This window comes from Streptomyces rubrogriseus (assembly GCF_027947575.1).
Lineage (GTDB): Bacteria > Actinomycetota > Actinomycetes > Streptomycetales > Streptomycetaceae > Streptomyces > Streptomyces rubrogriseus.
Window position 1 is genome coordinate 339,635 of record NZ_CP116256.1, and the last position, 112,843, is coordinate 452,477.

A 112,843-nucleotide genomic window follows, 5' to 3' on the forward strand; every position below is an offset into this window, starting at 1 on the left:
CGCCCGACGGCACCCGGCGGATCCGTCGGCTCCCCGTTCACCTCGGGTTCGCCTGCCCGCCGCCCGTGCGTGACAGCCTCCCGGAGGCTGGACACGCGCGGGCTGGAGAAAAGGGGCACGGGGACCATGGAGAGCGGGCCGGCGATCTTCGCGGGAGTGGTGTTCGCCCTGTTCGGGGCCGGTCTGCTGGTGTGGACCACGACGCGGGTGCGGCACGGCCGGCCCGTCGCGCTCGGTGTGAGCCCCGTCGCATCCGCGACCGTCGCGAGCGTCGCCGGGGTGATCGCGCTGGGCGTCGGGGCGTGGTGCCTGGCGCAGGCGTGAGGAGCCGGTTGGCGGCCTCGGCCGAAGCGCCGCCCGAGTAACCGGGGGATCGCACTCCGGATACCCGCGTCGGGGCGGGTGAGCACTCCGGGCGGCAGGAACGGGGTTCGTCGGGTTACCGTTCGAGTGGCCGTTGCGGGCTTTTCCCGTTTGACACGGGGGCGGGAGGTACCGTCACACTCCGCAGCGTCACGATCGAAACACAGAACGACCCGACCCGGGACCACGCCCTGGGAAGGCCCAGCGTCGACCGGAGAGAAGAGCGAAGTTGTCCCCGACCAGCGAGACCGCGAACGGCGGCCGCCGACTCGTCATCGTCGAGTCGCCTGCCAAGGCGAAGACGATCAAGGGCTATCTCGGCCCTGGCTACGTCGTCGAGGCGAGCGTCGGGCACATTCGCGACCTCCCCAGCGGCGCGGCGGAGGTGCCGGAGAAGTACACCGGCGAGGTCCGCCGCCTCGGTGTGGACGTCGAACACGACTTCCAGCCGATCTACGTGGTCAACGCGGACAAGAAGTCCCAGGTCAAGAAGCTCAAGGACCTGCTGAAGGAGTCCGACGAACTCTTCCTCGCCACCGATGAGGACCGCGAGGGCGAGGCCATCGCCTGGCACCTCCAGGAAGTCCTCAAGCCGAAGATCCCGGTCAAGCGCATGGTGTTCCACGAGATCACCAAGGAGGCGATCCGCGCCGCCGTCGCCAACCCGCGCGAGCTGAACCAGAAGCTCGTCGACGCCCAGGAGACCCGCCGCATCCTCGACCGCCTCTACGGCTACGAGGTCTCGCCGGTCCTGTGGAAGAAGGTCATGCCGCGCCTGTCGGCCGGCCGCGTCCAGTCCGTCGCCACCCGGCTCGTCGTCGAGCGGGAACGCGAGCGCATCGCCTTCCGCTCCGCCGAGTACTGGGACCTCACCGGCACCTTCGCCACCGGCCGCGCGGGAGACGCCTCCGACCCGTCGTCGCTGGTCGCCCGCCTCCAGACGGTCGACGGACGGCGGGTCGCCCAGGGCCGCGACTTCGACTCCCTGGGGCAGCTCAAGAGCGCGAACACCCTCCACCTCGACGAGACGAACGCCCGCGCGCTCGCCGCCGCGCTGGAGAACACGCGCTTCGCCGTCCGCTCGGTCGAGTCCAAGCCGTACCGCCGCTCGCCCTACGCCCCGTTCCGTACGACGACGCTGCAGCAGGAGGCCTCGCGCAAGCTCGGCTTCGGCGCGAAGTCGACCATGCAGGTCGCTCAGAAGCTGTACGAGAACGGCTACATCACCTACATGCGTACGGACTCCACGACCCTGAGCGACACGGCGGTCTCCGCCGCCCGCGCCCAGGTGACGCAGCTGTACGGCGCCGACTACCTGCCGCCCCAGCCGCGCACGTACGCCGGCAAGGTCAAGAACGCGCAGGAGGCGCACGAGGCGATCCGCCCCTCCGGCGACCGCTTCCGCACGCCCGCCGAGACCGGCCTGACCGGCGACCAGTTCAAGCTGTACGAACTGATCTGGAAGCGGACCGTCGCCTCCCAGATGAAGGACGCGACCGGCAACAGCGTCACCGTGAAGATCGGCGGCGCCGCCTCCGACGGCCGGGACGTCGAGTTCAGCGCCTCCGGCAAGACCATCACCTTCCACGGCTTCCTCAAGGCCTACGTCGAGGGCGCCGACGACCCGAACGCCGAGCTGGACGACCGCGAGCGGCGCCTGCCGCAGGTCGCCGAGGGCGACGCGCTGACGGCCGAGGAGATCACGGTCGACGGCCACGCCACCAAGCCCCCGGCCCGCTACACCGAGGCGTCGCTGGTCAAGGAGCTGGAAGAGCGCGAGATCGGCCGCCCGTCGACGTACGCGTCGATCATCGGCACCATCCTGGACCGCGGCTACGTCTTCAAGAAGGGCACGGCCCTCGTCCCGTCCTTCCTCTCCTTCGCCGTGGTCAACCTCCTGGAGAAGCACTTCGGGCGGCTCGTCGACTACGACTTCACCGCCAGGATGGAGGACGACCTCGACCGCATCGCCCGCGGCGAGGCCCAGTCGGTGCCGTGGCTGCGCCGCTTCTACTTCGGCGAGGGCGACGGCACGGGCGGCGGCGGCGCGGCCGACGCGGGCAACGGCGACGGGGACCACCTCGGCGGCCTGAAGGAGCTGGTGACCGACCTCGGCGCGATCGACGCGCGCGAGGTGTCCTCCTTCCCCGTCGGCAACGACATCAAGCTGCGCGTCGGCCGCTACGGCCCCTACGTCGAGCGCGGCGAGAAGGACGCCGAGAACCACCAGCGCGCCGACGTCCCCGAGGACCTGGCCCCGGACGAGCTGTCCGTGGAGCTGGCGGAGGAACTGCTCGCCAAGCCGAGCGGCGACTTCGAGCTGGGCACCGACCCGGCCACCGGCCACGCCATCGTCGCCAAGGACGGCCGCTACGGCCCCTACGTCACCGAGGTGCTCCCCGAGGGCACCCCGAAGACCGGCAAGAACGCCGTGAAGCCGCGCACCGCCTCGCTGTTCAAGTCGATGTCGCTGGACACGGTGACCCTCGACGACGCCCTGAAGCTCATGTCGCTGCCGCGGGTCGTCGGCGCCGACGCGGAGGGCGTGGAGATCACCGCGCAGAACGGCCGCTACGGCCCGTACCTGAAGAAGGGCACGGACTCGCGGTCCCTCCAGACCGAGGAGCAGCTCTTCGAGATCACGCTGGAGGAGGCGCTGGCGATCTACGCCCAGCCCAAGCAGCGTGGCCGGGCCGCGGCGAAGCCGCCGCTGAAGGAGCTGGGCACCGACCCGGTCAGCGAGAAGCCGGTCGTGGTCAAGGACGGCCGCTTCGGCCCGTACGTCACCGACGGCGAGACCAACGCGACCCTGCGCTCCGGCGACAGCGTCGAGGAGATCACGCCCGAGCGCGGCTACGAACTGCTGGCCGAGAAGCGTGCCAAGGGGCCCGCCAAGAAGACGGCGAAGAAGGCCGTGAAGAAGACGGCCGCCAAGAAGGCCCCGGCCAAGAAGGCGACGGCCACCAAGAAGACGGCCGCCGCCAAGACCACGGCGGCCAAGAAGACCGCCGCCAAGAGCACCGCGAAGAAGACGACCGCCAAGACGGCGACGAAGAAGGCGACCGCGTCGAAGGCGTCGGAGGACTGAGCCCGGATCAGGCCCGCCCGCTCCTCCTCACGCCTTCTCGCGTCTCCACGCACGCTCTTCGCAAAACGAACGCCCCGGCATCATTTCGGTGTCGGGGCGCGCGTACGTTCGGCCGCGCACACCGGACTGTCGGCGGCGACCGATAGGCTGAACGCATGACGCGAGCCGAGCAGCCAACGGCCCCTCACCCCGCCCCGGACGACGCCCTGGTCGCGGACTCCCGCGAGCGCGCCGTCCGCGCCCTGCTGCGCCGTCCGCAGCTGAGGCGTTTGTGGAGCGCACAGCTCGTGGGGGGTGTGGGCGACATCCTCGCCCTGCTGGTGCTGGTCCTCCTCACGGTCCAGGCCGCGATCGGCGCGGGCTCCTTCGGCGGGGGCTACCGCGGCGTGGCGTTCGCAGTGGCGACCGTTTTCGGCGTCCGGATCCTGGCGACGCTGCTCTTCGGCGCGGTCCTGCTCGGGCCCCTGACCTCCCTCACCTCGCAGGACGGCCCGCTCGACCGGCGCTGGACCATGGTGGGCGCCGACGGGCTGCGGGCCGCCCTGCTGATCGTCGCGCCCCTGTGGATCGACTGGACGCCCGACGACGCGCTCGCCTACCTCCTGGTGACCGCCTTCGTCACCGGCGTCGCCGAGCGCTTCTGGACGGTGTGCCGGGAGAGCGCGGCGCCCGCGCTGCTGCCCGCCCCGCCCCTGGAGGGCGCGACGGTACGGCCGCTGCCGGACCACATGGACGCGCTGCGCCGCCTGTCGCTGCGCACGAGCTTCGTCGCCATCCCCCTCGCGGCCGCCGTGCTGGTCGTCGCGGGACTCCTGAACAACCTGCTGGGCGCCGGCGTCGACTGGTTCGCCGAGCACCAGGCGGCGCTCGGCTCGTACGTGGCGGCCGGCCTGTTCGCCGCGTCCCTGTCCGTGGTGAGCTTCCTGGAGCTGCCCGCGCTGCGCACCCCGCGCGCGCGGTCGCCGCTGGAGGGCATGCGCCGCCCCCGGAGCGGCGGCGTCGTCGACAAGGGCCGCACCGGAGTGCTCCCGCTGCTGGTGTTCGCCTGCGCCGCGGTCGCCGCGGTGGTGGCCGCCACGGTCGCCGTCGCGGTGCTGCACGCCAAGGACCTGGGCGGCGGCCCGGTGCTCTACGGCCTGGCCGTGGGCGCGCTGACCGGCGGCGTCGTCGTCGGCATCCGCACCGCGCCCGCGCTGCTGCCCTCCCTGTCCCGCCGGCGGCTGCTCGCCCTGGCGATCGCCTTCGCCGGCGTCACCCTGCTGGCCGCCGGTCTCGTCCCGGACGACACCACCGTGCTGCTGCTCCTCGCGCTGTCGGGCGTCGGCGCGGGCGTCACCGCGAACACCGGGCACGCGCTGCTCGACCAGGAGACCGAGGACCACCGCCGGGCCCGGACCACCGAGCACCTGCACGCCGTCGTCCGGGTCTACGTGGCGCTCGGCGCGGTCGTCGGGCCCGTGCTGGCCGCGGCGATCGGACCGCACCGGCTGGAGAACGGCAGGTTCGTCTTCGCCCACGGCGGCGCCGCGTTCGTCCTGATGCTGCTCGGCGCGCTGCTGCTGCCGCTGGCCGCGCTGGTACTGGCCAAGGTCGACGACCGCTCCGGCGTGCCGCTGCGCCACGACCTGCGGGACGCGCTGCTCGGCGGCGACGACCCGGTGCCGACGTCGGCCGCGACCGGCTTCTTCATCGCCCTGGAGGGCGGCGACGGCGCCGGCAAGTCCACCCAGGCCGAGGCCCTCGCCGAGTGGATCCGCGGCAAGGGGCACGAGGTCGTGCTCACCCGCGAGCCCGGCGCGACCCCGGTCGGCAAGCGCCTGCGCTCCATCTTGCTGGACGTCTCCAGCGCCGGACTGTCGCACCGCGCGGAGGCCCTGCTGTACGCCGCCGACCGCGCGGAGCACGTCGACACTGTGGTGCGGCCCGCCCTGGAGCGCGGTGCCGTGGTCATCTCCGACCGGTACATCGACTCCTCGGTCGCCTACCAGGGCGCCGGGCGCGACCTGTCGCCGACCGAGATCGCCCGCATCAACCGCTGGGCCACCAACGGGCTCGTACCGCACCTGACCGTCCTGCTGGACGTGGCGCCGGAGGCCGCCCGCGAGCGGTTCACCGAGGCGCCGGACCGGCTGGAGTCGGAGCCCGCCGAGTTCCACGCGCGCGTGCGCTCCGGATTCCTCACCCTGGCCGCCGCCGACCCCGGCCGCTACCTCGTCGTGGACGCCGGTCAGGAGCCGGAGGCCGTCACCACCGTCGTACGCCACCGGCTCGACCAGGTGCTGCCGCTGTCCGAGGCCGAGATCAAGGCCCGGGAGGAGGCGCGTCGCAAGGCCGAGGAGGAGGCCCGACGCAAGGCCGAGGAAGAGGCCGCCCGCAAGGCCGAGGAGGAGCGGCTGGAGCGCGAGCGCCTCGAGGAGGAGGCGCGGGTGCGCGCCGAGGAGGAGGAGCGCAAGCGCCGCGAGCTGGAGGAGGCGCAGCGGCGCGAGGCCGAGCGGCAGGCCGAGGAGGCCAGGCAGCGGGCCGAGGAGGCGCGCCGCAAGGCCGAGGAGGAGCGGGCCCGGCTCCTGGCCGAGGAGAAGGCGCGCGCCGAGGAGGAGGCGCGGCTGCGGGCCGAGGAGGAGCGGCGCCGCAAGCAGGCCGAGGAGGAGGAGCGGCTGCGCGCCGAGGCCGAGGCCCGGCGCCTGGAGAAGCAGCGCAAGGCCGAGGAGGCCCTGCTGCGCGCCGAGGAGGCGCGCCGGGCGGCGGAGCAGGCCGCGGCCGCGGCCGCGGCCGGTCCCAAGTCGGCGGCCCCCGCGGCGGCGGACGCCCCCCGTCCGAAGCCGGCCGCCTCGGCCCCCACCGACGCGGCGACCGTGCCGACCCCGATCGTGACCCCGACCAACGCCTCCGGCGGGCCGGTGGAGGACACGGCCGTACTGCGTCCGGTCCGGGACACGCCCGACGACGACCAGGCCGACGATGTGAAGGACGGCGGCCGGGCGTCCGGCGAGTCCGAGTCCGAGGTGACGACCGAACTGCCCAAGCCGCCGGTGCCGTCCGGCGCGGCGGACGAGACGGCGGTGCTTCCGGCGGTGGAGCCGCGGGACGCCGACGAGACGGCGGTCCTGCCGTCCGTGACGCCGCCGGGAGACGCCGACGAGACGGCCGTCCTGCCGCCCGTGCGCGGGGACGACCCCGCCGACCGGGTCCCGCCGGGCTACTTCCGGGAGGAGAGCCCGGCCGAGGAGGCCCAGGACCGCACGCGTGAGCTGCCCCAGATCGACCCCGACCAGGCACCGCCGTCCCGCAGGCGCCGCTCCGACTGGGCCGAGGAGACCCCGCTGGACGACCTGCCGACGCTGGCGGACGAGTTGCTCGGGCCGCACGACGAGGACGAGGGCGGCCGGGACGACGAGGGCCGCGGCGGCCGGGGCAGGGGCCGGGGACGACGCTGAGCACCGGGACCGCCGCGTTGTCGGTGCCGCCCCGCACAATGGAGGGCGCGCCGCGGATCAGCGCGGCGGCTCGGTGTCACGGCTGGGTGTCACGGCTCGATGTGACGGCTCGGTGCGACGGCTCTGTGTGCGGGCTCGGTGTGAGGAAAGGACGGCGTGACCCATGACCGTGTGGGACGACCTCGTCGGGCAGGAGAAGGTGTGCGAGCCGCTCGCCGCCGCCGCCCGGGACGCCGACGCCTTCGTCACCGCCGCCGCGGCCGAGGGCCCGCTGCCGCAGTCGACGAGCATGACGCACGCCTGGCTGTTCACCGGCCCGCCCGGCTCCGGCGTGGCACAGACGGCCCGGGCGTTCGCCGCCGCGCTGCAGTGCGTGAGCCCCGACCGCGCTCTCGGCGGCGTCCCCGGCTGCGGCTTCTGCGACGGCTGCCACACCGCACTGGTCGGCACCCACGCGGACGTCAGCACCGTGGTCGCCATGGGCGCCGAGATCCGCGCCCAGGACATGCGGGACACCGTCCGCAAGTCGTTCACCTCACCCGCGAACGGCCGCTGGCAGATCATCCTCGTCGAGGAGGCCGAGCGGCTGAACGAGAAGTCGGCCAACGCCGTCCTGAAGGCCGTGGAGGAACCGGCGCCGCGGACCGTGTGGCTGCTGTGCGCCCCCTCCGTCGAGGACGTCCTGCCCACGATCCGCTCCCGCTGCCGCCACCTGAACCTGCGCACGCCGTCCGTCGAGGCCGTCGCCGACATGCTCGTACGGCGCGAGGGCATCGAACCGGACGTCGCCGCCGCGGCGGCCCGCGCCACCCAGGGCCACATCGACCGCGCCCGCCGCCTGGCCACCGACAAGGCCGCCCGGGACCGCCGGGCCGCCGTGCTGAAGCTGCCGCTGCGGGTGGAGGACGTCGGCGGTGCCCTCAAGGCGGCCCAGGAGCTGGTCGACGCCGCGGCGGAGGACGCCAAGCAGCTCGCCGAGGAGATGGACGCCAAGGAGACCGAGGAGCTGAAGGCGGCACTCGGTGCCGCCCAGGGCGGCCGGCTCCCGCGCGGCACGGCCGGCGTGATCAAGGACCTGGAGGCCGACCAGAAACGCCGCAAGGCGCGCACCCAGCGCAACAGCCTCGACCTCGCCCTCAGCGAGCTGACCGGCTTCTACCGCGACGTCCTCGCCCTCCAGCTCGGCTCCCGCGTGGCCATCGCCAACGCCGACGCGGAGGACGCCCTGGAGCGGCTCGCCCGCGGCAGCACCCCCGAGTCCACGCTGCGCCGGATCGAGGCGGTCGCCGCGTGCGGAGAGGCCCTGGACCGCAATGTGCCCCCGCTGCTGGCGGTGGAGGCGATGACGATGGCCCTCAGATCGGGCTGAGCCCGCGAGCCCCCGGCCCGCGCCGGAGCCACGACCGGTTGACGCCGTAACACGTACGGGGCACGCGCACCACGCACCGCAACGGCTCCGTCGCGGAGAGTTACGCTCGCTGAATGGACACAAGGCGCACTCACCGCAGGACCCGCACCGGCGGCACCCGTCTCCGGGCCACGCTGCTCACCGCCGCGCTGCTCGCCACCGCCTGCTCGGCCGGGGGCGCCTCGACGTCCGCCGGCTCGCCCGCGGCGGAGGCGGTCGGCGCGACGGAGGCGGCCACGGCGACCCTGACCCCGCTGCCGAAAGCCACGCCCGCCGAGCTTTCGCCGTACTACGAGCAGAAGCTCGGCTGGCGCGACTGCGGCGTCCCGGGCTTCCAGTGCGCCACCATGAAGGCCCCGCTCGACTACGCCAAACCCGCCGACGGCGACGTCCGGCTCGCGGTGGCCCGCAAGAAGGCCACGGGGCCGGGCAAGCGCCTCGGCTCGCTGCTGGTCAACCCGGGCGGGCCGGGCGGCTCGGCGATCGGCTACCTCCAGCAGTACGCGGGCATCGGCTACCCGGCGAAGGTCCGCGCCCAGTACGACATGGTCGCGGTCGACCCCCGGGGCGTGGCCCGCAGCGAGCCCGTCGAGTGCCTGGACGGCCGCGAGATGGACGCGTACACGCGCACCGACGTCACCCCGGACGACGCGGGCGAGACGGACGAGCTGGTCGACGCCTACAAGGAGTTCGCCGAGGGCTGCGGGGCGGACGCGCCGAAGCTGCTGCGCCACGTCTCCACGGTCGAGGCGGCCCGCGACATGGACGTACTGCGCGCGGTGCTGGGCGACGAGAAGCTGACCTACGTGGGAGCGTCGTACGGCACCTTCCTGGGCGCGACCTACGCCGGTCTCTTCCCCGACCGGACGGGCCGCCTGGTCCTGGACGGTGCGATGGACCCCTCCCTGCCCGCCCGCCGCCTGAACCTGGAGCAGACGGAGGGCTTCGAGACGGCGTTCCAGTCCTTCGCGAAGGACTGCGTACGGCAGCCGGACTGCCCCCTCGGCGACAAGGGCACCAGCCCCGACCAGGTCGGCAAGAACCTCAAGTCCTTCTTCGACGACCTGGACGCGAAGCCGCTGCCCGCCGGGGACGCCGACGGCCGCAAGCTCACCGAGTCCCTCGCCACCACCGGCGTGATCGCCGCGATGTACGACGAGGGCGCCTGGCAGCAACTGCGCGAGTCCCTGACGTCGGCGATCAAGGAGAAGGACGGCGCCGGCCTGCTGGTCCTCTCCGACAGCTACTACGAGCGCGAGGCCGACGGCGGCTACAGCAACCTGATGTTCGCCAACGCCGCCGTGAACTGCCTCGACCTCCCCGCCGCCTTCTCCTCCCCGGACGAGGTGCGCGACGCCCTGCCCGAGTTCGAGAAGGCGTCCCCGGTCTTCGGCGAGGGCCTCGCCTGGTCCTCCCTGAACTGCGCGTACTGGCCGGTGAAGCCCACGGGTGAGCCGCACCGCATCGAGGCGGCCGGTGCCACCCCGATCGTCGTGGTCGGCACCACCCGCGACCCGGCCACCCCCTACCGCTGGGCCGAGGCCCTCTCCGACCAGCTCGCCTCCGGCCACCTCCTCACCTACGAGGGCGACGGCCACACCGCTTACGGCCGCGGCAGCTCCTGCATCGACTCCGCGATCAACACGTACCTGCTGACCGGCACCGCCCCGAAGGACGGCAAGCGCTGCTCGTGACCCCCGCCTGCCCGCCCCGGGGCCCACGCCTCCGGGGCGGGTTCGGAGCACCCCGGGAAACTGTGTAGACTTGCCGACGTTGCTGATCGCACCATGGGTGCACGGCGCGCCGCCTTAGCTCAGATGGCCAGAGCAACGCACTCGTAATGCGTAGGTCTCGGGTTCGAATCCCGAAGGCGGCTCGGGTGAAGGTCAGGTCGGATGTTGTCCGGCCTGGCCTTCTTTTGTGTCCGTGGAGGTCGGGGTCAGCCCGGCAGCAGGGACCGCAGTCGCCGCTTGTCCGGTTTGCCGACCGCGGTCAGGGGGATGGCGGGGACCAGGTGCACGGTCTCGGGGGCGTAGAGGCGTCCCTTGCGGGCGGTGACGAAGGCGCGGATCTCCTCGAGTGACGGCGTGTGTCCGCGCGCGGGCACCACGGCGGCGTGGACGTGCTCCACCGATTCCTCGTCCCGGCTGCCGAAGACCGTGCACTGGGCGACGGAGGGGTGGTCCAGGAGCAGGGCCTCCAGCTCCGCCGGATAGACGTGGCCGCCGACGACCACGATCATCTCCTTGATCCGGTCCACGATGTAGAGGTAGCCGTTCTCGTCGAGGTAGCCGACGTCCCCGGTGTGCACCCAGCCGTCGCGCAGTACCTCACGGGTGAGTTCGGGCTGCTTCCAGTAGCCGTGCATCGCGTAGGGCGAGCGCACCAGTACCTCGCCCGGCGTCCCGGGCGGCATGGGCGTGCCGTCGGTGTCCTGTACGAGGATCTCGACGCCGGGCACGGCCCGGCCGACCGTCGGGTGGCCCTCGCGGCCGGTCAGCTCCTGCTCGTCGGGGCCCGTCTCCGTGATGAGCTGAGCCTCGGCCTGACCGTACAGGCCGTACAGCACGGGGCCCAGGAGTCCGGCCGCCTGCCGCAGCCTGGTCGGTGCGGCGGCGGTGCCGCCGTAGGTGACGCGGCTCAGGCTGGAGAGGTCGGTGGTGGACAGGTCCGGGTGGTCCAGCAGCCGGTACAGCAGGGGCGGCAGCAACCAGGTGTGCGTGATGCGCTCCCGCTCGACCGTGGCCAGCACGTCCCCGGGCTCGAAGCCGTGCCGCAGGACGACCGATCCGCCCTCCAGGAGGGCCGTGTCGGCGAAGATCCCGGCGAGATGGGCGAGTGAGGTGCAGGCCAGGAAGCGGGGCGGGTCGCCGGCGCCGGTGAGCCTGCGTTCGAGGCTGCTTCGGTAGGAGCCGTGGCTCATCCGGATGCCCTTGGGAATCCCCGTGGTCCCGCCGGTGTAGCCGATGCGCCAGTCGTCGTCCGGTCCCACCGGAGCGTGCGTCGGACGCGTCGCGCGCGCCGGTTGCCGGGCGGCCGCGGCCAGTACGTCCTCGGCGAAGCCGCTCGGGCCCAGGGACAGCACCGGAGGAACACCGGGCAGCGGCAGCAGCTCCCGGGCCACGTCGTGCCGCAGGTCGTCCACCAGCAGGAGGGCGCCGTCCACGCTCGCCAGGATGCGGGCCATGACCGAGGCGCTCATGCCCTCGTAGAGCACGACCACCCGGGCGCCGGTGAGGTTGGCGGCGTAGCGGGCGGCCAGGCCGTCGGCGCTGTTGCCGGTGAGCAGGCCGACCGTGTCGCCCCTGCCCACGCCGCGCCGCTCCAGTTCCCCGCCGAGCCGGCAGACCTGGTCCCGTAACGCCCCCGCGCTGATCACCGATCCCTCGGCGGTCGTCAGGACCGGCCGGGACGGTGTGGCGGACAGGACGTCGAGGACCGCCTCCGTGTAGGTGCTGAAACGCGTCTTCGTGGTGCCGTGTCGTCGGCTCATCGTCCGCCTTCCCTGGTCGCGTCCGTGACTGCCTTCGACGCTATGGGCGGGTTTCTCATGCCGTCCACGACCGGCTTCGCCATGTACTCATGACGCGTCGGGCATGAGCCGTTCCCCGGCCAGCCGGCGGAAGTCCAGGGCCGCGGGGGAGAGATAGGCGTCCCGGCGCCACACCAGGGTCAGCGTCCGGTGGCAGTCCGGGGCGTCCAGCCGCAGCCAGCCGACCGGGCCGTCCTCGCCGAGGACGCGGCGGGCGACGGCCGGCATCAGGCCGATGCCCACACCGGCACCGACGAGTTCGGGAGTGGCCGCCGCCTCGTCGCCTTCGCAGACCACGCGTGGTGCCAGCCCCTCACGGGCGAAGAGCCGCTCCAGCAGGACCCGTTGCCAGTGACCGGGGCGGGTGCTGACGAAGTCCTCGTCGGCCAGCTCGGCCACCGTGACCCGTTCCCGGCCGGCCAGGGGATGCCCGAGCGGTACGGCCAGCAGTACCTCCTCGCGGGCCAGTTCGGCAGAGCACACCTCGGGGCCGGTCAGCGGCTGGGAGGCGAGGGCGAAGTCCACCTCGCCCGCACGCAGATGCCGCCGCATCGAATCCACCGGGGCCTGGAAGAGACGTACCCGCACTCCTGGCCGGAGCTCGCGGAACGCGGACAGCACCCCGGCCAGCTGGAGCAGGGTCTCGGCGGCGACCGCGACCCGGCCGGGGCCGCCGCGACCGGCGTCGGCCACCTCCCGCCGGGCGTCCTCGAGCTCCGCCAGCGCCCGCTCGACCCGGACCAGGAAGGCGGCACCGTGCTCGTTGAGACGTATGCGGCGGCCCCTGCGGTCGAAGAGCGGAGTGCCCAGTTCTGACTCCAGCCGGATGATGCTCCGGCTCACCGACGGCTGGGCCACCCGCAGTTCCTCCGCGGCCCGGCTGATGTGCTGGTGACGTGCGACGGACTGGAAGTAGCGAAGAGACAGCAGATCCATGTCGGTAGTCTCGTCCGGAGCCGTTCCGGGCGGGGCGGGGCACCGCCGCCGCGTCCGGGGATCTCGCCCCCGACGGCGCCCCACCCGCGCTCACTTCGCGTCCGCGTAGCACTCCACCACCGCCGTCGTGAACGGGAACCGCACCGGCGTCGTCCCGAACGTCAGCCGTCCCGCCAGCTCCGCCGCGTCCCGGATCGCCGCGACGACGGTGGCGGCCTCCTCCTCGGGACAGTGCACGATCACCTCGTCGTGCTGGAAGAAGACCAGCTCGGCCGCCATGTCCGCGCAGGTCTGCCGCAGGGCCGCGAGCAGGAGCAGGGCCCAGTCGGCGGCGCTGCCCTGGACGACGAAGTTGCGGGCGAAGCGGCCCCGGGCGCGGGCGTTGGTGGAGGCGTACCCCGGCACCCACTCCTGGGCGCGGTCCCCGGCGTCGGCGGGATCGTCCTGCGGCAGGCCCGCCTCCTCGGCGCCGTCGGCCGCGCCGGCCGCGGGCGGGCAGGTGCGCCCCAGCCAGGTGCGCACGAGCCGGCCCTCCTCGCCCGCGCGCGCCGCGTCGTCGACGTACGCCACGGCCCTGGGGAAGCGGCGTCTGAGCGCGGCGAGGTTCTTCAGGCCGTCGCCGGACGTCTGGCCGTAGACCGCGCCGAGCACGGCGAGCTTGGCCTGGGCGCGGTCGCCGGAGAAGGCGCGGTCGGAGACGGACTGGTAGAGGTCGGTCTCCCGGCCGGCCACCTCCATGAGGCCGGGATCGCGGGAGATCGCCGCGAGCACGCGCGGCTCCATCTGGTCGGCGTCGGCGACGACCAGCCGCCAGCCCGGGTCGGCGACGACGGCCCGCCGGATCACCTTGGGGATCTGCAGCCCGCCCCCGCCGTTGGTCACCCAGCGTCCGGTCACGGTGCCGCCGGCCAGGAACTCGGGGCGGAACCGGCCGTCGCGCACCCAGTCCTGGAGCCAGGACCAGCCGTGGGCGACCCAGATCCGGTACAGCTTCTTGTACTCGATCAGCGGTTTCACGGCCGGGTGGTCCAGCGACTCCAGCTCCCACCGGCGGGTGGAGCCGACCTTCACGCCCGCCTGCCCGAACGCCTTGACCACGTCCGCGGGCAGGTCGGGCCGCACCCGCCGCCCGAACGCCGCCGACACCTCCTCCGCCAGCTCGGCCAGACGGCGCGGCTCACCCCCGCCCGCATACCGCTCGCCCAGCAGGCCGTGCAGGACCTCGCGGTGCACGTCGGCCCGCCAGGGCAGCCCCGCGCGGTTCATCTCGGCGGCCACCAGCATCCCCGCCGACTCGGCCGCCGTCAGCAGCCGCAACCGGTCGGGGCGGGCCGAGCGGTCGTGCCGGCGCTGCTGCTCGGCGTAGACGGCGAGCAGGTCGGACAGGGGGAGGTGGACGGCCTGGGGCTCGAACAGCGAGGACTGCGCGCCCGGCTCGGCGGAGCGCTGCGGCGGGTCGGGCGGTACGGGGCCGCCGCGCAGCCGGGCCAGGGCGGCCGCGGCCGACCGCGGCTCCCCGTACCGCCCCTCGTGGCCGAGCAGGAGGGTCTCGGCGGCCTCCACGTCGTAGCACCGCTCCACCCGCACCCCCGCGGCGAGCAGGCGGGGCGCGGTCTCGGCGGTGGACCGCCACACCCAGCGCGCGACGTCCGGCCTGGCCCGGACGGCCTCGGCGAGGCCGGGCTCCCGCCGCACGGGCCCGGCGGGCAGCCCGTCGGGGCCGAGGGGGGCGACCTCCACGCCACCGCCCTCGGCCACCGCGAGCGCCCACCTCTCGGCCATGTCGCGAGTGTCGCAGGCGGGACTGACAACGGCCGTCGGCCATGCCGTCGTCCGGGGCTGTTGCTCACGGCTGCCCGCTCACGGCTGCCCGCTCACGGCTACCCGCTCACGGCTGCCCGCGCACGGCCGCCGCTCACGGCCCCCGCGCACGGCCGCCGCTCACGGCCCCCGCGCACGGCCGCGTCCGGTGGCTCAGGCCCCTCCGGCCGCCCCGCCTTCCCCGCTCGCCCCCGCGTTCTCGGCCTTCTCGGCCTTCTCGGTGAGGTGGATGAACTCCGCCACCGCGTCGACGACGTACCGCTCGGTCGCCTCCTTGTCGAGCCCGAGCCCGCTCAGCACGCCCTCGCCGTGCTCGTGCTCCAGCAGGGCGAGCAGGATGTGCTCCGTGCCGATGTAGTTGTGGCCGAGGCGCAGGGCCTCCCGGAAGGTGAGTTCGAGGACCTTCTTGGCCGCGGGGCCGTAGGGCACCAGCTCCGGGACCTCCGCGGCGGCCGGCGGGAGCGCCGCGGTCGCCGCCTCGCGGATCGCGTCCAGGGTCACGCCCTGCGCGGCGATCGCCTTGGCGGAGAGGCTCTCGCGCTCCGTGACCAGGCCGAGGACGAGGTGCTCGGGCAGGCCCTCGGCGTTGCCGGCGGTCTTGGCCGCGTTGTGGGCGGTCATCACGACGTTGCGCGCGCGGGGCGTGTAGCGGCTGAAGCCCTGACCGGCGTCCAGGTCGGCCGATTCCTTGGTCACGAAGCGCTTCTGCGCCGCCTGCCGGGTGACCCCCATGCTCTTGCCGATGTCGGTCCAGGACGCGCCCGAACGCCGGGCCTGGTCCACGAAGTGGCCGATGAGGTGGTCGGCCACCTCGCCGAGGTGCTCGCCGGCGATGACGGCGTCCTGGAGCTGTTCCAACGGCTCCGGATGCACCTTCTTGATCGCGGTGATGAGTTCGTCGAGGCGTACGGATGACGTGATGCTCGGGTTCGTCGTCATGTGTCAACCGTAGGTTGCACCCCTCCGACTGTCAACCGATGGTTGACAGTCGATGTGTGTCCCCGGAGTCGTGGCACCATCGCCGGGTGAGTACGCCCCGCACCGTCGACCGTGCCTTCGAGACCGCCCTGTACGACGCCGCCGACGACGCCCTCGACACCGCGGCCTCGCTGCTCGCGGCCGATCCGGCGGCGGACGCGGAACTGGCCCGGCGCGGTCGGGAGTTCGTGGCCACGGCCTGGCGGCGCGGCTGGCAGCCCGCCGACCTCGTACGGATCGTGCGCCGCGAACTGGACGACGTGCACGTACGGCTGGTGGCCGAACTGATCCTCGCCCAGGCGCCCGACGACCGTGCGCGCGGTCCGCGCTGGGCCGCGCAGCTCGACGACCTGCCGGGCGGGGACGGGACGGCGCCGCCCCGCACCGACCGCTTCTCGCACGCCACCGCCGTACTGGAGCTGTACCGCCTGCTGCTGCGGCTGCCCGGTCTGGAGCCGCTGGAGGCGGGGGAGGGGCCGCGCCGGGGCCGGGAGAACCGGCCGGAGTCCCGTGCCCTGGCCCGCATCCGGGCGCTGCTGGCCAAGGCGGAGGCGACCGGGTACCCGGAGGAGGCGGAGGCGCTGAGCGCGAAGGCGCAGGAGCTGATGGCACGGCACAGCGTCGATGAGGCGCTGCTGGCCGCGCAGGCGCAAGGACACGCGCCCTCGCCCGACACGCCGGGGGCCTGCCGGATCGGGGTGGAGCCGCCCTACGAGCAGGCCAAGGCCGTGCTGCTGGACGCGGTGGCCGACGCCAACCACTGCGCGGCCGTGTGGAACGAGCCCTTCGGCTTCTCCACCGTCGTCGGTTTCGAGGCCGACCTGGAGGCGGTCGAACTCCTCTACACCTCCCTGCTGGTGCAGGCCGAGGCCGCGATGACGAAGGCGGAGGCCGGTCAGCGGGCCGGCGGGCGCAAGCGCACCAAGACCTTCCGGCAGTCGTTCCTCGCCGCCTACGCCCACCGCGCGGGCACCAGGCTGCGGGCCGCGGCGCAGGCAGCCACGCGAGCGGCCACGGAAGCGGCGAAGGAATCGGCCACGACGGGGGCGCCGGGGTCGGCGGACGCGGACCTCCTGCCGGTGCTCGCCTCCCGCGAGGCCGCGGTCACCGACCGGATGGAGCGCATGTTCCCGGAGACCACCACGACCCGTCTGCGCGGCGCCGCGGACGCGGCCGGCTGGACCGAGGGCACCCGCGCGGCCGACGCCGCCCGGGTCGGTCGCCACCGGCCGCTGGAGCGGACCCGGCGGCCGGAGCCGCGCTCAGGAACCGATGCCGGTGGTCGGCAGTCCCGGCGGCAGTGAGCCGCCCTCCGACCTGGTGTACGTCTCCTCGCCCAGCTCGCCCTCCCAGGCCACCGTGAGCGAGGTGGCGTCGACCGTGCCGACCTTGCCGGTGGCGCGGTCGGTGCTGCCGTCGGCACACTTGAGGTGGATCGTCCGGGTGCCGGAGGTCTCCTCCGTCGTACCGCTGCACACGGTCCCGCCGGTCGCGAACAGGGCCGCCTTGTCGCCGGTGACCATCAGGGCGACGGCCTGGCCGTCGGTGGTCGCCAGCCAGCTGCCCTCCAGCTCGCCCGCGGCACCGGCGGACGGCGATCCGCCCGCGTCGCCGCCCGGGTCCGTGCTCGCGGACGCGCCGGGCGCCGCCGAGGACTTGTCGCCGCCCGCTCCCTCACCCGAACCGCCGCCGTCGGAGTCACCGCCGTCGGTGCACGCGGTCAGGGCCAGCGCCCCCACCAGCCCGAGGCCCAGCGCCGCGACCCGCACGGACCGCCGTGCCCGCCGCGTCCGCCGGAGCGCGACCCCGCCGGACCGTGCGTCCGTGCCCGGCGCGGTCGCCGTACCCGCCGCGACCCCTGTACCCCGCGCACCCGCCGTGTTCTCCGTGCTCGCCGTGTTCTCCGCAGTCACCCACGTCACCGGAAGCTCCAAGCTGTAGCCGGACGGCCGTTCGGCCCCGAACAGCCGCAAGCTACCAGGAGGACTTGCGTACCCCGGGAAGATGCCCGGCGTGCGCCTGCTCGCGCAGATTGACCCGGGAGAGCCCGAAGACCCGGAGGTATCCGCGCGGGCGTCCGTCGATCTGATCGCGGTTGCGCACCCGCGTGGGGCTCGCGTCGCGCGGCTGCCCGCGCAGTTCCCGCCGGGCGGCGAGCCGTTCGGCCTCCGTCGACGAGGGCCGGCGGAGGATCTCCTTCAGCTCGGCCCGGCGTGCCGCGTACCGCGCGACGGTCTCCCGGCGCTGCTCGTTCTTCGCGATCTTGCTCTTCTTCGCCATCAGATCCTCACCCCGCGGGCACGGATGCGCGCCACGGCCGCCTCGACGCCGATCGAGTCGACCGTCCTGATCCCCTTCGTGCTCAGCCTCAGCCGCACGTGCCGGTTCTCGCTCGGCAGCCAGTAGCGCCTGGTCTGGATGTTGGGGTCGAAGCGGCGCGAAGTGCGCCGGTGGGAGTGGGAGATGCGGTTGCCGAAGCCGGGCCGGGCCCCGGTCAGCATGCAGTGGGCGGACACGGTGACGTACCTCTCCTCCGGACCGGACGGGTCCTAGCTGTTAATGGAATTCATTTTCAGTAAGATAGCAGCATGGCACGCAACGAACTCCGTCCGGTCATCAAGCTCCGGTCCACGGCCGGGACCGGCTACACCTACGTCACCCGCAAGAACCGCCGCAACGACCCCGACCGGCTGGTCCTGCGCAAGTACGACCCGGCGGCCGGCCGCCACGTCGACTTCCGAGAGGAGCGCTGAGACGCCGTGCGCAAGGGAATCCACCCCGAGTACCGCCCCGTCGTCTTCCGGGACCGGGCCGCCGACTACGCCTTCCTCACCCGCTCGACCATGACCAGTGAGCGCACCGTCGAGTGGGAGGACGGCCACACCTATCCGGTCGTCGACGTCGAGGTCTCCCACGTCAGCCACCCCTTCTACACCGGCACCGCCCGTGTCCTGGACACCGCCGGACGCGTGGAGCGCTTCGAGCGCCGGTACGGGAAGCAGGACGGCGCATGAGCGAGCCGGGCCGCTTCCCCGAACCGCCGGTGGTGATCGTCGGCGGGCTGCACGCCGACGCGCGCAGGGCGGCCGTGGCCCGGCTGCTCGCCGACGTGCGCGGCAGCGTCGTCCTCCACCACGACCTCGCGACGGCCGCCGCGGGCACGGTCGTACGGACCGTCCGGGACGCCACCGGCATCCTCGCCGCCGGTGAGGCGCCCCTGGTCAACGACTGCGCGTGCTGCGCGCTGCGCGAGGACCTCGTGCCCGAGCTGGTCCGGCTCGCCGAGGCCGGGGGCACCCCGCTCGCGGTCGTCGAGCTGTGGGACTCGGTCGAGCCCAAGGCGATGGCGGAGGTGGTGACGGCGGGCGGCTTCACCGTCGCCGGCGTGGTCACCGCCGTCGATCCCGCGCTGGTGCTGCCCTACCTCGGCAACGGCGACGACCTGGCCGAGGGCGGTCTGGCCGCCGCGGCCACCGACCGGCGCACCGTCGCCGACACCTTCGCGCGACAGGTGGAGTACGCCTCCGTCCTCGCGCTCGCCGAGCCCCTCCCCGGCTCGCCGGAGGCCGACGACGAGGACCGCGAGCTGCTGGCCCAGCTGCACCCGACGGCCCGCCGGGTCCCGATCGGCCACGGGAACCCGGCGGGCGCACCCCACGCGAGCCCGGAGCTGGCGCGGGCCGCCCTCGCCGGGTTCGACGTGGAGGCCGCGGCCGCGGCCCAGCACCCGGCCTGCGCCCTGCTGCCCGCCGAGGCCGACGCGCACGGCGTCGCCACCCTGGTCTGGCACCGCCGCCGCCCCTTCCACCCGGAGCGGCTGTACGCGGCGCTCGAGGACCTGACCTGCGCCGCGGCCCGCAGCCGGGGGCGGTTCTGGCTGGCCGGCAAGGGGGACACGCTGCTGCACTGGGACGCCGCGGGCGGTGCCCTGTGCGTGGAGAGCGCGGGGCCGTGGCTCGCCTCGCTCCCCGACGCGGCGTGGGAACTGGTGCCGCCCGTGCGCCGTGCCGCCGCCGCGCTGGACTGGCACCCCGAGCACGGCGACCGCTGCCAGCACCTGGTCTTCACCTCCCCGGGCCTCGATCGCGACGGCCTGGAACGGCTCCTGGAGTCCTGCCTGCTGACCGACGCCGAGTACGCCGCGGGGCAGGCCGCCTGGGACCGGCTGCCGCCCGCCTTCGACACCCTCCTGGAGGTCTGATCCATGCCCCGACCCCGCAAGGCCGACCGCACACCCGCCCGGCAGCGTCCCAACCCGCTGGACCGGGACGGAGTGACGTACGTCGACTACAAGGACACCGAACTGCTGCGGAAGTTCATCTCCGACCGCGGCAAGATCCGCAGCCGCCGCGTCACCCGGGTGACGTCCCAGCAGCAGCGGCAGCTGGCCAGGGCGATCAAGAACGCGCGCGAGATGGCGCTGCTGCCGTACGGCACGCGCTGACCCGCCCGCCGTACCTCACGCACCAGCGACAACACCGGGGCCCGCCCGTACCGTTCGGGCCCCGGTGTTGTCGCATGTTGTTGCATATTCTTCGAATTCGGGGGCACATGCGGGAACGACTTCTCGGGCCCCGGCGTCGTAGTGGGCAGGGCTCGGTAAAGCGGTCGTCAAAGCTGTAACCGCAGGAACACCGCGCGTGCACGTGCATTTGCTCATGCATCTGCACGTGAACGGGGTTATGATCCGGATCAGTTGACCACTGCATCAATGGCCACATCAGCCAGTGCACACCGGGGAGCGACCTGTGGACCACGACGTGTACGACGTGTACAACGGCATGGCCGCCACGCAGCTGCACGATGCGGCCTGGCAGAAGAGCCGGCGCAGCAACTCGCAGGGATCGTGCGTGGAGTTCGCGCGCCTGCCCGACGGCGCGGTGGCGGTGCGCAACTCCCGCTTCCCCGACGGTCCCGCGCTCGTCTACACGCGCGCCGAGATCGAGGCCATGCTGCTGGGTGTCAAGGACGGCGAGTTCGACCACCTGATCGCGAGCTGACCCGGAGCGGTCCGGAGCCGCAGGCGCCGAAGCCGAAGCGCCCGAAGCCGAAGCGCCCGGAGCGGAAGGCCCCGGAGCGGAAGGGTCCGGAGTCGGACGGCGGCCCGTGTCCGGCTATATCCGGAACAGCGCCCAGACCACCTTGCCGTTGAGCGTCCCGGCCAGCGGGTGCCAGCCCCAGCTGTCGCTGAAGGAGTCGACGAGGAACAGGCCCCGGCCCGACTCCGCCGAGAAGTCGTCCGTCTCACGGGCCACCGGGCTGTCGTGGCTGGGGTCGCGCACCGCGCACACCAGTCGCTCGGTCCAGCGCATCAGGTGCAGCCGTACCGGGCCGTGCTGCTCGTCGTGGCGCGGGGTGTCCGCGGGCAGCGCGTGGCGCAGGGCGTTGGTGACGAGTTCCGAGACCACCAGGCAGACGTCGTCGAAGCGGTCGCCGGTGTCCCAGCCGTCGAGCGTCCTGCGGGTGAACTTCCGGGCCTCGCGCACCGCTTCGTACCGGGGCGGCAGGGCGCAGGAGGCGGCGTTGGACACTGCCGCGGGGTCGAGTGGCGGAAGGCCCTGCCGTAACGGCTCGAGCATGGTCGATCCATTCGTCCCCATGCGAGGCACTCCCGGGAATTCGCGGTCGTAGCGATGCGGCGCGGTGGTGCGGGACCATGGTTTCGGATGCGTACCGCAGATGCAAGGGCAGATGCACGTGCACGTGACCGAAATGGACCTGCCCGTACCGCTTGTTGGTCAATTTTTCCGTCATCTTCGCCTCCCTTTCATCTCTCCCGACGGCCGGTTCTGGCCCACCGCGTGCATGATCCTGTGCATTTCCTTTGGCTCGATTCCGTTTCCGTAACCGGACGAGTACTGCTCGGAGTGTTTTAGTGGCAGACTGCGGCCCCTGAAGACGGTTGGGGAGGCTGGCGAACGTGAGCGCGGGAGAGCCCGGATCGGTGGTGCGGCGCATGCTGCTCGGATCACAACTCAGGCGACTGCGTGAGACGCGGGGGATCACGCGCGAGGCCGCGGGCTACTCGATCCGCGCCTCGGAGTCGAAGATCAGCCGGATGGAGCTGGGCCGGGTGAGCTTCAAGACGAGGGACGTCGAGGACCTGCTGACGCTGTACGGCATCACGGACGAGCAGGAGCGCGCCTCCCTGCTCTCCCTGGCCAAGGAGGCCAATGTCGCGGGCTGGTGGCACAGTTACTCGGACGTGCTGCCCAGCTGGTTCCCCACCTACGTCGGCCTGGAGGGCGCCGCCTCGCTGATCCGGGCTTACGAGGTGCAGTTCGTGCACGGCCTGCTGCAGACCGAGGAGTACGCCCGCGCGGTCGTCCGGCGCGGCATGAAGGGCGCCGGCGAGGCGGACGTCGAGCGGCGGGTGGCGCTGCGCCTGGAGCGGCAGAAGCACCTGGTCGCGGAGAACGCCCCCGAGTTCCACATCGTGCTCGACGAGGCCGCCCTGCGCCGCCCCTACGGCGACCGCGAGGTGATGCGCGGCCAGCTCCAGCACCTGATCGAGGTGTCCGAGCGCCCCAATGTGCGCCTCCAGGTCATGCCGTTCGGCTTCGGCGGGCACTCCGGCGAGAGTGGCGCGTTCACGCTCCTCAGCTTCCCCGAGTCGGACCTCTCGGACGTCGTCTACCTGGAGCAGCTCACCAGCGCGCTGTACCTGGACAAGCAGGAGGACGTCACCCAGTACGAGACGGCGCTGAAGGAACTCCAGCAGGACAGCCCGGGGCCGGACGAGAGCCGGGACCTTCTGCGGGGACTCCTTCAACTCTCGTAAAACGTCAGTACGATGACGCCCAGTCAGGCGGCTCGCTCGCGGCGGCTGCGGCAGCTAAGGGGATTGAGGGAACACATGTCGTCGTACTTCACCGACCTCGCCCAGCAGTACATCGACGGCGAGTGGCGTCCCGGCACCGGCTCCTGGGACATCATCGACTTCAACCCGTACGACAACGAGAAGCTCGCCTCGATCACGATAGCCACCGTCGACGAGGTCGACGCCGCCTACCGGGCCGCCGAGCGGGCGCAGAAGCAGTGGGCCGCGACGAACCCCTACGCACGCCGCGCGGTGTTCGAGAAGGCGCTGCGCCTGGTGGAGGAGCGCGAGGCGGAGATCGGCGAGGCGATCGTCGCCGAGCTGGGCGGCACCCGCCTGAAGGCCGCCTTCGAGCTGCACCTCGCCAAGGAGTTCCTGCGCGAGGCGGTCCACCTGGCACTCGCGCCCGAGGGCCGGATCATCCCCTCGCCCGTCGACGGCAAGGAGAACCGCGTCTACCGGGTGCCGGTCGGCGTCGTGGGCGTCATCAGCCCCTTCAACTTCCCCTTCCTGCTCTCCCTGAAGTCGGTCGCCCCGGCCCTCGCCCTGGGCAACGGCGTCGTCCTCAAGCCGCACCAGAACACGCCGATCGTGGGCGGCACGCTGGTCGCGAAGATCCTCGAGGACGCCGGACTGCCGGGCGGCCTGCTCAACGTGGTGGTCACCGACATCGCGGAGATCGGCGACGCCTTCATCGAGCACCCGGTCCCCAAGGTGATCTCCTTCACCGGTTCCGACAAGGTCGGCCGCCACGTGGCCACGGTCTGCGCCGCCAACTTCAAGCGCTCGGTCCTCGAACTGGGCGGAAACAGCGCGCTGGTGGTGCTCGACGACGCCGACGTCGACTACGCGGTCGACGCCGCGGTCTTCAGCCGCTTCGTCCACCAGGGCCAGGTCTGCATGGCCGCCAACCGCGTGCTGGTCGACCGCGCGGTGGCCGACGAGTTCACCGAGAAGTTCGTCGCCAAGGTGCACACCCTCAAGACCGGCGACCCCCGCGACCCGGCGACCGTCATCGGCCCGGTGATCAACTCCTCGCAGGCCGACGCGCTCTCCGGCGTGGTCGAGCAGGCGCTCGCCGAGGGCGCCACCGCCCTGGTGCGCGGCTCGGTCACCGACAACCTCGTCGAGCCGTCGGTCCTGACCGGCCTGCCCGCCGACTCGGCGCTGCTCCAGCAGGAGGTCTTCGGCCCGGTCGCCTTCCTCGTCCCCTTCGACGGCGAGGAGGAGGCCGTACGCCTCGTCAACGACACGCCGTACGGGCTGAGCGGCGCCGTGCACACCGGGGACGTCGAGCGCGGCGTCAACTTCGCCAAGCGGATCGACACCGGCATGTTCCACGTGAACGACGGGACCGTGCACGACGAGCCGATCGTGCCCTTCGGCGGCGAGAAGCACTCCGGCCTCGGCCGCCTCAACGGCGACACCATGCTGGACGCCTTCACCACGCAGAAGTGGATCTCCGTGCAGCACGGGCGCAGCGGCTTCCCGTTCTAGCGGGCCGAGAGTTCCGAGGGTCCCGGCGGGCGGCGCCCGGGGCCGGATCTAGGCTGGACCCCATGTCAGCGATCCGTCTCCTCGTGCTCGGCGCCGTCCGCCAGCACGGGCGGGCCCACGGCTACCAGGTGCGCAACGACCTGGAGTACTGGGGCGCGCACGAGTGGTCCAACGCCAAGCCCGGCTCGATCTACCACGCGCTGAAGCAGATGGCGAAACAGGGGCTGCTCCTCGCGCACGAGATCGCGCCGTCCACGGCGGGCGGGCCGCCGCGGGTGGAGTACGAGATCACCGGGCAGGGCACCGAGGAGTACCTCTCCCTGCTCCGCGCCTACCTCACCGCCTACGACCAGCGGCCGGACGTGCTCACCGCGGCGCTCGGCTTCATGGTCGACCTCCCGCGCGAGGAGGCCCTCGCCCTGCTGGAGGAGCGGGTGCGCAGGATCGAGGAGTGGCGGGCCTCCGTCACCGAGTACTACATGCCCGCGGAGGGGCCCGGCCAGTACGGGCACATCGGCGAGATCATGAACTACTGGGTCCACTCGGCCGACTCCGGTGCCGAGTGGACCCGCGGCCTCATCGAACGAGTCCGGGGCGGCGCGTACACCTTCGCCGGCGAGGGTGAGCCGTTCGTGGGTGTGCTGGCGGAGGGGGAGGAGAACCCCTTCGCCGCGGGGCGGCCGCACTACGGGGATGCTCGCTAATCAAGTTTGACCAATGGGGGGTCGGGGGTTATCTTCTGAGCTAGTAGTCAAATTTGGCTAGCTTGTCTCTCGAAAGGGAAGCGGGGAGTGGCAGTGGCCGACGCGGCGATCACCGTCGAAGGAGCACGCAAGGAGTACGGCAGCAAGAACGCGTTGGACGGACTCGACCTCACGGTCACGCGCGGCACGGTGCACGGCGTGCTGGGCCCGAACGGAGCGGGCAAGACGACCCTGGTCCGGATCCTGTCCACGCTGCTGCGGCCCGACGCCGGCCGCGTCGAGGTGGCGGGGCACGACGTCGTCGCCGAGGCGTACGCGGTGCGGCTGCGCATCGGCCTGCTCGGCCAGCACGCGGCGCTCGACGAGGAGCTGGGCGGCCGGCAGAACCTGGAGATGTTCGGCCGCCTGCACCACCTGGGCGCCCGCCGGGCCCGCGCGCGTGCCGACGAACTGCTCGTCCGCTTCGGCCTCTCCGACACCGGCCGCAAGCCGGTCAGCGCCTACAGCGGAGGCATGCGCCGCCGCCTGGACCTGGCCGCGTCCCTCATCACCGAACCGGAGGTGCTCTTCCTGGACGAGCCGACCACCGGCCTCGACCCGCGCGGCCGCGCCGAGGTGTGGGACTCGGTCCGCTCCCTGGTCGGCGCCGGTACGACGGTCCTGCTCACCACCCAGTACCTGGAGGAGGCCGACCAGCTCGCCGACCGCATCTCGGTCGTCGACGCCGGCCGTGTCGTCGCCGACGGCACGGCGGACGAACTCAAGGCCGCCACCGGCGGCGACCGCGTCGACGTCGTCCTGCGCGACGCCGGCCACCTGGGCGCCGCGGTGGCCCTGCTGCCGCTCACCGGCGTCCGCGTGGATACCGACCGCCGGCTCCTCAGCGCCCCCGTCACCGACCGCATGGCCGCGCTCTCCGGCGTCGTACGGGCGTTGGAGGAGGCCGGTATCGAGGCCGAGGACGTGGCGCTGCGCCGGCCGACCCTGGACGAGGTGTTCCTGCACCTCACCGACCGCACGAAGGAGGCCGCGTGAGCACGAGCGTTCCGAACGCCACGTCGTACGCCCTGTCCGACTCCTGGACCATGACCCGCCGCGAGCTGGCCCGCTGGGGACGGCAGCCGGTGACGGTCGTCGTGAACCTGGTCTTCCCCGTCATGCTGCTGCTGATGTTCGGCTACCTGGTCGGCGGCGGCCGGGGCCTGAGCGGCGACTACGTCGACTACCTGGTCCCCGGGATGCTCGCCCTCACCATGGCCTTCGGCCTGGAGGGCACGATGATCGCCGTCACCCGGGACCTCGACAAGGGCGTCGTCGACCGCTTCCGCTCCCTCCCGATGGCCAACGGCGCGGTCCTGGTCGGCCGTTCCGCCGCCGACATGCTCCAGTCGGCGCTCGGCCTCGCCGTGCTGACCGGCGTCGGGTACGCGCTGGGCTGGCGGGCCCACGGCGGCCCCGGCGCCTTCCTCGGCGCGGTCGGCCTGCTCCTGCTCTTCCGCTTCGCCATGCTGTGGATCGGCATCTTCCTGGCCCTGGTGGCGGGCAAGCCCGAGCTGGTGCAGGCGGTGCAGATCCTGGTCTGGCCGGTCGGCTTCCTGTCCAACGCCTTCGCCACCCCCGGCTCCATGCCCGGCTGGCTGGGCACCGTCGTCGAGTGGAACCCGATGTCCCAGACCGCCACGGCCGTCCGCGACCTCTTCGGCGGCCCCGGCGGCGAGTCCGGCCACCTCTGGGCCGCCGTCGCCTGGCCGCTGGCGCTGCTCGCGGTGTTCTTCCCGCTGGCGGTGAGGAGGTTCGCCCGGCTGAGCCGTTGAGGCGCGGCGAAGTGGGCCGGCGGCGCCCGCGTGAGTGGACGGGTGCGGGACGCCCGGCGGCGAGGTGGGCGGTGAGGAAGCGGGCGGCGCGGTCGAGTGCGGCGTCCGCCTCCTCCGGGCGGCCGTGGTGGAGCTGGTGGACGTGGGGGAGGCCGGGCCCCAGGCCGACCGGTTGGTGGCCGCCGACCGGTGGTGTGCGGGGCGCGCACCCCCCCAGGACCGCCGGAACGGCCGGGCGTCGCCCGGCTCCGTCGGCCAAGGACGCGCCGGTCTCGCTGACCGCGGGGATCGCGCCCGGCGACCTGAGCCGCCTCACCGCGACGCTCCCGGGGGAACCCGGAGGCGGGCGCCCGCGGCAGCCCGGGCCGACGAGGGAGCCGGGGTCAGTGGTGGAACCCGGTCGCCGCCCCCTTGTCCCGGGTCAGCGGGTGCGGCTGCCGGCGCAGCTCGGGCAGCAGCCGCTCGAGGTCGTCCAGGAGCAGGTCCGCCATGTCGGCCGAGAAGCCGTTGCGGCACACCACCCGCAGCACGGAGAGGTCCTCGCGGTGCGGCGGGAAGGTGTACGCCGGCACCAGCCAGCCGCCCTCCCGCAGCCGCCGGGACACGTCGAAGACGTCGTACGCCGTCACCTCGTCGGCCGTCGTGAAGGCGAACACGGGCAGCTGGTCGCCGCGCGTCAGCAGCCGGAAGTCGCCGAGCGCCGCCACCCGCCGCGCGACGGAGCCCGCGATGTCCCGCGCGTTCTGCTGCACGGCCCGGTAGCCCTCGCGGCCCAGCCGCAGGAACGTGTAGTACTGCGCCACCACCTGCGCGCCGGGCCGGGAGAAGTTCAGCGCGAAGGTCGGCATGTCGCCGCCCAGGTAGTTCACCCGGAACACCAGCTCCTCGGGCAGCGCCTCGGCATCCCGCCACAGTGCCCAGCCGACGCCGGGGTAGACCAGCCCGTACTTGTGCCCCGAGGTGTTGATCGAGGCGACCCGGGGCAGCCGGAAGTCCCACACCAGGTCCTCGTCCAGGAAGGGCGCGACCATGCCGCCCGAGGCCCCGTCGACGTGCACCGGGACGTCGAGCCCGGTCCGCTCCTGGAGGGCGTCCAGGGCCGCGCACAGGTCGGCGACCGGCTCGTAGGAGCCGTCGAAGGTGGAGCCCAGGATGCCGACGACCCCGATGGTGTTCTCGTCGCACAGCTCGGCGGCGGCCTGCGGGTCCAGGTGGAAGCGGTCGCCCTCCATCGGGACCTGGCGGGCCTCCACCTCCCAGAAGTTGCAGAACTTCTCCCAGCAGACCTGGACGTTCACGCCCATCACGAGATTGGGCCGCACGTCCTTCGCCGGATAGCGGTCGGCGTTGCGCAGCGCCCAGCGCCGCTTGAGCGCCATCCCCGCCAGCATGCACGCCTCGCTCGACCCGGTCGTCGAGCAGCCCACGGCCGCCGACGGGTCCGGCGCGTGCCACAGGTCGGCGAGCATCGCCACGCAGCGCCGCTCCAGCTCGGCGGTGCGCGGGTACTCGTCCTTGTCGATCATGTTCTTGTCCCGGCACTCGCTCATCAGGACCCCGGCCTGCGGCTCCATCCAGGTGGTGACGAAGGTGGCCAGGTTGAGCCGCGCGTTGCCGTCGAGCATCAGCTCGTCGTGGACCAGCCGGTACGCGGTCTCCGGCGGCAGCGGGGAGTCGGGCAGCCGGTGCGAGGGCGGGGCCTCGGTCATGCCGCCGAGCGGGTTCGCCGCCGCGTGGAAGGGGTTCACGGCGAGCCGGCGCCGGTCACGATCGCCGTCGTGGGACGGGCGGGGACCCTGGTGCAGTGACATGCGTCCGACGGTAGGCCGGGGCCCGGGGGGCCGCACCCGGGGACGTACGGACGGGCGCGGGCCCGCACCTCACGCCGTGTCGGGCGCCGGTCTCCCGTTGTCGTCGAACCGGGCGACGGCGTCGGCGACGAGCTCGTCGGTCTGGTGCGGCGGGACGATGCCGCAGCTGATCAATCCCGCCAGGCCCTGGAACGTGGCGAGGAAGACCAGGCCGGCCCGCTGCGCGTCCTGCGCGCCGGGGCCGCCCTCGGGCCGGGCCTGCTGGAAGACGTCGAGGATCGGCTCGAAGGCCTCGGCGGCGCTGCGCGCCACGGCTTCCGCGCCCGCGCCGTGCTTGTGCGCGAACATCAGCTCGACCAGGTTCGGCTCGGAGGTCGTGAAGCCGATGTAGGCGTCCGCGATCGAACGGATCCGCTCCGTGGGCCCGCCCGGGGCCGCGGCCGCTTCCCGCAGTCGCGCCCCGAGCCGCGCGAACCCCTCCACCGCGAGCGCGTCGAGCAGCGCCTGGCGATCCGGGAAGTACCGGCGCGGCGCGGCATGAGTCACCCCGATCTCCCCGGAGAGCTCCCGAAGGGAGAGCTCTGCCGCCCCCTTCTCGTGGAGCTTCGTCGCAGCACGGTCCAGCAGCGCCTGACGCAGGTTGCCGTGATGGTACGGACGGGGCGGGGTCATCTCGTCAGACTACCAAGCAGTTTCCATTGACTACATTGTATCCAGTGGTTACATTCGAGCGGTGTCCACTCTCTCCTCTTCTTCACACATCCCTGACCAGACCGGCCGGACCGTCGTGATCACCGGGGGCGCCGGCGGCATCGGTCGATCCGCCGCCTCGGCGCTCGCCATGCGGGGCGCGCGGGTGATTCTCGCCGTCCGCGATCAGGCAAAGGGGCGTGCGGCAGCACGCGACATGGGAGGCCGGGCCGAGGTCCGCGCCCTCGACCTGGCCTCGCTCGCATCGATCCGGGAGTTCGCCGAAGGCCTGCGCGAGCCGGTCGACGTCCTCGTGAACAACGCCGGAGCGATGACCGCCGCTCGCCAGGAGACGCGGGACGGCTTCGAGAGCCAGCTCGGCGTCAATCACCTCGGCCACTTCGCGCTGACGAACCTCCTCCTGGACCGCGTCACCGGCCGAGTGGTGACGATCTCGTCCAGCGCCCACCGTTCGGCACACATCGACTTCGAGGACCTCCAGTGGGAGCGGCGCCCCTACCGTCCTTTCGGCGCCTACGGCCAGTCCAAGCTGGCCAACCTGCTGTTCACGTCCGAATTGCAGCGCCGGCTCACCGAGGCCGGCTCGCCGGTGACCGCCACGGCCGCGCATCCCGGATGGGCGTCGACCGGGTTCCGGATCACCAGCGGCAACCGGCTCTTCGACGCGCTCGTGGCGTTCAGCACGCCGTTCCTCGCGCACGGCCCGCAGGGCGGCGCGCTCCCGACCCTGCTGGCGTCGACCGGCGAGGTACCCGCCGGGAGCTTCGCCGGCCCGAGCCGCTTCGGCGGCGTGCGCGGACCCGCCGCGCTCGCCGAGCCGTCCGGTCGAGCAAAGGACCCCGAGACCGCCAGACGTCTGTGGGAGGTCTCCGAGCGGCTCACGGGCACCGGGTTCCCGCTGGCCGCGGACGCGCCCGCCGGTCCGGGCACACCTTGACGGGTGGTCAGCGGTGCCCGCGGCGCATGGGGACCAGGTTGCCGCGCCGGTGGGCGGCGACGAGCATGGGGATCGCGATCAGCAGGCTGACGACGACGGGCACGATCGACGCCTCCAGGCCGAAGTCTCCGCCGGTCAGCAGCTCGGGGCCGGTCGGGTTGGTGGTCATCAGGCCCTCCGAGGCGTGGCCGGAGACCGGGATGCCGATCAGGCCCAGGGCGGTGTTCCAGGCGAAGTGCAGTCCCACGACGAACCAGATGTTGCGCGTCCACAGGAACGCGGCACCGAGGAGGACGCCGGCCTCGACGGCGATCGCGGTCGAACTCCACAGGGTGGCGTCCGGGTTGGCCAGGTGCAGCAGGCCGAACAGCACCGCGGTGGTCGCCAGAGCCGCCCAGCTGCCCCACATCTTCTCCAGTGCCTGGAGGGCGAGGCCGCGGAAGATCAGTTCCTCGGTCACGGCGGCGCCGAGCTGCATCGCGGCCATGCTCGCCACGATCGGCAGGGCGCTGCCGGATCGTTCGGTGAACGAGAACTCGGTGAGGAGCATCAGCATCGACACGGTGATGAACGCGAAGCCGATCGCGGCGCCGGACAACGCCCGTGTCACGGCTCCCGGCCCCGCGATCTCCGGCATGCTCCGCCGGGCGACGAAGCGCATGACCGCCCAGTAGACGGCGACCGCCACGACCGCGCCGACGACGGCGACCACCCCGCCCGCCGGGGCCAGCCCGGACGCCAGCCCCACACCCACGATCCCGGCCGGCATCCAGACGAGGGGAGACTGGGAGAAGCGGCCACCCTCCCGGCGCGCGGGCCGGGGCGAAGCGGTGCGAGTCGTGCTCATGGTGACCTCCGGGTGGCATCGGCCGCGTGCCTTCCGGCGACCTGCCAGGAACGCTACGCAGGCGGCCACGTTCCCGAATCACCCCCGAGTGGACGGTCCCCCGTAGCTCCTGCGGGGGACACGGGGCGGCGGACGCCGCGAAGGGCGGGGCCGGGCGCGGCGTGGCACGCGGAACGTCCGGGCTTGCACCTCACGTCACGTGAGGAGGCAGCGTGGACGGCGTCAGAGAAAGGAGCGGAAGTGAGCTACTCCGTGGGACAGGTGGCCGGCTTCGCCGGAGTGACGGTGCGCACGCTGCACCACTACGACGACATCGGCCTGCTCGCACCCGGCGAGCGCAGCCACGCGGGCCACCGGCGCTACAGCGACGCCGACCTCGACCGGCTGCAGCAGATCCTGTTCTACCGGGAGCTGGGCTTCCCGCTCGACGAGGTCGCCGCCCTGCTCGACGACCCGGCCGCGGACCCGCGCGCGCACCTGCGCCGCCAGCACGAGCTGCTGTCCGCCCGGATCGAGAAGCTGCAGAGGATGGCGGCGGCCGTGGAGCAGGCCATGGAGGCACGCAGCATGGGAATCAACCTCACGCCCGAGGAGAAGTTCGAGGTGTTCGGCGACTTCGACCCCGACCAGTACGAGGAGGAGGTCCAGGAACGCTGGGGCGACACCGACGCCTACCGCCAGTCCAAGGAGAAGACCGCCTCGTACACCAAGGAGGACTGGCAGCGCATCCAGGACGAGGCCGACGAACTCACCCGGCGCTTCGTCGCCCTGATGGACGCGGGTGAGCCCGCCGACTCCGAGGGGGCCATGGACGCCGCCGAGGACCACCGGCAGGGCATCGCCCGCAACCACTACGACTGCGGGTACGAGATGCACACCTGCCTGGGCGAGATGTACGTGTCCGACGAACGTTTCACGCGAAACATCGACGCCGCCAAGCCGGGCCTCGCCGCCTACATGCGCGACGCGATCCTCGCCAACGCCGTCCGGCACACCCCCTGAGCGGTGGTCGTGGCCCGGGTCCCCCGCCCGTCTCACCCCACGGCTCACTCCCACGGCTCACTCCCACGGCTCACTCCCGGGCCACGACCACCGCCGTCCCGTACGCGCACACCTCGGTGCCCACGTCCGCCGCCTCCGTCACGTCGAAACGGAAGGACAGCACCGCGTTCGCGCCCCGCGCGCGTGCCTGCTCGACCAGCCGCTCCATCGCCTGGTTGCGGGTCTCGACCAGCGTCTTGGTCAGGCCGCGCAGCTCACCGCCGACCAGCGACTTCAGTCCGGCACCGATCTGGCTCCCCAGGTGCCGGGAGCGCACGGTCAGCCCGAAGACCTCCCCGAGCACCTCCTGCACCCGGTGGCCCGGCAGATCGTTGGTGGTCACGACGAGCACGTCGGGCTGCGGGCCCTGGCCGCCGCCGTATTCTTCAATACCCATGGTTCTCAGGTTTCCCCGGGGAACGTCACAGCGCACCCCAAGACGCCCCGTGGAACCTGGGGCACCGCGGCTGCGTTGTACGTTTGGGCAGCCAGGTCCAGCCCGCCTCCCCCCAGCAGCAGGAGCCACAATCCCGTGACCACCCTTGCGCTCGGTCCCGAGTGGATCAGCCCGGACTATCTGATCGAGACGTTCAGTCTGCCCGGCATCCTGCTCATCGTCTTCGCCGAGTCGGGACTCTTCGCGTTCCTGCCCGGCGACTCGCTGCTGTTCACCGCGGGCCTGTTCGTCGCCCAGGGCGAGTACATCAGCCAGCCGCTGTGGCTGGTGTGCACCCTGATCGTGGCCGCCGCCGTCCTCGGCGACCAAGTCGGCTACATGATCGGCAAGTTCTTCGGCCCGAAGCTCTTCAGCCGCCCCAACTCCAAGCTCTTCAAACAGGAGAACCTGGAGAAGGCGCACGAGTTCATGGAGAAGTACGGGCCCAAGGCGATCGTCCTGGCCCGCTTCGTGCCCATCGTGCGCACCTTCGCCCCCATCGTGGCGGGCGCCGGCCGCATGAAGTACCGCACCTTCCTCACGTACAACGTCATCGGCGGCGTGGCCTGGGGCACCGGCGTCACCCTCGCGGGCTACTGGCTCGGCCAGATCGAGTTCATCCGGGCCCACGTCGAGGGCATCCTCGTCCTGATCATCCTGATCTCCGTCGTCCCGATCGCCATCGAGTACCTGCGCGAGCGCAAGAAGAAGCAGCGCGCCGCCGCGGCCGCACCGACCCCGCCGGCCGCCCAGCAGCACCAGCCCCAGCCCCCGTACCCGGTCATGGACGACGCCACGACCCAGCTCCGCCGGGTCGACCCGTACGACCAGCCGCAGCAGCAGTACCCCCCGCAGTACGACCAGGGCTACGGCAACCAGCCCTACGGCGGCCAGCAGCCCCCGCAGCAGCCGTACGCCCAGCAGTACCCGCAGGGCTACGGCGACCAGCCCCAGCAGTACGGCGACCAGTACCCGTACGACCAGGGCCGTTAGAACCCGCGCGTCCGCTTGGCCGCCCGGCGTCCCGCCGCACTCGCGGCGCCGGGCACCTTCAGGAACAGCCGGGAGATCTCCCCGCCCAGGTTCACCCCGATCGCGATGGCCATCGCCAGCGCCACCGCGTTGGACAGCGACAGCAGCCCCGAGTCGACCTCGCCCTGAGCGATCCCCAGCAGACCGAAGTACGTCGCCGAACCGGGCAGCAGCGGCCCGATCGCCGCGGTCGTGTACGGCAGCGCCGACGCGAACCGGTAGCGGGACATCAGCTGCCCGAACAGGCCCACCAGCCCCGCCGCGGCGGCCGTGGAGGCCACCGGCGAGATGTCGCCGGCGTAGTTCATGGCGCCGTACACGCACCAGGCGATGCCGCCGTTCAGGGTCACCGCGAGGACGGTGGCCCGTTCCTGCTGGAGCAGGATCGCGAAGGCCAGCGAGAGCAGCATCGAGGCGAAGATCTGCACGAACGGTTCGTCACCGGTGCCCAGCTTGGCGTCCGGGTTCAGCTCGGCGCCCAGCTGGACCCCGAAGTACAGCACCACCAGCACCCCGGCGACGATGCTGACGAAGAAGTACATGACCTCCAGCAGACGGGCCGCGGCGGTGATGTAGAAGCCGGTCAGACCGTCCTGCACCCCCGCGACCAGCGCCCGCCCGGGCAGCAGCGCGAACAGCCCACCGGTGATGACCGCGGACGCCTTCACGTCGACGTGCGTCACCGTCAGCACGACACCCATCGCGGCGGGCGGCATCGCCGCCACCGCGAACTGGTAGAACTCCGGCAGCCCGCGCCCGGCGCACAGCCACGCCAGCCGGTCGCCGAGCATCGAGCCGAACATCGCCGCGAAGAACACGGTCAGCCCGCCACCGACGAGCAGCGAGGCCCCGCCCGCGAGCAGACCGCTCGCCATGGTCAGTACCCAGGTGGGGTACGGGTGCCGGTTGCGGCGGATCTCCGCCAGGCGCCGGTAGGCCTCCTCCAGGGAGATGTTCGTGTCCGGGTCGCTGAGGTCGTCCACCAGGTGGAACACGGCCGCGAGCCGCGTGTAGTCGGTGCCCCGGCGGCGTACCGTGCGCGACGCCGTCACCGGGTCCTCGACCAGGGACGGCTGGTGGGAGATCGACAGCAGGGTGAAGGTGACGTTCGGCTCGCAGCGGTCCAGGCCGTAGGAGCGGCAGACGGCGAACATGGCCGCCTCCACGTCCTCGGCGCCCTCACCGCCCGCCAGCAGCAGCTCTCCGATACGCAGCGTCAGGTCGAGCACGCGCGGCACGGCGGGGCCGGTCTCGTCGTCGTGCTTCTGCGAGGGCTCGGGCGCGGGCCGCTCGGCCACCGGCATCCGCAGCATGGCGCGCATCCGGTCCTGCCAGGGCACGTCCGTCAGGCTCACCGCGGGGAAGCCGCTCGCCGGGGTGAAGGCGGTCGGGGCGGTCCACGCGCTGTGCGTGCTCGGCATGGTGAACGCCGAGCCCTCGGCGTCCGCCGGAGCGGCCGGGGGCGCCTCCAGGCCGTCGGGGAGCGAGAACTCCGAGGTCGTCTCGGACTCGCTGCCGGTGGTCCGGGAAACGGCGAGTCCCTGCGGGATCTCGAACTCGGACGTCGTCGACGACTCGCCGTCGATCGACGCCGCGACGCCGCTCGGCTGCCGGAAGGCACTGCGGGCCTCGTCCGACTGCGGCTTTGGGTCCTCCGCCTCCGTCACCTGCGCAACGCTCCCTGGTACGAACACACCCTCCTGTTGACCTCAGTATGGTCACTCAAACACGAACAGGCCGCACGCGTGTGCGTGCGGCCTGTTACGGGAGAGGCGCCTGATCAGTGGCCGCCCTGGTCCTTGAAGCGCTTGTAGGACCGCTCGATCTCGGCCTCGGCCTCGGTGCGGCCCACCCAGTCGGCGCCCTCGACGGACTTGCCGGGCTCCAGGTCCTTGTAGACCTCGAAGAAGTGCTGGATCTCCAGGCGGTCGAACTCCGACACGTGGTGGATGTCACGCAGGTGCTCCACGCGCGGGTCGGTCGACGGCACGCACAGCAGCTTGTCGTCGCCGCCGGCCTCGTCCGTCATCCGGAACATGCCGATCGCGCGGCAGCGGATGAGGCAGCCCGGGAAGGTCGGCTCGTCCAGGATGACCAGCGCGTCCAGCGGGTCGCCGTCCTCGCCGAGGGTGTTCTCGACGAAGCCGTAGTCGGTCGGGTAGGCGGTCGAGGTGAACAGGCGGCGGTCCAGGCGGATACGACCGGTCTCGTGGTCCACCTCGTACTTGTTCCGCGAACCCTTCGGGATCTCGATCGTGACGTCGAACTCCACCGGACGCTCCTCCATGATCAGCACATAGTTCTGGTGGTTAAGTGTCCCTCACGCAGGTGTGTGATCGCGAAAGGGGCTGGTGGCAGTGCCAGAGCTGAGGCCTTGGCGGACCGCGCGACCGCATGTCGCGCGGGCCGCGGATGCCGTACGTCCCCGTCTGTCCCGCTTCGTCCGGGCCGCCGGACCGCGGGTCGCACGGTTGGCACGGGCCACGGCGCCGCGGCTCACCCGGATCACGAGGCCGAAGACCTGGCAGTACACCGCCGGTGCCGCCACCGCCGGGCTGGCACTGGCCGCCGGGGTGGTGACCGTCGCCGGCCCCTGGGACTCCACGGGTCAGCGTACGGCCGAGCGGGACCGGGCCGTCGCCCTGGAGCACACGGGTGGCACAGATCACGGCCGCGGATCCGGGGCCTCCGGCACGTCGTCCGGTTCGCCCCGGCCCGCGCCCAGCGCCGGGGCCGTACTGGCCGGTCTCGGCGGCACCACCACCCCCGGTGGCGTCAAGGCGGCACCGGGCGACCAGGACCTCGCGGACCTCCTCGACCCCCTGCTCAAGGACGCCCCCGGGCTCGGCGAGCGCCGCGCGGCGGCCGTCGTCGACCTCACCACCGGCAAGCGCCTGTACGGCCTCGGCTCCGACGCCCCGCTCACCCCGGCCTCCACCACCAAGATCGCCACGGCGGTCGCCGCCCTCACCGCCCTCGGCCCCGACCACCGCCTCACCACCCGCACCGCCCTGGAGGCCGACACCGGCGAGGTCGTCCTGGTCGGCGGCGGCGACCCCACCCTCACCGCGCGCGAGGACGCCCGGGACCTGGCCAGCCTGCGCACCCTCGCCGAGAAGACCGCCGCCGCCCTGAAGAAGCGGGGCGTGCGCGAGGTGACGCTGTCGTACGACACGACGCTCTACGCCGGTACGGAAATGCACCCGATCGGGGTCAACGAGAACCTCGCCCGCGTCACCGCCCTGATGACCGACGAGGGCCGCACCGACGACTCCACCAGCGGTCCCGCCCCCCGCGTGTCCGACCCGGCCGCCGACGCCGCCCGCACCTTCGCCGGCCTCCTGAAGCAGCACGGCGTCACCGCGTCGGCCCCCGGCCCGTCCAAGGCCACCGGCCGCGCCGCCACCCTCGCCACGGTCTCCTCGCCCCCGCTGTCGGCCCTGGTCGAACGGATGCTGACCAACAGCGACAACGACCTCGCCGAGGCCCTGGCCCGCCACACCGCCGTGGCGACCGGCAAGCCCGCCGACTTCGACGGGGCGGGCGCCGCCGTCGCGGCCCGCCTGGAACAGCTCGGCCTGCCGGTGGGCGGCGCGCGGTTCCACGACGGAAGCGGCCTGGACCGCACCGACCTGATCAGCGCCGACCTGCTCACCGCGCTGCTGGCCGAGGCGGCCGACCCGGCCCGGCCCCAGCTGCGCCCGGTCCTCACCGGCCTGCCCGTCGCCCACTTCACCGGCACCCTGGCCGGCCGTTACACGGACGGCGCAGCGGGCCTCGTCCGGGCCAAGACCGGCACCCTCACGGGCGTGAACACCCTCGCCGGCACGGTGACCACCCCCGACGGCCGCCTCCTCGGCTTCGCCTTCCTGGCCAACGACACGACGGATGCCTGGTCGGCGCAGTCGGCCCTGGACAGGGCAGCGACGACCCTGGTCTCCTGACCGCCGTGGGCAGTCGTTCCGCAGGGCGATGGGGGCACCTCCCATGCCTTTCGGGCAATGGGGGAGGGTGGGCACGGCACCGCAACGACGGGTGCCTCGGCAACGGACCTCGGCCCTGCCGACCTCGTAGGCGTCCCCCCGGGCACCGCACAGCCTGCCCCCAGCGGCAGCGCTCCCGTACCGTTGACGCATGACGAGCATCGGCGCAAATTCCGGCATGGTCGACTGGAACCTCGCGGTGGCGACCGCGACCCGGCTCGTACGGCCGGGCCCCGAGGTGAGCCGCGACGAGGCCAGGGCCGTCGTCGCCGAGCTCCGCCGCCATGCCAAGTCCTCGGAGGAGCACGTCCGCGGCTTCACCCGGATGGGCACCGAGGAGACCCACGACACCCCCCTCCTGGTGGTCGACCGGCCCGGCTGGGTCCGGGCCAACGTCGCCGGGTTCCGGGAGCTGCTCAAGCCCCTGCTGGAGAAGATGCAGGAGCGGCGCGGCGGCGGCGCGGGCAACGCGGTCCTCGGCGCCGTCGGCGGCAAGGTCACCGGCGTGGAGCTGGGCATGCTGCTGTCGTTCCTGTCCTCCCGCGTCCTCGGCCAGTACGAGACGTTCGCCCCCGCCACCCGGGAACTGCCCGCCGGCGCGAACGGCGGCGGCCGGCTGCTCCTGGTCGCACCGAACATCGTCCACGTCGAACGCGAACTCGACGTCGAGCCGCACGACTTCCGCCTGTGGGTGACCCTGCACGAGGAGACGCACCGCACGCAGTTCACCGCCGTGCCCTGGCTGCGCGACCACCTCGAGGGCGAAATCCAGTCGTTCCTGGCCGAGACCGACGTGGACCCGATGACCGTGCTCGAGCGGGTCCGCGAGGCCGCCCAGTCGCTGGCCGGGGGCCGTCCCGAGGCGGAGGAGGACGACGGCGGCCGCTCGCTCGTGGAGCTGGTGCAGACCCCGGCCCAACGGGAGGTTCTCGGCCGCCTCACCGCCGTGATGTCCCTCCTGGAGGGGCACGCCGACTTCGTGATGGACGGCGTGGGACCGGCCGTCGTGCCGACCGTCGGGGAGATCCGGGAGAAGTTCCAGCAGCGCCGCGCCAAGGGCGCCTCCCGCCTCGACATGGCGCTGCGCAAGCTGCTCGGCCTGGACGCCAAGCTCCGCCAGTACCGGGACGGCGAACGGTTCGTACGGGCCGTCGTGGAGGAGTGCGGCATGGACGGCTTCAACCGCGTCTGGACCTCGCCCAACACGCTCCCCACCAAGTCGGAGATCGCCAAACCGGCGGACTGGATCGCGCGGGTGCACCGCAAGCCGGAGGCGTGAGCCGCGCGGGCGGGGCGTGAAACGATTCCGGCCTACGGCAGGCGAACGACCCTTCAATCACCCGTCCGAGGGACCGTGAGCCTTCGGCAGGCGTGCGATGCTCAGGGAACGGCCCGTTTCTGTCACCATCTACACACTCTGCGTGACCGAACCTCGGGCTCACCCCCGACAACTTCATGAAGGGCACCGGACATGGGTCCCCATCCTGCGGTCGCGGCGATACGCCTGGCGGTCCGCCGCGTCCTCCACGACATCCTCACCGAACTGAACACCCCGGCCGGCGTTCCCGCCGCGACGGCCGTCGAACGTACGCCTGAGCGTGCGCCCGGACTTCCCACGGCACCGCTCGTGCTCGTGGCGTGCTCCGGCGGTGCCGACTCCATGGCGCTCGCCTCCGCCCTCGCCTTCGAGGCCCCCCGGCTCGGCGTCCGGGCCGGTGGTGTCACCGTCGACCACGGCCTGCAGAGCGGCTCCGACCTGCGCGCCGAAGAGGTCGTCCTGCGCCTGCGCGAACTGGGCCTCGACCCCGTGGAGGCCACCGCCGTGACCGTCGGCCGCGCCGGCGGCCCGGAAGCCGCCGCCCGCGACGCCCGCTACGCCGCCCTCGACGCCGCCGCCGCCCGCCACGGCGCCGCCGCCGTCCTGCTCGGCCACACCCGCGACGACCAGGCCGAGACCGTCCTGCTGGGCCTCGCCCGCGGCTCCGGCATCCGCTCCCTGTCGGGCATGGCCGCGGTCTCGGGGGCCGGCGGCCGTTACCGGCGCCCCTTCCTCCAGGTCGACCGCCAGACCGCCCGCAAGGCGTGCATGGTCCAGTCCCTCCCGGTGTGGGACGACCCCCACAACACCGACCCCGCCTACACCCGCTCCCGGCTGCGCCACGAGGGTCTGCCCGCCCTGGAGAAGGCGCTCGGCAAGGGCGTCGTCGAGGCCCTCGCCCGTACGGCCCAGCTCTCCCGGGACGACGCCGACGCCCTCGACACCTGGGCCCGCCAGGCCGAGGCCGGCGTCCGCGACGCCACCGGCGGACTGGAGTGCGCCAAGCTGTACGCCCTGCCGCCCGCCGTACGCCGCCGGATCCTGCGCCGCGCCGCCCTGGAGGCCGGTGCGCCGGGCGGTGCCCTGTTCGCCCGCCACATCGAGGAAGTCGACCGGCTCATCACCGGCTGGCGCGGTCAGGGGGCCATCAACCTCCCCGGCAAAGTCGTCGCCCGGCGGCAGGGTGGCAGACTGGTGATTCGGCAAGGCTGAATCCGGACCCTCCACCGATCCGCAGACGGATCGACGGACGCTCCGGACCGGCCGGTGGGACGACCGAAAGTGATGCGGGTGGACGCGAACGACATGGGTGCCGACCTCGAGAAGGTACTCATCACCAAGGAAGAGATCGACGCGAAGCTGGCCGAGCTGGCCGCGAAGATCGACGCGGAGTACGCGGGCAAGGACCTGCTCATCGTCGGCGTGCTCAAGGGCGCCGTGATGGTCATGGCCGACCTGGCGCGCACGCTGTCCACCCCCGTCACGATGGACTGGATGGCGGTGTCCTCGTACGGCGCGGGCACCCAGTCCTCCGGTGTGGTGCGGATCCTCAAGGACCTCGACACCGACATCAAGGGCCGCCACGTCCTGATCGTCGAGGACATCATCGACTCCGGCCTGACCCTGTCCTGGCTGATCTCCAACCTCGGCTCGCGCGAGCCCGCCTCCCTCAAGGTGTGCACGCTGCTGCGCAAGCCCGACGCCGCGAAGGTCGCCATCGACGTGGAGTGGGTCGGCTTCGACATCCCCAACGAGTTCGTCGTCGGCTACGGCCTCGACTACGCGGAGAAGTACCGCAACCTCCCGTTCGTCGGTACGCTCGCGCCCCACGTGTACGGCGGCTGACGCGGTCCTGTAACGGGCTTCACGGTGTTTGTGCGGGTCACCCGGGAACCCCTCGGGCCCCCGCGCCGTTGGAGCATGCAGACGGGACGTCGGCCCGCCCGTGCGGCTGAGGGCCGCCACGCTGGGGTACCGTCAGAAGAACTGTCTTATCAAACTCACTATGGCAGGAGGGACGGGGCGACACCGCTCCGTGTGGATGGACGTGAAGCGATACTTCCGTGGGCCAATCATGTGGATCGTGCTGGCCGTCCTTGCCGTGGTCGTGTTGATGCAGGTCGTGGGCTCGTCCGGTGGCTACAAGACGGTCGACACGGGCCAGGTCGTCCAGGCGATCAACGACAACAGGGTCGAGTCGGCCAAGCTGACCACCGGTGACGAGCAGACCATCAAGGTCCAGCTCAAGGACGGCCAGAAGGTCGAGGGCAGCTCGAAGATCCAGGCGAGCTACATCGGCGACCAGGGCGTGACCCTCGCCAACACACTTCAGAACAAGTACCAGGACAAGCAGATCCCCGACGGCTACACGGTGTCGCCGTCGAAGCAGAACCCGTTCGTCGGGATCCTGCTCTCCCTGCTCCCGTTCGTCCTGATCGTGGTCGTCTTCCTGTTCCTGATGAATCAAATGCAGGGCGGCGGCTCCCGGGTCATGAACTTCGGGAAGTCCAAGGCGAAGCTCATCACCAAGGACACCCCCAAGACGACGTTCTCCGACGTCGCCGGGTCCGACGAGGCCGTCGAGGAACTCCACGAGATCAAGGAGTTCCTCCAGGAGCCGGCCAAGTTCCAGGCCGTCGGCGCCAAGATCCCCAAGGGTGTGCTGCTGTACGGCCCGCCCGGTACCGGCAAGACCCTGCTCGCGCGTGCCGTCGCGGGCGAGGCGGGCGTGCCGTTCTACTCGATCTCCGGTTCCGACTTCGTCGAGATGTTCGTCGGTGTCGGTGCCTCCCGAGTGCGCGACCTGTTCGAGCAGGCCAAGGCGAACGCCCCGGCCATCGTCTTCGTCGACGAGATCGACGCGGTCGGCCGCCACCGCGGCGCCGGCCTCGGCGGCGGTCACGACGAGCGCGAGCAGACCCTGAACCAGCTGCTCGTCGAGATGGACGGCTTCGACGTCAAGGGCGGCGTGATCCTCATCGCCGCGACGAACCGGCCCGACATCCTCGACCCGGCGCTGCTGCGCCCCGGCCGCTTCGACCGGCAGATCGCCGTCGACCGCCCGGACATGCAGGGCCGGCTGGAGATCCTCAAGGTCCACCAGAAGGGCAAGCCGGTCGCGCCCGACGTCGACCTGTCGGCCGTCGCCCGCCGTACGCCCGGCATGACCGGTGCCGATCTGGCCAACGTGCTGAACGAGGCCGCCCTGCTGACGGCCCGCAGTGACCAGAAGCTGATCGACAACCACATGCTGGACGAGGCGATCGACCGCGTGGTCGCGGGCCCGCAGAAGCGGACCCGGATCATGTCGGACAAGGAGAAGAAGATCACCGCGTACCACGAGGGCGGTCACGCCCTGGTCGCGGCGGCCTCACCGAACTCCGACCCGGTCCACAAGATCACCATCCTGTCCAGAGGCCGCGCCCTCGGCTACACGATGGTGCTCCCGGACGAGGACAAGTACTCGACCACGCGCAACGAGATGCTCGACCAGCTCGCCTACATGCTGGGCGGCCGCGCGGCCGAGGAGCTGGTGTTCCACGACCCGACGACCGGCGCGGCCAACGACATCGAGAAGGCCACCGGCCTGGCCCGGGCGATGGTCACCCAGTACGGCATGACCGAGCGCCTCGGCGCGATCAAGTTCGGCGGCGACAACAGCGAGCCGTTCCTCGGCCGTGAGATGGCGCACCAGCGCGACTACTCGGAAGAGGTCGCCGCGCTGGTCGACGAGGAAGTCAAGAAGCTCATCGAGACGGCGCACAACGAGGCCTGGGAGATCCTGGTCGAGAACCGCGACGTCCTCGACAACCTCGTCCTCGCGCTGCTGGAGAAGGAGACGCTGGGCAAGGAGGAGATCGCCGAGGTCTTCGCCCAGATCGTCAAGCGCCCGTCCCGGCCCGCCTGGACCGGTTCTTCCCGCCGTACGCCCTCGACGCGTCCGCCGGTGCTCTCCCCCAAGGAGCTGGCACTGACGAACGGGGCGAACGGCGCGACGGCGGCGATCTCCACCACCAAGAGCACTACGGTGGAGCCCGCTCCGGCACCGGAGCGAGCACCGGAGGACCGCCCGGAGAGCTGACCCCGGCCGCCTCGGACCGCCCAGGCGGCCCGACCGGGCCCGGAATGTATGCCGCACCCCCCAGGTTCTAGCCTTGGGGGGTGCGGCATTTTCGTATGCCGTCGCAGGACGGATCAGGAACGAGGCATAACATGACCGACCCCGTGACGCTGGACGGCGAGGGCCGGATCGGCGAGTTCGACGAGAAGCGGGCCGAGAACGCCGTACGCGAACTGCTGATCGCGGTCGGCGAGGACCCGGACCGCGAGGGCCTCAGGGAGACTCCGGCGCGCGTGGCACGGGCGTACAAGGAGATATTCGCCGGCCTGTGGCAGGAGCCGGAGGACGTGCTGACGACGACGTTCGACCTCGGGCACGACGAGATGGTCCTGGTGAAGGACATCGAGGTGTTCTCCACCTGCGAGCATCATCTGGTGCCGTTCCGCGGGGTGGCGCACGTCGGCTACATCCCGTCCACCAGCGGGAAGATCACCGGTCTGTCGAAGCTGGCCCGGCTCGTGGACGTCTATGCGCGCCGCCCGCAGGTGCAGGAACGTCTCACCACGCAGATCGCGGACTCCCTGATGGAGATCCTGGAACCGCGCGGGGTGATCGTCGTGGTCGAGTGCGAGCACATGTGCATGTCCATGCGGGGCATCCGCAAGCCAGGGGCGAAGACCCTCACCTCGGCCGTGCGGGGTCAGCTGCGGGATGTCGCCACGCGCAACGAGGCCATGAGTCTGATCATGGCTCGCTGAGTCCCCGGGGGCGGGTCATGCCGCCGATGCGGCGCCCGGGTGGTCGTCGTCCTCGTCCTCCGGGAGTCTGCAGACCCGTTCCATGAAGAGGGCGGCCGCTATCACGGCGATGCCCGCGACGACCGAGGCGCCCGCGTAGATGGCCTGGTCGCGGCGGGCCGGGATGTCGAGGTACTCCAGCAGGAAGACGCCCGTGCCGCCGTACATGCCGGCGACGAGGGCGGCCACCAGGGCGCTGGCCTGGCCGAAGACGACGGCGCGGGCCGCCATCATCGGGTCGACGCCCTTGGCGCCGGGGACGCGGTCCCGCTGGGCCTTGAGGCGGGCGCGGATCGAGAGCGCCGTGGCCAGCAGGATCACCGCGATCAGGGCGAGGACGACGGGGGCGGCCAGGGGGACGCTCGGCAGCGTACCCACCGAGTTCCACAGGCGGGCGCCGGCCCAGGACAGGATTCCGGCGACGACGAACACGCCGGCCAGCACCCTGATGCGCAGCTCTTTCACGGTGTTCCGGTGTCCCTTCGGCTCCCCGGCGCGGTCGTCCCGGCCTCGTCGTCCTCGTCGACCTTAACGACTACTCGGGCAGCTGGAGTTCCAGGTCGGCGCGGGGCGCGACGCCGTCGCGGGTGACGGCGGCCAGGAGGTCGGCGACCCTGCCCCGGCCGGGCAGGGCGGCCTCCGGGTCGACGTCCAGCCAGGGAGCCAGCACGAAGGCGCGTTCGTGGGCGCGCGGGTGGGGGAGGGTGAGGTGCGGGTCGTCGGAGACGACCTCGGCGTAGGCGACGATGTCGACGTCCAGGGTGCGCGGGCCCCAGCGCTCGTCGCGGACCCGGTGGAAGGCCTCCTCGACCGCGTGCGCCCGCTCCAGGAGGGAGGACGGGGGCAGGGTCGTCTTGAGGATCACGACCGCGTTGAAGTACGAGGGCTGGCTGTCGGGGGCGACGCCCCACGGCTCCGTCTCGTAGACCGGCGAGACGCCTTTGACCCGGACGCCGGGGGTGTCCTCCAGGGCGTCGATCGCGCCCTGGAGGGTCTCCAGGCGGTTGCCGAGGTTGGCGCCGAGGGCGACCACCGCGCGCTTGGGGTTGGACAGGGTGGTGTCCGCGGCGTCGACCTGCTCGATGACGGAGGCGGGCACGGGCTGTACGGTCGGGTCGCTCGGACCCTGGGCGAAGGGGGCGCTCATACACGGCTCCGGATGATGGTGACGGTCACGTCGTCGAAGGGGACGGTGATCGGTGCGTCCGGCTTGTGGACGCAGACCTCGACCTCCTCGACCCCTTCGTGCTTCAGACAGACCTGGGCGATGCGCTCGGCGAGGGTCTCGACGAGGTTGACCGGCTCGCCCTCGACGACGGCCACGACCTCCTCGGCCACGATGCCGTAGTGCACTGTCTTCGCCAGGTCGTCGTCGGCCGCGGCCGGGCGGGTGTCCAGGCCAAGGACGATGTCCACGAGGAAGGTCTGGCCGTCCTCGCGCTCCTTGGGGAACACACCGTGGTGCCCGCGGGCCTTCAGGCCGCGCAGCGCGACACGATCCACGCGAATCACTCCTGCAGTCGTCGGTCTCGGCCGGTCGTACCACGTGCGGGTGGTACGGCGGCCCCAGTCGAATCTACCCGCGTGCACCGACAGGGGCGGGCCGCGGGGGGCGGGGCGGGGTGGGGAGGGGGCGGGTTTTCACCGTGCGTTCTCCCTGGCGGTCCCGGTGGATCACGGGTTGGTAGCCGCCCCTACCCGCCGGTCCGTGATTCCAACCACTTCCCGGCCCCGGCCCCGGTCCCGGTTCCGGTTCCGGTCTCGATCCTGAGTGCCGGGGCCCGGGTGCCGGGTCCCGGCAGCCGGGTCAGGGGGGTGTGTCCTCGCCGTCCTCGTCGTCGGTTTCCGCGAGTACGGGGGAGGCGTGGTGGGACCAGAGCTTCCAGCCGGCGGGTGTGCGCCGGAAGGTGTTGGTGGCGACGACGAGCTGGCCGACGAGCGGGCCGAGCTCCTCGCCGCCGTCGGGGGCGGGGCCGCCGCTGAGGATGTTCTCGGTGCAGGTGACCAGGGCGGTGTCGCCGGTGACGGAGACGTGCACGTCGGTGAGGAAGAACTGGATGTAGTCCGTGTTCGCCATGATCAGGGCGTACGAGCGCAGGACCTCGCCGCGGCCGGTGAGCACCGGCCAGCCGGGGTGGACGCAGGAGACCACGCCGGCGTCGGCCGGGTCGTGGTACGACTCGTCGATGCCCAGGTCGGAGGGGGTTAGCCAGAACTCGGAGACCTTCTCGAAGTCGCCCTCCTCCAGTGCCTCGTAGAAGGCGGTGTTCGCGGCCTCGACCTGTTCGACGTCGAGGTGCGGCGCGTTCACCGGGCTCCTTCGACGGCGCGGGCGACGCGGACGGCGTCGGCCGTGGCGCGGACCTCGTGGACGCGGACCGCCCACGCGCCGGCCTGCGCGGCGAGCGCGGAGACCGCGGCGGTGGCCGCGTCGCGCTCGCGCGCGGGGGGCGGGGCGGCGTCCGGGCCGGCGAGGACGCGGCCGAGGAAGCGTTTGCGGGAGGCGGCGACGAGGAGGGGGTGGCCGAGGGCGAGGAGGCGGTCGAGGTGGGCGAGGAGGACGAGGTCGTGCTCGGCGTCCTTGGAGAAGCCGAGGCCGGGGTCGACGATCACGCGGTCGGGGGCGATGCCGCCGTCGAGGACGGCGTCCACGCGTGCGTGGAGTTCGTCGACTACCTCTGTCACGACGTCGACGTAGGTGCCCTTGACGTTGCCGTCCTTCAGGAGGCCGCGCCAGTGCATGACGACGAAGGGGGCGCCCGCGTCGGCGACGACCGGGATCATCCGGGGGTCGGCGAGGCCGCCGCTGACGTCGTTGACCAGGGCGGCGCCGGCGGCGAGGGCCTGGTCGGCGACGGAGGCGCGCATGGTGTCGACGGAGACCGTCACGCCCTCGGAGGCGAGACCGCGTACGACCGGGACGACGCGCCTGAGTTCCTCGTCCTCGTCGACGCGGGTGGCGCCGGGGCGGGTGGACTCGCCGCCGACGTCCACGAGGTCGGCGCCCTGGGCGACCAGGTCCAGGCCGTGCTTGATGGCCGCCGTGGTGTCGAAGAAGCGGCCGCCGTCGGAGAAGGAGTCGGGGGTCACGTTCACGACTCCCATGACCGCGCAGCGGTCCCATGCGGTCAGTCCCGCGAGATGGCGTCGGCGGCGGCCGGTCTGCTTGCTCATGTGTTCAGCGTAGGCGGTGGGCTGCGGGGGGTGCGCGGGGTGCCTGCGGCGGCCTGCGGGGGTTCGGTGGGGGTGCGCGTTGCGCGGTGTGTGCGGTGGGTGGGTCGGGGTCGCGCCGGGGGTGTCCGTCCTCGGAACGGCGCGGAATCGGTCGGCCACAGAACTTCCCGGCGCGGACGCGCCAACCGCTGCGGGCGGACACCCCCCGACACGACCCCTTCTCGCCGTACGCGGCTTCCCCGCCGCGTCGCACCCGCCGCAGCTGCGGGCAGTCGCCGCCCTCTGCCGCCGCTGCGGGCAGTCGTGCCGCTGGGGCGGCACGGGTGGGCGCAGCGGCACCCCGCAACGCCGGGCCGCGCACCCCCTCGCGCCCGCACCCGCGCCGGAGCCCCGGTAACGCCGGGTCACGCGGCACCCGTAACGGACCTCCGTACGTCACGCCGTCCGTGCCTCCCGGTCCGGGACGCCGTGGGCGCAGGGGCGGCGCGAGGGCGTCCGGCGCTGGAGGAAGCGGGGAACGGGGAGCGTGACGAACCCCTCCGCCTGCATCGCGGCGAAGCCGATGCGCGGGAGGTCGGCCGAGCGGCGGTAGACGACGAAGCGTGGCTCCCAACGGGGGCGGAACTTCGCGTTGAACTTGTACAGGGACTCGATCTGGAACCAGCGGGAGAGGAAGACCAGCAGGCCGCGCCACGCGCGGAGGACCGGGCCCGCGCCGATCTTCTCGCCCCGCGCGAGTGCCGCGCGGAACATCGCGAAGTTCAGGGACACGCGGGCGATGCCCAGTTTCGGGGCGGCCTGGAGCGCGGCCACGATCAGGAGTTCGTTCATGCCGGGGTCGGCCGCGCGGTCGCGCCGCATGAGGTCCAGGGACGCGCCGTCCGTGCCCCACGGCACGAAGTGCAGGACCGCCTTCAGGTCGCCGTACTCGCCGGGTTCCGTGTCCTGTTTGTGGGCTGTGGCTATCAGGCAGTCGCCGTCGGCCGGGTCGCCGACGCGGCCCAGGGCCATGGAGAAGCCGCGCTCCGTGTCCGTGCCGCGCCAGGCGTCGGCGGCGCGCCGCACCCGGTCCAGTTCGGCGTCGGAGAGGTCAGCCACGCGCCGTACCCGGGTCTCGTAACCGGCGCGCTCGATGCGCTTGACCATCTGACGCACGTTGCGCATCGCGCGGCCGGCGAGGGAGAAATCCGCCACGTCCACCACCGCCTCGTCGCCCAGTTCGAGGGCGTCGAGGCCCGTTTCGCGGGTCCAGACCTCGCCGCCGGTCTCCGAGCAGCCCATGACGGCCGGGGTCCAGGAGTGCGCGCGGGCCTCGTCCATGAAGCGTTCGATGGCGCCCGGCCAGGCCTCGACGTCGCCGATCGGGTCGCCGCTGGCCAGCATCACGCCGGAGACGACCCGGTAGGTGACGGCGGCCTTGCCGCTGGGGGAGAAGACGACCGCCTTGTCGCGGCGCAGTGCGAAGTGGCCGAGGGAGTCGCGGCCGCCGTGCCGGGCGAGGAGGGCGCGCAGGCGGGTCTCGTCGTCCTCGGTGAGGCGGGCCGCGGGGTGCTCGGGGCGGAAGGCCAGGTAGATGGTGGTGATGGCGGTCAGGAGGCCGAGGGCGCCGAGGGAGAACGCGACCGTCCAGGAGGTGTTGCCGCGGTAGTCCACCGGGCCCTCGACGCCGAACAGGCCGTAGAGGACGTGGGTGATGCGGTCGGCCAGGCTGGGGTCGCCGAGCATGCGGTGCGGATGGGCGTTGACGACGAGCAGGCCGAGCAGGACGGAACCGGCGCTCATGAGGACGAAGTTGGCCAGCGCCCGCCAGCGGCTGCGGGGGTCGGGGAGGGCGGCGAACTCGTCGCGGTGGCGCAGCAGGGGGAACAGCAGGGCCAGCGAGATCAGTACGCCGAGGAGGGAGTGGCGGTACGTGAACTGCGCGACGGCGCCCAGCGGGAGCAGGGCTGCCGCCGCCCGCCAGGCCCGGCGTTTGCGGCGCTTGAGACCGTGGGCCAGCAGGAGGAGCAGGACGCCCGCGCTGAGCGAGAGGGCGGCGGCGAAGGGGCCGAAGGCGCCGGGCAGAACCTCGGCGAATGCGTGCATCCGGCTGTGGCGGAAGCGCGGGAACGAGCCGGCCGCGATGTCCAGCAGGCCGACGAGCACGCAGGCGCGGCCGACGAGGAGGGGGATCCGGTCCGGGCGGGGGCCGCGCAGTGCGCGGCGTATGCGGGTGGGCCTCGTCGGAACCTCGCCCGACATTTCCTCATCTGTCCTGACAGACATCGCACCTGTGGTTCTGCGAGAGATCGTGGATCCCGGGCCCGTTCCGGGCATCCGGCGACATTGCGCCCTCTAGGACGGTGTCTCGGAGGGAGAGGTTCACTCCCCTGATCAACGGAAAGCGCGGGCGGGTAGCAAGGCATGGGTCTCACGAGCAACAAGGTGCTGGCGCTGGCGGTGGTGGCCGGCGTGCTGCTCTTCGCCGGGACGGTGTGGTTGTGGCCGCGGCTGGCCGGGCGGAGTGTGCGGGCCGTTCTGGGGAGGGCCGGTCTGCTGCTCGTCACCCAGGTGGCGGTCTTCGCGGCGGTGGGACTGGTCGCCAATCAGTCCTTCGGGTTCTACGGCAGTTGGGCCGACCTGTTCGGGCGGGAGGACGGGCAGGGCGTGGTCGTGGACCACTCGGCCGGCGTGGGCGGCGGGCCGCTGCGGGTCGTCGGGGACCGGCGGGTGACGCCGGCGGGCGGGGCGCGGCCGGACGTCTCCGGGCGAGTGGACGAGATACGGGTCGTCGGGCGTACGTCTCGGATCGCGTCACCGGCGTATGTGTATTTGCCGCCGGAGTACTTTCAGCCGCGGCACCGTGGCCGTACGTTTCCCGCGGCCGTCGTCCTGACCGGTTATCCGGGGACGGCGGAGGCGCTGGTGGAGAAACTTCACTACCCGCGTACGGCGCTTGAGCTGGCGAAGGCCGGTCGGATGCGGCCGATGATCCTGGTGATGCTGCGGCCCACGGTGGCACCGCCGCGCGACACGGAGTGCGTGGACGTTCCGGGCGGGCCGCAGACGGAGACGTTCTTCGCGAAGGACCTGCCCCAGGCGGTCAGTACCCACTACCGGGTGGCCAAGGGGCCGCGGAGCTGGGGCGTCGTCGGCAACTCGACCGGCGGCTACTGCGCCCTGAAACTCGCCGCGCACCATCCGGAGGTGTACGCCGCCGGGGCCGGGCTGTCGCCGTACTACGACGCGCCGAACGACCCCACCACGGGTGATCTCTTCCAGGGGGACGAGGGGCTCGAGAAGCGGGCCAGTCTGTGGTGGTACCTCAAGCACGCGCCCGCGCCCGACACTTCACTGCTCGTCACCAGCAGCAGGACCGGCGAGACGAACTACAAGGACACGCTGAAGTTCATTGATCTGGTGAAGGACAAGAGGCCGACCCGGATCTCGTCGATCATCCTGGAAAGCGGCGGGCACAACTTCAATACCTGGCGGCGGGAGATTCCCGCGACCCTGCGGTGGCTCGATGAGCGGCTGGGGGGAGAGCGGGACTCCTGAATGATCTTGGAATCCGGGGGTAATTCGTCCGTCGTCGGGGATGTGGATTCCCCGTTCGCTGTGAACACGTCGGAGATGGCCGTGTTTTTACGGGGCGGGGCGCCAAGATTCGCCTACGCGCGGTAAGTTTCTGGCCATGCCACGTGGACGTCACCGCCATTCCCCGCCTCTGCACAGGCTGCTTCCTCCGTCGGCGATCGCAGGTGTTTCGGTCGTCTGCGCCCTCGGGCCCTGGTTGTTCAGCGAGACCATGATCCTTCGCGTGCTGGCCGCGGCAGCCGCGGTGACGGCCGTGGTCGGCGCGGTCGTCATGCGGCACTGGGACGCGCAGGCGGGCCGGCAGGTCGCCGACCTCACCCGCGCGCGTGCGAGCGACGAGTGGCGCTTCGAGGAACGGGTCGCCGAACTGGAGTCCGACCTGGAGGAGTCGCGCGAGCTGCGGCAGAAGCTGGAGCACCGGCTGCGGGCCAAGCGCACCGAGCTGGCGGGGCTGCGCAACGAGCACGCCTCGCTGCTGCGGCGCTACGCCACGGCGGAGACCGAGCGCGCCAGCGCGCTGGAGGGCCGCCGGCTGCTGGAGATAGAGGCCGCGCCGCAGGCACCCGCGCTGCCGGCGGCCCGCACCGCTCCGGCAGAGGAGGCGCCGGTGCAGGAGGCGCGGGAGCAGGAAACGTCCGGGGCGGATGCCGCGGTCGAAGAGGGCGCCCTTCCTGCGGTCTTCTCGCCCGAGGGTTCCCGGCTGTTCCTGCGCGCCAACGCGGCCCTGGCCCGCTTCGGCGGCGACGTGCCCGCCGGTCCGGACGGTGGCGACCGGGCTGCGGCCTCCGAGGTCCCGGACGGCTCCGGTGGTGACGACGACGGGGACGGCGGCGGCGAGGGCGTGCCCGCGACCGAGGCGGGGCCGGAGGACGAGGCGCAGGGGCAGCCCGAGGCGGCCGACGGCCATGAGCGCACCGCCGCCGCCTCCCCGACCACGACGTCCGACGAGCGGCCCGCGCAGCCCACCCAGTCCGCCCAGCCCACGCAGCCCACCCGGCGGGCCGACGGGCACTTCACGGTGCCGACCGCGGTGGCCGTCGTACCGGCCGCCCCGGCGCGGCGTCCGGTGGTCGAGGGCGGCTTCGACTTCTTCGGCAGCAAGCCCGTCGAAAACGCGGCGGGCGCGGCGGGCGCGTCCGACGCCGCTCTGGAGACCGTCCAGAACGAGGACCTCGCCGACGTGGTCGGCCAGGAGGCGCTCGCCCTGCACAAGGCCGAGGCCGAGGTCTCCTTCAAGCAGGCCGGTGAGGAGTCCCGGGGCGTGGGCCAGGTGATCGACCTGACGGCCCACGACGAGACCGAGCAGATCGACGTACAGGGGCTGCGCAGCGCGGTCTCCTGACCCGCGGCCCCCTGGCCGCGGGCTCGGGCTCAGGCCATCCAGCGGTCCGGCGGGGCGTCCCGGCGGCCGGTCCTGGACCGTTCCGCCTGGCTCCGCAGCAGCTCCGCGGCCTCTTCGGCGTCGCGCAGGCGGGCGGTCACGGTCTTGTTCGCCCCCGTGTCCACGTGGACGTCGGCCAGCCGCAGGGCGCGGCGCCAGGGGCCCTGCGTCAGGCGGACGCTCTGGACCTTGGCGTGCGGCACGAGCGCCAGGCTGCGGCGCAGCAGGCCGTACCGGGCGGCGAAGACCGCGTCGGTGACGGCGAGCCCGTGGCCGCGCCACCACAGCGGTCGGCAGCGTGCGGCCCGGCGCGGCGGGCGCGTCAGCTCCGGTCCGGGCGGCACGCTCACCCCGGGCAGTACGCGCGCGACGACCGACTCGGCGATCTCGCGCGGGGCGACCGGCAGGAGCACGGAGTTCGACGACCCGGCCACGTCCAGCTCGACCCGTACCCAGCGGCGGCGCCGCCACAGCAGCGGTTCCACGAGGCGCACGGTCTGCACCCGGCCCGGCGGTACCGTCTCGTGGGCGCGGTCGAGCAGGCCGTGGTCGATGCGGAGCCCGTCCGGGGACTCGGCCACCGTCCAGTCGTACTCCCCGACGAACCGGCCGGCGCTGCTCGCGCCCGCGGCGCCCACCAGCGGCAGGGCGGTCGCCAGCACCGTCCACAGGTTGTGGGTGGCCAGCCACAGCAGCGTCGGTACGACGGCGGCGGCGAGCAGTGTGCCCCAGGTCGCGCCGGTCAGCAGGAGGGAGACGGCGAGGACGCCGGGCGGCACCCGCAGCAGCTGCCGCGCGGGGGCCTCGCCGACCTCGTGCGCGGTCTCGGGCGCGAAGCCCGCCGCGCGCGCGAGCAGCTCGGCCCGCAGTGCCCGCGCCTCGCCGGCGCCGAGGAAGGCCAGCTCGTCCTTCTTGCCGGTGCCTATGACGTCGAGCTTGAGCTTGGCGACCCCCGCGACCCGGGCCAGCAGGGGCTGGGTGACGTCGATCGCCTGGATGCGTTCGAGGCGGATGTGCGCGGTACGCCGGAACAGCAGGCCGGTGCGGATCCGCAGCTCGGTGTCGGTCACCGCGTAGTGGGTGAACCACCAGGTGAGGAAGCCGTACAGGGCGGCGGCCGGGATCAGTACGGCGAGGCCGATCAGCAGGTGGGTCGTGGTCAGCCGGGTCAGCTGGCGCTGCGCCTGGTCGGGATCGTGCACGGCCCACCCGACGAGCACCGCGACCGGCGCCCACGCCCGCCGCAGGGGCGTGACGGGGTGCAGGCGCCGCTCCACGACCTCGCCGCCCCGGCCGCGGCTCGCGGCGTCCCCCTTCGCCGGTGTCCCGTCGGCACCCGCGCCGGGGCCGCCGCGGTCGGGGCCGGTGGCTTCGGACGCGGCGTCCGCGGCGTGCTCCGAGGGCTCGGCGTGCTCCGAGGGTTCGGTGTGCTTCGAGGGTTCGGCGTGCTCCGAGGGCTCGGCGGTGTCGTCGTGGCTCGCCTTCCTCGGAGGGCTGTCCTCGTGTCGGTCGGGGTCGGTCCGGCCGGGTTCGCTCGCGCTGTTCGTCGGCGTCCTGGTGGTGCCGGGGGTCTCGGGGGCGGGGGCTGCCGCGTGTGCCGAGGGGTCGGCGGTTTCGTGTTCCGGGTTCCGCGAGGGGGCGTTCCAGGTTCGGTCGGGGGGCGCCGGGCCGGGCTCGCCCATGTACTCCGCGGTGCCGTCCGCGCGCCCGGCCGTACCGCCCTCGGTCGCGCCACTCCCCGTCCCGGACCCGGTCACAGGCCCGCCGATCGGGCCTCGCCCAGCTCGGTGAGGCGGTCGCGGAGGCGTTCCGCCTCGGCCGGGTCGAGGCCGGGGATGGTCGCGTCGGTCGCGGCGGCGGCCGTGTGCAGCTGCACGCTGGCCAGGCCGAAGTGGCGCTCGACGGGCCCGGAGGTCACCTCGACCAGCTGCATGCGCCCGTACGGGACGACGGTCTCCTCCCGCCACAGCACACCCCGGCTGATCAGCAGGTCGTCGGCGCGCTCGGCGTACCGCCAGGAGCGCCAGTTGCGCTCCAGCATCACCCAGCCCCAGGCCGTCAGGGCCAGCGGCAGGAGGGCCAGGACGGCCCAGCGAGGGTCGAGGAACAGGGCGGGCAGCACGCCGGCGGCGACCGTCAGCAGGCCCAGCCACACCACCAGCAGCAGGCGGCGCAGACGCAGCAGCCCCGGCGGCAGGCCGGTCCACCCCGGTTCGTCCCGCGGCGCGGCCGACGGGCCCGCCGGAGTCGCCCGCCCGGCCGCCCGCGCCGTCCCCGCCGTGCCCGCGTCGTCCGGGCTCCCCGTCTCCATGGGGCCAGCGTACGTAGGGGAGACTGTGTTCATGACTCCTACGACGGAGACCACGGTCGGAATCGGCGGTGCCGCGGAGAGCACCGACATGGTGCTCAACATCGGGCCCCAGCACCCGTCCACCCACGGCGTGCTGCGGCTCAAGCTGGTTCTGGACGGCGAGCGCATCACGAGCGCGGAGCCGGTGATCGGCTACATGCACCGCGGCGCGGAGAAGCTGTTCGAGGCCCGTGACTACCGTCAGATCATCATGCTCGCCAACCGCCACGACTGGCTGTCGGCGTTCTCCAACGAGCTGGGCGTCGTCCTCGCCGTCGAGCGGATGCTCGGCATGGAGGTCCCCACGCGCGCGGTGTGGACGCGGACACTGCTCGCCGAGCTGAACCGGGTGCTGAACCATCTGATGTTCCTCGGGTCGTATCCGCTGGAGCTGGGCGGCATCACCCCGGTCTTCTACGCCTTCCGGGAGCGGGAGGTCCTCCAGAACGTGATGGAGGAGGTCTCCGGCGGGCGCATGCACTACATGTTCAACCGCGTCGGCGGTCTCAAGGAGGACCTCCCGGCGGGCTGGACCACGCGCGCGCGTGGCGCCGTCGCCGCCGTCCGCTCGCGCATGGACGTCTTCGACGACCTGGTGCTCGGCAACGAGATCTTCCGGGGGCGTACCCGGGGCGTGGGCGCCCTGTCCGCCGAGGCCGTGCACGCCTACGGCGTCAGCGGGCCCATCGCGCGCGCCTCCGGCGTCGACTTCGACCTGCGCCGCGACGAGCCGTACCTCGCCTACGGCGAACTCCAGGACACGCTGAAGGTGGTCACCCGGACCGACGGGGACTGCCTGGCCCGCTTCGAGGTCCTGCTGGAGCAGACGCACAACGCCCTCGACCTCGCCGACGCCTGCCTGGACCGCCTGGCGGAGCTGGCGCCGGGGCCGGTGAACCAGCGGCTCCCGAAGGTGCTGAAGGCGCCCGAGGGCCACACGTACGCCTGGACCGAGAACCCGCTCGGCATCAACGGGTACTACCTGGTCAGCAAGGGTGAGAAGACCCCGTACCGGCTGAAGCTGCGCTCGGCGTCGTACAACAACATCCAGGCGCTCGCCGAGCTGCTGCCCGGGACGCTGGTCGCGGACATGGTGGCGATCCTGGGGTCACTGTTCTTCGTGGTCGGCGACATCGACAAGTAGCGCCCCGGCTTCGACCGGCCCCACCGGCTGGAGCAGCCACCGGAAATCGCCCAGGCCGCCGCGCGCGGTCAGCTCGGCGGCCTGGGAGGCGCTCGCGAGGGCGCGCACGTACGCCGCCGGGTCGGTGGAGGCCAGCGCGAGCGGGGGGCGTGCGCCGGTGACACCGAGCGCCCGCAGGATCTCGCGCTGGGGGCGTGTGAGCGCATTCGGGGGCGCGTACTCCGGAGTGCACCTCGCGGTGTGGGCGGCCGCGCACGCGTCCAGTGCCACGTGTGCGGTGATGTCGCACGACCCGTCCGGCACGGGCTCCGTCTCCCGGCCCTCACGGAAGCCCGTGAGCGTCCCGAACGGCGGGCGGGCGGCCGCGGTGTGCGCGTAGTCGGCGGCCACCGCCAGCCCGGCGTCCAGCGCCGCCACGGCCGACGCCCAGGCCTCGTCGCGGGGAGCCCGATCTCCGCGCGCCGCCCCTCCTCGGCGGGCAGCGGCCACCACCGGGCCAGCCACTCGGCCTCCGCCCCGGCCACCGGCTCGCCGAGCCGCTCGGCCCCGTCGCCCCGTACGAGCACCCGGCGCGCCACGCCCGCGGCGTCCACCTGCGCCACGTCCACCGGCACGTTGTCCAGCCACTCGTTGGCGAACAGCAGCCCGGTGACGCCGTCCGGCGGCCGAGGCAGCCACTGGATCCGCCGGTCGAGCCCTGCCGGGCGGGCGGCGACCTCGACGGCGTACGCGCGCGTGCGGGCGGCCACGTCGGCGGGCAGGGCCGCCAGCACCCCGGCGACCAGCTCGCCCCGGCCGGCCGCCATGTCCACGAAGTCCAGCACCGCGGGCCGGCCCAGCGCCTCGTCGACCCGGCACAGCAGTCCCGCCACGGCCCCCGCGAACAGCGGCGACGCGTGCACGGACGTACGGAAGTGCCCGGCCGGGCCCTCGGGCCCCGCGCGGTAGAAGCCCTCCGGTCCGTAGAGCGCCTCCTGCGTGGCCTCCCGCCAGCCCCGCCATTTCCCGTGCGTCTCGGGAGCCCCTCTGAACCCTGCCGTCCCTGGTGTCACAAGCCCAGGCTAGGGGCACAGAAGAGCGGTCCCTCCACCTTGCGGAGTATGCGCGGGCGATGCGGATCGGCCCTCCGGTTGACCCCTGCACCTATTCCGCTTCCCTACGCTGGGTTACGTGCAGCGCCTCTACGACTTCCTCCGCCGACACCCGACCGGTGTCGACTCGTTCTGGGCCTTCGTCGTGCTCGGAATCTCCCTGGTCTCCGCGGCGACCCCGGGGACGCGGGCGGACGGGACGGACAACCTGGCGCTGATCGTCCCCTTCGTGGTGCTGCTCGGCGTCGTGATCGCGCTGCGCCAGCGGGCGCCGGAGCGGATGCTGCTGCTCGCCGTCGTGCTCGGTGTGGGGCAGCTGGTCTTCGACGTCTCGACGATGCCCGCCGACTTCGCCTTCCTGGTGATCATCTACACCGTGGCCGCGACCGGCGCCCGCTGGGCCTCCCGGACCGCGCTGGCCACCGGCCTGTGCGCGGCGCCCCTGGCTCAGCTGCGCTGGTCCGACAGCGAGCTGGGCATGGGCACCACCATCGCCGTGACGGTCTTCCAGGCGGTCCCCTTCGCGCTGGCCTGGGTGCTCGGCGACTCCATCCGCACCCGGCGCGCCTACTTCGCGCAGCTGGAGGAGCGCGCGACCCGGCTGGAGAAGGAGCGCGAGGCACAGGCCAAGGTCGCGGTCGCCGCCGAGCGCGCCCGGATCGCGCGCGAGCTGCACGACGTCGTCGCGCACAACGTCTCCGTCATGGTGGTGCAGGCCGACGGCGCCGCCTACGTCCTGGACGCGGCGCCCGACCAGGCGAAGAAGGCCCTGGAGACCATCTCCTCCACCGGCCGGCAGGCGCTCGCCGAGATGCGCCGCCTGCTCGGCGTGCTGCGCACCGGCGAGCACAAGGAGGCCGGGGAGTACGTGCCGCAGCCCGACGTCGAGCAGATCGAGGACCTCGTCGAGCAGTGCCGCACCTCCGGGCTGCCGGTCGACTTCAAGATCGAGGGCACCCCCCGGCAACTGCCCAGCGGCGTCGAGCTGACCGCGTACCGCATCGTGCAGGAGGCGCTGACCAACACGCGCAAGCACGGCGGCGAGAACGCGGGCGCGAGTGTGCGCCTGGTCTACTTCGACGACGGTCTCGGGCTGCTCATCGAGGACGACGGCAAGGGCGCCCCGCACGAGCTGTACGAGGAGGGCGGCTTCGACGGCCAGGGCCACGGGCTGATCGGCATGCGCGAGCGGATCGGCATGGTCGGCGGAACCCTGGACGCGGGCCCGCGTCCGGGCGGAGGATTCCGCATCAGTGCGCTGCTGCCGCTGAAACCCGCGCCCTGACCACCGCGCCCCCACGCACGTACCGCATTGACACCTGTAAGGAAGCGAAGGAAGAAGAGGCCCCGATGGCGATCCGCGTGATGCTCGTCGACGACCAGGTGCTGCTGCGCACCGGGTTCCGGATGGTGCTGGCGGCCCAGCCGGACATGGAGGTCGTCGCGGAGGCGGGCGACGGCGTCGAGGCGCTCCAGGTGCTGCGCTCGACCGCCGTGGACGTCGTCCTGATGGACGTCCGCATGCCCAAGCTCGACGGCGTGGAGACCACCAGCCGCATCTGCGTGGACCCGAACGCGCCGAAGGTGCTGATCCTGACCACCTTCGACCTCGACGAGTACGCGTTCTCGGCGCTGAAGGCGGGCGCCTCCGGCTTCATGCTCAAGGACGTGCCGCCCGGCGAGCTGCTCGCCGCGATCCGCTCCGTGCACAGCGGCGACGCGGTGGTGGCCCCCTCCACCACCCGGCGGCTGCTGGACCGGTTCGCGCCGATGCTGCCCGCCACCGGGCAGGAGCCCCGGCAGAAGGAGCTCCAGCGGCTCACCGAGCGGGAGCGCGAGGTGATGGTGCTGGTGGCGCAGGGCATGTCCAACGGCGAGATCGCGGCGCGGCTCGTGCTGTCCGAGGCGACGGTGAAGACCCATGTGGGCCGCATCCTGACCAAGCTGGGCCTGCGCGACCGCGTGCAGGTGGTGGTCCTCGCCTACGAGACGGGGCTGGTGCGGGCCGGCGGCGGACAGGGCTGACGGACCTGTGCGGAGGGCTCCGCGTCGGACCGCTCGTCGGTAGGGTCTGCGCATGCTCCTGTGGATCAACGGCCCCTTTGGGGGCGGCAATCCATCCAGTCGCTGCCTGCGCACGAGATACGGCGCAGACTCCCCGGCAGCGTCGTCTGCGACCCCGAGCACGCGGGCTTCGGGCTGCGCCGCATGCTGCCGCCCGAGCTGCGGGAGGCCCGCGGCCGGAGGCCGCTGATCGACAACTTCCAGGACCTGGTCTCCTGGCGGCAGGGCGTCGTGGAGGTGCTGGACCTGGCCCTCACCAAGCACGACGGCGTGGTGATCGCGCCCATGACCGTCACCGACCCCGGGTACTTCGCCGAGACCGTCGGCAGGCTGCGCGAACTGGGCCACGACGTCCACCACTTCAGTCTCCTCGCCGAACGCGAGACCGTCCTGCGACGGCTGCGCGAACGCGGCCCCGGGCACGCCCTGCGGTACGTGACGGGGAGGACGGGGCAGGCTGGCGGGCCGCGTCGGGAGAGCTGGGCGGTGCGACAGCTCGACCACTGCCTGGAGCGGCTGGCCGAGCCGGAGTTCGCCGAGCACCTGTGGACGGACCACACGACCGTCCCGAAGACCGCCGACCGGATCGCCGTCCTCGCGGGGCTCACCCTGAAACCCAACAACGAGGGCGCCCTGCGCACCCGGATGCGGCAGGCGGGGGTCGGGATCCGGCACATCCGGGTCGACTGACCGGCCGGCCCGCAGCCCCCCCCCGCGACGCCAGGGGGGCGCTAGCGCAGTATCCCCTCCAGGAAGTCGCTGCCCAGCCGGGCCACCACCGTGACGTCCAGCTGGTGCAGGACGTACCGGCCGCGGCGGCGGGTGGTGACCAGTCCGGCCTTCTTCAGCACGCCCAGGTGCCGGGATATCTCGGGCGCCGTCATCCCGTGCACCTGCGCCAGCTCGCCCGTGGTGTACGCACTGCGGGCCAGGTACCGGCAGATCCGCATCCGGACGGGGTGGGACAGCGCCGTCATCCGCATCGTGAGCTGCTCGACCGAGGGCGGTGAGGCCAGCTCGGGGGAGCCGACCGGGTAGTGCAGCACCGGCTGCCAGTCGTGCCGGTGCAGGACCATCAGGTGCGGCCAGCCCAGGCTCGTCGGGACCAGCAGCAGGCCGCCGTCCGCCGTCGCGGAACGGCCGTCGCCGAGCTTGTCGACGGTGATCCGGGCGGCGCCCTCGTCCAGGGTCACCGCCGGGGACACGGCGGCCAGGGCCTCGGCGAGGCCCTTGTGGCGCAGCAGGTCCGTCTTGCGGCGGGCGTCGGCCGCGAGCTGGTGGCGCAGCCGGGACCAGGCCTCGGCGAAGAACGCCTCGTCGCAGTCCCGGGCGAACTGCCGCAGCCAGTCCCGGATCCGCGGCGGATCGGCCAGCAGCCGCTCGCTGAAGCGCAGCTGCTGCGGTCCCCGCGCGGCGGCCAGGTCCAGCGCGCGCCGGCGCACCTCGGAGTCGTCGAGCGCCGAGACCCCGCCGGTGCTGTACGGCAGCGCGCAGGTGAACTCCAGGGCCGCGTCGACGAACTGCTCGTCGGACAGCTTGTCGAGCAGGTCCAGGTCGTCGGCGAGGGTGGCACCGGGCAGGGTGCTGCGGCCCGGCACCCCGGCGAACGGCATGAACAGGTCCGAGAAGGTCGTCCGCCACAGGAAGTCGGCCTCGCACATCCGGTCCGCCAGGTGCGAGTCGAGCCGGGCGGTCACGCCCGTCACCCAGCCCTGGAGCCCGGGGTGGTGCCCCGGCTCGGACAGCGCGTGCAGCGCCATACCCAGCTCGGCCAGCGGAGAGGGCACGACGGCGACCCGCTCCGGCCGCAGCCCCGTGATGTCGATGCGCACGCTCATGCCCCCATGGTGCACGCCGCCACCGACAACGCCGCCGCCGATTGACCGCCGCCGTCAATCGGCGCGACCGCGGGGCGGGGACCGGCGCAGGCTGGGGTCGCCGGGGCAACCGCGGAGCCCGTACCCACCTCTACGTCTCCCTGAGAGGGCGATCCGCCATGAGCATCACGCAGCAGTACCTCCTCGACACCTACCGGGCCCGGCAGCTCGGTGAGCCCGCGCCGCCCGCGCCCGGCGCCCACGACCGGCGGGTCGTCCGCGAGTGGCACGACCGCCGTCGGTTCCAGGCCGTGCTCGCCGGCCGCCCGGCGCGCGGGCGGGTACGGCGGGCTCTGCGCCGGTGGCGGTCCCGGTGGCCGCGGGCCCTGGGCTGACCGGGCGGGCGGCCCCCGCCGACCGGTCCGTCCGGCCGTCGGCGGGAGGCCGGGTCCCGCGCCCGCCCGTCAGGCCGTCAGGCCGTCAGCCGGGCGGCGAAGTCGGCGACCGCCGCCCGCACGTCGTCGGCCGTCCACTCCAGCCCCGACTCGCCCACCGAGACCTCAGTGAGGGCGACCCCGGGACCGGCCGCGTCCCAGGGCTGGGAGAACAGCATCGTCCCGGTCTCCTCGGCCTGCCGGAGCGCGGCCTCACCCGCCGCGTCGGGCTCGCAGGGCAGCCAGACCTGGAACTCGTGCGTGTGCGGCACCGCGGGGTGCACCCGCGCCCACGGCAGCCCCGCCGCCGCGAGTGACTCGCGCAGCGCGGCCGCCACCACGCGCGCGTGGGCCACGTACGAGGGCAGCCGGGGCAGCTCGCGCTCCAGGCCCGCCAGGGCGGACAGCGCCGTGGGGAACTGCTGGAACACCTGGCCGCCGTACCGGTGCCGCCAGGCCTTCGCCTCCTCGACCAGCGTCCGGGGACCGGCCAGGGCGCCGCCGCCGTAGCCCTTGAGGGACTTGTAGAACGAGACGTACACGCTGTCCGCCAGGCCCGCGATCTCGGCCAGGGGGCGGCCGAAGTGGACGGTGCACTCCCACAGGCGGGCCCCGTCGAAATGGACCACCGCGTCGCGCTCCCGGGCGGCCTCGACGACCTCGGTGAGCTCCTCCCAGGTGGGCAGCAGGTATCCGGCCTCCCTGAGCGGCAGTTCCAGCATCAGCGCCCCGAACGGCTCCTCGAAGCCGCGCACCTCGTCGGCGGTCGGCGGCCTGGGCGCGTCGGTCAGCCGTACCGGGTGCAGGCCGCCGACCCGGCTGAAGGCGTTGCGCTCGTGCCGCTCGGGATGGCCGAGACCGTGCAGGGCGACGACCGGGTTGCCGGTGCGGCCCGCCCAGCAGCGCAGGGCCACCTGCTGGGCCATGGTCCCGGTCGGGAAGAAGGCGGCGGCCTCCGTACCGAGCAGGGCGGCGGTCCTCTCCTCGAGGGCCTCGACGACGCCGTTGCCGTACATGTCGGAGGGCTCGTCGAGGTCGTACAGCTCCTCGGCCCCGTCGAGCAGGGCGATGCGCTCGCGCAGGGTCGTGACGAAGCCCGGGCGGGCGAGTACGCGCCGCGCGCCGCGGAGGGCGGCCACGCGCCGCTCCCGGCCGCGCCTGTTGCGCTGCTCCTCGGGCTCGTCCTTGGCCGGCGGCGCTTCCGGTCCGGCCGGTGCCGCCCGCTCTTCCTGTTCTGCCGTGTCGCTCATGCAGGGATCATGTCGCGCGGACCGCGCGCCGGGCACCCGGTTTCCGCACACGTTCCGACACGCGCGCGTGGTGTGTGCTCCGGCGCCGCACGGAAACCCACAGCCTGTGGACAACCGGACGCCGCCCGGACCGATCGCGTTAACATGACGAGAAATCGTCCGGTACCCCGAGCGGACTGGAACGGGAAGGCCGCCGTCGCGTGAACACAACCCCACAGGCAGACCCCAAGGACCGCCCCGCGCGGCTCACCGTAGGCGTCGTCGGCGCCGGGCGGGTGGGCCCCGCGCTGGCCGCGTCCCTCCAGCTCGCCGGGCACCGTCCGGTGGCCGTCTCCGGGGTCTCCGACGCCTCCAGGAGGCGTGCCGCCGCCCTCCTGCCCGACGTGCCGCTCATGACGCCCGCGGAGGTCCTCCAGCGCGCCGAGCTGGTCCTGCTGACCGTCCCCGACGACGCCCTGCCCGGCCTGGTGACCGGGCTCGCCGAGACGGGGGCGGTGCGTCCTGGCCAGCTGCTGGTGCACACCTCCGGGCGGTACGGAGCCAGGGTCCTGGACCCCGCGCTGCGCGCCGGCGCCCTGCCGCTGGCCCTGCACCCGGCGATGACCTTCACCGGCACCCCGGTGGACGTCCAGCGCCTGGCCGGCTGCTCCTTCGGCGTCACCGCGCCCGAGGAGCTGCGGCTGGCCGCCGAGGCCCTGGTCATCGAGATGGGCGGCGAGCCGGAGTGGATCGCCGAGGACCGGCGCCCGCTGTACCACGCGGCGCTGGCGCTGGGCTCCAACCACCTGATCACCCTCGTCGCCCAGTCCATGGAGCTGCTGCGCACGGCCGGCGTGACGGCCCCCGACCGGATGCTCGGCCCGCTGCTGGGCGCCTCCCTCGACAACGCGCTGCGCTCCGGCGACGCGGCCCTCACCGGCCCCGTCGCGCGCGGCGACGCGGGCACGGTCGCCGCGCACATCGTGGAGCTGCGCGAACACGCCCCCCAGGCCGTCGCCGGCTACCTGGCGATGGCCCGCGCGACCGCCGACCGCGCCCTGGACCACGGCCTGCTGAAGCCCGAACTCGCCGAGGACCTGCTCGGCGTACTCGCCGAGAACTCCCCAGGCCCGGGCCCCACCGGAATCCCGGCCGCGGACGCCTCCACCGGCCCGGAACGCACCCCCGACGCCGACACGGACGCCGAGGGCGCCCCTGGCCCGGAGGGCACCCCGGGCCCTGACGGAAGCACCGGCCCCGACGGCCCCACCGACGCGCAGGGCCCGGCCACGGACGGCCCGGCCACGGACGGACCCCACGGCCGGACACACACACCCGGCGCCAACGCGGGCTCCGAGGGCACCCCGGACCCCGACGGCGCCACCGGCCCCGACGGTCCCACCGGCCCTGAACGCCCGACCGGCCCGACGGGCCCGACCGGCCCGACCGGCACCGACGACGGAGGCGCACGATGACGACCCCCACCCCTCCCGTCCTCCTGCGCACCGCCGGCGAGCTGCACGCGCGTGTGCGGCGCGGTCGCCGGGCCGTGGTGATGACCATGGGCGCCCTGCACGAGGGCCACGCCACCCTGATCCGCACGGCGCGCGACATCGCCGGACCGGACGGCGAGGTCGTCGTCACGGTCTTCGTGAACCCGCTCCAGTTCGGCGCCGGCGAGGACCTCGACCGCTACCCGCGCACCCTGGACGCCGACCTGGAGATCGCCGGGCGGGCGGGCGCCGACGCCGTCTTCGCCCCTGCCGTCGACGAGGTCTACCCGGGCGGCGAACCTCAGGTGCGCGTCACCGCGGGCCCCATGGGGGAACGCCTGGAGGGCGCCTCACGCCCCGGCCACTTCGACGGCATGCTCACCGTCGTCGCCAAGCTGCTCCACCTCACCCGCCCCGACCTCGCCCTCTACGGTCAGAAGGACGCCCAGCAGCTCGCGCTGATCCGCCGCATGGTCCGCGACCTGAACTTCGGCGTGGAGATCGTCGGCGTCCCCACCGTGCGTGAGGAGGACGGCCTCGCCCTGTCCAGCCGCAACCGCTACCTCTCGACGGCGGAACGCCGCACCGCCCTCGCGCTCTCCCAGGCCCTCTTCGCGGGGCTGGACCGGCACGCCGCGCAGGAGGCGCTGTGCGCGAGGGCCCGCGAGGTGCCCGCCACCCAGGCCCGCGCCGAGGCGCTCAGCGCCCTGGGCGAGTCCCGCGCGGCGGCCGACGCCCACGCCGTCGCCACCTCCGCCCCCGGCAGCGCCACGGCCGTCCGGGACGCCGCCCGCCTGGTGCTGGACGACGCCGCCCGGGCCACCCCGCCCCTGGAGCTGGACTACCTCGCCCTGGTCGACCCGTCGGACTTCACCGAGATCGGCGACGACCACACCGGCGAGGCCGTCCTCGCCGTCGCCGCCCGGGTCGGCGCGACCCGCCTGATCGACAACGTCCACCTCACCTTCGGACCCCTCGGAGCCGCCTCGTGACCAGCACAGGCATACGACTGCACGCCCCCGCGCCCGGCTGGGCCATCGCCGCGGACGTGGTGGTCGTCGGCTCCGGCGTCGCGGGCCTGACCGCGGCCCTGCGCTGCGAGTCCGCAGGTCTGCGGACCGTCGTCGTCACCAAGGCCCGGCTGGACGACGGCTCCACCCGCTGGGCCCAGGGCGGCGTCGCCGCGGCCCTCGGCGAGGGCGACACCCCCGAGCAGCACCTGGACGACACCCTGGTCGCCGGCGCCGGCCTGTGCGACGAGGAAGCGGTCCGCATCCTGGTCACAGAGGGCCCCGACGCCGTACGCCGGCTCATCGCGACCGGCGCGCACTTCGACGAGTCCACCGAGGGCGGCCTGGCCCTCACCCGCGAGGGCGGCCACCACCGCCGCCGCATCGCCCACGCGGGCGGCGACGCCACGGGCGCCGAGATCTCCCGCGCCCTGGTCGAGGCGGTACGCGCGCGAGGGCTGCGCACGGTGGAGAACGCGCTCGTCCTGGACCTCCTCACGGACGCCGAGGGCCGCACCGCGGGTGTCACCCTGCACGTCATGGGTGAGGGCCAGCACGACGGCGTCGGGGCGGTGCACGCCCCCGCGGTCGTCCTCGCCACCGGCGGCATGGGCCAGGTCTTCTCGGCGACGACGAACCCCTCCGTCTCCACGGGCGACGGAGTGGCCCTCGCCCTGCGCGCCGGTGCCGAGGTCAGCGACCTCGAGTTCGTCCAGTTCCACCCCACCGTCCTCTTCCTGGGCGCGGACGCCGAGGGCCAGCAGCCCCTGGTCTCCGAGGCGGTACGCGGCGAGGGCGCCCACCTGGTGGACGCGGACGGCGTGCGCTTCATGCAGGGGCAGCACGAACTGGCGGAACTCGCCCCGCGGGACATCGTCGCGAAGGCCATCACACGCCGCATGCAGGAGCACGGCGCCGACCACATGTACCTGGACGCCCGCCACTTCGGCAGGACGATGTGGGAGCACCGCTTCCCCACGATCCTCGCCGCCTGCCGCGCCCACGGCATCGACCCGGTCACCGAACCGGTCCCGGTCGCCCCGGCCGCCCACTACGCCTCGGGCGGCGTCCGTACCGACGCCCACGGCCGTACGACGGTCCCCGGCCTGTACGCCTGCGGCGAGGTCGCCTGCACGGGCGTGCACGGCGCCAACCGCCTGGCCTCCAACTCCCTCCTCGAGGGCCTGGTGTACGCCGAACGCATCGCGGCCGACATAGCGGCCACCCACACGGCCGGCACCCTCCACGCGCGCGTACCGGCCCCCCTCCCACAGCCGGACCACCCGCGACACCCGCAGCACCCCCTCCTCCCGCCCGAGGCGCGCCTCACCATCCAGCGGATCATGACGGAGGGCGCCGGCGTCCTGCGCTCGGCGGACTCCCTCGCGCGCGCGGCCGACCGGCTGCACGGCCTCCACGCCGAGGCCCGCGAGGCCCTGCACGAGCACGGCAAGACCTCCGAACCCGGTGTCGACACCTGGGAGGCCACCAACCTCCTGTGCGTGGCCCGCGTCCTGGTCGCCGCGGCGGCACAGCGCGAGGAGACCCGCGGCTGCCACTGGCGCGAGGACCACGCGGACCGCGACGACACCACGTGGCGCCGCCACGTCGTCGTACGGCTGAACCCTGATCGCACCCTCGCCGTGCACACCACGGACACGCCAGAATTCCCCCCGACCGTCCACGGCGCCCAGCCGACGCACCGTCCCCAGGAGCAGTGACAGCAGTGAACCCCTCCGACCCCACCGAACTCCCCCTCGCCTCCACCGGAGGCTGCGGCGACGGCTGTGCCTGCGGCGCGGACACCGAAGAAGACGCCTACATGGAGTGCGGCCTCGACCCGTCCCTCGCCGCCCTCCTGCTGGACTCCGGCCTCGACCCCGTCGAGGTCGAGGACATCGCGAACGTCGCCATCCAGGAGGACCTGGCCGGCGGCGTGGACGTGACGACGGTGGCGACCATCCCCGAGGACGCCGTGGCCACGGCCGACTTCACCGCCCGCGAGGCGGGCGTCGTGGCGGGCCTCAGGGTCGCCGAGGCGGTGCTGTCGGTCGTCTGCACCGACGAGTTTGAGGTGGAGCGCCACGTCGAGGACGGCGACCGCGTGGAGGAGGGCCAGAAGCTGCTCTCCGTCACCACCCGCACCCGCGACATCCTGACCGCCGAACGCAGCGCGCTGAACCTCCTGTGCCGCATGTCGGGCATCGCGTCGGCCACGCGCGCGTGGGCGGACGCCCTGGACGGCACGAAGGCCAAGGTCCGCGACACCCGCAAGACGACGCCTGGCCTGCGCGGCCTGGAGAAGTTCGCGGTCCGTTGCGGCGGCGGCGTCAACCACCGCATGTCCCTCTCGGACGCGGCCCTGGTCAAGGACAACCACGTGGTCGCCGCGGGCGGCGTCGCCGAGGCCTTCAACGCCGTGCGCGAGAGCTTCCCCGAGGTGCCCATCGAGGTCGAGGTCGACACCCTGCACCAGCTGCGCGAGGTGGTGGACGCGGGCGCCGACCTGATCCTCCTGGACAACTTCACCCCGGACGAGTGCGAGGAAGCGGTCGCCCTGGTCGCCGGCCGGGCCGCCCTGGAGGCCTCCGGCCGCCTGACCCTCACCAACGCCAAGGCGTACGCGGCCACGGGCGTCGACTACCTGGCCGTGGGCGCCCTCACCCACAGCTCCCCGATCCTGGACATCGGCCTGGACCTGCGAGCGGCGGAGTAGACGCCATGCTGCTGACGATCGACGTAGGCAACACGCACACCGTCCTCGGCCTCTTCGACGGCGAGGACATCGTCGAGCACTGGCGCATCTCCACGGACTCGCGCCGCACGGCCGACGAACTGGCGGTGCTCCTCCAGGGCCTCATGGGCATGCACCCCCTCCTCGGCGACGAACTGGGCGACGGCATCGACGGCATCGCCATCTGCGCGACGGTCCCCTCCGTCCTCCACGAACTCCGCGAGGTCACCCGCCGCTACTACGGCGACGTCCCCGCGGTCCTCGTCGAACCGGGCGTCAAGACCGGCGTCCCGATCCTCACCGACCACCCCAAGGAGGTCGGCGCCGACCGCATCATCAACGCGGTCGCGGCCGTCGAGCTCTACGGCGGCCCGGCGATCGTCGTGGACTTCGGCACGGCGACGACGTTCGACGCGGTCAGCGCGCGCGGGGAGTACATCGGCGGCGTCATCGCACCCGGCATCGAGATCTCGGTCGAGGCGCTGGGCGTCAAGGGCGCGCAGCTCCGCAAGATCGAGGTGGCCCGCCCCCGCAGCGTGATCGGCAAGAACACGGTCGAGGCGATGCAGTCCGGCATCGTGTACGGCTTCGCCGGCCAGGTCGACGGCGTCGTCAACCGGATGGCGCGGGAGCTGGCCGACGACCCGGACGACGTGACGGTCATCGCGACGGGCGGGCTGGCGCCGATGGTGCTGGGCGAGTCCTCGGTCATCGACGAGCACGAGCCGTGGCTGACGCTGATGGGTTTGCGGCTGGTGTACGAGCGCAACGTGTCGCGCATGTAGCGCTCCGGCGCGGGTGCGGGCGCGAGGGGGGGAGCGCGGCCCGGCGTTGCGGGGTGCCGCTGCGCCCACCCGTGCCGCCCCAGCGGCACGACTGCCCGCAGCGGCGGCAGAGGGCGGCGACTGCCCGCAGCTGCGGCGGGTGCGACGCGGCGGGAGAGCCGCGTACGGCGAGAAGGGGTCGTGTCGGGGGGTGTCCGCCCGCAGCGGTTGGCGCGTCAACGCGCCGAGCCTCTTCAAGTGACCGATTCCGCGCCGTTCCGAGGACGGACACCCCCCGGCGCGACCCCGACCCACCCACCGCAGGCACCGCGCTACGCGCACCCCCACCGAACCCCCGCAGGCCGCCGCAGGCACCCGCATCCGGGTGGGGGCGTGCGCCACACCCGCGCACCCTATGCGGGGTTTGTCTGATTAGCGCGTATCGTCGCCGCATGCCCACGCCCTACGGACCCCGCGGCGGCATGGCGTTCGGTGCTCAGGAGCTTCGCGTGCTCCGGCGAGCCCTCGCCCTCGCCCTGAACCCCAGCCCGGTCTCGGCCCAGGAGGCCCAGGACTGCCTCCACCTCGCAGACTCGCTCGACGAGGCGATGCGGGAGGGCGCCAGGCTGCGCTCCTTCCTGCTGGCCGACCTGGCCCGGTACCGCGCCGCCCTCCCCGGTACCGCCACCGGCTACCTCGCGCTCCTGGACGAGGCACTGGGCGCCGGCCACCGCCCCGGCGCGGACGACCTGGCCGCCCTGGGCGCCCTGCGCGGCACCCCCGCCGCAGCCGCCCTCCTGGCCCGCTGCGCCCCCGAGACGGCCACCGCGCCCACCACCCCCACCGCGCCCACCGTCACCCTCCCCGCCGCCCGCACCCGCCTCCACGCCGTCCCCGGCGGCCGCCAGTCCGGCAAGGAGCCCCCGCAGAAGCCCGCCGCGAAACCGTCCCCCCGCCCGGCCCCCGCCCCCGCCCCCGAGACCCCCAAGCGCCCCGTCCCCACCCCCGGCGAGGTTTTCCCGCCCCGCAAGCCCGCCCCGCCGCCCCCGCCCGCCCCGGACTCCCGGCACCACCTGGCCGTCGGCTGACGGCGCCTGGCTACCCTGGTCCCATGGACTACGTCTCCGCGCTCCTGCCCCCGGCCGTCATGGCCGTCTTCTTCATCGGCTTGATCCGGGTGATCGTGAAGACCCAGGGCGGCGCCAACAAGGCCAAGGAGGACGCGGTCGTCGACGCCGCCCTCGCACGGGCGGAGGGTGCCCGACAGCAGTCCCCCCACCCCGAGGCCTGACCCCGAGGCCCGACCCCGAGGCCCGACCCCGAAGTCCGACCTCTGGACGGACCGCGTACGGCTCCCTCTTCCGAGGAGCCGTACGCCCCTTTTGTGCCCGTTTTCCGGCGAAGCCGCACGTCCGGCACGCGATCGCTCCGATCTCCCACTATCGTTCGAAGCGTGCCTCGCCCATTGGGAGAACTCGAAGACGCGGTCATGACGAGGGTGTGGAAGTGGAACCGCCCCGTGACCGTTCGAGAAGTCCTGGAAGACCTGCAACAGGAACGGTCCATCGCGTACACCACCGTGATGACCGTTTTGGACAATCTCCATCAGAAGGGCTGGGTGCGCCGCGAGTCCGAAGGCCGGGCCTATCGATATGAGGCGGTCTCCACTCGCGCCGCCTACGCCGCCGCCCTCATGAACGATGCCTGGTCCCAGAGCGACAACCCCGCCGCCGCCCTCGTCGCCTTCTTCGGCATGATGAGCGAGGAACAGCGCCAGGCGCTCGGAGACGCCATCCGCATCGTGCAGGGACCGGAAACCCCCGCACCGGGACCCGGCGCGGTAGCGGACGGCGGCGAGCGATAGCGTCCCCACATGTCAAATGCCATCAGCGTCCGGCGGGCCCGCACCAGCGATGTCCCGGACGTACGCCGGCTGCTCGACGCGTACGTCCGTGACCGCATCCTGCTCGACAAAGCGATGGTGACGCTTTACGAGAGCATCCAGGAGTTCTGGGTCGCGGAACGGGACGACAACGCCGAGGTGGTCGGCTGCGGCGCGCTGCACGTGATGTGGGAAGACCTCGCGGAAGTGCGGACTCTCGCGGTGAAGCCCGGCCTGAAGGGCGCGGGCGTCGGCCACAAGCTGCTGGAGAAGTTGCTGGACACGGCACGCTGGCTCGGTGTTCGCCGCGTTTTCTGTCTGACCTTCGAAGTGGACTTCTTCGGCAAGCACGGCTTCGTGGAGATCGGGGAGACGCCGGTCGACACCGATGTGTACGCGGAGCTGCTGCGTTCCTATGACGAGGGCGTTGCGGAGTTCCTGGGGCTCGAACGAGTGAAACCGAACACCTTGGGCAACAGCCGGATGCTTCTGCATCTGTGATCGCCGCCCGACGCTAGGCATCCGCGGCCCCGAGCACCCTTCGCGATCCGTTCGAGGTTTATTCCACCGACGTGCCCTTCATGGGTTCCCCTATGTCCGAAACGCGCACGTTTCCGGCCCGGAGTCGAGCTACCGGTCTCTGCCGGGGGTTTGTGTTTTTCCGGCAAAAGCGGTTTGCTTTCCGGCGTACTGCAGTACTGCATATAACAAGGGACGGCGATACGGCGGACGCCGACGGACCCCCGGCCCTCAAGTTATCGATGAAAGGAAATCCGGTGGCACAGAAGGTTCAGGTCCTTCTTGTCGACGACCTCGACGGCGGCGAGGCAGACGAGACCGTGACGTTCGCACTGGACGGCAAGACCTACGAGATCGACCTCACCACCGCCAATGCGGACAAGCTCCGGGGTCTTCTCGATCCGTACCTGAAGGGTGGCCGTCGTACCGGGGGCCGCGCCTCGGGCGGCCGCGGCAAGGCGCGCGCCGCTTCCGGGGGCAGCCAGGACACCGCGGCGATCCGCGCCTGGGCCAAGGAGAACGGCTGGGACGTCAACGACCGCGGCCGCGTCCCCGCGAAGGTCCGCGAGGCGTACGAGCAGGCCAACGGCTGATTATTCGACCCGCGCCACCGGCGGCGCCATCGACCGCGTCACCGGCCGCGCCCGAGGTGGGCGGTCGGCGGTGAGCCGGACCCGGTGGCACTGCGTGGCCAGTGTGCGGACCAGCCGGACGAGATCCAGGGCGTTGCCGGCGCCGCCGAGGGCCGACAGCGCCGGCAGCGAGGACCCCGCCCCGCACCCCGGCTCCGGGGGCCGCAGCCAGATGGCGGCCCCCGCACGCCGTCGCGCTCCGGGGGACGCGGCGGCCCGGCCGGGCGGGGCTCCGGGACGACCGGGACAAGGGGCGCCTCCACGAGGCCGTCCGCTCCGACCGCCGTCAGGTCGAGCGCCAGCGAGCCCCACTCCAGCCACTCCAGCAGCCCGGGCAGCTCCTCCGCGCCGCCCGCCGCCACGAGCAGCAGCATCCGCTCGCCCCGGACGGCCACCGGGAACCCCTGCGGGCCCCGGCCGGACCACCCGAGCCGCTCCAGCGTCGCGTACCCCGCGGCGGTCGGCACGTCCAGGACGTCGAAGCGGACGCCCGTGCGCAGCCGCACCGGCTCCCCGGGCGCCGTCGGCCACCCGAGCACGCTCTCGTACCACCACCGTGTCCGCTCCCGGGCCGAGCCGCCGTTCCCGGTGGGCCGGCGGGGCGACGGCACGACGGGGGACGCGGGAGCGACGGGGACCGAGTGCGAGGCGCCAACCATGCCAAGTGCAACAGTCGAAAGAGCGCTCGGGTTACGCTGGGTGGCGGCAGGAGTGCACAGAGTGGCGGAACAGGGCGTCAAGAGGGGGCGTGCGGGGGTGCGGGGAGGCGCAAGGTTGTTCGCCCGTAGCGGAGGGAACCGGTGCGCGCGGCATGGAGTGTCAGTCCCCGCGGGTAAGACATCCCTAGTGGGAGGGGGCGACATGCAGATCGGGCCGTCTCGCGTTCGCCATCGGCGTACTGGCGAGTGGGGTAAGTGCCTGGCCTGCGGGAACATCGTCTCGCACCATCGGGTTGTGGCAGATGTCGGCGTCAGGGGTCAGGAGGCCATCGACGGTGTCGGCAGTTGGAATGAGCGGTCCCCGCTTGCGGGACTAAGCTGCGGAAGGACAGGGAGGGGAAGTTCCCCTTACTGCCTGACCGCTCTGAGGAGCGATTAACGATGTTCGAGAGGTTCACCGACCGCGCGCGGCGGGTTGTCGTCCTGGCTCAGGAAGAAGCCCGGATGCTCAACCACAACTACATCGGCACCGAGCACATCCTCCTGGGCCTGATCCACGAGGGTGAGGGTGTCGCCGCCAAGGCCCTTGAGAGCCTCGGGATTTCGCTCGAGGCGGTCCGCCAGCAGGTGGAGGAGATCATCGGCCAGGGCCAGCAGGCCCCGTCCGGCCACATCCCCTTCACCCCCCGTGCCAAGAAGGTTCTGGAGCTGTCGCTCCGCGAGGCCCTCCAGCTGGGCCACAACTACATCGGCACGGAGCACATCCTGCTCGGCCTGATCCGCGAGGGCGAGGGCGTCGCCGCCCAGGTCCTGGTCAAGCTGGGCGCAGATCTGAACCGGGTGCGGCAGCAGGTCATCCAGCTGCTCTCCGGTTACCAGGGCAAGGAGACCGCCACCGCCGGCGGTCCTGCGGAGGGCACCCCCTCCACGTCCCTGGTCCTCGACCAGTTCGGCCGGAACCTCACCCAGGCCGCTCGTGAGTCCAAGCTCGACCCGGTCATCGGGCGCGAGAAGGAGATCGAGCGGGTCATGCAGGTGCTGTCCCGCCGTACCAAGAACAACCCGGTGCTCATCGGTGAGCCCGGCGTCGGCAAGACCGCCGTCGTCGAGGGCCTCGCGCAGGCCATCGTCAAGGGCGAGGTGCCCGAGACCCTCAAGGACAAGCACCTCTACACCCTGGACCTCGGCGCCCTGGTCGCCGGCTCCCGCTACCGCGGTGACTTCGAGGAGCGCCTGAAGAAGGTGCTCAAGGAGATCCGCACCCGCGGCGACATCATCCTGTTCATCGACGAGCTGCACACGCTGGTCGGTGCGGGTGCCGCCGAGGGCGCCATCGACGCCGCGTCGATCCTCAAGCCGATGCTGGCCCGCGGTGAGCTGCAGACCATCGGTGCGACCACGCTGGACGAGTACCGCAAGCACCTGGAGAAGGACGCGGCCCTCGAGCGCCGCTTCCAGCCCATCCAGGTCGCGGAGCCGTCGCTGCCGCACACGATCGAGATCCTCAAGGGCCTGCGCGACCGCTACGAGGCCCACCACCGCGTCTCCATCACGGACGAGGCCCTGGTCCAGGCGGCGACGCTCGCCGACCGCTACATCTCGGACCGCTTCCTGCCGGACAAGGCGATCGACCTGATCGACGAGGCCGGATCCCGGATGCGCATCCGCCGGATGACCGCGCCGCCGGACCTCCGCGAGTTCGACGAGAAGATCGCCGGCGTCCGCCGCGACAAGGAGTCCGCGATCGACTCGCAGGACTTCGAGAAGGCCGCCTCCCTGCGCGACAAGGAGAAGCAGCTCCTCGCCGCGAAGGCCAAGCGGGAGAAGGAGTGGAAGGCCGGCGACATGGACGTCGTCGCCGAGGTCGACGGCGAGCTGATCGCCGAGGTCCTCGCGACCGCGACCGGCATCCCGGTCTTCAAGCTCACGGAGGAGGAGTCGTCCCGCCTGCTGCGCATGGAGGACGAGCTCCACAAGCGGGTCATCGGCCAGAAGGACGCCGTCAAGGCGCTCTCCAAGGCGATCCGCCGTACCCGTGCCGGCCTGAAGGACCCGAAGCGTCCCGGTGGCTCGTTCATCTTCGCCGGCCCGTCCGGTGTCGGTAAGACCGAGCTGTCCAAGGCGCTCGCCGAGTTCCTCTTCGGTGACGAGGACGCGCTGATCTCCCTCGACATGTCGGAGTTCAGCGAGAAGCACACGGTCTCGCGCCTCTTCGGTTCGCCCCCCGGCTACGTGGGCTACGAGGAGGGCGGCCAGCTGACGGAGAAGGTCCGCCGCAAGCCGTTCTCGGTCGTCCTCTTCGACGAGGTCGAGAAGGCCCACCCGGACATCTTCAACAGCCTTCTGCAGATCCTGGAGGACGGTCGCCTGACCGACTCCCAGGGCCGGGTCGTGGACTTCAAGAACACGGTCATCATCATGACGACCAACCTCGGCACCCGGGACATCTCCAAGGGCTTCAACCTCGGCTTCGCCGCCGCGGGCGACACGAAGTCCAACTACGAGCGCATGAAGAACAAGGTCCAGGACGAGCTGAAGCAGCACTTCCGGCCCGAGTTCCTCAACCGTGTCGACGACGTGGTCGTCTTCCCGCAGCTCAGCCAGGACGACATTCTCCAGATCGTCGACCTGATGATCCAGAAGGTCGACGAGCGCCTCAAGGACCGGGACATGGGCATCGAGCTCTCCCAGTCCGCCAAGGAGCTGCTGTCCAAGCGGGGCTACGACCCGGTGCTGGGCGCGCGTCCGCTGCGCCGCACGATCCAGCGCGAGGTCGAGGACTCGCTGTCGGAGAAGATCCTCTTCGGCGAGCTGCGTCCCGGTCACATCGTGGTCGTGGACACCGAGGGCGAGGGCGACGCGGCGACCTTCACCTTCCGGGGTGAGGAGAAGTCGACCCTCCCCGACGTCCCGCCGATCGAGCAGGCGGCCGGTGGCGGCGCGGGTCCGAACCTGAGCAAGGAGGCGTAGCCCTCCGGGGTGAGCCCGAAAGGGGCTGCTCCGGGACCTCGGTCCCGGAGCAGCCCCTTTTCACGTCAGGTGTCAGGTGCCAGGCGTCAGGACAGCTGGCCGTCGTAGTCCGGGAGCTTGAACGTCTTCTCGGCGTGGCCGCCCGACAGGTCGGTGGCGCTGTTGCCGATGTTCGCGATGATCGTGTAGCCGTCCGACTCGATCTCGGCGCGCTGTTCGGTCTTGTACTGGGCGACGTCCTTGAACAGGTCCAGGAAGCCGCGGACGTACAGCCCCGAGGACTCGTACCCGGCGTGGGCGAGGTTCCACTTGGTGGGCGCCTCGATGATGCCGGGGCGGGCGGTCACGAAGAACAGGGCGACGCCGTGCTCCTGGGCGTACTCGGCGACCTCCAGGACCGGCCGGTTGGCGGGCTGGGGGTAGCTGAAGCCGAAATCGGTCTCCAGGGAGGTGTTGTCGATGTCGAGGACGACGGCCTGCTTCTCACCGGGGGCGGAGTCGGCGATCCGCTCCTTCAGGTACGGCAGCGCCGTGTCCATGACGGCCGCGCAGTCCCGCTGCCAGGTGTCGTAGTCGACGTCGTCGGCGGCGGCCGCCGTCACGGACGCGGGCGGGGTCTCGGCCGGGGCGGCGACGGACGGTGTGACGGTGGCGGTGAGCGCCGCCGCGACCACGGCGGCCGTGCCGGCGACCCGTGTCCAGGTGCGGCGCCGGGTCTGTCTGGTCTGTCCGTTCTGAACGGTCATGGGGGGTGGGGTCCTCTCATGCCTGCCTGCGCGGATGCCTGACGGCAAAGTTGTCGCGTGCATGCTTGCCCCAGCAAGTGGCCGGACGGCAACGATTGGGTTACTGAGCAGTAGTCAGCTCTCCGGCCTGCGCCTATGCCGTGATCTCCACCCCGTCCGGCACGTTCCGCACCCGCGGCAGCCGGGGATTGACCCGCAGCACCCGCAGCTGGGGGAAGCCGGAGAGCCACGAGACGTCCGTGTCGGGCAGCTCCGCGTTGAGCCACAGGTGGGTCAGCTGGTCGGGCAGCAATCCCGCCAGCAGCTCCTCGGCCCGCATCACCCCGGCCACCTGGATGCGCGGCCGCCCGCCGAGTTCGCGCAGCGCCGCCATCTCGGCGGTGTCGGCGACCGGGAAGTAGAGGCCGTCCGGGTCCAGGTGGGCGATGATCTCCTGGGCGTAGCGCTCGGTGTCGAAGTGCCGCCAGCCCCGGGCCAGTTCGGTGCGCACCGGCAGGGCGGCACGGGAGCGCAGCCGGACCAGGTAGTCGATGGCCGCGTCGTCCTGGACGCGGGTCGCGGTGCAGGCGAGCAGCAGGGCCTGCCGGTCGTCGGGGACCTGGCCCGGGTCGGGCAGCAGCTCCAGGACGATGGGGCCGACCCAGCCGAGCCCCCGGGCGGCCAGCTCGGTCGTCGGGCGCACCAGGTTCTTCGTGCGGTCGTGGACGAGCCGCTGGACGGCCGGGTCGAGTTCGGTGACGTGGTCCAGGCAGGCCGCGGCCATCAGCCGCCGGTGGTTGATCTGCGGGCGGCGCAGTCCCGGCGCGGGCGCCAGCAGCCGTTCCAGGAACTGGGCGCACTCCTCGGGGCGGGCGTGGGCGGCGGCCATGCGGATGACCTCCTCCCACTCGGACTGGTGGGCGTGGTCCACCAGCGTGGGGAAGCGGCCGCGGGCCACGATCTCCTTGGCGGCCAGGTAGTCCTGGAAGGTGCGGTGGACGAAGTCGACCGACTCGCCCGACCGTTCGCGCAACAGGCCCGTGCGGTGCAGCAGATGCCGGAAGATCTTCGCGCCGTCCCCCTGCGCGCGGGCGGCGGGCATCGCGGGCAGCGCGGCGTCCAGGATGCCCACCGCCCGCTCCCGGGGCAGCTCGGAGGCGTCCTCCTCCAGCATGGCGTGGGCCAGTTTCTGCAACAGCCGTTCCCTGGTGCTCTGCTGGAGCCGCACGTCGTCGGCGTACAGCACGTCCCGTTCGGGGTCGCGGCGCTGGAGCAGCATCTCCAGGGCGGCGTCGTACAGCTCCTTGCGGCCGCTGGGCAGGGAGCCCGCCCGGTCCCGGTTGAGGGCGCATATCAGGCCGCACATCAGGGGGTTGGTGGCGAGCTGGCGCAGTTCGCGGTAGATCCGTACGGAGTGCAGCAGCCGCTGCTCGTACTCGTCCAGCGTGCTGCGCTCCCGCTCGCGTTCCCGCGGACCGGGGGAGCGGCTCTGCTCGTCGAGGCGGGCCGCCGAGTGCCAGTCCCGGATGAACCGGGTCACCCGGTCCCGGGACATGGGCGCAAGCGACAGCTCGACGAAGTCCTCCTCGGCCAGCCCGCCCCCCGACAGCCAGCCGTCCGAGACGGCGGAGGGCCGGGAGGTGACCAGGCAGCCGTTGCCGGAGAAGACCCGCAGCAGCCGCCGCAGCCGGTCGCGCAGCTCGCCCCGCGTCTTCTCCGGCGCCTCGTCGATGCCGTCGACCAGCAGCAGCGCCCGGCCCGCGAGCAGGGTGCGCACCACCCACCCCTCCGGAGCCCGGTCGGCGAGCGGGTGCCGGACCGCGTGCAGGAAGTCGTCCGGGGCCGGGAAGCCCTCGCGGGCGAAACGCCGCACGGGCAGCACGAAGGGGATCCGGGAGCCCTCCCGGGCGGCGGCGACGGCCAGCCACTGCACGAGGGTCGTCTTGCCCGAACCCGCGCCGCCGCGCAGCAGCACCCGGTCGTGGTCCTCCAGGGCGCGGTCCGCGAGCAGCACGGTGCGCTGCTCGTCCTCGGTGCCGCCCACCCCGCCGCTGCGCTCCTCCGCCTCCAGGCTCAGGTAGGTCTCCTCCAGGGGCCAACGGTCGGGCGCGTTGGGGAAGTCGACGCCGACGATGGTCAGCCAGCCGTGCCGCCGGGCCACCCACTCGGCGTACTCGGCTTCGAACGCCACGTCCTCCTGCGGCCGTTCGGCATGCCGGGCCGCCGCCTCCGCGTCGCCCAGGTCGACCAGCTGGGCGATCCGGCTGGCCCGCCCCGGCAGCTGCCGCTGGAGGTAGGCGGAGCGCCGTACCAGGTGGTGCAGGACGTGCAGGCACACCGACACCAGCAGCGCGTCGTGGAACCAGGCCGCGTCCGGCGACAGCTCCCGGTCGGCGCCCTGCACCGCGCCCCGCAGCCGCCGCGCGTAGTCCTGCGGACCCAGCCGTACGGCGTCGGCGTCGGTGACGTCGACCTCGGCGATGGCGAGCAGGGTGCGGGCCAGGACGTCGACGACCGGGGCCAGTTCGGCGGTGGGCGCGGCATGCCGCTCGGCGGCGAGGTGCACCAGGTCGGCGGCGGTGCGGTGGACCTCGTCCGGGGTGGCCGTGGCCCTGGCACCGCGCCAGGAGACGAGGCCGGGGACCGGTTCGGAGAACACGGGCGGCCGGGCGGGGTCGCGGAAGAGCCGGTGGACGAGGGGGGCGGCGAGACGGGAGGGCGTACGGACGACGGCATCCATGAAGGTGGTTACTCCCCGAGGTGGGTGCGCTCTGCGGACGACGGCGTCTCGAACTCCGCCACCCAGGCCGGGACCTGCCCGGCCACCGACCCGTCCACGTCCGTGCCCACGTAGACCGATGACAGGCGGGGGAAGGCCGACAGCCAGGACAGCCCCTCCACCGGGTGCGGTGCGTCGAGTGCCAGGTGCGTGAGCCGGTCGGGCACGATCAGGGCCGTCAGGTCCTCGACCCGGTAGGAGCCGTGGATCATGAGGCGCTGCCAGCCGCCCAGTGCGCCGAGCGTGCGGAGGTCCTCGGGCGTGGTCACCATGAGATACGACTGGTAGGACAGGTGGGCGAGGATCTCGTGCGCGTACCGGGCCCGGTCGAAGCGGTCCCATGCGGCGGCCAGGGCCCGCTGGACCTCCTCGCTCGGATGGTCCCGGTAGCGGCGCAGGAAGTGCAGCGCCGCCTCGCTGCCGACCTCGATCGCGGTCTGCACGGTCATGTACGCCGTCCGCTCGTCGATGCCGTCCGGGCCGGGCAGCATGCCCAGCACCAGATCACCCCCGGCCCGCGCCACCTGCTGCGCCGCCGCCAGGTCGTTCGGCGGGACATGGGCCGCGAGCCCCCGCTCCACCCGCTCGCGGACCCCCGGCTCCACCTCCGCCGTGTAGTGCAGTCCGGCCGCCGCGAGCAGCGAGCCGCGCGGGGTGCCCGGCTCCGTGAGCCGGCGCAGCATGTGCTCCGCCTCTTTGGGCCGGGCGTGCGCGAGGGCAAGCAGGATCACGTCCTCCCACTCGTCCCGGTCGGCGTGGTCGACCAGCAGGTCGAAGTCCATCTCCTGAACGGCCAGCCGGGAGCCCAGATAGTCCTGGAAGGTGCGGTGCAGGAAGTCCACCCGGCCCTCGGCGGGCTCGCGCAGCAGTCCGGAGCGCAGCAGCAGCGCGGCGTATACCTCCTCGTCGCCGACACCGGCGAGGTTCAGCGCCGGCCGGGCCCGGCCGATGATCTGGAGTGCTTCGGACCGGTCCAGCTCCGCCCGGCCGTTGCGGATCAGCCACCACGCCAGCTTCTGCAGCAGCTGCACCTGGGTCGCGTACGACAGGGCGGTCCCGGCGGGGGCGTGCAGCTCGCGCTCGCGGTCCCGGCGTTCCAGGAGCATGGTCAGAGCGGCCTCGTACAGGGACCGTCGGTCCTGCGGGAGGAAACCGCGCCGGTCGCGGTGCAGGGCGCACAGCATGCCGCACATGAGGGGGTTGGTGGCCAGGCGGTTCAGTTCGGTGGTGGTCCGCACGGACCGTCGCAGCGCCTCGCCCACCGCTTCCTCGGCCCCGGCCGCACGGTGCCAGCGCCGTATGAACGTGTCGACCTCCGTAGGTCCCATGCGGGCGAGGTCCAGTTCGTGGAACCCCTCGGCGGCCAGCCAGTCCTGCGGTACGGCCGAGGGGCGCGAGGTGACCAGCCACAGGTTGCCCGGGAAGGTCCGCACCAGTTCGCGGAGCCAGCGGCGGACCGTGGCCCGGCGGTCGTCCGCGATCTCGTCGATGCCGTCGATCAGCAGTACCCCGCGCCGGGCCCGCAGAACACGCTCGGCCCAGCCGGGCGGCTGCTCTCCCGCGACGGGCGCGCCGACCGCCCGCAGGAAGTCCCCGGGTAACGGCAGCTCCGCCCCCGGCCGCACGATCCGGCGCATCGGCAGCACGAACGGCACGCGCCCGATGAGGTGGGTCAGCCCATGGTCGTAGACCCGGCTCGCGGCCGTGACCGCGAGCCACTGCACGAGGGTCGTCTTGCCGGACCCGGCGACGCCGCGCAGGAACACCTGGTCGTGTCCGGCGAGCACCTGCTCGGCGGAGACGCGCAGCGGACCGGCCCCCGCGGGGGCCTGCCGCCCGTGCTGCGGCCGGGTCGCCTCCAGGCTCAGGTACGCCGTGTCCAGCGGCCACTCCCGGGTCCCGGCGTCCAGCCCGTAGATGGTGAGCGTGCCGTGCCGGGCGGCGACGTGGTCCGCGTAGCGCTCCTCGAACCCGGCGTCCTCGGCGGACTGGGACGGCAGCCGTTCCAGCAGGACGTCGACGGCCCGGACCAGCCGGGCCAGCTGCTGCGTCTGGACGGTCTGCTGGCGGGCGACGTAGGTGGAGCGCTGGGTGAGGAAGTTCAGGATGTGCAGCGAGGCGGTGTGCAGCAGCCGCTCGTACAGCAGCGTGCCGCCCTCGCCGAGCCCGTACGGGGCCAGGGGCACGCCGGCGCCCAGCTCGCGGGCGAAGCGCTCGGGGCCGAGCCCGACGGCCTCGTAGTCCTCGACGGTGATCTCGCCGAGCCGGGCGAGCGTGCGGGCCAGGGCGTCCTTGACGGCCGCCGCCTCCGCGGCGTCCACGGGCTCCTCGCCGGGTCCGGCCGAGGTCAGCGCCCTGCGGACCAGCTCTCCGGCGATCCTGTCGACGTCCTCGGGCGTGACGTTCCGCTTCTCGCCCCGGAAGGACACCAGCGCCGATATCCGCACCGGGCGGTCCACCAGCCCCGCTCCCGGCCCGTCCCGGACGAAGAGCCGCCGGACGAGCGGTACGACCGCGCTGGACGCGACACGGGCCCCGAGTGCTGTGACGTCGACCATGCCCCGAGCCTAGGTGAACGCCCTTGTACGGGGGGCGGGTTAACCGGGACGGGAGTAGCCCCCGTCACATTCACCGCCTCTTCGATCATGCCCACCGGTGATGTGCCGCACAGGCCGATTGCCGTGTACTACGGGGAATAGTGGCCGCCGCAAGAACTACGAAAACGGACATACCGGAGCACTTGATGGGGGGCTTTCCGGGGCTCTGAGCTGGTTTTGTCCAAAATGGCCGCTCTGGTGTGAGTCATGAAGTTTCACTCTGAAGTACTAAATAGGGTCGTAGGTCACACCTTTGTGCGGTTCGGGGTCGCCGGGTTACCAAGGTTGAGCCCGCCCGGTGAGCGCCTTGTGCGTCCCGCCGGTGGGCATTCCTCTGCACCCGTCCCCATGAGGTTCGAATGTTTCCGCGTGTCACGTCCCGTTCTTCCCGTACGACCATCCGCACCCGCGCCGCGGTGATGGCCGCAGGCCTCGGAGCCTCGGTCGCACTGGGAGCCGGGGTCGCGGCCGCCACCGGCACCACGGCGGCCTCCAGCACCACCGCCGCCGCGAGCGCCGTAGAGGCCCAGGCCGCGGCGCAGGCCAAGGCGGCGAAGGCCGAGAAGGCCGCCGCGAGCGCCAAGAAGAGCACCACCGCCAAGAAGACGGCCACCAAGAAGAAGGCCGCCTCCTGGGTCGACCCGGTCAAGAAGTACGAGCTGAGCGCCAGCTTCGCCCAGAACGGCGGCATGTGGGCGCACAAGCACAGCGGCCAGGACTTCGCCGTGCCGATCGGCACCAACGTCGTCGCCGCCCACGGCGGCACCGTGGTCAAGGCCGGCGGCAACGGCGCCGGCGACGGCCCCGCCTACGGCAACGCCATCGTCATCAAGCACGGCAACGGCACGTACTCCCAGTACGCGCACCTGTCCAAGATCAACGTGAAGATCGGCCAGATCGTGAAGACCGGCCAGTCGATCGCCAAGTCCGGCAACACCGGCAACTCCAGCGGTCCGCACCTGCACTTCGAGATCCGGACCACCCCGAACTACGGCTCGGCCGTGGACCCGGTCGCCTTCCTGCGCGGCAAGGGTGTGACCGTCTGACGGACGGGCCGGGGGTGCCGTGACGGCACCCCTACGCGCCCGCGGCTCCCCGGTGGGCCTGGGTGATCAGATCGATGGCGACCTCGAGAACGGCAGCACGCTGTTCCTCGGGGTCGCCTTCGAGGTCCCGGAGCACGAACATCCCGGCGTGCAGCGTGAACAGCGCCGTGACGCAGCGGACCTGGTCGACCAGGTCCGCCTCGGGGTCCATGAGGATGTCGCGCAGGCCGAACATCCGGTGCTTGAACAGCTCGCCGATCCGCAGGTCACGCACCGTGGCCTGGTTCTCCTGCATGAAGCGGAACAGCGGCGTCGCGCCGGCCAGTGCCTCGCTGTAGCGCCGGATGATCTCCTGCTTCGTCTCCAGGGTGTGCGGCTGCTCGCGCCCCCACTCGATCAGGTCCTCCAGCGGCCGGGAGAGGTCCTCGAAGATGCTGACGAGGATCTCTTCCTTCGTCTTGAAGTGGTAGTAGAGCGCGGCCTTGGTGACGTCCAGGCGCTCGGCGATCTCGCGCAGGGAGGTCTTCTCGTACCCCTGCTCCGCGAAGAGCTCGAGCGCCACGTCCTGGATGCGCTGGCGGGTGTCCCCGCGGCGTCGCTGCTGCTTGGTGCCGTTCATTGTGCCGCCCATCCTCCTACGCACCTCCTGCCCCGCGCACTTTCCGAAAAACTTACTTGACGCCCGGCTAGTTACGCGCCTACCTTTCCCAGTGTAGACAACTTGCCGGGCGGCAAGTAAGTGGCAAGTGGCACAGCGGTAGCTGGGGGAGTAGGAGAGATGGCCGAGAAAACGGAGGCGGCGACCGGCGGAGCCGGCGCCGGCGAGCAGCCGAGGAGCGTGCGGGTCGTCCTGCTCGCCCTCATGATCGCGATGATGCTCGCGATGCTCGACAACATGATCATCGGCACCGCGATGCCGACGATCGTGGGCGAGCTGGGGGGTCTGGAACACCTGTCCTGGGTCGTCACCGCGTACACCCTGGCCACCGCGGCCTCCACCCCGCTGTGGGGCAAGCTCGGCGACATGTACGGGCGCAAGGGCTCGTTCATGACGTCGATCGTGATCTTCCTGGTCGGCTCGGCGCTCAGCGGCATGGCCCAGGACATGGGCCAGCTGATCGGCTTCCGCGCGATCCAGGGCCTGGGTGCCGGTGGTCTGATGGTCGGCGTCATGGCGATCATCGGCGACCTGATACCGCCCAGGGAGCGGGGCAAGTACCAGGGCATGATCGCCGGTGTCATGGCGCTCTCGATGATCGGCGGACCGCTGGTCGGCGGCACCATCACCGACCACTGGGGCTGGCGCTGGTCCTTCTACATCAACCTTCCGCTCGGCGTGGTCGCGCTGATCGCCATCAGCGCCGTACTGCACCTGCCGAAGAAGCGCAGCGAGGCCCGGATCGACTACCTGGGCGCCGCGCTGCTGACCATCGGCATCACCGCCATCGTGCTCGTCACCACCTGGGGCGGCACCGAGTACGCCTGGACCTCCGCGCGGATCATGGAGCTGATCGGCATCGGCGTCGCCGCGCTGGTCGGGTTCGTGTTCTGGCAGACCAGGGCCGCCGAGCCGATCCTGCCGCTGCACATCTTCCGCAGCCGCAACTTCACGCTGATGTCCGTCATCGGCTTCATCGTCGGCTTCGTGATGTTCGGCGCCACCCTCTTCCTGCCGCTGTACCAGCAGTCGGTGCAGGGCGCGTCCGCCACCAACTCCGGGCTGCTGCTCCTGCCCATGCTGGGCGCGATGCTCGTCACGTCGATGGTCGCCGGCCGCGTCACCACCAGCACCGGCCGCTACAAGATCTTCCCGCTGGCGGGCGGCGCGCTGATGACGGTCGGCCTGTACCTGCTGTCGACCATGGACACCGACACCACCCGCTTCACCTCCGGCCTGTACATGGCCGTCGTCGGTCTCGGCATGGGCTGTCTGATGCAGATCACCATGCTGGTGGCGCAGAACAGCGTGGAGATGAAGGACATGGGCGTCGCGTCCTCCTCCACCACCCTCTTCCGCACCCTCGGCTCCTCCTTCGGCGTCGCGATCATGGGCGCGCTGTTCAACAACCGCGTCCAGGACGTCATGGCCGAGCGGGCCGCGGGCTCGGGCGCCAAGGCGACGGAGCAGTCGGCGACGCTGACGGCGGACGCGCTGAACGCGCTGCCGGCGGCGATCCGCGACGCCTACCAGCACGCGGTGTCCGCCGGAACCCACACCGCGTTCCTGCTGGGCTCCGTGGTGGCCGTCCTCGCACTGGTCGCGGCGGTCTTCGTGAAGGAGGTCCCGCTCAAGGGCGCGGGCCCGAAGGAGGCCGACACCCCGGCCGACCGTGACGGCGACCCGGCCACGGCGAAGGCCCCGGTGACCGAGGCCGTCTGACCTCGCGGCGGCCCGCCGCCTTCCTCCTGACCAGGCCCCCGGATGGTTCCGACCACCCGGGGGCCTGCTTCGTCCGCCGCGCCGACGCACTCGAACCACACCGTCTTGCCCCGCCCGTCCGGGTAAGGCGTGACACCCCACCGGTCGGTCACCGCCGCGACGATCACGAGCCCCCGCCCGCCCTCGCCCAGCGCGTCCCCCGCGGCCGGGACCGGCAGCTCCGGGCACCCGTCGGCGACCTCCACCCGCACCCCGCCCGGCCGCAGCAGGAAGCACACGCGGCCACGCCGTCCGGGCACGTGCCGTACGACGTTGGCGACCAGCTCCGTGAGCGCCAGCTCGGCGGCGTCGGCCACGTCGGAGAGGCCCGAGCGGACGAGGTACAGCCGCAGCACACGGCGCAGATGACGGGCCGAGTGCGCGCCCAGGGCGAACTCGGCGTGGTACTGGCTCTCGACGTCCGCCGCCTGCGGACCGGTTACGTGATTCACGCCACCACCCTGCGACGCGGTGCGTACGCTCGACTACGCACAGAAACGAACGCCGAGAGGTGTTGCCGTCCGCAGTCCCGGAGTGAGGTGCCGCAGTGGCCAACATCCAGTCCCTCGACCCGACCGCGTCACCGCTCGACTACTACGGCTGGGAGCTGCGCCGCCAGCGCGAGGCCCACGGCCTCAGGCAGGGCCAGCTCGGCGACATCATCTTCTGCACCGGCTCCCTGATCGGCCAGATCGAGACGACCAAGAAGGTCCCGACGCGGGACTTCTCCGAGCGGGTGGACGCCGCGCTGGGCACGGACGGCCTGTTCTCCCGTCTGATCGGCCTGGTGCTGCGCAGCCAACTCCCGACGTGGTTCCAGCCGTACGCGGAGATGGAGGCGAAGGCGGCGTACATCTCGACGTACCAGGCGCAGCTCGTCTACGGGCTGCTGCAGACGGAGGAGTACGCGCGGGCGGTGTTGGCGACGGGCATGCCGGACGACTTGGAAGGTCTGCTGGCGGGCCGGATGGAACGCCAGCGCATCCTGGAGCGTGAGCGGCCGCCGCTGGCTTGGGTGGTGCTGGACGAGGCGGTGCTGCACAGGCCAATCGGCGGACATGAGGTCATGCGGCGGCAACTGGCCCGCCTGTTGGAGTTCGCCGGTCACCGCTGGGTGCATGTGCAGGTCCTGCCGAACGAGGCGGGGGCGCATGCCAGTCTCGCCGGTTCGTTCACCGCCATGCGCTTCGACGAAGACCCGGACATCATCTATACGGAAGACGTCATCTCCGGTCACATGACGGCTAATCCGGAGACCATGAGGGAAGCCGCGCTCCGTTACGCTCGCTTGCAGGCTGCCGCCCTCTCCGTGGAGGATTCGGCGGAACTGATCATCCGTGTGATGGAGGAACGCTATGGAGACTGCTCCCAGCCCGAGGAACACCCAGTGGCGTAAGTCCAGTTACAGCGGAAACACCGGCGGGGAATGCGTGGAGTGCACCGTCACTGACGGCGCCGCCTGGCGGACCGCCTCGTACAGCGGAAACACGGGCGGCGACTGCGTCGAGGTTGCCGATGGATGCCCCACCGGTGCCGTCCCCGTCCGGGACAGCAAGAACCCGTCCGGGCCCGTCGTCACCGTCGGAGCCGGTGCCTGGCAGTCCTTCGTCGACGGCCTGCGGTAACCGCCCGCCCGCTACCGCTCACCCCGGTCCGCCTGCCGGGCGAGGAACTCCTCGCACCATGAACACGTCCACCGGATCCTCGCTCGTCACGGCGAATCCGTGCCGTTCGTACAGCCGCCGGGCGGGACTGCCCCGCAGTACGTTCAGCCGGACCACCGTGCCCTCGCGGTCGCACTGTTCCAGCAGCTCGCGCAGCACGGCCGTACCGATGCCGGCGCCCTGCACCCGCGGGTCCAGATAGAAGTGCTCCAGCCAGTGGGTGTCCTCCGCCGGCCGCAGCGCCACGCACCCGGCGAACGCGCCGCCCACCTCGATCACCCGGGTGTGCGCCGGGACGAACCCGTCCCGCAGCCGCTGCCGCACCCGCCGCGCGTCGTACCGCCCGAGCCGCTCCAGATCCGCCCGCAGCACCAGGGCACGCAACTCGGCCACCGCCTCGACGTCCCCCGCCGAGGCCGGTCGCAGTCCCCAGTCCGCCATGATCGTCAGACTAATGTGTCGCCCCCTGGGCGAGCAGCCGCTCCACCAGCAACAGGGCACCGACGAGGATCATCGCGGCGCCCGAGAATCGGGACACCGCGGTGGCAACGGCCGGGCGGGCGCCCAGGATCCGGCGGGCCGTGGCGCCGACGCCCGTGTAGACCACGGCGCAGTTGGCCGTGTGCACCAGGCCGAGGGCGACGATCTGCGCGGCGAAGGGCCAGTCGGAGTCACGGGCGGCGAACTGCGGCAGGAGGGCGAGGAACAGCAGCAGCGCCTTGGGGTTGAGGCCGCTGATGCCCGCCCCTCTGGCCGCACGGCCCACCCACGAGCCGGAGCCGTCTCCCTCGCCGCCCTCCTCGGCCCGGGGCGCCGCGGGGCGGGCCAGTGTCGTGGCGCCGAGCCAGATCAGATACGCCGCCCCGGCGGCCGTCAGCGCGGTCAGCACCGTCGGCGAACCGGCGACGGCGGTCGCCAGGCCCGCGGCGACCACGGCGGTCAGCAGGACGTATCCGCTCAGCATGCCGCCGACGGCGGGCAGCACCGACCGGTGGCGCAGGCCCGCCGTGATCGCGTAGGCCCAGTCCGCTCCCGGGACCAGCACCAGCAGGAAGGACACCGACCAGAAGGCCCCGATGCCGGCCATCTCCACCGTCTCCACCTCACACTTCTTCCAGCTCCTCCTGAGGAAGGTTAGGAAGGATTGCCCCAAAGGTGCTTTCAAGATGTCCCCGCCGCAGCCGTGACGGTGGAAGAATTTCCCCCATGGACGACGTGGACCGTAAAATCCTTGCCGAGCTGCAGCGGGACGGCCGGCAGACCCTGACCGAACTCGCCGAACGGGTCCGCCTCAGCGTCTCCCCCTGCCACCGGCGCCTGCGCGCGCTGGAACGCTCCGGGGCGATCACCGGCTACCACGCCGCACTGAACGCCCCCGCGCTCGGTCTCGGCTTCGAGGCACTGCTCTTCGTCACCATGCGGTATGAGGACCGCGAGACCGTGGCCGCCTTCGAAGCGGCCGTCGCCGAGATCCCGCATGTCCTCCAGGCCCAGCGGCTGTTCGGCGACCCCGACTACCTGCTGCGCGTCGTCACCCGCGACCTGGAGGCGTACCGGCGGCTCTACGACGAACGCCTCGCCTCGCTCCCCGGCGTCCAGCGGCTCAGCTCCACCCTCGTCATGGCCAACCTGGTCGAGGCCCGCCCACTGCCTCTGTGACCTCCGGCGTCCGGCCGCCGGGGGCGAAAAGCTCTCGACCGGGACCACTCGCGCCGCAATCATGAGCACCGACCCCACGAAGGAGGACGGTGTGGAGCCAGCGGAACTCCGCCGCGCAGTCGAGGCCGGCCGGACGGCCGCTTCGGAGCAGGGCCTGCGGGCAGACGAGGTGGTCGTCGTCCACAACTCGGACCGCGTCGTACTGCGCCTGCTGCCCTGTGACGTTCTGGCCCGGGTCGCGCCCGCGGGGCATCTGTCCGACTCCGCCTTCGAAGTGGAGGTCGCTCACCGGCTCACCGACGCCGGCGCCCCGGTGGGCCGGCTCGACCCCCGGACCGACCCCAGGGTCCAGGTGCGGGACACCTTCGCCGTCTCGCTCTGGACCTACTACCCGCCGGTGGGACCGGAGATCGCGCCGGCCGACTACGCGGACGCGCTCATGCGGCACCATGCCGCCCTGCGCCGGATCGAGGTGGACGCACCGCACTTCAGCGACCGGGTGGCCGTGGCGCTGGAAGGCGTGGACGACCGGGAGCGGTCACCCGAGCTGTCCGACCCCGACCGGGGTTTCCTCCACGACGCACTCAGTGGCCTGAGTGCCGAGATCGGCGCCGACCCGGCACGCGACCAACTGCTGCACGGCGAGCCGCACCCGGGAAACCTCCTGAACACGCGCCAAGGCCCGCTCTTCGTCGACCTCGCCACCTGCTGCCGCGGGCCGGTCGAGTTCGACCTCGCCCACGGGCCCGAGGAGGCGGCGGAGCACTACGCGGGCGCCGACCAGGCTCTGACGCACCGGTGCCGCGCGCTGAACTGGGCGCTGTTCGCCGCCTGGCGGTGGCGCCGGGACGACCAGATGCCCGACCGGGAGCACTGGCGGGCGGAAGGGCTCGACCGGGTGCGAGCCGCACTCGACCGGATCTAGATCTGAGACCTGAGCGCCGAGCCCGGCGTCACGGCTTCCGGGACACCCCCTGGGAGGCCTCCCGGGACATGTCCCGGGCCGACGACGACGCCCCGCCCTTCGACCGGTCCGGCAGCATCGGGTAGCTCCCCGTGTTGGTCGGCGCGTGTTCCGGGAGCCACAGGACGGCGACCGCGCCCTCGGCCGGTATGTGCGCGGGGGCGCCGGCCGGGCGTACGTTGCGGAAGGTGAGGCGGGCGCCCAGGACGCGGGCCTGACCGGCCGCGATGGTCAGGCCGAGGCCGTGTCCTCGGCCGGCCCGGTCCGTGCTGCCGGTGCGGAACCGGCTCGGGCCCTCGGCCAGCAGGTCCTCGGGGAAGCCCGGCCCGTGGTCGCGGACCCGGATCACCCGGCCCTCGACGCTGACCTCGACGGGGGAACGGCCGTGCCGGGCGGCATTGGCGAGCAGGTTGAACAGCACGCGCTCCAGGCGGCGCGGGTCGGTGGTGACCTCCGACTCGTGGATCACCCGCACCTCGACGGCGGGGTCCTTGGCGGCGACCCGCCGGGACACGAAGTCGCCCAGCATGATGTCCTGCAACTCGGCCCGCTCAGAGGCCCCGTCGAGCCGGGCCACCTCCAGGACGTCCTCGACGAGGGTGCGCATCGCCTTCGCCCGGTCGAGGACCAGCTCGGTCGGCCGGCCCGGCGGCAGCAGCTCGGCGGCCGTGAGCAGGCCGGTGACCGGGGTGCGCAGCTCGTGCGCGATGTCCGCGGTGACCCGGCGCTCGGCCTCGATGCGCTGCTGCAAGGCGTCCGCCATCGCGTCCACGGCGCGCGCGACGTCGTCCGTCTCGTCCCGCACGACGCCGCCGATGGCGTCCCGCACCCGGACGTCCGCCTCACCGCTCGCGACCCGGTTCGCGGCGGCGGCGGCCTCGCGCAGCCGGCGCGAGAGCTGACCGCCGATGAGCACGCCCAGCGCGCTGCCGCCGAGGACGACCGCGATGGAACCGATGACCAGGGCCTGGTCCAGGTCGCTGAGGATGTCCGCGCTGCGGTCGGTGAAACCGGAGTGCAGGGACATCACGTGCCCGTCCTTGAGCGGCACGGCCGCCCAGATGTCCGTCACACCGTCCGGCCGCTCGGAGACGTAGGTGGCCCGCCGCCCCGCTTCGATCTTGCGGCGCAGCTCCGGCGGCAGGGCGGGGTCGTCGATCTGGGCGTTGGGGAAGTTCTGCCGCCCGGACAGCTCGTAGTTGCGCTGGGCGATCAGGACCCGGTCGTCGGCGAGGTCACGGGCGTTGTCGAGCATCGACACCCGGGCGGCATTGTGCACGACCAGGCTCAGCGCGACGGCCACCAGCGCGCCGACCAGCGCGATGGCCGCGCTCAGCTTCCAGCGCAGCCCGGTGCGGATACCGCGGGCACGCAGCCCGCGCGCACCGAGGCCCCGCGTACGCCCATCCGGTCCCGCCTGCTCACCCGGTCCCGTGTGCTCGCCCCGTCCGGCGTGCCCGCCGGGCCCCGCGTGCTCGCCCGGCCCCGTGCGGTCGTACGGGTGACCCGGCGGCGAGACGCTCCGGCGTTGTCGGAAGAACCCCCGCATATCCCTGTATCCCCGCTCAGGCCTTCAACTTGTAGCCGAAGCCGCGGACCGTCTCGATCCGGTCCTGGCCGATCTTGGTGCGCAGCCGCTGCACGTGCACGTCGACGACCCGGGTGTCCCCGCCCCAGCCGTAGTCCCACACCCGCTCCAACAGCTTGTCGCGCGAGAGGACGGTCCCCGGCGCGGAGGAGAACTCCAGCAGCAGCCGCATCTCGGTCGGCGTGAGCCCCACCGGCCGACCGGCGCGGAGCACCTCCATGCCGTCCGTGTCCACCTCCAGGTCGCCGAAGGTGAGCACGCCCCCGGTCTCCGCCGCGCCTGCGCCCTCCGTCCGGTCGCCGCCCCCGGCATGCCCGAAGCGCCGCAGCACCGCGCGGATCCGGGCGACCAGCACGGCCCCGTCGAACGGCTTGGTGACGTAGTCGTCGGCGCCCGCCTCCAGGCCCAGGACGACGTCGATGGAGTCCGCCCGCGCCGACAGCATGATCACCGGCACCGTGGACTCGTCCCGGATTCGCCGGCACAGGCTGACGCCGTCGAGGCCGGGGAGCATGACGTCGAGGAGGGCGATGTCGGGACGGTCGGCCCGGAAGGACTCCAGGCCGGAGAGTCCGTCGGGCATCGCGGTGACCGCGAAGCCGTCCCGCTCGAGGGCGAGCTGGGTGGCCTCGCGGATGACATCGTCGTCCTCGACGAACAGGACGTGGGTCTGATCTGCCATCCCGGTGCTCTCAGTCCTCATGGTGTGGTCGGGCCGAACGGTCGAACGGGCCGCAGCTACGCGTACCGCGCTCACTGGGTCATCGGTGCGAGCGGCCCGGTCGGTTCACGCCGGCCGGTTCACACCGGCCGGGGCGGCCGGCGGTTCAGCTGTCCGGCTCCGGCACCGGGGTGGGCGCGTTGCCCGCGGCCTTGCTGTAGTCGTTGTGGGTCCGGTACTCCTCGGTGAACCGGTCCGAGGCCCAGCGGTACGTGATCACGTTCTCGCCGGACGGACTCGACACCGGGTCGCCCTTGTCGTACACCTGCTTGGTCACCACCAGGTCCCCGCGGTCGATCTCCGCGTAGACCGGAGGCTCCTCGGCCTTGAACACATTCTGGTACGCGCCGTCCTCCTCGCGGTACACGTAACTGCCCACACCCACCGCGTCACCGCACGTCAGCACGTTGACGACGACGTCGTCCGCCGAGCCGTCCGTCACCTTCCCGTACGACACGTCGATCGGGTACTCGTCGGCGACGCAGGGCTTCAGCTCGCGCTTGACCTCCGGGGACACCTTCGGGTCGGCCTTGACGAGCCGCACCGCGTCGACGCGGTCGGGGGCCTTCGAGGGGGACGCCTTCGCCGCGGGCGCCGGGGACGCGGAGCCCGCGCCGCCCACCGCGTCCGCGTGGGCCGGCCCCTCGTCCCGGGCGCCGGTGCCCCCGGTCCCGCAGCCGGCCAGGGAAACGCCGAGGGCGACGAACACGGCCACCGCCGTACTCGCCGCCTGCGTGGTTCTCCGGGTCCCCCCGGGTGTCCGACCGTCGGTCAGGCCGCGCAACGCTCCCGCTCCTCACGCTCCAGCGCCCGTGCGTCCAGATCGCGGGCGACCAGCTCCTCGCGGAGCCGGGCGAGCGCCCGGTGCAGCGTGCTCTTGACCGTTCCCGCCGACATGCCGAGGGCGGCGGCGGTCTCCTCCGTTGACATCTGCTCCCAGTGTCGCAGCACGACGACGCTGCGCTGCTTCGGGGCGAGCACCTTCAGGACGTCCATCAGCAGGGCGCGGTCCGCGTGCTGCTCGGTGGCGTCGTCCATGGGGGACTCGGGGAGCTGCTCGGTCGGCACCTCCTCCAGCTTCCGCGCCCGCCACCACTCGGTCCGGGTGTTGATCATCACCCGGCGCAGGTAGGCGTCCGCGAGCCGCTTGTCCTCGATGGTCTCCCAGCGCCCGTACGTCCGCGCCAGCGCGGTCTGCAACAGGTCCTGGGCGTCGACGGGGTCGGGGACCAGGCGCCTGGCGCTGCGCAGCAGCGCGTCCTGCCGGGTGCGGACGTACTCCTCGAACTCGAGCACCTCGCCCATGTCAACCGCCTTCCGATCCCCGTACTCCGACGGTGGTCACCGCCGGCCCACTGCCTGTGGTCCGTAGTCGTGCTGTGCCCGGGGGGCACACAAACGAAGGTAGGGAAGCGTTGTCACGGCGCTGTGCGATGCAGCCTGCGGCAAACCCTCGGCTGTCCGTCGGTTGTGTAACGGAAGTAGGAACCGGGTAAATCGGCAGCCCACTTGATGGCGACATCGGGCGATTTGTCCGGCGGAAGGGCTGTCACGGAGATGCCGCCGGAGCTGTCACATGGACAAGCAGGCTGTGCGTCAGCTCAGCGGCAGCCGGTACAGACCGTCCGCCAGCGGCTCCACCAGACCGTCGGCCACCAGGCCGTCCAGGGCGCGGGCACGCTGGACCGGCTCCTGCCACACCTGGTCGAGGGCCGCCTGCGGCACCGGCCCGGCCGCGTCCCGCAGCACCGCGAGCAGCCGCCCGCGCACCTGCCGGTCGGTGCCCGCGTACGTCTGGCCGCGCCGCGGCGGACCGTCGTGGGCGGGCTTGCCGGCCAGCCGCCAGGCGCACTGGGCCGCGATCGGGCAGCGGTGGCACGACTCGTTCTTCGCCGTGCAGACCAGCGCACCCAGCTCCATCGAGGCGGCGGCCCAGCGGGCGGCACTCGCCTGCTCCGCGGGCAGCAGCGCCCGCGCCAGCTTCCGCTCGGCCGCGGTGGTGGCGTTCGGCGGGTACTGCACACCGGTGACCGCGCGGGCGAGGACCCGGCGGACGTTGGTGTCCAGCACGGCGTGCCGCTGGCCGTACGCGAAGGAGGCGACCGCCGCGGCCGTGTACTCGCCGATGCCGGGCAGCGCCAGCAGCTGGGCGTGGTCGGCGGGTACGTCGCCGCCGTGCCGTTCCGTTATGGCCGCCGCCGCGCCGTGCAGGCGCAGGGCGCGGCGCGGGTAGCCGAGCCGGCCCCAGGCGCGCACGGCCTCGCCGGGCGCCTCCGCGGCGAGGTCGGCGGGGCGCGGCCAGCGGGCCAGCCACTGCTCGTAGACGGGCTGGACACGGCTGACCGGCGTCTGCTGGAGCATGAACTCGCTGACCATCACGCCCCAGGCGCCGGCCTCGGGGCGCCGCCACGGCAGATCGCGGGCGTGCTCGTCGAACCAGTCGATGACGGGGGCGTGCAGCGGCACACCGGACGCGGCGGGGTCGGAGGGTCCGCCTGGCGAGGGCTTCGTGGGCGCAGTCATGTCCCTCCGATCCTGCCACGGGAGGACCGCCGCACGGGAACACCGCCACCCGGAGACCGCCGAGGACGTCGTCAGACCCCTCCCGGCCCCGCCGGCAGGGGCTCCGGAACGGTCTCCGGAATGATGATCCGTAAAAGTTGCGGGCCCAAACGGCGGGTGGGACAAGGGAACGCGCCGATCTCTCGTACAGTTTGCGCCGTGGGATCTCTGCGCAATCCGGTCGGGCCGCTTCCCTCCACCATCTACTGGCGACGGAGGGCCGTACTGCTGTCTCTTTTCGCCCTGTTGGCGCTATTGATCACGTGGATCGTGGTCTCCGGCGGCGGGGACGGCGGCAAGGGCCGAGACGACGGGGCCAACGGCAAGAACCCGGCACCGTCGATCACTCCGGGCCCCTCGGGATCCGGCCCAGCGATCAGCCAGGCGCCGGGCGGACGCGACGAGTCGGGGAGCGGCGACTCCAACGGCTCGGGTTCCGGGTCGGGTTCCGACGGTGACGGGAACGGTTCCGGTTCCGGCGGCGATGAGTCCGGCGGCGGCGGATCGGCCGGGTCGGGAAGCGCCGGAGGCGGCGGGGGCGGCGCGGTGACCGGCGTCGGCGCGGGCGACGCGCTGCCGGCCGGGTCGAGCCTGCCCAACTGCACGCCCGGCGCGGTGAAGTTCAGCCTGCGCAGCGTCCGCAACAGCTACTCGCCCGGACAGACCCCCGCGTTCGAACTGACCGCGCGGAACACGTCCGGCGGCGACTGCGAGGTCGATCTCGGCCCGAAGCACGCGGTGTTCACCATCACCCCGGCCAGCGGCGACGACGCCTACTGGGCCTCCGACGACTGCGTCGAGGGCGCGGGCAGCCTGCGCTACCGGGTGACCGCCGGCAGCGGCATCAAGTACACGGTGAAGTGGGACCGCAAGCCGAGCGCGCCCGAGTGCGGTACGCCGCCGGCGGGTTCGGCCAAGGCGGGCACCTACCTGGTGGAGGCCAAGGCGGCGGGCTTCGAGAAGGTCCAGACGTCGTTCGTCCTCAAGAACGACTGACCCGAGGCGCGGCCGCCCCCCGGGGCCCGCCGCGCGTCAGACGTAACGCTCCAGGATCGACGACTCCGCCAGCCGCGACAGCCCCTCCCGCACGCTGCGCGCCCGCGCCTCGCCGACACCGTCCACCGTCTGGAGGTCGTCCACACTCGCCGCGAGCAGCTTCTGCAGGCCGCCGAAGTGCTCCACCAGCCGGTCGATGATCGCGCCCGGCAGCCGCGGCACCTTGGCCAGCAGCCGGAACCCGCGCGGCGACACCGCGGAGTCCAGCGTCTCGGGCGACCCGGTGTACCCCAGGGCCCGCGCCACCGTGGACAGTTCCAACAGCTCGGCATGGCTGAGCTTGTCCAGCTCGGCGAGCGCCTCGTCGACCGTACGGGACCGCTTGGCGGTCGGCTCGGGCACGTAGTCCCGCACGACCAGCTCGCGCTCCGGCTCCACACCGGCGATCAACTCGTCCAACTGCAGCGCCAGCAGCCGCCCGTCCGTCCCCAGCTCCACCACGTACTCGGCGATCTCGGTGGCGATCCGGCGCACCATCTCCAGCCGCTGCGCGACCGCCGAGACGTCCCGCACCGTCACCAGGTCCTCGATCTCCAGGGCCGAGAGCGTGCCCGCGACCTCGTCGAGGCGCAGCTTGTACCGCTCCAGGGTCGCCAGCGCCTGGTTGGCCCGCGACAGGATCGCGGCCGAATCCTCCAGCACCCGCCGCTGCCCGTCCACGTACAGGGCGATCAGCCGCATCGACTGCGAGACCGACACGACGGGGAACCCGACCTGCTTGCTGACCCGGTCGGCAGTCCGGTGCCGCGTGCCGGTCTCCTCCGTCGGAATGGTCGGATCGGGGAGGAGCTGCACCCCCGCCCGCAGGATCTTCGACAGGTCCGAGGACAGCACGATGCCGCCGTCGAGCTTGCACAGCTCGCGCAGCCGGGTCGCGGTGAACTCGACGTCCAGCACGAAACCGCCCGTGCACATCGACTCGACGGTCTTGTCGGAACCCAGCACGATCAGACCGCCGGTGTTGCCGCGCAGGACCCGCTCCAGGCCGTCGCGCAGGGAGGTACCCGGCGCCACGGCGCTCAGTGAGGCGCGCATCAGGCCATCGGCACCGGCACTCCCACCGGACTTTCCGGGAGCTGCTGCCCGGTCGTTGGCTGCCACTGCACTCCTCCGGTCGCAGGTTCTTCTGGCGCTCCCGTGTCGCACACTCGGTCGTACGGACGGGCGAGACCAGGGCAAAGTCTACCGGCGGTCCTCCTCCTCCCGTGTGGCCTCTCGCCGACGCGAGCGCGGAAGCACCCGCAGGGCGTCCCCCATGTCCGCGACTTCCAGGACCTTCATGCCGTCGGGGACCCGGCCCGGATCGGCCGGGACCAGGGCGTGCGTGAACCCCAGCCGATGCGCTTCGGAGAGCCTGCGCTGCACCCCCGTGACCCGTCTCACCTCTCCCGCGAGCCCGACTTCGCCGATCGCGACGAGGTTCTTGGGCAGCGGGGTGTCACTGGCCGCACTCGCCAGCGCCAGCGCGACGGCGAGGTCGGCGGCCGGCTCGGAGAGCTTCACCCCGCCGACCGTCGCGCTGTAGATGTCCCGCTTCCCCAGCGCACTGATGCGCCCGCGCTGCTCCAGCACGGCGAGCATCATCGACACCCGCGAGGTCTCGAGCCCCGAGGTCGTACGCCGCGGCGACGGGATCTGCGAGTCCACGGTCAGCGCCTGCACCTCGGCGACCAGCGGTCGGCGCCCTTCCAGGGTGACGGTCAGACAGGTCCCGGGCACCGGCTCGGCCCGCCGGGTGAGAAACAGTCCACTGGGATCGGCGAGCCCCGTGATTCCCTCGTCATGCAGCTCGAAGCACCCGACCTCATCGGTCGTCCCGTACCGGTTCTTCACCCCCCGCACCAGCCTCAGCCGCGCATGCCGGTCGCCCTCGAAATGCAGCACGACGTCCACGAGGTGCTCCAGCAGCCGCGGGCCCGCGATGGCCCCGTCCTTGGTGACGTGGCCCACCAGCAGCGTGGACATGCCGCGTTCCTTGGAGGCCCGGATCAGCGCCCCCGCGACCTCCCGCACCTGCGCCATGCCGCCCGGGGCGCCGTCGATCTCGGGCGAGGCGACGGTCTGCACGGAGTCCAGGATCAGCAACGACGGCTTGACGGCGTCGAGGTGCCCCAGCACCGCCGCGAGGTCGGTCTCGGCGGCGAGATACAGATGGTCGTCGATGGCGTGGATCCGGTCGGCCCGCAGCCGCACCTGGCTGGCCGACTCCTCACCGGTGACGTACAACGTCCGGTGCTCGTCGCTCGCCGACTTGGCCGCGACGTCCAGCAGCAGCGTGGACTTCCCGACCCCCGGCTCACCGGCGACCAGCACCACGGCCCCGGGCACCAGCCCGCCCCCCAGCACCCGGTCCAGCTCGGGCACGCCGGTGGAACGGGCGGTCGCCTGCCGACCGTCGACCTGCCCGATCGGCACCGCGGACGTGGTCACGCGCCCCGGGGCGGTCGTACGCACGGCGGGCGCGCCGTACTCCTCGACCGTGCCCCAGGCCTGGCATTCGGGGCAGCGGCCGAGCCACTTGGCCGTCTGCCAGCCGCACTCGGTGCAGCGGTAGGACGGCCGTTCCTTGGCGGACTTCGTACGGGCAGCCATGCACGAACCGTAACCGCCCCCACTGACAGCCGACCCCGGGGTCCGCTCTCCGGGTACGTGGCCCGGCGCTACCGGGGCTCCGGCGCGGGTGCGGGCGCGAGGGGGGACGCGACCAGGCGTTGCGGGGTGCCGCTGCGCCCACCCGTGCCGCCCCAGCGGCACGACTGCCCGCAGCTGCGGCAGGGGGGCGGTCACGCGCAGCTGCGGCGGGGGCGACGACGGCCCGCAGCGGCGGCCGGGGGCGATGCGGCGGGGAAGCCGCGTACGGCGAGAAGGGGCGCGGAGCGAGGGCGGGCCGCAGCCGCGTACGGCGAGAAGGGGTCGTGTCGGGGGGTGTCCGCCCGCAGCGGTTGGCGCGTCCGCGCCCCGAGCCTCTGTGGCCGACCGATTCCGCGCCGTTCCGAGGACGGACACCCCCGGCGCGACCCCGACCCACCCACCGCACACACCGCGCAACGCGCACCCCCACCGAACCCCCGCAGGCCGCCGCAGGCACCCCGAACGGACGACTCCGCCCCCGCCCCCGCCACGGAAGAACGGCTTCCTGTCCCCTTATGAGGGATCGTTTCACCCGTACGGATTAAAAGTGCCCAACGCGCCAGTTCGCGCCACCCATAGCCCCCTACGGTCGCCGAGTGATGAGGAGCAGTCCGGAAACCACGACCCGCACGACCGGCGCACACCGGGCGCACCGGGAAGCGCGTGACCGCACCGCGGCCAGGGCCCTGGCGCAGCCGCCGGCGCAGCGCCGCCCACCCGCGCGTTACGCCGCGTACGACGCGTATCTGGACGGCCTGTTCACGTACTGCCTGTCCGTGCTCTGCGACCACGACGCCGCGACCGCCGCCCTGGGCGACGTCCTCGCCATCGCCGAGCGCCGCGGCCACCGAGGCCCCGTCCCCGCGGCCGACCGCAGGTCCTGGCTCTACGCGCTGGCCCGCTGGGCCTGCCTGCGCAAGCTGGCCGAGGCCAAGCAGAAACGTCCGAGCAGCCACGCGGCGGGCCGCCCGACACCCACCACAGCGCAAACAGTGCAAACAGCACGAACCGCGCGAACCGCGCAACCCACACCCACCACCCCCGCCCACGACGAGACCCACCAGCGGCACCGCAGCGAACTCGCCCTCCTCGCCTGGCCGGAGGCCGCCGGCACCACCCCCGAGCAGCGCGAGGCCCTCGAACTCGCCGTGCGCCACCACCTCGCCCCCCACGAGGTCGCCGCCGTCCTCGGCACGGACCTCGCCGCCACCAGGGAACTGCTCGCCTCGGCCGCCTGCGAGGTGGAACGCACCCGAGCCGCCCTGGCCGTCGTGGAGACCGGCACCTGCGCCGGCGTCGCCCGCCTCACCGGCGACAACCGCTACGTCCTCAGCAGCGCCCTGCGCCGCGAACTGGTCCGGCACGTCGACGACTGCCCCCGCTGCCGCCGGACGGCCGAGCGCGCGATCCCCGGCCGCTGGCCCGGCACCAGCGTCACCCCCGCCGAACTGCCCGTCCTGGAGGCCCCCCGCAGCGCGCTGCACGTCGCCCTGGCTCACACCTCGCGCGCGCGGGGCGCAGCCCCCCGCTTCGACCGGCGCGGTTTCCCCATGGACCCCAAGGATCGCGCGGCCCGGCGGGACCGTCTGCGCGCCCGTGCCGTCACCACCACCGTCGTCGCCACCGTCGTCGCCGCCCCGGTGCTCGCCCTGTGGGCGGCCTACCGGGGAACCCCCGTCGTCGAGGGCGAGGAGGGCCGCTCGGCCAGCGCCAGCGAGGCGCAGGACCAGGACGCCCCGGACGGCGAGTCGGCGGGCGGCGCCTACGGCTACGAGAACGCCGGCAACGCGAGCACCACCCCGGGCACCGGCTTCGGCGAGAAGGGCGGGGCCGACGTCTCCGTGGAGGTCGTCGGCGTCTCCGGCACCGGTGGGAAGGGGGCCGGCCACCTGGAGGTGACGGCGGGCCACGACGGCGACACCACGCTGGTCACCCTGACCGCGACCGGCGACGCCCCGGTGCACTGGTCCGCGTCCGTCGGCGCCTCCTGGCTCTACCTGAGCCAGTCCTCGGGGACCCTGCGCCCCGGCGAGGCAGTGACGGTCAGGGTGTACGTCGACCACCTGCGCGAGCCGTCCGGCCGGTGGAGCGCACGGATGGCCGTCTCGCCCGCCGGGGCAGTCGTGGCGATCGAGGGGTACGGCACCGCGCCCGCCCCGTCCCGCCCGGGCCCGCGCCCCGGCCCGCCGGACGACACCTCGTCCCCGTCCCACCCGGGCGGTGACCCGGACCCGGGCGGCCCGGACCCGTCACCGTCCACGTCGCAGCCGCCCGGCCCCACGCCCACCGGCGACCCGTCGCCGACGCCGCCCGACCCGGATCCGACGCCGAACGAACCGTCCCCGACCGGCGGCACGGACGGCTCGTCCCCGCCGCCGAGCAGCAGTGACAGCGGCGCCCCGAGCCCGTCGGACTCGTAGACCGGCACGGAACGGGCCGGTCTCAGCGACCGGCGGCGGGATCCGCCGGATGCGGTGCAAGCAACGGCAGCTGCGAGGCCAGCCGCTCCTCGCACAGCTCGACCAGCCGGTCGTACCCCGCCTTGCCCATCAGCTCGACCAGCTCCGGCCGGTAGGAGACGTACACCGGGTCGCCCGCTCCGTGCGCCGAGGTCGCCGACGTGCACCACCAGTGCAGGTCGTGCCCGCCGGGACCCCACCCCCGCCGGTCGTACTCACCGATCGACACCTGCAGCACGCGCGTGTCGTCGGGCCGGTCGATCCACTCGTACGTCCGCCGGACCGGCAGCTGCCAGCACACGTCCGGCTTGGTCTCCAGCGGCTCCCGGCCCTCCTTGAGTGCCAGGATGTGCAGCGAGCACCCCGCACCGCCCGCGAACCCGGGCCGGTTCTGGAAGATGCACGAGCCCTGGAAGGGCCGGGTCTGGCGGGAGCCCTCGTCGTCCTCGGAGGTCCAGCCGTTCCGCGTGCCCTCGGCGTGGTGCTGCCAGATGTCCGGCGTGAGCCGCGCCACGTGCCCGGCGACCCGCTTCTCGTCGTCCTCGTCGGAGAAGTGCGCGCCCAGCGAGCAGCACCCGTCGTCCGCGCGGCCCGCCTGGATGCCCTGGCAGCCGCTGCCGAAGATGCAGTTCCAGCGGGAGGTCAGCCATGTCAGGTCGCACCGGAAGACCTGCTCGTCGTCCGCCGGATCCGGGAACTCCACCCACGCGCGCGCGAAGTCGAGCCCCTTCTCGTCGCCCGCGATGTTCTTCTTGTCCTTCTTGGCCGACTTTTCGTCCTTCGCCTTTTTCGTCTTTGGCACGGCTCCAGGGTAAGTCGCCCGAGCGCGAGGACGGCACCACCGCGACCGCCGCTGGCAGTAGCGTTCCGTACATGAGACTCGGTGTCCTCGACGTGGGTTCGAACACGGTGCATCTGCTGGTGGTGGACGCGCACCCCGGCGCCCGCCCGCTGCCCGCCCACTCGCACAAGGTGGAACTGCGCCTCGCCCAGCTCCTCGACGAGGACGGGGCGATCGGCCCCGACGGTGTCGACCAGCTGGCCGCGGTTGTCCGCGAGGCGCTCCAGGCGGCCGAGGACAAGGGCGTCGAGGACCTCCTGCCGTTCGCCACCTCGGCCGTGCGCGAGGCGAGCAACGCCGACGACGTCCTCGCGCGCGTGCGCGCCGAGACCGGCGTCGAGCTGACCGTCCTCACCGGCGCCGAGGAGGCCCGGCTCACCTTCCTCGCCGCCCGCCGCTGGTTCGGCTGGTCCGCGGGCAGGCTGCTGGTCCTCGACATCGGCGGCGGCTCCCTGGAGATCGCGTACGGCATGGACGAGGAACCGGACGCCGCCGTGTCGCTGCCGCTCGGCGCGGGCCGGCTGACCGCGGCCCGGCTGCCCGACGACCCGCCCCACCCGGACGACGTCAGGGCGCTGCGCCGCCACGTCCGTACGGAGATCGCCCGGACGGTCGGCGAGTTCAGCCGCCTGGGCGCCCCCGACCACGTGGTCGCCACCTCGAAGACCTTCCGGCAGCTTGCCCGCATCACCGGCGCCGCCCGCTCCGCCGAGGGCCTCTACGTCCAGCGCGAGCTGAAGCGTGCCTCGCTGGAGGCCTGGGTGCCCCGCCTGGCCGCCATGACCAGCACCGAGCGCGCCGAGCTCCCCGGCGTCTCCGAGGGTCGCGCGCACCAGCTCCTGGCCGGCGCCCTGGTGGCCGAGGCCGCGATGGACCTCTTCCGCGTGGAGAGCCTGGAGATCTGCCCGTGGGCGCTCCGGGAGGGCGTGATCCTGCGCAGGCTGGATCACATGGGCCAGTAGGGACGCACGAGCAACCACAAAGCGCCCCACCCCCGCCCCACCCCGCCCCGCTCCGCATCTATGGCACTCACCACAACGCCGAACGGGCACCCCGCACCCACCCGACCCCACCCCGTAACCTGACCCCCGTGGCAAAACCAAGCGACGCCGTCCGCATCCAGGACACGAAGGTCGCCCTGTCGACGGCTTCCGTCTACCCGGAGTCGACGGCGACGGCCTTCGAGATCGCCGCCCGCCTCGGTTACGACGGCGTGGAGGTGATGGTCTGGACGGACCCGGTCAGCCAGGACATCGAGGCGCTGCGCAGGCTCAGCGACTACCACCGCATGCCGATACTCGCCGTGCACGCACCGTGTCTGCTCATCACCCAGCGCGTCTGGTCCACCGACCCCTGGGTCAAGCTCCAGCGCGCCCGCGCCGCCGCCGAGAAGCTCGGCGCGTCCACCGTCGTCGTGCACCCCCCGTTCCGCTGGCAGCGCCAGTACGCGCGGGACTTCGTCGACGGCATCTGGCGGATGGCCGACGAGACGGACGTCCGTTTCGCCGTCGAGAACATGTACCCCTGGCGCTACCGCGACCGCGAGATGCAGGCCTACGCCCCCGACTGGGACGTGACGAAGGACGACTACCGGCACTTCACGATCGACCTCAGCCACGCCGCGACCTCCCGCACCGACACCCTCGACATGATCGACCGCATGAGCGACCGCCTCGGTCACGTCCACCTGGCCGACGGCAAGGGCTCCGCCAAGGACGAGCACCTCGTCCCCGGCCGCGGCAACCAGCCCTGCGCCGAGGTGCTGGAGCGCCTCGCGCACACCGGCTTCGACGGCCACGTCGTCATCGAGGTCAACACCAGGCGCGCGATGTCCGGCGCCGAACGCGAGGCCGATCTCGCCGAGGCACTGGCCTTCACCCGGCTGCACCTGGCGCAGACCGTGCCCCCGGCACCGGGCGCCGCACACGCGGCGCGGACGGACCGCCGGTGAGCGACGACGCCAACGGGACCGCGACCGGGACCGGGGCCGCCCGTCGCCGCGGCCGCCCGCCCCGTACGGAGTCCGGGGACACCCGCGACCGCATCCTCACCACGGCCCGCGAGGAGTTCTCCGAGCGCGGCTACGAGAAGACGTCCGTGCGCGGCATCGCCAAGTCCGCGGGCGTGGACCCCGCGCTGGTGCACCACTACTTCGGCACCAAGGAGCAGGTCTTCGAGGCGGCCATCGAGGTCGCCTTCGCGCCCGCCATGGACGCCCCCGAGGCGATCGCCGACGGCCCCCTGGACGGGGTCGGCGAGCGTCTGACCCGCTTCATCCTCGGCGTCTGGGAGAACCCCGCCACCCGCACCCCCCTGCTGGCCATCCTCCGCTCGGCCGTGAACAACGAGACCGCCGCCACCGTCTTCCGCCGGCTGATCGCCGCCCAGCTGCTGCGCCGGGTCGCCGCCCAGCTGAACCTGCCGGACGCGGAACTGCGCGTCGAACTGGCCGCGGCGCAGCTGGTGGGGTGCGCGATGCTCCGCTACGTGATCAAGGTGGAACCGCTGGCCTCGGCCGACCCGGAGCAGATCGTCGCCCGCCTGGCCCCGGTCGTACAGGGCCACCTCACCGGCCCCTGAGGCACGCCCGAGGCACTCTTGAGGCACGCCCGAGGCAACCCTGACGCCATCCCCGAGGCCACCCGCCGACGGCGTCCGGCGAGACGCGCGTCCCGCATTCCGGACACCCTGTCCCGACCCCTGGATGACCGGCGTACGCTCGACGGCAGTCATAACTCTCCGAAGGAGCGAGCGACGATGCCCGAACTGAGGTCCCGCACAGTCACCCACGGCCGCAACATGGCGGGCGCCCGCGCCCTTATGCGTGCCTCCGGTGTACCCGGCGCGGACATCGGGCGGAAGCCGATCATCGCCGTCGCCAACAGCTTCACGGAGTTCGTGCCGGGCCACACGCACCTGGCCCCCGTCGGCCGCATCGTCAGCGAGGCGGTCACCGCGGCCGGCGGCATCCCGCGCGAGTTCAACACGATCGCCGTGGACGACGGCATCGCCATGGGTCACGGTGGCATGCTCTACAGCCTGCCCTCCCGCGACCTGATCGCGGACAGCGTGGAGTACATGGTCGAGGCGCACTGCGCCGACGCCCTGATCTGCATCTCCAACTGCGACAAGATCACCCCGGGCATGCTCAACGCGGCGCTCCGCCTGAACATCCCCACGGTCTTCGTCTCCGGCGGGCCCATGGAGTCCGGCCGCGCCACGCTGGTCGACGGCACGGTCCGCACCCTCGACCTGGTCGACGCGATGTCGGAGGCGGTCAACGACAAGATCTCCGACGCGGACATCCTCCGCATCGAGGAGAACGCCTGCCCGACCTGCGGCTCCTGTTCCGGCATGTTCACCGCCAACTCGATGAACTGCCTGACCGAGGCCATCGGCCTCTCCCTGCCCGGCAACGGCTCGGTGCTGGCCACCCACACCGCCCGCAAGGCGCTCTACGAGAACGCCGCCCGCACGGTGCTCGACCTGACCCGCCGCTACTACGAGCAGGACGACGACTCGGTCCTGCCCCGCAACATCGCCACCCCCGCCGCCTTCGGCAACGCCATGGCGCTCGACATCGCGATGGGCGGCTCCACCAACACGATCCTGCACCTGCTGGCCGCCGCCCAGGAGGCCGAGGTCTCCTACGGCCTCGCCGAGATGGACGCCCTCTCGCGCAGCGTCCCCTGCCTGGCCAAGGTCGCGCCGAACGTGGCCAAGGACCGCACGTACTACATGGAGGACGTGCACCGCGCCGGCGGCATCCCCGCCCTCCTCGGCGAACTGCACCGCGGCGGCCTGCTCAACGAGGACGTCCACTCCGTCCACAGCCCGTCCCTGGCCGACTGGCTGAAGACCTGGGACGTGCGCGGCGGCTCCCCCTCCAAGGAGGCGGTCGAGCTGTGGCACGCGGCCCCCGGCTGCGTCCGCTCCGCCGAGGCCTTCTCCCAGTCCGAGCGCTGGGACACCCTGGACGAGGACGCCGAGGGCGGCTGCATCCGCTCCGTCGAGCACGCCTACTCCAAGGACGGCGGCCTCGCGGTCCTGCGCGGCAACCTCGCCGTCGACGGCTGCGTCGTCAAGACGGCCGGCGTCGACGAGTCCATCTGGACCTTCGAGGGCCCGGCGGTCGTCTGCGAGTCGCAAGAGGAGGCCGTCCAGAAGATCCTCACCCAGCAGGTCAAGGAGGGCGACGTCGTCGTCATCCGCTACGAGGGCCCCAAGGGCGGCCCCGGCATGCAGGAGATGCTCTACCCGACCTCGTACCTGAAGGGCCGCGGCCTCGGAAAGGCCTGCGCCCTGGTCACCGACGGCCGCTTCTCCGGCGGCACCTCCGGCCTGTCCATCGGCCACGCCTCCCCGGAGGCGGCGGCCGGCGGCACCATCGCCCTGGTCGAGGACGGCGACCGCATCCGCATCGACATCCCGAACCGCTCCATCGAGCTGCTCGTGGACGACGCCGAGCTGACCCGCCGCGAGCAGGCCCTGAACGGCGTGTACGCCCCGAAGAACCGCGACCGCAAGGTCTCCGCGGCCCTCAAGGCGTACGCCGCGATGGCCACCAGCGCCGACAAGGGCGCGGTCCGCGACGTCAGCAAGCTGGGCTGAGACCCACCGGGGGACCCGGGGCGAGTCACCAGCCCTCCGGGTCCCGCCCCGCCACCCCGAACACGGTCCCGTCGGGCGCCCCGGCGTACACGTGCCCGCCCGCGAGCAGCGGCGCGGGCAGTGACGCGGGCACCGTGTCGGAGTCGGCGCCGAGCCGGGGCCGGGTCTGCCCGAGGAGCTTGCCCTTGCGCGCGTCGACGCCGAGGAGCCGCCCGTCCGGCGCGGTGACGTACACGTGCCGCCCGTCGGAGACCGGCGCCGAGCCCCGGCTCACGCCCGTCTCCAGCCGCCAGGCCTGCTTCCCCGCCGCCATGTCCACGGCGACCAGTGACCCGCCCGCGCCCATGAGGTGCACGGTGTCCCCGCGCACGCCCGCCGACGCCGACGCCTGCTCGACCGGGATCGGCAGCGTCACCCGCCGGGTCGCCCCGGTGGCGGGCGTGTAGCGCACCACGGCCTTGACGTCGCCGTAGGTCGCCCCCTCGGCGACGAGGAACACGGAGCCGTCCGCCGCCCCCACGGGCGTCAGCGACCCCGCCAGTTCCGTGTCCCAGCGCACGCCCCCGCCGGCCGGGTCCACCGCGGTGACGTGGGTCCGGCGCCCGTCCGCGCTCTGGCTGGTCGCGTACGCCGCCGGATGCCGCTCCCCGGCGAACGAGGTGAAGTACGGCACCGCCTGCCCGGGGATCCGGTGCGTCCACCTCGTCCGCCCCGTGGCGCTGTCCACGCCGGTGACCGTCCCGTCGGCGCGGGTGAGCAGCAGCATGTCGCCGACGGTGCGCAGTCCGTCGTACGCGGGCATGTCCTCCTGCCACTCCGGCTCGCCCGTCGCGGGGTCGAGCGCCTCCAGCGGGCCCAGCAGGCCGACCTCGGGCTGCACGAGCCCGCCCGAGACGACCGGCGGTTCGCTGCGCACGGCCTCCTCGACGGGGTGCCGCCACAGCGTGCTCCCGTCGGCCGGATCGAGGGCGAAGACCACGCCGGGCCGGGCGCACAGCAGCCGCCGCGCCGCGTACGAGCACTGCGGCATCCCGCCGCCCTCCGCCGCGGGCACCGCCTCCCACGCCCCGAACCCGCCCGGCGCACTCTGCGCGGTGGGCGTACCCGCGGGCTCGGAACCGCCGAACGCCTGCACGGCGACGAGGCTCCCGACCACGGCGAGCCCCACCGCCCCGGCGACGAGCGCCGACCGCTTCCCCAGCCGCCGCACGACCCGCCCCGACCGCTCGGCCCGCCCAGACGGCCCGGACGGCTCGATCGGCTCGACGGAGGCCCGCGGCGCAGATTCCGCACCGGCCTCCGCCGGGGCCTCGGCCCGCTCCGTCCGCGGTGCCGGTATGAACACCTGTGTGTCGTAGGCCGCCGCGACCGACCGCAGCTCCCGCATCAACTCGTCCGGCGTCGGCCGGTCCTCCGGCTCCTTGGCGAGGCACCGCAGCACCAGCGGCGCCAGCGAGTCCGGAACGCCCGTCAGATCGGGCTCGTCGTGCACGACCTGGTACGCGACGACGTAGGGGCTGTCGGAGTCGAAGGGCCCCCGCCCGGTCGCCGCGTGCACCATCAGCGAACCGAGGGTGAAGACGTCGGCCGCGGGCCCCACCTCCCGGGGCCGCCGGAACTGCTCGGGCGCCATGAACGGCGGTGTGCCGATCAACTTCCCGGTCTCGGTGCGCAGTTCGCTGTCCTTCGGCCGGGAGATGCCGAAGTCGATGACCTTCGGACCGTCCTCGGCGAGCAGGACGTTGCTCGGTTTGAGGTCCCGGTGCACGACGCCGACCCGGTGGATGTCGCGCAGCGCCTCGGCGAGTCCGGCCATCAGCCGCCGCAGCTGCGGCTCGTCCATCGGCCCGTTCCGCTTCACCTGCTCCGAGAGCGTCGGACCGGGGATGAACAGCGTCGCCATCCAGGGCCGTCCGGCCTCCGGGTCGGCGTCCACGACCGGTGCCGTGAAGGCCCCGCTCACCCGCCGGGCCGCCGCCACCTCCTGCCGGAAACGCCCCCTGAACTCGGGGTCCCTGGCATACGTCGCGTGTACGACCTTGACCGCGACGCGCATCCCGGAGGTGCTGCGGGCCAGGTGCACGACGCCCATGCCGCCCGAGCCGAGGCGGGACTCCAGCCGGTAGTGGCCGGCGTACTCCGGAAGTTCCGCTTCCGCGTCCGCTCCGGCATCCCGCTGCGGCGCCATGGAACCACCCCCGTGCTGTTCGTTCGCGCGAGCGATGCTCGGAGCCTAGTCGATGGGGCGTACGGGACAGAGGCGGCCTGCCGACTCGCGTGTGCGCGTTGCGAACTGGCGTTTCATGGTTTGTTCTTGGGGTATCAACGGTGCCCCGCGAAAGTCGCGGGGTGTTCAACGGGGGGAGTTTCTTCATGTCTGTCGACCAGGTCCAGGACATCGGCGGCGGGGAAGAGGGCGAAAAGACAGCGGGCGAGGCAGTCGTCGCGGCGGCGGCCCTGCGCTCCTACCCGGTCGCGCCGGGCTACCGCCTGAACGTGCGCAGCGGCCCGGGCACCAACTACTCCCTGGTGCGGGTCCTGGCCGAGGGCTCCAGGGTCACGATCAACTGCCAGCGCACGGGGCAGTGGGTCTCCGGCCCCTACGGCACCTCGAACATCTGGGACAACATCGGCGGCGGTCAGTACGTCTCCGACGCGTACATCCTCACCGGCAGCGACGGCTGGGTGGCCCCGCGCTGCTGACCTTGTAACAGGGATGTCTTGAGGACGTACTAGGAGGTTGCCGAGGGGAACGGTGTGCCGGGCCGAGCGGCTCTTGTTGATCAGAAGCGCCGCTCGCACCGATGGGTACGGGCGGACCGGCACGCCAACCGATCCTGAGGTAGACAACGATGCGCGTTCGCAAGCTGACCATCGCCGCCATGGCCCTCGCCGCCGGTCTCTCGCTCACGGCCTGCCAGAACGACGACGACGCCGCGGGCCAGAGCACCGCTCCGCCGGCCGCCTCCACCACGGCCTCCTCGGACGGCGGGTCGGGTTCGGCGGGCTCGGACTCCGCGGAGTCCCCCGACGGGACCGGCGGCACCGAGGGAACGGGGGGCTCGGGCGGTACCGGCGGAACCGGTGGCGCCGGCGAGGACGGCACGGCCGCCAAGTGCAGCACCGACGAGCTGGAGATCACGGCGATGGACGCCACCGTCGGCGGCGACACCGAGGGGACCGTCGCGGTCGACCTGAAGAACGGCGGCGGCCGGGACTGCTCCCTCGCGGGCTACGCGGGCGTCGACCTGAAGACGAACTCGGGCACCGTGTCCGCCGAGCGCACCGGCGACCCGACCCCCAGGATCGTCCTCAAGGACGGGGAGACGGTGACCTTCGGCATCACCTACCCGGTCAACGACTCGGGCGGCTCCGGCGTCCGCATCACCGGCCTGGTGGTGACCCCGCCCGACGAGACGAAGTCGGTCACCCTCGACTGGCCGGGCGGCTCCTCGCTGCCCGTCACGGACGGTTCCGGCACCCCGGTGCGGGTCGGCCCGCTCGGCAGCGCCGGCCAGGGCGGCTGACCGCACCGCACGCCCCGGGAGGCGCGGGCCATAATCGACGGGTGAGCGCAGAGAACGGCAAGAACGGCATCCCGGACACCCAGGCGGGCCCCCGCCCCGAACCCCTCCGGTTCTACGGCACGACCTGGGTGAACCACGACGACGGCTACGCCGCTCGCCGGGCGGGCCTCGCCGTGGGCTCGCTCGCCGTGGCAGCCGCCGCCTGCTTCGTGCTCCGCGTCGCCTACCAGGGCCTTCAGATCGCCGACATCGGCAGTTTCGTATCGCTGCTGATGATCGTGATGTTCGCGATCTGCAGCGCCCTGGCCTTCCGCCACACCTGGTCCGGCTTCACCAGCCGCCCCGACCCCGACCGCCAGGCCTCCATGCGCGGCCTGCTCGCCATCGGCTTCGTCGGCTCCCTCCTCGCCTACTTCTTCCGCACCTTCACCGAGGCACCGGGCGAGAAACTGCACCGCGCCGAGTACGACAGGGCCCGCGAGGAGTACGAGAAGCGCACCACCCGCCGCTCGGGCAACCCAATGAAGAAACACCGCCGCAAGTAACGGCCCGCGATCCCGAACGCCCCTCGGCCCGTGAGCCCGAACGCCCGTCGGCCCGAACACCCCTCGGCCCGAGCGGCCGACAGACCAAGCGGCCGTCGGGCCGACCCGCCGACGAGCCGAGCGACCCTCGGGCCGACCGACGGTCCGGCCTGCCGACGGCCCGGCTGACCAGGGCCGAGTGGCCGACGCGGATCGAGGGCTCGGAGGCCTCCCTCCCGCGGTCCCCGCGGTCCCCCGTGAACCTACGCCGACGGAAGTAGCGGCCCGCGAGCCCGATCGGTCGAGCGACCATCCGACGGACCGGCTGACCAGGGCCGACTGGCCGACGCGGATCGAGGGCTCGGAGGCCCTCCTCCCGCGGTTCCCGCGGTCCTCCCGTGATCCTGCGCTGCCGGAAGTAGCGGCCGACGGGCCCGATCGGTCGAGCGACCGACCGGGCCGACCGGCTGACCAGGGCCGAGTGGCCGACGCGGATCGAGGGTCCGGAGGCCCCCCTCCCGCGGCCCCCCGTAAACCCCGCCGACGGAAGCAGCGGCCCGCGATCCCGAGCGGTCGAGCGACCGTCGGACCGGCCGGCCGTCGGACCGGCCCGGCCGTCGGGCCGACTGAGCGGCAGACCGGTCCGAGGGCCCGGAGGGCGCCCTCCCGCGGCCCTCCCGCAAACCCCTTCGCTGCGCCGATCCACCGGGCCACCATGGCCGCATGACGACACCTCCGCAGGCCGACCACAGCGCCCGGGCCCATTCCTTCAACGCGGCCGCGGCCCAGTACGCCGCCAACCGCCCCTCCTACCCGCCCGCCCTCTTCGACGCGCTGGAGGAGCTGACCGGCCGTCCCCTCCAGGGTTCCCGCGTCGTGGACGTCGGCGCCGGTACGGGTCTCGCCACCGCCCGCCTGCACGAGCGCGGCGCAGACGTGATCGCCGTCGAACCCGGCGCCGGCATGGCGGCCGAGTTCCGCCGGACCCTCCCCGGCGTCCCCGTGGTGCGCGGCAACGGCAACGCCCTGCCCCTCGCCGACCACAGCGCCGACCTGCTCACCTACGCCCAGTCCTGGCACTGGACCGACCCCGCCCTGGCCGTCCCGGAGGCGCTGCGCGTGCTGCGGCCGGGCGGCGCCCTGGCGCTGTGGTGGAACACCGACGCCCACGACGTGCCCTGGATCGCGGACTCGGGACGACGCATCGACCGGCACTTCGCCGGCCTGAACCTCTCCGCCGAGAAACGGAACTTCGACGCCCGCTTCGCCGACCCCACCGGCAACCTGGACTTCGTCCACCACGAGATCCGCTGGAGCCGTCGCGTCCCCCTCGACACCCACCTGGCCAACGTCGGCAGCCACTCGGTCTTCCTGACCGACACCGAGGAACGCGCCACGGCCTTCTTCACCGAGGAGCGCCGACACCTGCTGGCCGTCTTCCCGGACGGCCTGGTCGAGGAGACGTACGACGTCCACCTCCTCCTCGCCCCGACCCGCACGACCTGACAGCCCCGACGGCGTGGCAGTGCGCCGCCCGGTGGCCCGCTGCGCGCTGCCCGCTGCTCCGCCGTGCTTGACGTCGCGAGCACCCAGGAGGAGTATTCATCACATGATGAATTACCCGACGGAGCACTCCTCCCGGCCGCCCGAAGGGCAAGGCGGCGACCCCGCCCCGCCCGCCGTCCACGCCGAAGACCTCACCGTCGTCCGCGGCTCCCGCACCGTCCTGCGCGGCCTCGGCTTCACCGTTCCGCGCGGTCGGATCACCGGTCTCCTCGGCCCCTCCGGCTGCGGCAAGTCGACGCTGATGCGGGCGATCGTCGGCACCCAGGCCAAGGTCACCGGCACCCTGGACGTCCTCGGCCGCCCGGCCGGCCACCCCGCCCTGCGCACCCGCATCGGCTACGTCACCCAGGCCCCGTCCGTCTTCGACGACCTGTCCGTCCGCCAGAACCTGGACTACTTCGCCGAGATCCTCGACCCCGGCCGGGCGGCCGCCGACCGCCGCCGCGAGGACGTCACCCGGGTCATCGCCGACGTCGACCTCACCACCCGCGCCGACGCCCTGGCCGGCAACCTCTCCGGCGGCCAGCGCAGCCGCGTCTCCCTCGCCGTGGCCCTCCTGGGCGCCCCGGAACTCCTGGTCCTCGACGAACCCACGGTCGGCCTCGACCCCGTACTCCGCCGCGACCTGTGGACCCTCTTCCACACCCTCGCCGCCGACCGCGGCGCCACCCTCCTCGTCTCCTCCCACGTCATGGACGAGGCCGAGCGCTGCCACCGGCTGCTCCTGATGCGCGAGGGCGAGGTCCTCGCCGACGACACCCCCGACGCCCTGCGCACCCGTACCGGCTCCGAGACGGTCGAGGAGGCCTTCCTCCACCTGGTCGACGAGGCGAAGGCCAACGCGGCGGCCCGCACGAAGGAGACCACCCGATGACCACCCCCACGGCCCCCGCACCCGCCCGTGCGACGACGCTCCCGGCCCCCACCCGCCCCCTGAGCCTCTCCCGCACCACGGCCACCGCGACCCGCGTCCTGCGCCAGCTGAGCCACGACCCCCGCACCATCGCGCTCCTGATGCTGATCCCCTGCGTGATGCTCTTCCTGCTGCGCTACGTCTTCGACGGCAGCCCGCGCACCTTCGACAACATCGGCGCCTCACTCCTCGGCATCTTCCCGCTGATCACGATGTTCCTGGTCACGTCCATCGCGACGCTGCGCGAGCGCACCTCGGGCACTCTCGAACGCCTCCTCGCCATGCCCCTCGGCAAAGGCGACCTCATCGCGGGATACGCCCTCGCCTTCGGCGCCCTCGCCATCGTCCAGTCGGCCCTCGCCACCGCCCTGGCGGTCTGGTTCCTGGGCCTGGACGTGACGGGCAGCCCCTGGCTCCTCCTCCTGGTCGCCCTGCTCGACGCCCTCCTGGGCACCGCACTCGGCCTCTTCGTCTCGGCCTTCGCGGCCTCGGAGTTCCAGGCGGTCCAGTTCATGCCGGCAGTGATCTTCCCCCAGCTCCTCCTCTGCGGCCTCTTCACCCCGCGCGACAACATGCACCCCGCCCTGGAGGCCGTCTCCGACGTCCTGCCCATGTCGTACGCCGTCGACGGCATGAACGAGGTCCTGCGTCACACCGACATGACCGCCACCTTCGTCCGCGACGCCCTGATCGTCGCCGGCTGCGCCCTGCTGGTCCTGGCTCTGGGGGCAGCAACCCTGAAACGCCGAACGGCATAGGCGGCGGGGGCGAAAACCTGAACCCAACCCCACCACCCACCCGCATCCCGCGGACTGGACGCGCAACCCCCACCCGCGCACGCAGTGCGAGGATGACCCCGGACCACGCGCACCCTCCGGAGGGCACCACACCCATGACCCAGAAAGTCGCAGTCCTCGGCACCGGCAAGATCGGCGAAGCCCTCCTCAGCGGCATGATCGGAGCCGGCTGGGCCCCCGCCGACCTCCTGGTCACCGCCCGCCGCCGGGAACGGGCCGACGAACTCCGCGCCCGCCACGGAGTCACCCCCGTCACCAACGCCGAGGCCGCCAAGTCCGCCGACACCCTGATCCTCACGGTCAAGCCCCAGGACATGGGCACCCTCCTCGACGAACTCGCCCCGCACGTCCCGGCCGACCGCCTGGTCATCAGCGGCGCGGCGGGCGTCCCCACCTCCTTCTTCGAGGAGCGCCTCGCCCCCGGCACCCCGGTCGTCCGCGTCATGACGAACACCCCGGCCCTCGTCGACGAGGCCATGTCCGTCATCTCGGCCGGCACCCACGCGACCGCGGCCCACCTGACCCACACCGAGGAGATCTTCGGCGCCGTCGGCAAGACCCTCCGCGTCCCCGAGTCCCAGCAGGACGCCTGCACCGCCCTCTCCGGGTCGGGACCGGCGTACTTCTTCTACCTGGTCGAGGCCATGACCGACGCCGGCATCCTCCTCGGCCTGCCCCGCGACAAGGCCCACGACCTGATCGTGCAGTCGGCGATCGGCGCGGCGAAGATGCTCCGCGACAGCGGCGAACACCCGGTCAAGCTCCGCGAGAACGTCACGTCCCCCGCCGGCACCACCATCAACGCCATCCGCGAACTGGAGAACCACGGCGTTCGCGCCGCCCTCATCGCCGCGCTGGAGGCCGCCCGCGACCGCAGCCGCGAACTGGCCTCCGGCACCAAGG

Annotated in this window: 101 protein-coding genes, 1 tRNA gene and 3 pseudogenes (1 of these 105 only partly in view); 63 read left to right on the plus strand and 42 right to left on the minus strand. The window is 72.7% G+C overall.

Features of this window, described 5'->3' with window-relative positions; genetic code table 11:
- The first annotated feature begins 126 nt into the window (after positions 1-126).
- From Sru02f_RS01605 to Sru02f_RS01630, 6 genes are all read left to right on the plus strand, one after another.
- A complete protein-coding gene (locus tag Sru02f_RS01605) occupies positions 127-324 on the plus strand; it encodes a hypothetical protein (protein ID WP_164274790.1) in 198 nt (65 codons plus the stop codon).
- A gap of 268 nt (positions 325-592) precedes the next feature.
- Positions 593-3,451, plus strand: coding sequence for a type I DNA topoisomerase (gene topA, locus Sru02f_RS01610; protein WP_109029413.1), 2,859 nt, complete (start codon positions 593-595; stop codon positions 3,449-3,451).
- A gap of 155 nt (positions 3,452-3,606) precedes the next feature.
- Complete coding sequence (gene tmk / locus Sru02f_RS01615) at positions 3,607-6,885, plus strand: dTMP kinase (RefSeq protein ID WP_109029414.1); 3,279 nt, start codon at positions 3,607-3,609, stop codon at positions 6,883-6,885.
- A gap of 163 nt (positions 6,886-7,048) precedes the next feature.
- Positions 7,049-8,254: a DNA polymerase III subunit delta' gene (locus Sru02f_RS01620; RefSeq protein ID WP_109029415.1), complete on the plus strand. Its 1,206-nt coding sequence runs from the start codon at positions 7,049-7,051 to the stop codon at positions 8,252-8,254.
- A 113-nt stretch (positions 8,255-8,367) separates the two neighbouring features.
- On the plus strand, positions 8,368-9,987 hold the full coding sequence (locus Sru02f_RS01625) for an alpha/beta hydrolase (protein ID WP_109029416.1): 1,620 nt from the start codon (positions 8,368-8,370) through the stop codon (positions 9,985-9,987).
- A gap of 108 nt (positions 9,988-10,095) precedes the next feature.
- Positions 10,096-10,169, plus strand: a tRNA-Thr gene (locus Sru02f_RS01630).
- A gap of 63 nt (positions 10,170-10,232) precedes the next feature.
- Here the strand turns inward: Sru02f_RS01630 and Sru02f_RS01635 are convergent.
- From Sru02f_RS01635 to Sru02f_RS01650, 4 genes are all read right to left on the minus strand, one after another.
- Positions 10,233-11,786: an AMP-binding protein gene (locus tag Sru02f_RS01635; RefSeq protein WP_109029417.1), complete on the minus strand. Its 1,554-nt coding sequence runs from the start codon at positions 11,784-11,786 to the stop codon at positions 10,233-10,235.
- A gap of 87 nt (positions 11,787-11,873) precedes the next feature.
- Positions 11,874-12,761 (minus strand): LysR family transcriptional regulator, encoded by an 888-nt coding sequence (locus Sru02f_RS01640; RefSeq protein ID WP_109029418.1) that lies wholly within the window; start codon positions 12,759-12,761, stop codon positions 11,874-11,876.
- A gap of 90 nt (positions 12,762-12,851) precedes the next feature.
- Positions 12,852-14,543: a bifunctional 3'-5' exonuclease/DNA polymerase gene (locus Sru02f_RS01645; protein ID WP_109029419.1), complete on the minus strand. Its 1,692-nt coding sequence runs from the start codon at positions 14,541-14,543 to the stop codon at positions 12,852-12,854.
- A gap of 192 nt (positions 14,544-14,735) precedes the next feature.
- Positions 14,736-15,521: a Clp protease N-terminal domain-containing protein gene (locus Sru02f_RS01650; RefSeq protein ID WP_109029420.1), complete on the minus strand. Its 786-nt coding sequence runs from the start codon at positions 15,519-15,521 to the stop codon at positions 14,736-14,738.
- 86 nt (positions 15,522-15,607) lie between these two features.
- Here Sru02f_RS01650 and Sru02f_RS01655 point away from each other — a divergent pair, with 86 nt between their 5' ends.
- Positions 15,608-16,864 (plus strand): DUF2786 domain-containing protein, encoded by a 1,257-nt coding sequence (locus Sru02f_RS01655; protein WP_109029421.1) that lies wholly within the window; start codon positions 15,608-15,610, stop codon positions 16,862-16,864.
- Here the strand turns inward: Sru02f_RS01655 and Sru02f_RS01660 are convergent.
- Genes Sru02f_RS01660 through rpmB form a run of 3 tightly spaced genes read right to left on the minus strand, consistent with a single transcriptional unit; the run spans position 16,823 to position 18,076 of the window.
- On the minus strand, positions 16,823-17,482 hold the full coding sequence (locus tag Sru02f_RS01660) for a hypothetical protein (protein ID WP_331478581.1): 660 nt from the start codon (positions 17,480-17,482) through the stop codon (positions 16,823-16,825). The two genes, Sru02f_RS01655 and Sru02f_RS01660, sit on opposite strands and share 42 nt — an antisense overlap.
- 52 nt (positions 17,483-17,534) lie before the next feature.
- Positions 17,535-17,840, minus strand: a complete 306-nt coding sequence (rpsN, locus tag Sru02f_RS01665; RefSeq protein ID WP_109029423.1) for a 30S ribosomal protein S14 — start codon at positions 17,838-17,840, stop codon at positions 17,535-17,537.
- Positions 17,840-18,076 (minus strand): 50S ribosomal protein L28, encoded by a 237-nt coding sequence (gene rpmB / locus Sru02f_RS01670; protein WP_003975404.1) that lies wholly within the window; start codon positions 18,074-18,076, stop codon positions 17,840-17,842. The genes rpsN and rpmB overlap by 1 nt, the downstream gene beginning before the upstream one ends.
- Before the next feature lie 72 nt (positions 18,077-18,148).
- Here rpmB and rpmG point away from each other — a divergent pair, with 72 nt between their 5' ends.
- From rpmG to Sru02f_RS01695, 5 genes are all read left to right on the plus strand, one after another.
- Complete coding sequence (gene rpmG / locus Sru02f_RS01675) at positions 18,149-18,313, plus strand: 50S ribosomal protein L33 (protein WP_003975405.1); 165 nt, start codon at positions 18,149-18,151, stop codon at positions 18,311-18,313.
- A 6-nt stretch (positions 18,314-18,319) separates the two neighbouring features.
- Positions 18,320-18,574 (plus strand): type B 50S ribosomal protein L31, encoded by a 255-nt coding sequence (locus Sru02f_RS01680; protein WP_109029424.1) that lies wholly within the window; start codon positions 18,320-18,322, stop codon positions 18,572-18,574.
- On the plus strand, positions 18,571-19,761 hold the full coding sequence (locus Sru02f_RS01685; protein WP_109029425.1) for a CobW family GTP-binding protein: 1,191 nt from the start codon (positions 18,571-18,573) through the stop codon (positions 19,759-19,761). Before Sru02f_RS01680 ends, Sru02f_RS01685 begins: the two co-directional genes overlap by 4 nt.
- 3 nt (positions 19,762-19,764) lie before the next feature.
- Positions 19,765-20,004 (plus strand): 30S ribosomal protein S18, encoded by a 240-nt coding sequence (rpsR, locus tag Sru02f_RS01690; RefSeq protein WP_109029426.1) that lies wholly within the window; start codon positions 19,765-19,767, stop codon positions 20,002-20,004.
- Positions 20,005-20,308: 304 nt separating this feature from the next.
- Positions 20,309-20,560: a DUF397 domain-containing protein gene (locus Sru02f_RS01695; protein WP_011028968.1), complete on the plus strand. Its 252-nt coding sequence runs from the start codon at positions 20,309-20,311 to the stop codon at positions 20,558-20,560.
- 114 nt (positions 20,561-20,674) lie between these two features.
- On the opposite strand, the gene Sru02f_RS01700 is transcribed toward Sru02f_RS01695, so the two are convergent.
- Complete coding sequence (locus Sru02f_RS01700) at positions 20,675-21,139, minus strand: ATP-binding protein (protein ID WP_109029427.1); 465 nt, start codon at positions 21,137-21,139, stop codon at positions 20,675-20,677.
- Between the two features lie 377 nt (positions 21,140-21,516).
- Between Sru02f_RS01700 and Sru02f_RS01705 the strand changes: the two genes are divergently transcribed.
- The 5 genes from Sru02f_RS01705 (at position 21,517) to Sru02f_RS01725 (ending at position 26,395) form a co-directional block, all read left to right on the plus strand.
- The gene (locus Sru02f_RS01705) at positions 21,517-22,341 is read left to right on the plus strand and encodes a helix-turn-helix domain-containing protein (protein WP_003975412.1); all 825 of its coding nucleotides are present in this window, start codon (positions 21,517-21,519) and stop codon (positions 22,339-22,341) included.
- Positions 22,342-22,416: 75 nt separating this feature from the next.
- Positions 22,417-23,877 carry an aldehyde dehydrogenase family protein gene (locus Sru02f_RS01710; protein WP_109029429.1) on the plus strand — a complete coding sequence of 487 codons (1,461 nt, stop codon included), beginning with the start codon at positions 22,417-22,419 and terminating at the stop codon, positions 23,875-23,877.
- A 62-nt stretch (positions 23,878-23,939) separates the two neighbouring features.
- Complete coding sequence (locus tag Sru02f_RS01715; RefSeq protein ID WP_109029430.1) at positions 23,940-24,581, plus strand: PadR family transcriptional regulator; 642 nt, start codon at positions 23,940-23,942, stop codon at positions 24,579-24,581.
- Positions 24,582-24,674: 93 nt separating this feature from the next.
- Positions 24,675-25,616, plus strand: coding sequence for an ATP-binding cassette domain-containing protein (locus Sru02f_RS01720; RefSeq protein ID WP_164274759.1), 942 nt, complete (start codon positions 24,675-24,677; stop codon positions 25,614-25,616).
- Positions 25,617-25,666: 50 nt separating this feature from the next.
- A complete protein-coding gene (locus tag Sru02f_RS01725) occupies positions 25,667-26,395 on the plus strand; it encodes an ABC transporter permease (RefSeq protein ID WP_109029527.1) in 729 nt (242 codons plus the stop codon).
- Between the two features lie 383 nt (positions 26,396-26,778).
- Here the strand turns inward: Sru02f_RS01725 and Sru02f_RS01730 are convergent, their stop codons facing one another.
- Entirely contained in the window at positions 26,779-28,206 is a 1,428-nt protein-coding gene (locus Sru02f_RS01730; RefSeq protein WP_109029432.1) for a glutamate decarboxylase, read from the minus strand.
- Between the two features lie 69 nt (positions 28,207-28,275).
- A complete protein-coding gene (locus tag Sru02f_RS01735; RefSeq protein WP_109029433.1) occupies positions 28,276-28,878 on the minus strand; it encodes a TetR/AcrR family transcriptional regulator in 603 nt (200 codons plus the stop codon).
- 61 nt (positions 28,879-28,939) lie between these two features.
- On the opposite strand from Sru02f_RS01735, the gene Sru02f_RS01740 reads away from it, so the two are divergent.
- A complete protein-coding gene (locus tag Sru02f_RS01740) occupies positions 28,940-29,854 on the plus strand; it encodes an oxidoreductase (protein WP_109029434.1) in 915 nt (304 codons plus the stop codon).
- 7 nt (positions 29,855-29,861) lie between these two features.
- Here Sru02f_RS01740 and Sru02f_RS01745 read toward each other — a convergent pair whose 3' ends face one another.
- Positions 29,862-30,701 (minus strand): CPBP family intramembrane glutamic endopeptidase, encoded by an 840-nt coding sequence (locus Sru02f_RS01745; RefSeq protein ID WP_109029435.1) that lies wholly within the window; start codon positions 30,699-30,701, stop codon positions 29,862-29,864.
- Positions 30,702-30,941: 240 nt separating this feature from the next.
- Here Sru02f_RS01745 and Sru02f_RS01750 point away from each other — a divergent pair, with 240 nt between their 5' ends.
- On the plus strand, positions 30,942-31,703 hold the full coding sequence (locus Sru02f_RS01750) for a MerR family transcriptional regulator (RefSeq protein ID WP_109029436.1): 762 nt from the start codon (positions 30,942-30,944) through the stop codon (positions 31,701-31,703).
- Positions 31,704-31,773: 70 nt separating this feature from the next.
- Here Sru02f_RS01750 and Sru02f_RS01755 read toward each other — a convergent pair whose 3' ends face one another.
- Complete coding sequence (locus Sru02f_RS01755) at positions 31,774-32,139, minus strand: YbjQ family protein (protein ID WP_003975421.1); 366 nt, start codon at positions 32,137-32,139, stop codon at positions 31,774-31,776.
- Between the two features lie 135 nt (positions 32,140-32,274).
- On the opposite strand from Sru02f_RS01755, the gene Sru02f_RS01760 reads away from it, so the two are divergent.
- Positions 32,275-33,171, plus strand: a complete 897-nt coding sequence (locus Sru02f_RS01760; RefSeq protein ID WP_109029437.1) for a DedA family protein — start codon at positions 32,275-32,277, stop codon at positions 33,169-33,171.
- On the opposite strand, the gene Sru02f_RS01765 is transcribed toward Sru02f_RS01760, so the two are convergent.
- Positions 33,168-34,877, minus strand: coding sequence for a threonine/serine exporter family protein (locus Sru02f_RS01765; RefSeq protein ID WP_164274756.1), 1,710 nt, complete (start codon positions 34,875-34,877; stop codon positions 33,168-33,170). The genes Sru02f_RS01760 and Sru02f_RS01765 overlap by 4 nt on opposite strands.
- 113 nt (positions 34,878-34,990) lie before the next feature.
- A complete protein-coding gene (locus Sru02f_RS01770) occupies positions 34,991-35,482 on the minus strand; it encodes an inorganic diphosphatase (protein WP_003975424.1) in 492 nt (163 codons plus the stop codon).
- 79 nt (positions 35,483-35,561) lie between these two features.
- Between Sru02f_RS01770 and dacB the strand changes: the two genes are divergently transcribed.
- The 6 genes from dacB (at position 35,562) to folE (ending at position 43,329) form a co-directional block, all read left to right on the plus strand.
- Positions 35,562-37,154 (plus strand): D-alanyl-D-alanine carboxypeptidase/D-alanyl-D-alanine endopeptidase, encoded by a 1,593-nt coding sequence (gene dacB / locus Sru02f_RS01775; RefSeq protein ID WP_174854985.1) that lies wholly within the window; start codon positions 35,562-35,564, stop codon positions 37,152-37,154.
- Positions 37,155-37,344: 190 nt separating this feature from the next.
- A complete protein-coding gene (locus tag Sru02f_RS01780) occupies positions 37,345-38,472 on the plus strand; it encodes a zinc-dependent metalloprotease (RefSeq protein WP_109029439.1) in 1,128 nt (375 codons plus the stop codon).
- Positions 38,473-38,664: 192 nt separating this feature from the next.
- Positions 38,665-39,723, plus strand: a complete 1,059-nt coding sequence (gene tilS / locus Sru02f_RS01785) for a tRNA lysidine(34) synthetase TilS (RefSeq protein ID WP_109029440.1) — start codon at positions 38,665-38,667, stop codon at positions 39,721-39,723.
- A gap of 72 nt (positions 39,724-39,795) precedes the next feature.
- Positions 39,796-40,356 (plus strand): hypoxanthine phosphoribosyltransferase, encoded by a 561-nt coding sequence (hpt, locus tag Sru02f_RS01790; RefSeq protein WP_007452004.1) that lies wholly within the window; start codon positions 39,796-39,798, stop codon positions 40,354-40,356.
- 196 nt (positions 40,357-40,552) lie between these two features.
- Positions 40,553-42,592, plus strand: coding sequence for an ATP-dependent zinc metalloprotease FtsH (ftsH, locus tag Sru02f_RS01795; RefSeq protein WP_109029441.1), 2,040 nt, complete (start codon positions 40,553-40,555; stop codon positions 42,590-42,592).
- A 131-nt stretch (positions 42,593-42,723) separates the two neighbouring features.
- Entirely contained in the window at positions 42,724-43,329 is a 606-nt protein-coding gene (gene folE / locus Sru02f_RS01800; RefSeq protein WP_109029442.1) for a GTP cyclohydrolase I FolE, read from the plus strand.
- 15 nt (positions 43,330-43,344) lie between these two features.
- Here folE and Sru02f_RS01805 read toward each other — a convergent pair whose 3' ends face one another.
- The 6 genes from Sru02f_RS01805 to Sru02f_RS01830 form a co-directional block, all read right to left on the minus strand.
- Positions 43,345-43,833, minus strand: coding sequence for a DUF3180 domain-containing protein (locus Sru02f_RS01805; RefSeq protein ID WP_109029443.1), 489 nt, complete (start codon positions 43,831-43,833; stop codon positions 43,345-43,347).
- A gap of 70 nt (positions 43,834-43,903) precedes the next feature.
- Positions 43,904-44,515: a 2-amino-4-hydroxy-6-hydroxymethyldihydropteridine diphosphokinase gene (gene folK / locus Sru02f_RS01810; protein WP_003975432.1), complete on the minus strand. Its 612-nt coding sequence runs from the start codon at positions 44,513-44,515 to the stop codon at positions 43,904-43,906.
- On the minus strand, positions 44,512-44,871 hold the full coding sequence (gene folB / locus Sru02f_RS01815) for a dihydroneopterin aldolase (protein ID WP_011028954.1): 360 nt from the start codon (positions 44,869-44,871) through the stop codon (positions 44,512-44,514). The genes folK and folB overlap by 4 nt, the downstream gene beginning before the upstream one ends.
- 304 nt (positions 44,872-45,175) lie before the next feature.
- Positions 45,176-45,679 (minus strand): nuclear transport factor 2 family protein, encoded by a 504-nt coding sequence (locus Sru02f_RS01820; protein WP_109029444.1) that lies wholly within the window; start codon positions 45,677-45,679, stop codon positions 45,176-45,178.
- Positions 45,676-46,542, minus strand: a complete 867-nt coding sequence (gene folP / locus Sru02f_RS01825; protein WP_109029529.1) for a dihydropteroate synthase — start codon at positions 46,540-46,542, stop codon at positions 45,676-45,678. The genes Sru02f_RS01820 and folP overlap by 4 nt, the downstream gene beginning before the upstream one ends.
- Positions 46,543-46,977: 435 nt before the next feature.
- The gene (locus Sru02f_RS01830; RefSeq protein ID WP_109029445.1) at positions 46,978-48,783 is read right to left on the minus strand and encodes a phosphatidylglycerol lysyltransferase domain-containing protein; all 1,806 of its coding nucleotides are present in this window, start codon (positions 48,781-48,783) and stop codon (positions 46,978-46,980) included.
- 162 nt (positions 48,784-48,945) lie between these two features.
- Between Sru02f_RS01830 and Sru02f_RS01835 the strand changes: the two genes are divergently transcribed.
- On the plus strand, positions 48,946-50,079 hold the full coding sequence (locus Sru02f_RS01835) for an alpha/beta hydrolase (protein ID WP_109029446.1): 1,134 nt from the start codon (positions 48,946-48,948) through the stop codon (positions 50,077-50,079).
- Positions 50,080-50,215: 136 nt separating this feature from the next.
- Positions 50,216-51,460: a hypothetical protein gene (locus Sru02f_RS01840; RefSeq protein ID WP_167469294.1), complete on the plus strand. Its 1,245-nt coding sequence runs from the start codon at positions 50,216-50,218 to the stop codon at positions 51,458-51,460.
- Between the two features lie 29 nt (positions 51,461-51,489).
- Here the strand turns inward: Sru02f_RS01840 and Sru02f_RS01845 are convergent, their stop codons facing one another.
- Positions 51,490-52,776, minus strand: coding sequence for a PH domain-containing protein (locus Sru02f_RS01845; protein ID WP_109029533.1), 1,287 nt, complete (start codon positions 52,774-52,776; stop codon positions 51,490-51,492).
- Positions 52,777-53,252: 476 nt separating this feature from the next.
- Positions 53,253-53,810, minus strand: coding sequence for a PH domain-containing protein (locus Sru02f_RS01850; protein WP_167469295.1), 558 nt, complete (start codon positions 53,808-53,810; stop codon positions 53,253-53,255).
- 31 nt (positions 53,811-53,841) lie between these two features.
- On the opposite strand from Sru02f_RS01850, the gene Sru02f_RS01855 reads away from it, so the two are divergent.
- Complete coding sequence (locus Sru02f_RS01855) at positions 53,842-54,993, plus strand: NADH-quinone oxidoreductase subunit D (RefSeq protein WP_109029531.1); 1,152 nt, start codon at positions 53,842-53,844, stop codon at positions 54,991-54,993.
- On the opposite strand, the pseudogene Sru02f_RS01860 reads toward Sru02f_RS01855, so the two are convergent.
- Positions 54,958-56,045: pseudogene (locus Sru02f_RS01860) on the minus strand (SAM-dependent methyltransferase). The gene Sru02f_RS01855 and the pseudogene Sru02f_RS01860 sit on opposite strands and share 36 nt — an antisense overlap.
- Positions 56,046-56,163: 118 nt before the next feature.
- Here Sru02f_RS01860 and Sru02f_RS01865 point away from each other — a divergent pair.
- The 3 genes and pseudogenes from Sru02f_RS01865 to Sru02f_RS01875 all read left to right on the plus strand — a co-directional run bounded on the left by Sru02f_RS01865 (position 56,164) and on the right by Sru02f_RS01875 (position 58,838).
- Positions 56,164-57,369, plus strand: coding sequence for a sensor histidine kinase (locus tag Sru02f_RS01865; RefSeq protein ID WP_109029448.1), 1,206 nt, complete (start codon positions 56,164-56,166; stop codon positions 57,367-57,369).
- A 65-nt stretch (positions 57,370-57,434) separates the two neighbouring features.
- Complete coding sequence (locus tag Sru02f_RS01870) at positions 57,435-58,109, plus strand: response regulator (RefSeq protein WP_003975444.1); 675 nt, start codon at positions 57,435-57,437, stop codon at positions 58,107-58,109.
- A gap of 52 nt (positions 58,110-58,161) precedes the next feature.
- Positions 58,162-58,838: pseudogene (locus Sru02f_RS01875) on the plus strand (ATP-binding protein).
- A 41-nt stretch (positions 58,839-58,879) separates the two neighbouring features.
- On the opposite strand, the gene Sru02f_RS01880 reads toward Sru02f_RS01875, so the two are convergent.
- Positions 58,880-59,986, minus strand: a complete 1,107-nt coding sequence (locus tag Sru02f_RS01880) for a DUF5937 family protein (protein ID WP_109029450.1) — start codon at positions 59,984-59,986, stop codon at positions 58,880-58,882.
- A 158-nt stretch (positions 59,987-60,144) separates the two neighbouring features.
- Between Sru02f_RS01880 and Sru02f_RS01885 the strand changes: the two genes are divergently transcribed.
- On the plus strand, positions 60,145-60,360 hold the full coding sequence (locus tag Sru02f_RS01885) for a hypothetical protein (RefSeq protein WP_174854986.1): 216 nt from the start codon (positions 60,145-60,147) through the stop codon (positions 60,358-60,360).
- 77 nt (positions 60,361-60,437) lie between these two features.
- On the opposite strand, the gene Sru02f_RS01890 is transcribed toward Sru02f_RS01885, so the two are convergent.
- Positions 60,438-61,649 (minus strand): threonine aldolase family protein, encoded by a 1,212-nt coding sequence (locus Sru02f_RS01890; protein WP_109029452.1) that lies wholly within the window; start codon positions 61,647-61,649, stop codon positions 60,438-60,440.
- 200 nt (positions 61,650-61,849) lie between these two features.
- On the opposite strand from Sru02f_RS01890, the gene Sru02f_RS01895 reads away from it, so the two are divergent.
- From Sru02f_RS01895 to Sru02f_RS01940, 10 genes are all read left to right on the plus strand, one after another.
- Positions 61,850-63,103: a DUF2520 domain-containing protein gene (locus Sru02f_RS01895; RefSeq protein WP_109029453.1), complete on the plus strand. Its 1,254-nt coding sequence runs from the start codon at positions 61,850-61,852 to the stop codon at positions 63,101-63,103.
- Complete coding sequence (gene panC, locus Sru02f_RS01900; protein WP_109029454.1) at positions 63,100-64,113, plus strand: pantoate--beta-alanine ligase; 1,014 nt, start codon at positions 63,100-63,102, stop codon at positions 64,111-64,113. The genes Sru02f_RS01895 and panC overlap by 4 nt, the downstream gene beginning before the upstream one ends.
- Positions 64,110-65,852: an L-aspartate oxidase gene (locus tag Sru02f_RS01905; protein ID WP_109029455.1), complete on the plus strand. Its 1,743-nt coding sequence runs from the start codon at positions 64,110-64,112 to the stop codon at positions 65,850-65,852. Before panC ends, Sru02f_RS01905 begins: the two co-directional genes overlap by 4 nt.
- Positions 65,853-65,857: 5 nt before the next feature.
- A complete protein-coding gene (gene nadC / locus Sru02f_RS01910; RefSeq protein ID WP_109029456.1) occupies positions 65,858-66,847 on the plus strand; it encodes a carboxylating nicotinate-nucleotide diphosphorylase in 990 nt (329 codons plus the stop codon).
- Between the two features lie 5 nt (positions 66,848-66,852).
- Complete coding sequence (locus Sru02f_RS01915; protein WP_003975453.1) at positions 66,853-67,650, plus strand: type III pantothenate kinase; 798 nt, start codon at positions 66,853-66,855, stop codon at positions 67,648-67,650.
- 431 nt (positions 67,651-68,081) lie between these two features.
- Positions 68,082-68,717 (plus strand): hypothetical protein, encoded by a 636-nt coding sequence (locus Sru02f_RS01920; protein WP_373103360.1) that lies wholly within the window; start codon positions 68,082-68,084, stop codon positions 68,715-68,717.
- 23 nt (positions 68,718-68,740) lie between these two features.
- Positions 68,741-68,920: a membrane protein gene (locus Sru02f_RS01925; protein WP_011028944.1), complete on the plus strand. Its 180-nt coding sequence runs from the start codon at positions 68,741-68,743 to the stop codon at positions 68,918-68,920.
- A 174-nt stretch (positions 68,921-69,094) separates the two neighbouring features.
- On the plus strand, positions 69,095-69,493 hold the full coding sequence (locus Sru02f_RS01930; protein WP_109029458.1) for a BlaI/MecI/CopY family transcriptional regulator: 399 nt from the start codon (positions 69,095-69,097) through the stop codon (positions 69,491-69,493).
- A gap of 9 nt (positions 69,494-69,502) precedes the next feature.
- Positions 69,503-70,012, plus strand: coding sequence for an amino-acid N-acetyltransferase (locus tag Sru02f_RS01935; RefSeq protein WP_052843550.1), 510 nt, complete (start codon positions 69,503-69,505; stop codon positions 70,010-70,012).
- Positions 70,013-70,287: 275 nt separating this feature from the next.
- Positions 70,288-70,623 (plus strand): histone-like nucleoid-structuring protein Lsr2, encoded by a 336-nt coding sequence (locus tag Sru02f_RS01940; protein WP_003975458.1) that lies wholly within the window; start codon positions 70,288-70,290, stop codon positions 70,621-70,623.
- 38 nt (positions 70,624-70,661) lie between these two features.
- Here Sru02f_RS01940 and Sru02f_RS01945 read toward each other — a convergent pair whose 3' ends face one another.
- Positions 70,662-71,321 carry an SCO3374 family protein gene (locus Sru02f_RS01945; RefSeq protein ID WP_373103362.1) on the minus strand — a complete coding sequence of 220 codons (660 nt, stop codon included), beginning with the start codon at positions 71,319-71,321 and terminating at the stop codon, positions 70,662-70,664.
- 441 nt (positions 71,322-71,762) lie between these two features.
- Between Sru02f_RS01945 and Sru02f_RS01950 the strand changes: the two genes are divergently transcribed.
- Complete coding sequence (locus tag Sru02f_RS01950; RefSeq protein WP_109029460.1) at positions 71,763-74,291, plus strand: ATP-dependent Clp protease ATP-binding subunit; 2,529 nt, start codon at positions 71,763-71,765, stop codon at positions 74,289-74,291.
- Between the two features lie 86 nt (positions 74,292-74,377).
- Here the strand turns inward: Sru02f_RS01950 and Sru02f_RS01955 are convergent, their stop codons facing one another.
- The 3 genes from Sru02f_RS01955 to Sru02f_RS01965 all read right to left on the minus strand — a co-directional run bounded on the left by Sru02f_RS01955 (position 74,378) and on the right by Sru02f_RS01965 (position 80,353).
- A complete protein-coding gene (locus tag Sru02f_RS01955) occupies positions 74,378-75,037 on the minus strand; it encodes an HAD family acid phosphatase (RefSeq protein WP_167469297.1) in 660 nt (219 codons plus the stop codon).
- Between the two features lie 133 nt (positions 75,038-75,170).
- Positions 75,171-77,756, minus strand: coding sequence for an NACHT domain-containing protein (locus tag Sru02f_RS01960; RefSeq protein WP_109029462.1), 2,586 nt, complete (start codon positions 77,754-77,756; stop codon positions 75,171-75,173).
- Between the two features lie 8 nt (positions 77,757-77,764).
- A complete protein-coding gene (locus Sru02f_RS01965) occupies positions 77,765-80,353 on the minus strand; it encodes an NACHT domain-containing protein (protein WP_109029463.1) in 2,589 nt (862 codons plus the stop codon).
- Between the two features lie 398 nt (positions 80,354-80,751).
- On the opposite strand from Sru02f_RS01965, the gene Sru02f_RS01970 reads away from it, so the two are divergent.
- Positions 80,752-81,438, plus strand: coding sequence for a M23 family metallopeptidase (locus tag Sru02f_RS01970; RefSeq protein WP_109029464.1), 687 nt, complete (start codon positions 80,752-80,754; stop codon positions 81,436-81,438).
- 31 nt (positions 81,439-81,469) lie between these two features.
- On the opposite strand, the gene Sru02f_RS01975 is transcribed toward Sru02f_RS01970, so the two are convergent.
- Positions 81,470-82,069, minus strand: coding sequence for a TetR/AcrR family transcriptional regulator (locus tag Sru02f_RS01975; RefSeq protein WP_174854987.1), 600 nt, complete (start codon positions 82,067-82,069; stop codon positions 81,470-81,472).
- Between the two features lie 147 nt (positions 82,070-82,216).
- Between Sru02f_RS01975 and Sru02f_RS01980 the strand changes: the two genes are divergently transcribed.
- Positions 82,217-83,818, plus strand: coding sequence for an MDR family MFS transporter (locus Sru02f_RS01980; RefSeq protein ID WP_109029466.1), 1,602 nt, complete (start codon positions 82,217-82,219; stop codon positions 83,816-83,818).
- 152 nt (positions 83,819-83,970) lie between these two features.
- On the opposite strand, the pseudogene Sru02f_RS01985 reads toward Sru02f_RS01980, so the two are convergent.
- Positions 83,971-84,309 (minus strand): annotated as a pseudogene (locus Sru02f_RS01985) (ATP-binding protein); the annotation flags it as partial.
- Between the two features lie 95 nt (positions 84,310-84,404).
- On the opposite strand from Sru02f_RS01985, the gene Sru02f_RS01990 reads away from it, so the two are divergent.
- Together Sru02f_RS01990 and Sru02f_RS01995 are read left to right on the plus strand one after the other, a co-directional pair.
- Positions 84,405-85,253, plus strand: coding sequence for a helix-turn-helix domain-containing protein (locus Sru02f_RS01990; RefSeq protein ID WP_109029467.1), 849 nt, complete (start codon positions 84,405-84,407; stop codon positions 85,251-85,253).
- Complete coding sequence (locus tag Sru02f_RS01995; protein ID WP_109029468.1) at positions 85,213-85,482, plus strand: DUF397 domain-containing protein; 270 nt, start codon at positions 85,213-85,215, stop codon at positions 85,480-85,482. Before Sru02f_RS01990 ends, Sru02f_RS01995 begins: the two co-directional genes overlap by 41 nt.
- A gap of 18 nt (positions 85,483-85,500) precedes the next feature.
- Here Sru02f_RS01995 and Sru02f_RS02000 read toward each other — a convergent pair whose 3' ends face one another.
- Entirely contained in the window at positions 85,501-85,962 is a 462-nt protein-coding gene (locus tag Sru02f_RS02000; RefSeq protein ID WP_109029469.1) for a GNAT family N-acetyltransferase, read from the minus strand.
- Positions 85,963-85,972: 10 nt separating this feature from the next.
- The gene (locus tag Sru02f_RS02005) at positions 85,973-86,608 is read right to left on the minus strand and encodes a LysE family translocator (RefSeq protein WP_109029534.1); all 636 of its coding nucleotides are present in this window, start codon (positions 86,606-86,608) and stop codon (positions 85,973-85,975) included.
- Between the two features lie 119 nt (positions 86,609-86,727).
- Between Sru02f_RS02005 and Sru02f_RS02010 the strand changes: the two genes are divergently transcribed.
- Both Sru02f_RS02010 and Sru02f_RS02015 read left to right on the plus strand, forming a co-directional pair.
- Entirely contained in the window at positions 86,728-87,180 is a 453-nt protein-coding gene (locus Sru02f_RS02010) for an Lrp/AsnC family transcriptional regulator (RefSeq protein ID WP_109029470.1), read from the plus strand.
- Positions 87,181-87,271: 91 nt separating this feature from the next.
- Positions 87,272-88,105, plus strand: coding sequence for an aminoglycoside phosphotransferase/kinase family protein (locus Sru02f_RS02015; RefSeq protein WP_109029535.1), 834 nt, complete (start codon positions 87,272-87,274; stop codon positions 88,103-88,105).
- A gap of 28 nt (positions 88,106-88,133) precedes the next feature.
- Here Sru02f_RS02015 and cseC read toward each other — a convergent pair whose 3' ends face one another.
- From cseC to Sru02f_RS02040, 5 genes are all read right to left on the minus strand, one after another.
- A complete protein-coding gene (gene cseC, locus Sru02f_RS02020) occupies positions 88,134-89,693 on the minus strand; it encodes a two-component system sensor histidine kinase CseC (protein ID WP_109029471.1) in 1,560 nt (519 codons plus the stop codon).
- A 16-nt stretch (positions 89,694-89,709) separates the two neighbouring features.
- Positions 89,710-90,414 (minus strand): two-component system response regulator CseB, encoded by a 705-nt coding sequence (gene cseB / locus Sru02f_RS02025; protein ID WP_109029472.1) that lies wholly within the window; start codon positions 90,412-90,414, stop codon positions 89,710-89,712.
- A 145-nt stretch (positions 90,415-90,559) separates the two neighbouring features.
- Positions 90,560-91,237 carry a hypothetical protein gene (locus tag Sru02f_RS02030; RefSeq protein ID WP_174854988.1) on the minus strand — a complete coding sequence of 226 codons (678 nt, stop codon included), beginning with the start codon at positions 91,235-91,237 and terminating at the stop codon, positions 90,560-90,562.
- On the minus strand, positions 91,225-91,758 hold the full coding sequence (locus Sru02f_RS02035; RefSeq protein WP_003975479.1) for a SigE family RNA polymerase sigma factor: 534 nt from the start codon (positions 91,756-91,758) through the stop codon (positions 91,225-91,227). Before Sru02f_RS02035 ends, Sru02f_RS02030 begins: the two co-directional genes overlap by 13 nt.
- 291 nt (positions 91,759-92,049) lie before the next feature.
- Positions 92,050-92,976: an HhH-GPD family protein gene (locus Sru02f_RS02040; RefSeq protein ID WP_109029474.1), complete on the minus strand. Its 927-nt coding sequence runs from the start codon at positions 92,974-92,976 to the stop codon at positions 92,050-92,052.
- A gap of 198 nt (positions 92,977-93,174) precedes the next feature.
- Between Sru02f_RS02040 and Sru02f_RS02045 the strand changes: the two genes are divergently transcribed.
- Positions 93,175-94,011, plus strand: coding sequence for a hypothetical protein (locus Sru02f_RS02045; RefSeq protein ID WP_167469298.1), 837 nt, complete (start codon positions 93,175-93,177; stop codon positions 94,009-94,011).
- A gap of 36 nt (positions 94,012-94,047) precedes the next feature.
- On the opposite strand, the gene disA is transcribed toward Sru02f_RS02045, so the two are convergent.
- Positions 94,048-95,172, minus strand: coding sequence for a DNA integrity scanning diadenylate cyclase DisA (gene disA, locus Sru02f_RS02050; protein ID WP_003975482.1), 1,125 nt, complete (start codon positions 95,170-95,172; stop codon positions 94,048-94,050).
- Between the two features lie 81 nt (positions 95,173-95,253).
- Entirely contained in the window at positions 95,254-96,663 is a 1,410-nt protein-coding gene (gene radA, locus Sru02f_RS02055) for a DNA repair protein RadA (RefSeq protein ID WP_109029476.1), read from the minus strand.
- A 638-nt stretch (positions 96,664-97,301) separates the two neighbouring features.
- Between radA and Sru02f_RS02060 the strand changes: the two genes are divergently transcribed.
- Positions 97,302-99,122 (plus strand): BACON domain-containing protein, encoded by a 1,821-nt coding sequence (locus Sru02f_RS02060; RefSeq protein WP_109029477.1) that lies wholly within the window; start codon positions 97,302-97,304, stop codon positions 99,120-99,122.
- A gap of 22 nt (positions 99,123-99,144) precedes the next feature.
- On the opposite strand, the gene Sru02f_RS02065 is transcribed toward Sru02f_RS02060, so the two are convergent.
- Positions 99,145-99,963: a hypothetical protein gene (locus Sru02f_RS02065; RefSeq protein ID WP_109029478.1), complete on the minus strand. Its 819-nt coding sequence runs from the start codon at positions 99,961-99,963 to the stop codon at positions 99,145-99,147.
- Between the two features lie 71 nt (positions 99,964-100,034).
- Between Sru02f_RS02065 and Sru02f_RS02070 the strand changes: the two genes are divergently transcribed.
- The 4 genes from Sru02f_RS02070 (at position 100,035) to ilvD (ending at position 104,613) form a co-directional block, all read left to right on the plus strand.
- Entirely contained in the window at positions 100,035-100,964 is a 930-nt protein-coding gene (locus tag Sru02f_RS02070; protein ID WP_109029479.1) for a Ppx/GppA family phosphatase, read from the plus strand.
- A gap of 128 nt (positions 100,965-101,092) precedes the next feature.
- On the plus strand, positions 101,093-101,953 hold the full coding sequence (locus Sru02f_RS02075) for a sugar phosphate isomerase/epimerase family protein (protein WP_109029480.1): 861 nt from the start codon (positions 101,093-101,095) through the stop codon (positions 101,951-101,953).
- Positions 101,950-102,582, plus strand: coding sequence for a TetR/AcrR family transcriptional regulator (locus tag Sru02f_RS02080; RefSeq protein WP_109029481.1), 633 nt, complete (start codon positions 101,950-101,952; stop codon positions 102,580-102,582). The genes Sru02f_RS02075 and Sru02f_RS02080 overlap by 4 nt, the downstream gene beginning before the upstream one ends.
- Before the next feature lie 177 nt (positions 102,583-102,759).
- The gene (gene ilvD / locus Sru02f_RS02085) at positions 102,760-104,613 is read left to right on the plus strand and encodes a dihydroxy-acid dehydratase (RefSeq protein WP_003975489.1); all 1,854 of its coding nucleotides are present in this window, start codon (positions 102,760-102,762) and stop codon (positions 104,611-104,613) included.
- A gap of 25 nt (positions 104,614-104,638) precedes the next feature.
- Here the strand turns inward: ilvD and Sru02f_RS02090 are convergent, their stop codons facing one another.
- The gene (locus Sru02f_RS02090) at positions 104,639-106,801 is read right to left on the minus strand and encodes a serine/threonine-protein kinase (RefSeq protein ID WP_109029482.1); all 2,163 of its coding nucleotides are present in this window, start codon (positions 106,799-106,801) and stop codon (positions 104,639-104,641) included.
- 185 nt (positions 106,802-106,986) lie between these two features.
- Here Sru02f_RS02090 and Sru02f_RS02095 point away from each other — a divergent pair, with 185 nt between their 5' ends.
- The 7 genes from Sru02f_RS02095 to proC form a co-directional block, all read left to right on the plus strand.
- The gene (locus Sru02f_RS02095) at positions 106,987-107,316 is read left to right on the plus strand and encodes an SH3 domain-containing protein (protein ID WP_167469299.1); all 330 of its coding nucleotides are present in this window, start codon (positions 106,987-106,989) and stop codon (positions 107,314-107,316) included.
- Positions 107,317-107,465: 149 nt separating this feature from the next.
- A complete protein-coding gene (locus tag Sru02f_RS02100) occupies positions 107,466-108,140 on the plus strand; it encodes a DUF4232 domain-containing protein (protein WP_109029484.1) in 675 nt (224 codons plus the stop codon).
- A 41-nt stretch (positions 108,141-108,181) separates the two neighbouring features.
- A complete protein-coding gene (locus Sru02f_RS02105; RefSeq protein ID WP_109029485.1) occupies positions 108,182-108,685 on the plus strand; it encodes a hypothetical protein in 504 nt (167 codons plus the stop codon).
- Between the two features lie 702 nt (positions 108,686-109,387).
- Entirely contained in the window at positions 109,388-110,170 is a 783-nt protein-coding gene (locus Sru02f_RS02110) for a class I SAM-dependent methyltransferase (RefSeq protein WP_109029486.1), read from the plus strand.
- A gap of 103 nt (positions 110,171-110,273) precedes the next feature.
- Positions 110,274-111,104: an ABC transporter ATP-binding protein gene (locus Sru02f_RS02115; protein ID WP_109029487.1), complete on the plus strand. Its 831-nt coding sequence runs from the start codon at positions 110,274-110,276 to the stop codon at positions 111,102-111,104.
- Complete coding sequence (locus Sru02f_RS02120; protein ID WP_109029488.1) at positions 111,101-111,901, plus strand: ABC transporter permease; 801 nt, start codon at positions 111,101-111,103, stop codon at positions 111,899-111,901. Before Sru02f_RS02115 ends, Sru02f_RS02120 begins: the two co-directional genes overlap by 4 nt.
- Before the next feature lie 134 nt (positions 111,902-112,035).
- Positions 112,036-112,843, plus strand: the 5' portion of a protein-coding gene (gene proC, locus Sru02f_RS02125; RefSeq protein ID WP_164270638.1) for a pyrroline-5-carboxylate reductase. It continues 5 nt past the right edge of the window; the window shows 808 of its 813 coding nt (coding positions 1-808); the start codon lies at positions 112,036-112,038; its stop codon lies beyond the right edge, outside the window.

What these genes read in the sequence shown, in the direction of transcription:
- Sru02f_RS01605 (WP_164274790.1), top strand. Translation starts at nt 127, where the DNA reads ATGGAGAGCGGGCCGGCGATCTTCGCGGGAGTGGTGTTCGCCCTGTTC.
- tmk (WP_109029414.1), top strand. Translation starts at nt 3,607, where the DNA reads ATGACGCGAGCCGAGCAGCCAACGGCCCCTCACCCCGCCCCGGACGAC.
- Sru02f_RS01620 (WP_109029415.1), top strand. Translation starts at nt 7,049, where the DNA reads ATGACCGTGTGGGACGACCTCGTCGGGCAGGAGAAGGTGTGCGAGCCG.
- Sru02f_RS01625 (WP_109029416.1), top strand. Translation starts at nt 8,368, where the DNA reads ATGGACACAAGGCGCACTCACCGCAGGACCCGCACCGGCGGCACCCGT.
- Sru02f_RS01635 (WP_109029417.1), bottom strand. Translation starts at nt 11,786, where the DNA reads ATGAGCCGACGACACGGCACCACGAAGACGCGTTTCAGCACCTACACG.
- Sru02f_RS01640 (WP_109029418.1), bottom strand. Translation starts at nt 12,761, where the DNA reads ATGGATCTGCTGTCTCTTCGCTACTTCCAGTCCGTCGCACGTCACCAG.
- Sru02f_RS01645 (WP_109029419.1), bottom strand. Translation starts at nt 14,543, where the DNA reads ATGGCCGAGAGGTGGGCGCTCGCGGTGGCCGAGGGCGGTGGCGTGGAG.
- Sru02f_RS01650 (WP_109029420.1), bottom strand. Translation starts at nt 15,521, where the DNA reads ATGACGACGAACCCGAGCATCACGTCATCCGTACGCCTCGACGAACTC.
- rpsN (WP_109029423.1), bottom strand. Translation starts at nt 17,840, where the DNA reads ATGGCGAAGAAGAGCAAGATCGCGAAGAACGAGCAGCGCCGGGAGACC.
- rpmG (WP_003975405.1), top strand. Translation starts at nt 18,149, where the DNA reads ATGGCACGCAACGAACTCCGTCCGGTCATCAAGCTCCGGTCCACGGCC.
- Sru02f_RS01685 (WP_109029425.1), top strand. Translation starts at nt 18,571, where the DNA reads ATGAGCGAGCCGGGCCGCTTCCCCGAACCGCCGGTGGTGATCGTCGGC.
- rpsR (WP_109029426.1), top strand. Translation starts at nt 19,765, where the DNA reads ATGCCCCGACCCCGCAAGGCCGACCGCACACCCGCCCGGCAGCGTCCC.
- Sru02f_RS01700 (WP_109029427.1), bottom strand. Translation starts at nt 21,139, where the DNA reads ATGCTCGAGCCGTTACGGCAGGGCCTTCCGCCACTCGACCCCGCGGCA.
- Sru02f_RS01705 (WP_003975412.1), top strand. Translation starts at nt 21,517, where the DNA reads ATGCTGCTCGGATCACAACTCAGGCGACTGCGTGAGACGCGGGGGATC.
- Sru02f_RS01710 (WP_109029429.1), top strand. Translation starts at nt 22,417, where the DNA reads ATGTCGTCGTACTTCACCGACCTCGCCCAGCAGTACATCGACGGCGAG.
- Sru02f_RS01715 (WP_109029430.1), top strand. Translation starts at nt 23,940, where the DNA reads ATGTCAGCGATCCGTCTCCTCGTGCTCGGCGCCGTCCGCCAGCACGGG.
- Sru02f_RS01725 (WP_109029527.1), top strand. Translation starts at nt 25,667, where the DNA reads ATGACCCGCCGCGAGCTGGCCCGCTGGGGACGGCAGCCGGTGACGGTC.
- Sru02f_RS01730 (WP_109029432.1), bottom strand. Translation starts at nt 28,206, where the DNA reads ATGTCACTGCACCAGGGTCCCCGCCCGTCCCACGACGGCGATCGTGAC.
- Sru02f_RS01735 (WP_109029433.1), bottom strand. Translation starts at nt 28,878, where the DNA reads ATGACCCCGCCCCGTCCGTACCATCACGGCAACCTGCGTCAGGCGCTG.
- Sru02f_RS01745 (WP_109029435.1), bottom strand. Translation starts at nt 30,701, where the DNA reads ATGAGCACGACTCGCACCGCTTCGCCCCGGCCCGCGCGCCGGGAGGGT.
- Sru02f_RS01755 (WP_003975421.1), bottom strand. Translation starts at nt 32,139, where the DNA reads ATGGGTATTGAAGAATACGGCGGCGGCCAGGGCCCGCAGCCCGACGTG.
- Sru02f_RS01780 (WP_109029439.1), top strand. Translation starts at nt 37,345, where the DNA reads ATGACGAGCATCGGCGCAAATTCCGGCATGGTCGACTGGAACCTCGCG.
- tilS (WP_109029440.1), top strand. Translation starts at nt 38,665, where the DNA reads ATGGGTCCCCATCCTGCGGTCGCGGCGATACGCCTGGCGGTCCGCCGC.
- hpt (WP_007452004.1), top strand. Translation starts at nt 39,796, where the DNA reads ATGCGGGTGGACGCGAACGACATGGGTGCCGACCTCGAGAAGGTACTC.
- ftsH (WP_109029441.1), top strand. Translation starts at nt 40,553, where the DNA reads ATGGACGTGAAGCGATACTTCCGTGGGCCAATCATGTGGATCGTGCTG.
- folE (WP_109029442.1), top strand. Translation starts at nt 42,724, where the DNA reads ATGACCGACCCCGTGACGCTGGACGGCGAGGGCCGGATCGGCGAGTTC.
- folK (WP_003975432.1), bottom strand. Translation starts at nt 44,515, where the DNA reads ATGAGCGCCCCCTTCGCCCAGGGTCCGAGCGACCCGACCGTACAGCCC.
- folP (WP_109029529.1), bottom strand. Translation starts at nt 46,542, where the DNA reads ATGAGCAAGCAGACCGGCCGCCGCCGACGCCATCTCGCGGGACTGACC.
- Sru02f_RS01830 (WP_109029445.1), bottom strand. Translation starts at nt 48,783, where the DNA reads ATGTCGGGCGAGGTTCCGACGAGGCCCACCCGCATACGCCGCGCACTG.
- Sru02f_RS01835 (WP_109029446.1), top strand. Translation starts at nt 48,946, where the DNA reads ATGGGTCTCACGAGCAACAAGGTGCTGGCGCTGGCGGTGGTGGCCGGC.
- Sru02f_RS01840 (WP_167469294.1), top strand. Translation starts at nt 50,216, where the DNA reads ATGCCACGTGGACGTCACCGCCATTCCCCGCCTCTGCACAGGCTGCTT.
- Sru02f_RS01850 (WP_167469295.1), bottom strand. Translation starts at nt 53,810, where the DNA reads ATGGAGACGGGGAGCCCGGACGACGCGGGCACGGCGGGGACGGCGCGG.
- Sru02f_RS01855 (WP_109029531.1), top strand. Translation starts at nt 53,842, where the DNA reads ATGACTCCTACGACGGAGACCACGGTCGGAATCGGCGGTGCCGCGGAG.
- Sru02f_RS01870 (WP_003975444.1), top strand. Translation starts at nt 57,435, where the DNA reads ATGGCGATCCGCGTGATGCTCGTCGACGACCAGGTGCTGCTGCGCACC.
- Sru02f_RS01880 (WP_109029450.1), bottom strand. Translation starts at nt 59,986, where the DNA reads ATGAGCGTGCGCATCGACATCACGGGGCTGCGGCCGGAGCGGGTCGCC.
- Sru02f_RS01885 (WP_174854986.1), top strand. Translation starts at nt 60,145, where the DNA reads ATGAGCATCACGCAGCAGTACCTCCTCGACACCTACCGGGCCCGGCAG.
- Sru02f_RS01890 (WP_109029452.1), bottom strand. Translation starts at nt 61,649, where the DNA reads ATGAGCGACACGGCAGAACAGGAAGAGCGGGCGGCACCGGCCGGACCG.
- panC (WP_109029454.1), top strand. Translation starts at nt 63,100, where the DNA reads ATGACGACCCCCACCCCTCCCGTCCTCCTGCGCACCGCCGGCGAGCTG.
- Sru02f_RS01915 (WP_003975453.1), top strand. Translation starts at nt 66,853, where the DNA reads ATGCTGCTGACGATCGACGTAGGCAACACGCACACCGTCCTCGGCCTC.
- Sru02f_RS01920 (WP_373103360.1), top strand. Translation starts at nt 68,082, where the DNA reads ATGCCCACGCCCTACGGACCCCGCGGCGGCATGGCGTTCGGTGCTCAG.
- Sru02f_RS01925 (WP_011028944.1), top strand. Translation starts at nt 68,741, where the DNA reads ATGGACTACGTCTCCGCGCTCCTGCCCCCGGCCGTCATGGCCGTCTTC.
- Sru02f_RS01935 (WP_052843550.1), top strand. Translation starts at nt 69,503, where the DNA reads ATGTCAAATGCCATCAGCGTCCGGCGGGCCCGCACCAGCGATGTCCCG.
- Sru02f_RS01945 (WP_373103362.1), bottom strand. Translation starts at nt 71,321, where the DNA reads ATGGTTGGCGCCTCGCACTCGGTCCCCGTCGCTCCCGCGTCCCCCGTC.
- Sru02f_RS01950 (WP_109029460.1), top strand. Translation starts at nt 71,763, where the DNA reads ATGTTCGAGAGGTTCACCGACCGCGCGCGGCGGGTTGTCGTCCTGGCT.
- Sru02f_RS01955 (WP_167469297.1), bottom strand. Translation starts at nt 75,037, where the DNA reads ATGACCGTTCAGAACGGACAGACCAGACAGACCCGGCGCCGCACCTGG.
- Sru02f_RS01960 (WP_109029462.1), bottom strand. Translation starts at nt 77,756, where the DNA reads ATGGATGCCGTCGTCCGTACGCCCTCCCGTCTCGCCGCCCCCCTCGTC.
- Sru02f_RS01965 (WP_109029463.1), bottom strand. Translation starts at nt 80,353, where the DNA reads ATGGTCGACGTCACAGCACTCGGGGCCCGTGTCGCGTCCAGCGCGGTC.
- Sru02f_RS01970 (WP_109029464.1), top strand. Translation starts at nt 80,752, where the DNA reads ATGTTTCCGCGTGTCACGTCCCGTTCTTCCCGTACGACCATCCGCACC.
- Sru02f_RS01975 (WP_174854987.1), bottom strand. Translation starts at nt 82,069, where the DNA reads ATGGGCGGCACAATGAACGGCACCAAGCAGCAGCGACGCCGCGGGGAC.
- Sru02f_RS01980 (WP_109029466.1), top strand. Translation starts at nt 82,217, where the DNA reads ATGGCCGAGAAAACGGAGGCGGCGACCGGCGGAGCCGGCGCCGGCGAG.
- Sru02f_RS01995 (WP_109029468.1), top strand. Translation starts at nt 85,213, where the DNA reads ATGGAGACTGCTCCCAGCCCGAGGAACACCCAGTGGCGTAAGTCCAGT.
- Sru02f_RS02000 (WP_109029469.1), bottom strand. Translation starts at nt 85,962, where the DNA reads ATGGCGGACTGGGGACTGCGACCGGCCTCGGCGGGGGACGTCGAGGCG.
- Sru02f_RS02005 (WP_109029534.1), bottom strand. Translation starts at nt 86,608, where the DNA reads ATGGCCGGCATCGGGGCCTTCTGGTCGGTGTCCTTCCTGCTGGTGCTG.
- Sru02f_RS02010 (WP_109029470.1), top strand. Translation starts at nt 86,728, where the DNA reads ATGGACGACGTGGACCGTAAAATCCTTGCCGAGCTGCAGCGGGACGGC.
- cseC (WP_109029471.1), bottom strand. Translation starts at nt 89,693, where the DNA reads ATGCGGGGGTTCTTCCGACAACGCCGGAGCGTCTCGCCGCCGGGTCAC.
- cseB (WP_109029472.1), bottom strand. Translation starts at nt 90,414, where the DNA reads ATGGCAGATCAGACCCACGTCCTGTTCGTCGAGGACGACGATGTCATC.
- Sru02f_RS02035 (WP_003975479.1), bottom strand. Translation starts at nt 91,758, where the DNA reads ATGGGCGAGGTGCTCGAGTTCGAGGAGTACGTCCGCACCCGGCAGGAC.
- Sru02f_RS02040 (WP_109029474.1), bottom strand. Translation starts at nt 92,976, where the DNA reads ATGACTGCGCCCACGAAGCCCTCGCCAGGCGGACCCTCCGACCCCGCC.
- radA (WP_109029476.1), bottom strand. Translation starts at nt 96,663, where the DNA reads ATGGCTGCCCGTACGAAGTCCGCCAAGGAACGGCCGTCCTACCGCTGC.
- Sru02f_RS02060 (WP_109029477.1), top strand. Translation starts at nt 97,302, where the DNA reads ATGAGGAGCAGTCCGGAAACCACGACCCGCACGACCGGCGCACACCGG.
- Sru02f_RS02070 (WP_109029479.1), top strand. Translation starts at nt 100,035, where the DNA reads ATGAGACTCGGTGTCCTCGACGTGGGTTCGAACACGGTGCATCTGCTG.
- ilvD (WP_003975489.1), top strand. Translation starts at nt 102,760, where the DNA reads ATGCCCGAACTGAGGTCCCGCACAGTCACCCACGGCCGCAACATGGCG.
- Sru02f_RS02090 (WP_109029482.1), bottom strand. Translation starts at nt 106,801, where the DNA reads ATGGCGCCGCAGCGGGATGCCGGAGCGGACGCGGAAGCGGAACTTCCG.
- Sru02f_RS02095 (WP_167469299.1), top strand. Translation starts at nt 106,987, where the DNA reads ATGTCTGTCGACCAGGTCCAGGACATCGGCGGCGGGGAAGAGGGCGAA.
- Sru02f_RS02100 (WP_109029484.1), top strand. Translation starts at nt 107,466, where the DNA reads ATGCGCGTTCGCAAGCTGACCATCGCCGCCATGGCCCTCGCCGCCGGT.
- Sru02f_RS02110 (WP_109029486.1), top strand. Translation starts at nt 109,388, where the DNA reads ATGACGACACCTCCGCAGGCCGACCACAGCGCCCGGGCCCATTCCTTC.
- Sru02f_RS02115 (WP_109029487.1), top strand. Translation starts at nt 110,274, where the DNA reads ATGATGAATTACCCGACGGAGCACTCCTCCCGGCCGCCCGAAGGGCAA.
- Sru02f_RS02120 (WP_109029488.1), top strand. Translation starts at nt 111,101, where the DNA reads ATGACCACCCCCACGGCCCCCGCACCCGCCCGTGCGACGACGCTCCCG.